The following is a 115,343-nucleotide window of genomic DNA, read 5'->3' on the forward strand; positions in this document are numbered from 1 at the left end:
ATCGCGCCTGGGGGAGCGTCCCATGGTCGCGCCTATCTTCCGGCCGGCGCCCGGGTGGATCGGTCGCCACCGTAATTTGATCACCTTACGTCTGGTGTTGGCCACGAGCCCAAACCGGCATATATCGAACGCTTGTACGATGGCGGGGTGATTCTCGCGCCTGGCATGTGCTCGCGGTGGCATCGCGTGCCGCGGCCGATGCTGCAATACGCGGTCGGCGACCACGTCACCCGGTTCAAGAAGGTGACTGCTCGGCCCGCGAGGCTGGGAGGTCCTCGTCTACTTCCACAGCGGCGGCGATCGTTTCGGTGTGTGGCTGATACATCAGGCGGCCGCGATACGGCCTGTCGACGAGCCGACTTTCGGGCCGCCCTCCTGGCTGTGAAGTGGGCCGTCGCGCGCTTCCGGCCTTGCGGGCTGCGCCGCTGCCATAGCCTGCAAGCAGGCGATGAGAGGTGGTATCGGTGGAGCGTCCGACTTGTTGAAACGGCTGGCCAGCCGAGGGTCCCGCGAACGATCGGCGGGATCTCGGACGCGCTGAGCGGCGCCCGCCGTGCTCAGTTCTTCGCCGAACTGATGAGCGCCGAGCAGGGCCCCGAACTGGACAACGTGCTGAACGCCTGGTGGGGCCGCGCGATACTCGACCCCGACCCTGACCGCGACAGCATCCACCAGGCGGCGGAGACGGGCAGCCTGCCGACGTCCAGCATGGACGAGATCCGGCGCCGCCGGCAGGAACGCGCCTTGTAGGCGGGTGTCAGGGGCGGTAGTCGAGGTGGATGAGTTCCGGCGGGAGGCTGGGTAGCGGTACGCCGCGCAGCCGCATGGTCTCGCGCCGGTCTGCGATCCGTTCGGCTGCGTGTTCGGCCTGCTGGGTGTGGAGGTGGGCGGTGAGCGGCCGAGCCGGATGCCTGACGCCTTCGCCACCTCGACGCCTTCCGGCATCCGATCGTCGCGCCATACGTGAAGCCGCCGGGGCCGCGGCCCGGTCGGCGGCGTCCGAGGAGGGGCAGGCGGCCAGGGACCGGCAGGTGGCGGCCCATAGCTTGCCGCGATCAAAGCGTCGAACGTTTCGCGCAGCCACTGATCGTCGGCGCAGATCAGCTCCGCGAACTCACCGTCCACGCACCGCGTGGCCAGGTCCTGCACGTCGATCCCTCCCCGGAAACCTCTGATAGCGCTGCCAGGTCATCGACCGATACACTTTTTCTATAGCCAACGCCGCAAGAATCTGTCAAGCTCCTTCTTCGCACACCCTGGCGAGTGGCCGCCGTACCAGGAAGTGATCATGTCGGTTGAACGGCTCGACGATCTGGACTACCCCGCCTACACCACCGGCCAGGCTGCCCAGGTGCTCGGCGTGCAGCAGGCGTTCCTGCGGGGGCTGGACTCCGCCGGGGCGGTACGGCCGGACCGCTCGGCTGGCGGGCACCGCCGCTACAGTCGCCGCCAGCTCGTGTTCGTGATGCGCATCCGAGAGCTGTTCGACCAGGGCCACTCCCTGGCCTCCACCTTGCGGATCCTGTCACTGGAGGACGAGCTGGCGGTGGCCCGCGCCCACATCGGCCGGCTCCAGGATCTGGCGCGCGGCCTGGAGGCGGCCGCGGCCGAAGCAGTCGCATCGGACCCCGTGGAGGGTCACCCGCAGGGGATTTGACAATTGGGCACTAAGATTATCTACAATCTCTCTTAGAGGTTTTCCTCTGTGGCAGAGCAGGCATCCCCGGGTGCCGTCGGCCCCGGGGGGATCTTCGGAGGTGAGCACGATGCTGCTGACGTCGATCGACCCGTTCGTGCAGGAGTTCGAGCGTCAGTTCGACCGGCTGACCCGCCAGGCCGCCGCCGAGGGCGCCGGCGCCATCATGCCGATGGACGGAATCCGCCGCGCCGACGACGTGGTGCTGCGGTTCGATCTGCCCGGCATCGACCCCGACTCCATCGAGGTCACCGTCGACCGCGGGGTGCTCTCGGTCAGCGCCCGCCGCGAGGAGGAGCTCGGCCAGGACGAGCGCGTCTTCGTCCGCGAACGGGTGATGGGAGCCTTCACCCGCCGCGTCTACCTGTCCGAGCACCTCGACAGCGACAGGATCGACGCCGACTACACCAACGGGGTGCTGACCGTGCGCATCCCCGTGATGGAGAAGGCCAAGCCGCGCAAGGTGGAGATCAGCCGCGGCGACAGCAAAGCCATCAACGCATGACCCGCTCCGGGGACGGGCCATGGCGCGGCACCGCCGCGCATGGTCCCGTGGCCCGCCCCCGGCCCGGAGGCCGATCGTCCACGCTGCCGCGCTCGCCAGGTCGCCGACCTTCTCCAGGTCCAGCACGCGGTACGGAACCCTGGCAGGAACCGTGGAACGCCGAGCCGGACTGACCCGAGACGGCCGGCCTTCCCGAGCTTTCACGCAGTGAACCAAGGGATCGGGCGATGGCGAAGGACTTCTACCAGGCGCTGGGGGTCACCAGGACTGCCGGCCAGGAGGAGATTCAGCGTGCCTATCGCAGACTGGCACGCCTCTACCACCCTGACGTCAATCGCGAGCCCGGCGCCGAGGAGCGCTTCAAAGAGATCTCCGAGGCCTACCGCGTCCTGGGGGACCCGGCGGCGCGCAGGCGCTACGACGCGGCCGGACAGAACTTCCAGCCGGCTTCAGCGGGCTGGGACCCCGACATGCGGCCGCACGTACGGGTCCGGCGAGGAGCGCCGACGCCGGGGCCCGCCCCGGTCTGGACGACGGCTCCCGGTTTCGACGACCTGTTCGGCGACATGTTCGGCCACCGCCCGTACCAGGGATGGGCCCCCGCCGCAGGCGCCCATCAGGAGGCCGAGCTTGAGATCACCGTCGAGGAGGCCTACCACGGCGCCCGCCGTGTCCTCACCCTCGACGATCGCCACCGGATGGAGATCGTGGTTCCTCCCGGGTTCATCGGAGGCCAGCGCCTCCGAATCGCGGGGCAGGGCGGGCGCGGCAGGGCGGGAGCGCCGGACGGCGATCTCTTCCTCGTGGTGCGCGTCGCCGACCACCCGAAGTACCGGGTGCAGGGGCGCGACATCCACGTTGAGCTTCGTCTGGCTCCGTGGGAGGCCGCGCTGGGAGCCGTCGTGCCGGTGGACACCCCGGCCGGCCCAGAAATGATCAAGGTGCCGCCGGGCACCTCGAGCGGGCACCGTCTCCGGCTCCGCGGCCGTGGCCTGCCCAACCCCCAGGCAGCCCCCGGCGACCTGTACGCCGAGGCCCGGATCGTGGTCCCCAACCCGCTCAGCGAGGACGAGCGCCGCCTGTTCCAGCAGCTGGCGGCCAGAACCGGATTCGACCCGAGAAGGCAGCCGTGACCGCCGCACCGCAGCTGCCCCCTCTAGCCAAGTAGGGACCGTTGGCGGTGTGCCTGCCAGGGGTTTGCCCAGCCGGGAGGGCACGGCGCCGTCGACTGTGGCCACCTGATGGCAAATGTAACGGTTCGCGACAATTCGGGGCATAGAGATCAGTGGGGGTTGCGATGGGGTGTCTGACGGTGACGTGCAAAGACGAGGGCCACCGTGTTGTCGTCCGCCCGCTCGGGGAGCTCGACATGGCGACCGCTGACCTTCTGCAGGCGGTGCTAATGCCCAGCACCGGACGGCTCCCGCGCTGGTGGTGGACCTGAGCCAGGTGTCGTTCATGGACTGCTCGGGGCTGCGCGTACTGATGGCGATCAAGCAGCAGATCCTGCCCTACCGACGAGAGCATCCTCAACTACGGTGAGCTACTGACAGAACTTGTCGCCGACCACCGTCAACTTCTCGCCGCTCAGCGGCCGGGCCGGGGCGCCACGCGCGCCCGCGCATAGAGGGGCCCGAATAGTCCGAAAACCCTGGTCGCCGTGCCCGGGGTCCCGGTAGTAATCGCGGAAAATCTAACGGATGTACCCCTGACCTGCCCTGATGTGAGGGCGTCTCGATTTTCCGCCGTTGCTACCGGAACCTCCTTCAGCCGGAACCCGGGTTCGACATGGTCGCGGCCCGGTCGAGGCGGTCGCAGACCTCGCGCAGCACCGGGACCAGCTCCGGCGGATCCAGCACCTCGAAGTCGAACCCCTTCACCGCCACGTGCACCGCCAGCTCACGCAGCGAGTTCGAGCCGGCGGTGAACAGGCAGGTGCGCGCGTCCACGGCCTCCAGCCGTCCAGCGCCGGGCGACGTGCGCGGCGCCACCTCCTCCAGCGGGGCGTGGAAGAGGACGCGGGCCTGGTACGTGTACGGCGCCGAGGTGATGGCGTGCGAGACGTAGGCGGCCGCGTCCTCCTCGGGCGGCATGCGCGGCGTGAAGCGCGCCCCCGGTGGCCCGAGCGGCTCCTCGATCCGGTCGACCCGGAAGGTACGCCAGTCGTCCTTGGCCACGTCCCACGCCACCAGGTACCACCGGCGCGGGGTGTGCACCAGCCGGTGCGGCTCGACCTCGCGCGCGGTGACGCGGTCGCGCCCCCGGTAGCGCAGCCGCACCCGGCGCCGGTCGCGGCACGCGGTGGCGATCGCGGCCAGCAGATCGGCGCTGACCTCCGGATCGGCCGCCCCGGGCAGCGCCACGGTCGCCGCGCGGAACGCCTCCACCCGGTGCCGCAGCCGGGAGGGCAGGAGCTGCTGGAGCTTGGCCAGCGCCCGCACCGCACCCTCCTCCAGGCCGGCGACGCTGCCCGTCGCGGCCGTACGCAGGCTGATCGCCACCGCCACGGCCTCCTCGTCGTCGAGCAGCAGCGGCGGCAACGCGGCCCCCACCCCGAGCCGGTATCCGCCGGCCACACCCGGAGTGGCGTCCACCGGATAGCCCAGCTCGCGCAGCCGTTCGACGTCGCGCCGCACGGTGCGCAGGCCGACCTCCAGCCGGTCGGCGAGTTCGGCACCGGTCCAGTCCGTACGCGCCTGCAGGAGCGACAGCAGGCGCAGCAGCCGCGCGGAGGTTTCCAACATGGGCACCATTGTGGCCACGATTGGTGCCCAAACCTGACACCAATCGCCAATACCGTGACGGACATGACGAACGAGATCCAGCCCTACCGCGTCGAGATCCCGCAGGCCGACCGCGACGACCTGCACGAGCGGCTGCGCCGTACCCGCTGGGCCCCCGAGCTGCCCGGCACCGGATGGGAGCGCGGCGTGCCGACCGGCTACCTGCGGGAGCTCGCCACCTACTGGGCCGACGGCTTCGACTGGCACGCCCAGGAGGCGGCGCTCAACGCGTACCCGCAGTTCACCACCACCGTGGACGGCGCGCAGGTGCACTTCCTGCACGTACGCTCCCCCGAGCCCGACGCCACCCCGCTCCTGCTGCTGCACGGCTGGCCCGGCTCGATCGTCGAGTTCCTCGACCTCATCGGCCCGCTCACCGACCCCGTGGCCCACGGCGGCGAGGCCGCCGACGCCTTCCACCTGGTGATTCCGTCGCTGCCGGGGTACGGCTTCTCCGGCCCGCTGCCCGGCACCGGCTGGACGGACGGCCGCACCGCCGCGGCGCTGGCGGAGCTGATGTCCAGGCTCGGCTACGACCGGTACGGCGTGCAGGGCGGCGACGTCAGCGCGTTCATCGCTCCGCTGGTAGGACGCGCCGCGCCGGACAGTGTCATCGGCGTGCACGTCAACGGCCTGCTCACGTTCCCCAACGGCGATCCGGCGATCATGGGCTCGCTGACCGAGGCCGAGCGTGGGCGGCTGGCCGGGATGAAGGAGTGGCAGGAGAAGCTGGGCGCGTACATGCAGGTCCAGGGCACGCGCCCGCAAACGGTTGCGGCCGCGCTGCACGACTCCCCCGCCGGTCAGCTCGCCTGGATCGTGGAGAAGTTCAAGGACTGGACGGACCCGGCCGCTGAGCTCCCCGAGGACGCGGTGGACCGGGACCGGATCCTCACCGACGTGAGCATCTACTGGTTCACCGGCACCGCAGGCTCGGCGGCTCACACCTACTACGAGCGGTTCAACGACTTCACCATGTGGGCGCCGAAGGAGCGCGGGACGGTGGCGACCGCGGTCGCGGTGTTCCCCACGGACTTCTCGGTCCGCCCGCTGGCCGACCAGGCGCACAACGTGGTGCGCTGGTCGGAGTTCGAGCGGGGCGGCCACTTCGCGGCCCTGGAGACCCCCGACCTGATGATCGCCGACCTCCGGGCGTTCTTCCGGAGCCTGGGCTAACCGGACAGCAGGGGTCCGCGAGTGCCCCGCGCGTGGCGGCCAGCTTCGAGGAGGTTGACCTTGACGTGCAGGTCAGGAGTTACGGCCTCGGCGCTCTTGCGACCACACGCCCGAGGAACGCCCCATGATCCCCGCGCCGCCCCCGCCCGTTCGAGGCGGGGCCCAGGTCGGCACGGTACGCCATCGGCCTGGGCCGCACGCCGCCGGATGCGGCCCGGCTCGCCGAGGTCACCGGTGGGTGGGTCCGCGGCCTGCCCGGGGTCACGGTCGAACGCGCCGAATGCGGTACCGTACCGACCCTGTCCTGACACGCGCGGCCCTGCCCTCCACGAGGTTCCCAGGGTGGCACTGACCTTCCGGATGGTCCTCCCTCACGCGCACCCGCGCGTGAGGGAGCGGGAGTGGCGGGAGGCTGTGGGGTCAGGGAAGCCGGCGGGGTTGCGCGGGAGGGACCGGCGCTCGGCGGGTCCGCGCGAGCAGTTCTTCGGCGCTGGGGTTTCGGGATCAGGGACGTCGTTGCTGTCTGGCGAAGAATTCGAGGAGTTCGGGGGCCAGGGCGTGGGCGGCCACGTCGTGGGACTGGTTCGGGAGGAGCCGGTGGCAGGCGGCGGGGATGGTGCGGGCCACGGCGGTTCCGGCGTTGCGCATCCATGCGGGGCTGTCACCGCCGTCGAGGACGAGTGTGGGCTGGGTGAGCGTGGCGGCGATGGTGGGGAGGCGGTTTCCTGGCCGCATGATCTCGGCCTCGTAGGCGAGGGTGCGGGCGATGGCTTCGAGGTGCGGCCAGGTGGGATGGGTCCGCATGGCGGCGACCGCGTCGGCGGGGACCTCTGCGGCCTGGACCATGAACAGCTCGACCGCGTCGCCCGGCCGTCCCGCCTCGATCAGGGCGGTGAGGCGCGAGGCGAAGTCGTCCGGCAGGTAGGGAGCGGTCGGGTCGACGTGGTACGGCGGCTCCCACAGGGCCAGGCAGGTGATCGCGGGCAGTCGGGCCGCGGCCTCCAGCGCCAGTGCGGCGCCGGAGGACCCGCCGAAGACCATGGCGCTGCCGCCCGTCGCCGTGATGACGGCGGCAAGGTCCTCGATCTCTCGCTGGACGGCGTAGGGGCGGGTGTCCCCGCTGCCGCCGCGGCCACGGCGGTCGTAGTTGACCACCGTGAACCAGGGCGAGAGGGCTCGGGCGACCTCGGCGAGCGTTGGGTGGGACCGGTCGGTGACCGCGCCATGGACGAGGACGACCACCGGTCCCGAGCCGAGGCGGTCGAACACGATGCTCGTGCCGTCGGCCGACGTCGCGGTCCCGGTGACCATGGTGGGGGTCGTCACGTCAGTTGCTCGGCGCGGCGATGCACAGCGCGGACCAGTGGTGGCCGTCGGGGTCGGCGAAGTGACGCTGGTAGCGCCCGCCCGCGGTGACGGGCTCGCCGAGCTCCTCGGCTCCTGCGGCCACGGCCTTGCCGATCAGCTCGTCCACCTGCCCTTGGTCGTCGAGGCCGAGGACCAGGATTGCCTGGGTGGTCTTGGCCGGGTCAGCGACCTCGTTTCTGGCGTAGCCCGCGAAGGTCGGCTCGGCCAACAGCATGACCTGGGTGCGCTCGCTGATGATCACGGACGCCATGTCGTCGGCCATGCCGAAGTGCTCGAAGCCGAGCGCGGTGTAGAAGGCCTTGGAGCGGTGGAGGTCCTTGACGGCCAGGTTCACGAACAGGGCGGGACCGGACATTGTCGGTCTCTCTTTCTTCCGGGGTCTCCTTGTGGCCTCCAGTGTGCTGATCGGCCGATCGCCCGGCTTGTAGCCGCGTGCCGGCCGCTTGACGATCCGTGCCGGGCCTCAGCCGCTCGGCGTCAGGCTCGCTCGGCGGTACTCGACCGGCGGCATCCCGTACGCCTGCCGGAACAATCGGCTGAAATGTGCCGGGTCGGGTAGTCCCCAGCGGGCCGCGATGCTGCTGACCGGCTGGCCGGCATTGGCCGGATCGGCCAGGTCGCGGCGGCAGCGTTCGAGCCTGCGGTGCCGGATCCACGCCGCGAGCGTGGTGTCCTGCGACGCGAACAGGCGGTGCAGGTACCGCAGCGAGACGTGGTGCGCCGCCGCGACCGTCGCGGGACCGAGGCCGGCGTCGCCCAGGTGCTGCTCGATGAAGGTGTGGACGCGCCGCAGCAGCACCTGTTCGCGGGTCTCCGGCTCGAGCGCCGCGAGCTGGGACACCTGCTCGGCGACGGTGGCGGCCAGCAGGTCCATCACCACCGTGGACAGCCGGGCCGCGCTGGCCGGCTGGTAGGTCTCCACGTCGCGGGCCACCCGAGCCAGCAGCGGCGCCGCCAACGCCGCCGTGCCGCCGCTTCCAGAGATCGCGACGGCGGTCAGCCGAGCGACCGGATCCGCGGGCACGGCCAGCATCTCGCGCGTGAAGCTGAAGACGGCCAGCTCCACCGTCGTGTCGTAGACCAGCTCATAAGGCCGGGAGAAATCGTAGATGGCAAGGTCCCCCGCCCCCAACCGCGCCGCGCGGCCGTCCTGTTCGACCAGGATGGTCCCGGATACGGGCATCACCACCCGGTAGAGCTCCGGGCTCTCCTTCCGGATCAAGCCTGGCGTCCGCAGAACGCGGTGCGGCGTCGTGGTCTGGACCCTTCCGATGCCGACCGGACCGAGTTGGGCCGCCTCGATCTGCCCCTGCAGGGCGACGTTTCGATCCATCCGCACGTCCAGCGGCCCGAGGATGTCGCACACGACGCTCAACCAGGCATCCACCCGCTGCGCGGCGGGCACATCGCTTGCCCGGATCAGAACGGCCAACCCACCTCCCGCCATTCCGGAAGATCATAGAGCGCGACCACGATCGATCGAAAGGCCATGATCCAGACAACCCGCCGTTCTGGCTGACCTGGAGGCCGCCGTCGCCGACGCCGCCGGCCTGCTCGCAGGCGCCGGGTGCGCGGCGGCCCGGGCAGCGGGTCAGCTGTTTGCGCGGATTGTCTGGTTGATCCAGTCGGTGTAGGCGCTCACGTTGGTGTACAGGCCGGGGCCTTCGGCGCAGGAGGGGCTCGGGGCGCCGGGGCCGGAGGTGACGCCGATGAGCTCCCAGCGACCGCCGTGGCCGCGCTGGATCTGCGGGCCGCCGGAGTCGCCGTTGCAGGCCATGGCCTTGGGCGTGCGGCTGATGGTGCACAGGCGGGTGTCGGAGGCGTAGCCGGGTCCGCATTCGGAGATCGCGCCGCGGCGGGTCTCCAGCTGGCGCAGCTTCTTGGCCATCTTCCACTCGTTCGGGTTCTTGCTGAACGTGGTGATGCCGAAGCCGATGATGCGGGTGGGGGTGCCGGGCTTGCCGGCCTGCCGGGCGATCGGGACGGGCTTGACGGAGACGGGCTTGTCCAGGCGGATCAGCGCGAGGTCGGCGGTGTTGTACGGCGCCTTGTCCGTGCCCTGGGCGTAGCGGGGGTGGGTGATCGCTTGGGCGATCCTGCGGACGGTGCCGCCGGACTTGCGCTGGTCGCTGCCGATGCGGACGGTGCCCTTCACGATCGAGCCGATCTCCATGTCGACGCAGTGCGCCGCGGTGACCACCCACTGGGGGTTGATCAGGGCCGCACCGCAGTTGCCGTCCTTGAGGCCCAGGGCGGGCGCCGTGATGGGGATGGAGGCCATGAAGCCGTAGGACTCGGTGGGCTTGGTGCCGTTGATGATCGCTCCGGCGCTGCCGGCCGTCGCCGCGAGGCAGGCCGCGCCGGCCAGGGCGACGACGGCGGAACGGGACATGGCGCGGTGGAACGACTTCTTGCCAATCACGGGGGAGAAACCCTTCAGTGGAAGATTGAGACGTTATAAAGCTAGATGTCCGTCTTTTCCTGGGGGATCACGTCAGCACGCCAACATGGGGTAGGGGTAACCCCACCTGACCAGGGCGGACATCACGGCTCGTGCAGACCGAGGCGGCGGGGGACGCGTTCGCCGCCGGTTTCCTGAGCGGGTATCTTCGATCGCGGGATCTTCGTGAAGCCGGGTGCGAGGGCCTGTGCCGGCCGCCAGGGTCCTGTCCTCTCCGGAAGCCTCTTTGACCGGCCGGCTCGCCTGTCGGCTCGTCCGGGCTGGGGCGGGCGGCGCGTATACCTGGTCCGCGGCATCCCGTCGGGCTCCCGTCGCGGCGCATCGTCCTCGCCACGCCCGAGGCCACGCGGTGGGCGTGGTTCGGCCGGCGAGCGGAACGCTGTCGGGTGGCGTGCGGGTTACAGGCGACGGGAAGTGGCATGGACAGGGTGTTGATCTCGGGTATCTCAGGATCGGGAAAGACGACGCTGGCCGTGGCGCTGGCGACCGCGCTGAAGCTGCCCCGGTTCGAGCTCGACGCTCTTCATCATGGGCCGGGCTGGGTGCGGTGGCCGGATTTCGGGTCCGACGTGGAGGCGTTCTCTGCCGGGCCGCGTTGGGTGACCGACGACCAGTATCACGCTGCTCTGGGGGATCTGCTGTGGCAGCGCGCGGACACGGCGATCTGGCTGGATCTTCCCCGTCCGGCCATCATGCGGCGGGTCGTGCGGCGCTCGATCATCCGAGCGGTCACGCGACGTGAGCTTATGATGATCACCCACGCCCCTGCTCCGAGTGCAGCGAGGGCGCCTGTAGCTCGGACACTTCGGCGGACGGCAGGCAGCTTCATGAGGAGCCGCCGGTGATCGCGATGACCTCCAGATCGATACGGTGCTGCTCCTGGAGGGTGATGGCCGTGTGCGCGAGCGTGATCTGGGAGAACGGGAAGAGCGTGTCGGCGGTGATTCTCTCCCCGTTCTTGAGCAGCACGGCCAGAACGACCTTCTTGGGCTGGAAGTCCAATGGAACGTTCCGTTTCGGAGAGTGCTTCGCGACCAGTGAGGCGAACTGCTCCCGTACCTCGTGGGAGGCTGTCAGGGACTGCGTCGAGACCAGTGCCTGGTAGAAGAGGTGGCTCAACGGGGAAGAGCCAGACGCCTTCTTGACGTGAATGAGCTCGTCATCGGGGCCGAGCAGGTCGCAGATCTCGATTGCATTGGTTCGGTTGAGGGGGTTGCGGACGCCCTTGCGGTCCAGGCAGACGTAGCCGTCGCGCAGCTTGGGCACGTTGCTGTTGTAGTCCTCCTCCTTCCACCCGGTCCGCCAGGCGGGAAGGTCGAGCGAAGGCGCGGCTGACACGACCCGCGTGACGTGCGTGCGGATCCCGTCGAGGTAGGCGGCGCCGATCTCGTACCAGTGCCCGTCCAGCAGATGGAAGCGCCGAGATCCGATCGCACAGTCGGCCTCCAGCCACTTGAGCGCCATCGCGCCGCCCAGGGGCTCCTTACCGTCGCCCGAGGCGCATGCTTGGATCCTTCCCTTGCGGAGTGCTGGGACCCGACTGCCAGCCGGATGGCGCCGCAAGGGCTCGAGGATCTCCTCCAAACCCAGGTGATCATGGACGCGGATCCGTGTGCCGGAGATCTTGACCGCGTACGAGTTCGTGTCACCCAGCTGGGTGAGGCAGCTCGAGGGAACGGCAGGTGCCAGGTGGCGATCGTCCTCTGCCGACAGCATGTCCTCCAGCGCGGCGCCGAGTTGCTCGCTGGTCTTGGTGTCGCTGACGGGCCGAAGGTTGTCGACGAACTCCAGCAGGTCGTGGGGAAGTCCGCGAGCACACACGTCGGCGATGGCGCGGATGTCGGCCACGAGGTCGTCGGGAGCGAGGGCGAGGCGGAGCCGCAGCCCGGAGGAGCCCTCCACGCGGACATTCCGTCCGCCGCCATCGCGGGAGAACGTCAGGTTGACCCGCTCCAGAACTCCGCCGAGGCGACGAACGATCTCGGCAGGCTCGACACCGAAGCTGAAGATGGGCAGCCCCGCCGGGACGAAGGTGAGGTCGGAGCGACCACGCGCGGCAGGGAAGCGACGGGCCAGCCCATGCACGCGGTAGGGGTCGACGGCACGCACCGCGAACTGCAGGCCGAAACGCGGGTCCTTGTGCTCATCGAGCAGGAGTTGCCGACCGTGCGCGCCGAAACAGATGGCGTAGCAGACCTCGTCGACTGCCAGGATGAGCAGGCCGCCGGATCTCCGTTCGATGTGCCCGATGCGCAGGCCGGTGAGGAGGGCGGCGTCTGCGCACCAGTCGGCGGGCTCGTCTGGATCGTGGCAGCCGTCGACCCAGAGCGCGGGGACGTCCATGGCGGGAGGGACGCGCAGGTCGGCGTCGATCTCGTCTGCGAAGTCCAGATCGACCGCGTCCAGCAGGTTGTCAGCGTGCACTCGCGGCAGACGGTGCAGCGTCACGAGCCGGGTACGGGTGCGGGGACGTACAGGGGGCATGAAGCATCACACCTTCGGGGGAAGTCGATCCCGCGACCTCGGCCTCGGGATCCTGGGAAGGCCGTCGTCTCAAGCGCAGGACGGGAACGGCCGTTCCGGCAATAGTGCGATGATCCGCCACCTGTTTCCGGCGAAATGTGAGAGATGACTCCATCCGGACAGCGCATAGCCCTGAAATGCCTCGGCTGGAGTCTTTACCACTGATCAGTGATATGCGTTTTGAACGATGAGCCTGCAGGGGCGCAATTTGTCTCGCGTGCCAACTGAGGCGCTGCCGCGCTAGTCGCTCTCTTAGATGACTCGCCTTCTGGGCGGACGGTTTACTCGCGGTGGAAAATTGCATGCCGCCCTCAGATCGCCGATCTCAACGCAAGGAGGCCCAAAGTCCGGGCCCGGCTCTGCTGGATCCCGGACGTCGGCAGGGCTGTGAGGGCGTGAGTTGCACGATCGAGATGTTCATCCGCCTGCGCTTCGGGAGACGTCATGCGCGGCCTCGGAGGACGGTGGCGCGATGTCCCGCGTCGCTCGAGGTGGCGGAAGAGGCGCATCGGGTCCTCATTCCAGCGTGCACTCTTCATGACCTGTCCGCACACCCCGTACAGGTCCTCGAGGCGGGCGCCTGGCTGAGGATCGTGAGCGTACTTTGCAGTGGGCAAGCCGAACAACGAGGAAGTCCCTCTCCAAGGCCAGTTCCACGATGTCGGCTGCCTCGCCCGAACCGTCGTCGTCGAGGACGACGTCCCCTTCGCGTTCGGCAAGAAGGTCGCGGATAGCTCTGAACCGAATAGAATTCGGTCGTCTTGCTGCCTTCTGATTGCAAGCGCGAGAAGTGGCCCCATCTATGTGCTTGGATTCTAGAGCTGAGCGCAACACCCCACTCTGTGGGGTGCTGCCTTGACAAGGCGCGTCGGACCTCTAAGAAGAGTGGACCCGCTCCGCTCGCGGACAAACGTGATCAATACCTTCGCCTCCTGATACAGGGAATGAGCAACTCGGCCGCGTGTCGAGACCTGGGCATTAACCGCAAAACAGGCGCCCCCCAGTCGTCTTCTGCGACGACCGGTTCGGCGTGTTCTTCCCGCAAGTTCGAGCACTACGGCTTGATCCACCATGGGGCGGAAACGAGGCGCCGCGCCCCATCGAGTCCCGAGGGACACAAGCGATTGGCCATGTCGACTATTGGTGCCGACGCAGGATTGTTTCGATGGCTGTCTGATAGATCGGCCATCCTTGGTCAGGCCCGCCCGCCCACGACCACTCATACCGGCTGACCCCGAACTCCTTGGGATCTGGCGTACGTCCCAGTGCTTCGGACATCTGCAGATACGTGACTCCAGCACTCGCCAGCCGGGACTTCTGCCGGTACACGTCGGCCAGAGGGAAATCCGTTACCCGCAGGAGCTCCTCGTAGGGCTGCCCGCCGAGCTCCGTGTATAGGGCGTCGACGAAGTCGTGTGCGGCGATCGGAAGGAGATCGACGCGGGGAGGGGTGGACGGTGCCTTCTCGCCGATGGCGGTGTAGAGGCCGGACAGGTCGCCGTTGAACCAGTGGTTCGCTGCTTTGGCGGCGAAACGGGCGAATCGCTTGAACGTCGGGGGTTTGCCGGAAGCGGCGATCGTCTTGTTGAGTTCGCGGGCCACGGTGGTGAGTTCGGTGTGCCAGCGGTGACGCAGGTAGTCGTCGAGATAGCGGTTGGTCCATCCGCGCCGGTGACGAGTGAGGATATCGCGCAACATGCTGAAGCCATCGCGGCGTGTGCCTCCACCGGTCATCCGAAGCGCGACGCCCTCGCCACGCTGGAACCAGTGCTCGTAAGTAGGAAGTTCCTCTATCGGGCCGAGGCGGCTTTCTGCTTGTTCCAGTTCGTCGAAGAGGCTGGGGTGGATCGGGGTGCCGATGTCGGCGAGTTCTGCGAGGTGGCGCTCATGGTAGGCGCGCAAGCCTGACAGGGTGGTGCGTGATGTCGGTCCTTCGCAGACGTACCACGTGGTGAGGGCTACTCCGTGCCAGAACGACACAGCAGGGCCGAAGGTGTCGGCCATCAGTCGGTGAGGATAGGGCTCACTGACGACAGCCTCGGGCCAGCGGGGGAGTGTCGTGCCGTCCCAAAGGAGGTCGATCTCCTCCACGAGGTCGGAGGGGAGGAGCGTTCGGTACAGCCTGTAGCCGGGCTGCTGGCCGTACCCGACCGAATATCCGACATCCTCTACCAGGCCCCAGAGGGGCTTCATTCCGGACTCCTGCCGGGCATGCACTGAGTCGAATTCCAGCCACCACCGGCGCAACACGTCGACGCGCTGTTCGACGGGTGAGACCGCTGTGGTCTGATTTAGGAAGGCGGCGAGCATCGCCTCGACCTCGCCGACCCCAACTCCGTGCTCGGCCGCTGTCGCGCCAGCGTTGGACGCCCCTCCGACGTAGAGCTTGGTGGCCGGCAAGGCGCTGACCAGCTCCTCGCCTGGGTTCGGCGGCATGCCGAGGTAATCGAGACAGGCCAGCCAGTCGCCGGCGAAGTACGCGCTCAGTGTTGGCTTCAAGGCCTGATTGAGGACGCGACGGGCAAGCGGCGTAGTCACGCGCGTCTTCGCGACGATTGCGCCAAAGAGCGCACGCAGACGCGTCGCGCGGAAGCGTGCGGCGACCGAGAGCAGGTCATGCCGGGCCAGGGCGTCCAGCAACAGGACACGGGCGTGAGCGTGGCCGGCCCGATCCAGGCGTGCCCACCCACCACCGTAGGTGAACACCTCCACTTCAGGCGTGCGTGCTATGCCCAGGCTGGAGTAGGACTCCAGAACCGTCGCCCATGCCGCGCGTTGATCGTCAGCAGATTGCTCCGATCCCACGGCGCGGAGCACGACGGGTGCCATCAGGGTGTCGAAGAGCGGGATAAGCAGAGACCAGACCAGGAGTGCGTCGGCCGTCGAGCTGAGGTGGGTACGAATCGAGCCGCTCTGGGCGAGGGCGAAGGATTGTCCGGGGTAGTGACGGGCGTAGGCGGGAAGGTTGAGGTTGCCGGTCTTCAGTCGTGCCTCCTCTGGCAGGAACCAGGCTCCCTTTCGCTGCTGCGTCTCCAAGGAGAACGTGTCGTCTACAAAGGTGCGGTCCTGCGGAGTGAGGAAGGTCATGGACACGGTGTCGCTACTGCTGCGTCCAGGGCCACCCGGCGTGATGGACACCAGTGGGCGACCCGACAGGGCCATGAGCATCAGGTTCGCTGTCAGGACATCGAGTTGTGTGAAGGTCGCGTCGTGCCCTGCCTCGCATTCGATGCGGAGAAACTCCTCGGTCTCTGCGGATGCCAGCCTGGAGGCGAGAGCGGTTTCACCCATGGGCGCTCCTGATCACTGCGACGAACTCCTCGAATGTCCTCGGGCTCGGGGTGGTGGCCACGTAGGCGGCGTAGCCCTGGGCCAGGGTGTTCAGTTCACGCTCCTGACGTCTGGCCTCCACCTGGTCGATGGTGTGGAGAAACTGCTGGCGATTGTCGCCTTGCTCCGCCACGACGGTCACGTGCATGCCGGCAGGCACCGGATAACCGATAGGGGGTGCGCCACGATCAGGCACGGGTGCGTCGCCGAAGTCATCCGGCTCCGCAGGCCGCGGATCCATGTCGTTTTCCTTGCGTAGGGTTTCAAGATGATCGTCCAGGCCCAGCTCTCCGTGGTAGACCAGATCCAGATGCTGCGGCTGAGCCCGTTCGGTCAACGTCGGATGGTGCACCGTGCGGATGCCACGTCCAACCAGCTGATAGAACTCGCCGAAGCTGCCGTAGGGGCGCATCGGCACCACCACGGTGATCGCTGGCAGGTCGTACCCTTGGCCAAGCATCTTCAGCTGCACGATGGCTTGCAGGTTTCCGGATTCGGACTCGAAGCGCTTGCGAGTGGCGGCGACCTCCGAACTGGTCATCGAATGATGCAGCGTGCCGCAGGCGATGCCGTGTGCGTTGGCGATGCGGGTGATCTGCTCGGCATGACTCTGGCCGAGCGCGGCGAACAAGGCTCGCGGTCGCACGGGAGACAGCGCCTGCGTCTGCTGGGCCAGGCAGTCGCGGACGATCCGCATGACGCGACGGATCGGTTCCTCGGAGGTGGCGGTAATCCTGGCCACCTTCCGCTCGTCATTCATGATCTCCAGCAGGGCCGCCTTACCGACGATCGGTTCGCGCTCGCCGCTGGGCCAGAGGATCTCGTACTCAGTCTCCTCGACGTCGGGGGTGAACCTGTGGGCACGTAGGTGCTTGGCGTGACCGTCGGCGATCGAGTCGATGAGCCGGTAGCGGTACACAACGTCCGCAGTGATGGTCCTGCCGTCGGCGCGGCTGAAGCAGGCTGACATCAGCAAGCGACGGGCGCGTGGGAAACGCGTGAACAGACGACGGTACGACTCCGCAGCGGCGATGTGAGCCTCGTCGATCACGATGAAGTCGATATCATCCGGCTCCAACTTGGCGAGCAGGCCGCTGCCAGGACTTCCGAGGGAATGGAAATTGGTGACGATCACGTCGGCGTCCAGCAGCCGCTCCCGGCTGACGGACTGGATCGTGCCGAGGTCGCTGTCGAGTACCTCGGTGGCCGGAGCACTCATGCCGGAAAGCAACGGCCCACCCCGCAGCGTGTAGAGCACGTTCCCCGCCACCGCCGGATCCAGGGCCCTGGCGAACGTTCCCCGGATCACGCGTCCCGGAGTGACGATCAAGGCCCTGCGTCGGGTGAAGGCCAGCGTGGCGGCCACACCCAATGCTGTCTTGCCGGCACCGACGGACATCACGCATGCCGCGTTGATATCACCGCGCCGGTAGTAGTTCGCCAGCGCGACGAGTGCCTCCTTCTGGCATCCGCGCAAGGGGCTGAGATTCAAGTGCTGGCGGGCCCGGTCGAAGTAGTCGTCCATAGCCGCCGTCCGCCGGGGCGGTGGGGGAGTGATGAACCCCAGCGGGTTGGGATCCATGTCGTCCGGTACCGGGACGATAGGCTCGGGAATCAGATACGTAGCCAATAGAGGATCGCGCCGTAGCACCTTCTGCAACTGCGCCACGCAGCGGGCGGTGTGCTCACGGATGGCGGCATAGGAGAATCGCAGAACCTCGTATTTCAGGCCCACGAGGTCGTTCTGTCGAATCCGGTCGTGCACAAAGGCAGACCTGGAACTGTGGAACTCGTAACCGTCGAGCTCGACAACTACCTGCGATTTTACGCCCGTGATGAAGTAGTCGAGATGGTAGGAACGGTCGTCAACCGAGACCGGATGCTGGGGGCGTACATGCGTGGCGATGCCCGGCATGGCGGCGGCGCTCAGGACCCACTTGAGAAACGAGGTTTCCAAAAAGGAATCACCGGTCAGAGTGTCGATCAGGCGGGTCCCGTGCACCGGGCCTCCTCATCGAGGGCAGCGACCTTGGCTTCAAGATCCTCCAGTCGGTAGCCGTCGTCGAAACGCTGTAGCCGCCTGTTGATCGCCAGCGCTTCTCGTAGCGCGCCTTCGGTCCGCAGGAGCGAGACCCACGTCGCCACGCCTGAAAAGCGGACGTAGCCCTTCGACGCGTCATTCTCATCCATCAGGAATGGCCGAGGAGCGGCCTCGATCAGGCGGAGATCCAGGTCGGCGAAGATTTCGAGGAACCGCAGGCCACTAGGATCGGAAGCACGAGCCGACCACAGCCGGCCGATCGCGCCTTGCAGCAGGAAATGGTAATCAGAGACCGTGCCCGGGATCTCCAGTCCTTCCCACACCCATCGAACCAGCGACGGGATGTCCATGCCGCGCATGTCGGCGGACGATCTGGAAGATGCCGGCGAAGCGGACGTGTGCCCGCTGGGAGTGGGCCAGTAGATGGCGCCATAGTCCGTCTTGATAGGCCTGATCTGGGTCTCAGGCAGGCGGTTTCTGTCCACGCCGGGACTTCCATCGAATCCGACGCCCTCGACCTCGGCCATTCGGGAATACCACGCACGCACCAGGAGATACTCCTCTCGCATTCAGAAGGTCGGGAATCTGGATCAGCCGAGCATGCGGGCGAAGGCATGAGGCGTGACGATGGGGATGCCGTACGCGCGTGCCTTGCGAGCCTTACCGGACAGGGAATCGGGGTCGGCCGCGATGACGAGCCTGACCTTCTTGGTCACGTTGGGGTGCGGGAGGTAGCCTGCCTGGCGGGCACGGCCCTCCCACACCTCCCGGTCGTCGTCCATCTCGCCGGTGAACACGACCTGGTCACCTGGATGCAGTACGAACCGCCTCACCGGGGCGACGGGGACGGTGTCCACTTTCAGCGCCTCTTCGACGGCAGCGTCGGGCAGTCCGAGCAGAGCGGTGACAATCTCGAGTTCGCGCCGTTCGGCGTTGGTGACGATCCCGTCGGCCAGGGCCGCTCGTGCGATCTCAGCCAGGTAGTCCTGGTGCAGGACTTCGAGTTCCGCTCGGCTTAGACCGAGTGACGTGGCCAGCTCCACTAGGGCGTCGGCTTCTGCGGCGGAGATGTGGTGGTCGAGGAGCACCTGGTCCAGGAGAGCAAGGTACGGCTCGGCCGCGACGGGCTGTGCCGTCTGAGGGACGCGGTCGAGGATGCGGGCAAGGAAGTGGCTGTGGCGTTTGGCCGAGACGCCTCTGCGCACGCAGGCTGTCCGGATCTCGTCGAGCACCGGCCACTGGACAGTCGTGCTCGTGCTGTGAAGCGCTGCCGGCCAGGGGTAAGCGGGGCCGGACAGGGTCAGGTAGTGATGAAGCAGACTTGAGGCGGCGCGCGCGTCGATCAAAGCGTCATGGTGGCCGTCGAGGGGAATGTCAGCTACTGCGCAGCAGCCTGCCAGGTTTCGCGGTGCGTGGGGCAGGAACCGCCGTGCCTCGCTCATGGTGCACACGCCCAAGTCCAGCAAGGCTGGAATCGGTGTGCCGATGCGGGCGAATTCGTACTGCAGGAATCCGGCGTCGAACTGGAGATTGTGGGCCACCGGTACTCGGTGCCGCAGCAACGCGACCACAGTGCCTGCGATGTCCTTGAAGGTTGGGGCGTGACGAATGTCGGAGGCGCTGATGCCATGGATGTGCTGCGGGCCGAGGTCACGTTCCGGGTTGACCAGTGTGTTCCATTCGGCCGTCACTCGCCCGGTGGGGTCGGTGTGGACGATGCCGATCTCGATGATCCGGTCATGCCATGACGGCCGTAGCCCCGTGGTCTCCACATCGATCGCCGCGTAGCCGATTGGGCTGGCGCTCATGCTCTCCTCCTCGCACGTCGTCACTTGGAAAAGTCGCGCGCCAAGAAGGAATCGCCTGCTCTACCTGTGGAACGTGATTGAACTGTGATGTTCGAGTAACGAGATGCCCTTTATGCGATTTGTGTCACCTCTGTTGAAGTCGATGGCGAGCTGCTCAAACAGCCGCAAGTCGGCATATTTCATGACATGTAGCTACTTCTACGCCTGCCGGGAAAATCCCCAAGCGCGTCACGCCAAGTCGTAGGGGGCCATCTCCTGCCGCACGGTGGTGTCGGCCTAATCGGAGGTCTGTGCTCTGATGGGCGCTCGGCATGGAAGGGCCGGGGGTCGAGCCGAGTTCGGTATGGCCCGGCAGGGTGGGCGCCTCCTGGCTGACGCCACCCGCTCAGACCATGGCCAGGTAGCCGGCGAGCTCGTTGGATGAGTCGGTGGCGATCCCGACGTATCCGTCCGGCCGGATGAGGGTGTGACGCACGTCGCCGTACGGCTCTGCGGTGGCGTACGCCCGCACCTGCGGGCCGTCCGGCACCCTGGGCGCGGGTTCCGGCGAGAGCAGCGTGCAGTGCGTGCCCCGCAGCAGGTCGAACATGCGCGCCCGGCTGCCGTCGGCCAGGCGCAGCGGCCCGTCGGGCACCCGGTCTCCGCCGTTGCGGGCCAGCGAAGCGCCCCGGTAGCCGACCTGCAACTGGTAGGTCTCCTCACCGCGCTTGTAGGTCTTCTTGTCGTGCAGGTCGGTGCTGAGGCCCAGCACGCGCGCTGCGATCGGACGGCGTTCCTCCTCATAGGTGTCCAGCAGCGACCGCGGCGCTCCGGCGAGTACGCGCGCGAGTTTCCAGCCCAGGTTGTAGGCGTCCTGCACACCGGTGTTGAGGCCCTGCCCGCCTGCGGGCGAGTGCACGTGGGCGGCGTCTCCGGCCAGGAAGACACGACCGTCCCGGTACCTGTCGGCCAGCGGGATGTTGACCCGGTAGAGGGAGGACCACAGCAACTCGGTGATGCGCACCCTCCGCAGCATCGACCGCTCAGCGAAGACCCGCTGAAAGCCGGACAGCGTCAGATCCGGCGTCATGCCCGGCTTGAGCGGCGCGAGCACCTGGAAGGTGTCGGTGCCGGCCATCGGATACAGCGCCACCATGCCCTTGCCCGGCCGGACCCAGATGTGGATATGGTCTCGGTCGAGTCCCTCGACATGTACGCCGCCAAGCGCCATGCGCTCCTCCTCGCGGGTCTCGCCGACGAAACCGACACCGAGTGCCTTGCGCACAAAGCTCCTGCCGCCATCGGCCGCGACCAGGTAGTCGGCCCGCAGCGTCACCCCCGTGCCCAGCCTGGCCGTCACACCTTGCGCGTCCTGCTCGAAGCCGGTCAACTCCGCGCCGTACTCCACCTTCCCGCCCAGCTCCGCCAGCCGTTCACGCAGGGCCTCCTCCGTGCGCCACTGTGGATGCATCACCACCATCGGGTACGGCACGGCGTCCGTCGCCGCGACGGGCTTGTGCATGCGCCCCTGATACACCGCCACCCTGCCGATCCTCACCTGCAACGGCGGATAAACCGTCGCGGACGCCAGCACGCGGTCGATCACTCCGAGGTCGTCGAAGATCTCCTGCGTGCGGGGCTGCAATCCCTTGCCCTTCGAACCCAGGGAGGGCTCCGGCGCCCGTTCCACGATGCGGTGGCCGAACCCGCGCCTGGCCAGTTCTGCCGCCAGCGTGAGCCCCGTGGGCCCGCTACCGACGATGAGCACGTTCGTCTTCTCAGTCATGGCCCGACCGTGCCAGGCCTCGCTGCCATATCCCTGTCACCGCCCTGCCGGGACCGCCGTACAGCCTGCTCGCGCGCTCTTCGAGGCCTGCGGGAGCTGCGGTCAGCCCGGCGGGACCGGAAGGATCTTGGCAGGAACGAAAGGGCCACGGCCGCCGACCTGTCGGTGGCCTTCGTCAGCCAGGCCGCCGCGGCTGCCGCATCGGACCGGATGCCCACGCGCCGCCGCCGGGTGGGGGTCCGGAACACCCGCGGCATCGGGCCGTCGGAGGTGGTCCGGAACGACCGTACGGGGCGTGTACACATGGACGCTTCCACCGGCAGGGTCGTGCCGCGGTGGCCGTCTCTGGCCAGGATCTGCTCACTGCTGGAGGGTCTGACTGCGGTCGATGAGATCCAGCACCGCGTCCCTCATCTCGCGGAGGACGGCGACGGTCTCCGCGGCGGCCGCGGCGATGGCCTGCTCACCGGGTGCGGTGTCGGGCTCGAGCAGCCGGGCGACGGTGTCGGCGAGAACCTTGTCGGGATCGTCGACGCCGGGCACCGCGGAGGCCGGGTCGGACATCGCGGTGCCGAACCCGGTGAGCAGGGCGTGTACGGCGTACGTCTGCTCCGGCAGGGGACGGTCGTGGCGGACCAGTCCGTGCCGGTGCACGATCGGCATTCCCATCTCGCACATGGCGCTGGGTGTGGTGCGGGCGAACAGCTCGCGGTCGCCGGTCTGCTGGGTGAGCAGCCGCAGCAGCTCGGTGTCGCCGCTGTGCAGGCGGCGCGCCAGCGGGAGTTTCAACCCGGTGCGGATCAGCAGCGGGGCGAAGCGGCGCGGCAGCACGACGGCGGGGTCGGCGGTGATGCGGGCGATGATCTCGTCCAGGAAGGTCAGCACGTCGCGTGCGAACAGCCCGAGGATGAGGTCTTCCTTGGCGGGCCAGTACAGGTAGACGGTGCCCTTGCCGACCCCTGCCACCCGGGCGATCTCGCTGACGGTGACCTTGCGCACGCCATGGTCGAGCACCAGCTCGCGTGCGCTGTCCAGGATGCGGGCGGCTTTACGCGAGTGGCGCTCGATCAGCTGGCTCACCGGGGCGGTCCTCTTCTCCCGTGCTCGGGTTCGGTCAGGCTGGAATCGGGTCAGGCGGCGGCGATGTCCAGCTGTTTGTTGTTCATGTCGGGGCCGTTCACCATCTTGCCTATGGCCGGGCCGATGACCGGCGCGTGCATGAGGCGGACCATCACGCTGCGCATGATCTGCTCCTTGCGGTCATGCGGGGTGAGCAGCCGGCGCATGACCAGCGCGCTCTTCTGCTCGGTGTGGATGAACGGCCGCATCCGGTCCTCCCACGCGCGCAGCGCGCCGGACAGGTCGCCGGGGTGGCGCTGCAGCATGGTGCCCAGGAGTTCGCCGCCGGCGATGCCGCTGGAGGCGCCCATGCCCGCGTACAGGGTAACGCACCATGCGGCGTCACCGATCAAGACGACCCGGCCCTTGTGCCAGCGCGGCATCCTGACCTGGTGCACCGAGTCGAACAGGAAGTCCGGGGCCTGCTCGAACCCCGTGAACAACCGCTCCAGCAGCGGGCCGGGGGGCTGCGGGCCGAACGCGGCCCTGATGGACTCGATCGGCGGGCGCGCGAACTCGGCGTCCGTGTCATCGGTGCGGTAGGAGAACAGCAGGCCCGGCATGTGGTCGCGGAAGGAGAAGATCCACGCAGAGCGTCCCGGCTCGGCCAGGACGAGGCCCTCGTCCTGGGTGAAGCCCTCTATGGACTCCTTCAGGACGGTCGCACCGATCATGTAGTTCAGCGGATGCAAATGGTTCTGGGAGCCGAAGACCAGCTCACGCACGGTGGAACGCATCCCGTCGGCACCCACCACCAGGTCGAAACGTTCGGTGACGACGGCGCCGGAGGCGGTGTCGTGCAGGGTGACCGTCGCGGCGGAATCGTCCTGCGTGATGCGGGTCGGCACGGTGGAGTAGCGGATCTCCACATCGTCCGGCAGCGCGGAGAACAGCGCCTGCTCGATGTCGCCGCGCACCACCAGCCGGGGTTTGCCAGGCAGGTCGGCCGGGCTCATGCCGGGGCTACGGCGCCCGGCCCGGTTCACCTCGTAGGTGGTGAGTTGCGGGCTCCTGCGGTCACCGATCGCCTCCAGCACGCCCAACCGGCGGGCGGAGGCGATACCGGTGCCGAACAGCATGATGAAGTACCCGCTCGAACGGCGCGCGGGCGCCCGCTCCACCAGTACCGGCTCCCAACCCACTTCCCGCAGCCGCAGCGCGGTGGCGATGCCCGCTATCCCGAGACCGACCACCAGAGCCCGGCCATGTCTGACTGTGCCCGTCATGACGACTTCCTTCCTGTCGTGTCGTCCATGACGCTACTGAACGAACTGACCAATTCAGTTCGTTTGGTCAGTTTGTGGTGGAGGCCACACGGGCGAACCTCCCGCACCGGGAAGACAGGAGTGTCAGAGGGTCGTCGCCATCGGCCTCCGGCGGGCTGTTCTGCGCGGGGCCAAGACTCCCCTCGGGTGTAAAGGCGTGCCGAAGCCGGCCGGATGGTCGGTCGCGGGCGCAGGCGGCCGGCGGGGGAGCGGCCGTCCTCCGCGGAAACAGCGGCAGTACCCGCACAAGCGGAAACAGCGGCAGTACCCGCACAAGCGGAAACAGCGGCAGCGCCAGCACAAGCGGAAACAGCGGCAGCGCCAGCGCAACCCGCGATCAGCGCCCCGGGTCCGAGCCGGGCGACGGATCCGGGGCGTGTGCAGGCGCTGCGGGCTGGGGCCGGGCCGGCCCGCAGCGGGCTGCCGGTTCTCCCTGGACGCCGAGGGGACCAGAGTGGCGGGGACAGGCGCGCAGCTCACCCCCCGGCTTCGCGCGAGCTGCGCGAGCCGGTCACGTGATGGGCGTTATGGGGGTGCTATCCCACCCCGATCCACGTCCACATGCCCCGCTGGCGGTGCTGGTCCACCGGGCACCACAGCAGGTACCGGCCATGCTTCAGGGTGACCGTGAGCGCTGTCCGTCCTCCAGGTGGGACGATCATGGAGGTGCGGCTGACGCCGGGTCCCCTGATCGACAGGCCGTGTGGGTGCGAGCCCACGTTCTTGATCCTGAAGGTGACGCTTCCGGGCCTGAAGCGCCACCTCGAGAGCGCGATGAAGTAGTTTCCTTCCCTCACCTTGACGACAGAAGTGTCAGCGGCGCTCGCCGTGACGTGGGGCGCTGCCACGGCGGCCGTGCCGCCGGCCGTCAGTGTCAGCGCGGTGGAGGCCAGTACTGCCGCCAGACAGTACGTGCCTCTGGAACGATGAACAGCGAACATGATCGCCATCCCTTCATCGCCGTACCACCGATGTCGGCCATGGCGCAGGCCTCCATCACCTCTCCACGCATACGGAGCGCCAACCCCACGAAAGTCTCTGAGGGTCGTACAGCATTCACCATTTCGGCGAGACCAATTCTTTCCTTTTCAACAAGATCCGGCCGTGGCCACGGCGCAGCGGACCGCGAACGTCCCGGCGGCGGTCCGCACCGGGACTTGGGCGCGCGCGGGCCAGACAGAGGAGGTTAGGCGCGGCAGACCGGGGCAAAACTTGCATTATGGCAGGTGGGGGATGGTTCTCCCGATGGCCGGTGCTGCGGCAGCTTCGGGGAGAGGACGGCAGGAGCGACGCCGCGCGCTCGGCGCGCACCGACGCGCTGAGGCCGCGCACCGAGGAGGCGGACACGGTCGCCCGCTCGGTCTGCCCCTACTGCGCGGTCGGCTGCGGCCAGCTCGTCTACGTCAAGGACGGCCGGGTCAGCCAGATCGAGGGCGACCCCGACTCCCCGATCTCGCGCGGCAGGCTGTGCCCCAAGGGCTCGGCCAGCAAGCAACTCGTCACCCATCCGGGCCGTCAGACGCACGTGCTGTACCGCAGGCCGTACGGCACGCGGTGGGAGCGGCTCGACCTCGACACCGCGATGGAGATGATCGCCGAGCGGGTGCTGACGACGCGGCGGGACACCTGGCAGCAGACCCATGAGGGCAAGGTCGTGCGCCGCACGCTGGGCATCGCCGGTCTGGGCGGGGCGACGCTCGACAACGAAGAGAACTACTTGATGAAGAAGCTCTACACCGCCCTCGGCGCGATCCAGGTGGAGAACCAGGCGCGTATTTGACACTCCTCCACCGTCCCCGGTCTGGGGACCAGCTTCGGGCGTGGCGGCGCGACGACCTTCCAGCAGGATCTGGCTCGTGCGGACTGCATCGTCATCCAGGGTTCCAACATGGCCGAATGCCATCCGGTGGGCTTCCAGTGGGTGGTGGAGGCCAGGGCGCGCGGAGCGAAGGTCTTCCACGTGGACCCGCGCTTCACCCGGACCAGCGCGCTGGCCGACCGGCACCTGCCGATCCGCGCGGGCAGCGACATCGTGCTGCTCGGCGCCCTGGTCAACCATGTCCTCGGCAACGAACTGGACTTCCGCGAGTACGTGCTGGCCTACACCAACGCCGCGAACCTCGTGTCCGAGGACTTCCAGGACACCGAGGATCTCGACGGGCTGTTCTCCGGCTTCGATCCTGAGACGTGCTCGTACGACCCGAAGAGCTGGTCGTACGAGGGCCCGGCCGAGCACGCGCCGGGGGAGACCCTGGAGGGCGGCCTGCACCACGCCGCGGCGGCAGGGGCGGACCGGTACGGCTCCAGCGGGGCCGCCGCGCACCCCAGCCCGCCGACGGACCCGACGCTGCGCCACCCGCGCTGCGTCTACCAGATCCTCAGACGGCACTTCGCCCGCTACACCCCGCAGCTGGTGGAGCAGCTCTGCGGCATCTCGCCGGAGGACTTCGCCGAGCTCGCCGACGCGGTCACCGCCAACTCCGGCCGGGAGCGCACCACCGCGTGGGTGTACTCCGTCGGCTGGACCCAGCACACGGTGGGCGCGCAGTACATCCGCACCGCCGCGATCCTCCAGCTGCTCCTGGGCAACATCGGCCGCCCCGGCGGCGGCATCCTGGCGCTGCGCGGGCACGCGAGCATCCAGGGCTCGACCGACATCCCGACGCTGTTCAACATCCTGCCGGGCTACCTGGCCATGCCCCACGCCCACCGGCACACGGGCCTGGACGACTACCTGGCTCGCGAGGGAGGAGACACCGGCTTCTGGGGCAACCGGCGTTCCTACCTGGTGAGCCTGCTCAAGGCCTGGTGGGGAGAGGCGGCCACCGAGGAGAACGACTTCTGCTTCGACCACCTGCCGCGCCTGACCGGCGACCACGGCCACTACACCACGGTGATGGGCCAGATCGACGGGACGGTGAAGGGCTACTTCGTGGTGGGGGAGAACCCCGCGGTCGGCTCGTCCGGCGGCCGGGCCCAGCGCCTCGGCCTGGCCAACCTCGGCTGGCTGGTGGTGCGCGACCTGACGCTGGTGGAGACGGCCACGTTCTGGCAGGACGGGCCGGAGCTCGAGACCGGGGAGATGCGCACCGAGGACATCGCCACCGAGGTGTTCTTCCTGCCCGCCGCGAGCCACGTGGAGAAGGAGGGCACCTTCACCAACACCCAGCGGCTCCTGCAGTGGCGGGAGAAGGCGCTCGACCCGCCCGGCGACTGCCGTAGCGACCTGTGGTTCTACTACCACCTCGGCAGGATTCTCAGGGAGCGGCTGACAGGGGACGAGATCGACCGGCCGCTGCGCGAGCTGACGTGGGACTACCCCGAGCACGGCGAGCACCGCGAGCCGTCGGCGGCGGCCGTGCTTCGCGAGATCAACGGTGTCGGCCCGGACGGCCGGGCGCTGTCGTCGCCCACCCAGCTCAGGCCCGACGGGTCCACCACGTGCGGCTGCTGGATCTACTGCGGCGTCTACGCCGGCGAGGTCAACCAGGCCGCCCGGCGCCGGCCCGGGAGGGAGCAGACGCCCGTGGCGCCCGAATGGGGCTGGGCCTGGCCGGCCAACCGGCGGATTCTGTACAACCGGGCTTCCGCCGACCCCGAGGGCCGTCCGTGGAGCGAGCGGAAGGCCTACGTCTGGTGGGACGCGGAGCGCGGTGAATGGACCGGGCACGACGTGCCCGACTTCGAAAGGAACAAGCCGCCGGACTACGTGCCGCCCGAGGGCGCCAGGGCCGAGGCCGCGCTGTCCGGGACCGACCCGTTCATCATGCAGTCCGACGGGAAGGGCTGGCTGTACGTGCCGGCGGGCCTGGCCGACGGGCCGCTGCCCGCCCACTACGAGCCGCACGAGTCGCCGGTCCGCAACCCGTTGTACGGCCAGCAGGCCAACCCCGCGCGACGGACCTACCCGCGCGCGGTAAGCCCCTACAACCCGCCGCGGTCGCCGCGCTTCCCGTACGTGCTGACCACCTACCGGCTCACCGAGCACCACACGGCCGGCGCCATGAGCCGGCCGCTGGCCTACCTCGCCGAGCTGCAGCCTGAGCTGTTCTGCGAGGTGTCCCCCCTGCTCGCCGCCGAGCTCGGGCTGGCCAACGGCGACTGGGCCACGATCGTGACGAGCCGTACCGTGATCGAGGCCAGGGTGCTGGTCACCGGCCGGGTCCGGCCGCTGCGGATCCAGGGCGAGACGGTGCATCAGATCGGCCTGCCCTACCACTGGGGGTGGGGCGGTGGCGGCCTGGTGACCGGCGACGTCACCAACGACCTGCTGCCGCTGGTGCTCGACCCGAACGTCTACATCCAGGAGAGCAAGGCCATGACCTGCGACGTGCGTCCCGGCAGGCGGCCGAGGGGCCGGGCGATGCTCGACCTGCTGGAGGAGTACCGGCATGACTGAGCGGATGGGCTTCTTCACCGACACCAGCGTCTGCATCGGCTGCAAGGCCTGCGAGGTGGCCTGCAAGGAGTGGAACCAGCTGCCCGACGACGGGTTCGTGTTCGAGGCGACCTCCTACGACAACACCGGGCAGCTCGGGGCGAGCACCTGGCGCCACGTCGCCTTCATCGAGCAGACGCGCCCCGTGCGGACGAACGGGGGCGGGGACGGGGACGGCGACGGCGGGGTGGACCGCTGGCTGATGTCGTCCGACGTGTGCAAGCACTGCACCCACGCCGCCTGCCTGGACGTCTGCCCGACCGGCGCGCTGTTCCGGACCGAGTTCGGCACGGTGGTGATCCAGGAGGACATCTGCAACGGCTGCGGCTACTGCGTGCCGGCCTGCCCGTTCGGCGTGATCGACCGCAGGGAGGACGACGGGCGGGCCTGGAAGTGCACGATGTGCTACGACCGGCAGCGCGGGGGCCTCGAACCGGCGTGCGCCAAGGCGTGCCCGACCGACTCGATCCAGTTCGGCCCGCTCGACGAGCTCCGGGAACGGGCCGCGGACCGGCTGGAGAGCCTGCACGCCGAAGGGCGCCCCGAGGCCAGGCTGTACGGCGAGAGCCCGGACGACGGCGTGGGCGGCGCGGGGGCGTTCTTCCTGCTGCTGGACGAACCGGAGGTGTACGGCCTGCCCCCTGACCCGGTGGTGACCACCCGCGACCTGCCGTCCATGTGGCGCTGGGCGGGGGCCGCGGCGCTGTCCGTGGCAGGTGTGGTGGCGGTCGCCTTCTCGGGCGGCTTCTCGGGAGGCTTCGCGGGATTCCGTGACGGAGGGCGGCGGTGACGCGGGAGCGGTCGATGGTGCCGGAGGCCGAGTTCCGCTCGTACTACGGGCGGCCGGTGATCAAGGCGCCGATATGGCACGAACCTCACATGCCAACCTATCTCTACCTGGGCGGCATGTCGGGGGGTTCGTCGATGATCGCCGTGGTGGCCGGGTTCGCCGGGCACCACCGGCTCGCGCGCGCGGCCCGGATCGCGGCGGCACTCGGGGCGGCCGCCGGCGCCGGCCTCCTCGCCGCCGAGCTGGGCAGGCCCGAACGCTTCCTCAACATGCTGCGGGTGTTCAAGCCGACCTCGCCGATGAGCGTGGGCTCCTGGATCCTTGCCGCCCAGGGAGGGCTGTCGGCGGTCGCCGCCGCCACCGAGCTGGCCGGGATCCTGCCCGTGGTGGGCGACGCGGCGGTCCTCGCCACGGGCGTGACCGGTCCGCTGACCGCCACCTACACCGCCGTCCTGGTCGCCGACACCGCCGTGCCGGCCTGGCACGACGCCTACAGGGAGCTGCCGTTCCTGTTCGCCGGGAGCGCGCTGGCCAGCGCCGGGGCGGTGGGCATGCTGGCGACGCCCCGCGCCGAGGCCGGTCCCGCCCGCGTGGTGGCGGTGCTCGGGGCCGCCATGGAGACCGTCTCCGGCGCGGTGATGGAACGCAGGCTGGGGCCGGTCGGCGAGCCGTACCGGCTGGGGAGGGCGGGCCGCCTGATGCGCGCCGCCCGCGCGCTGACGGCCGGTGGCGGGCTGTTCGCCGCGGTCGCGGGGCGCAGCCGTACGCTCACCGCCCTGTCCGGCCTGGCCCTCACGGCCGGCGCCCTGTGCACCCGCTTCGGCATCCTGGCGGCGGGCAGGGCCTCGGCCGCCGATCCGCGGTACACGGTCGTACCGCAGCGGCAGCGCCTCGACGGAGAGCGGCCCGCCTGATCGGCCTTACCCGCCTGCGCGTAGGTTCTCCCTTGGAGGCGTGTGGGCGCCTGGTGGCCCCCGCGGTCTTCAAAACCGACGAGGCCGAGGTCATCGGCCTGGCGGGTTCGATTCCCGTCCGCCTCCGCTCTATTTTCGAAGGGTGGACCCACGAAGGCAGGTGCCACGCACCGACGCCGTGCTCGCCGACCCGCGCCTGGTCGCGGCGGGCGGGCGGCTGGGCCGGTCGGTCGTCAAGGACGCGGTGGCGCGGGCCCAGCAGCGGGCGCGGCTCGGCGAGATCACCGCCGAGGAGGTCGCGGACGAGGCCGTGGCGGCGCTCCCCCCACAGGCCGCGAGCCTGCGCGCGGTGATCAACGCGACCGGCGTGCTGATCCACACCAACCTCGGCCGGGCACCGCTGTCGCCCGCCGCGGTCGAGGCGATGGCGGCCGCCGCCGGAGCCGCCGACGTGGAGTTCGACCTGGAGACCGGCGTCCGGGCCCGCCGCGGGCGCGGCGCGCTGGACGCGCTCGCGCGCGCCGTGCCGGCCGCCGAGGACGTGCACGTCGTCAACAACAACGCCGCGGCGCTCGTCCTGGTGGCCACCGCGCTCGCCGCGGGCCGGGAGATCGTGATCAGCCGCGGCGAGCTGGTGGAGATCGGCGACGGGTTCCGCATCCCCGACCTGCTGGTCTCCACGGGGGCGCGGCTGCGCGAGGTCGGCACGACCAACCGCACCTCCTTCGGCGACTACGCGGCGGCCGTGGGACCGCAGACCGGATGCGTGCTCAAGGTGCACCCGTCGAACTTCCGGATCGAGGGTTTCACCGGCTGCGCCGAGGTGCCGGAGCTCACCGGGCTGGGTGTGCCCGTCGTGGCCGACATCGGCTCCGGCCTCCTCACCCGCGAGCCGCTGCTGCCCGCCGAGCCTGACGCGACCACCATGCTCGAGTCCGGGGCGGATCTCGTGACCGCCAGCGGCGACAAGCTGCTCGGCGGGCCGCAGGCGGGACTCCTTCTCGGCCGCCACGACCTGGTCGAACGATGCAGGCGGCATCCCCTCGCCCGCGCGCTGCGAGTCGGCAAGCTGACGCTGGCGGCGCTGGAGGCCACGCTCCGGGGTCCCGCCGTCCCGGTCCGCCAGGCGCTGCACGCCGATCCGGCGGCGCTCGCCGACCGGGCCGAGGCGCTCGCCGGCACGCTGGCGGGCGCCGGGGTCGACGCGCGAGCCGTACCGAGCGAGGCCGCCGTGGGAGGTGGGGGAGCGCCCGGGGTCACGCTGCCGAGCGCCGCGGTGAGCCTGCCCGAACGGCTCGCCGCTCCGCTGCGCACCGGCGATCCGCCGGTCGTCGGCCGCGTCCAGGGCGGGCGGCTGCTGCTCGACCTGCGCACCGTTCCCCGCGACAGGGACGGCGACGTGGCCCGCGCGATCCTCGAGGTGAGCGGCTGATGCACGTCGTCGCCACCGCCGGTCACGTCGATCACGGCAAGTCCACGCTGGTGCGGGCGCTCACCGGGATGGAGCCCGACCGGCTGGAGGAGGAGCGGCGGCGGGGGCTGACGATCGAGCTGGGCTACGCCTGGACGGCCCTGCCCTCGGGGCGGCGCCTCGCCTTCGTGGACGTTCCCGGCCACGAGCGGTTTCTCGGCACGATGCTGGCCGGGGTCGGTCCCGTGCCGGCCGTCCTGTTCGTGGTGGCCGCCGACGAGGGCTGGATGCCGCAGTCCGAGGAGCACCTGGTGGCGCTGGAGGCCCTCGGCGTACGGCACTGCCTGCTCGCGGTGACCCGCGCCGACCTCGCCGACCCGGGCCAGGCCATCGAGCAGGCGCGGACCCGCCTGGCCGCCGCGGGGCTGGGGGGCGCGGGCCCGGACGCGGGCGGGTCGGGCGGCGTCGAGGCGGTGGGGGTGAGCGGGCGCACCGGTCAGGGACTCGGCGAGCTGCGGGAGGCGCTGGACCGGCTGGTCGCCCGGCTTCCCTCGCCCGATCCGCGGGCGCCGGTCCGGCTGTGGATCGACAGGGTGTTCACCGTGACCGGCAGCGGCACGGTCGTGACCGGGACCCTGCCCGAGGGCACGATCTCGGTGGGCGACGACCTGGCGCTCGGTGGCGAAGCGGTACGGGTGCGGGCGCTGGAGTCCCTCAAGGAGCCACTGGCCGCGGTGACGGGCGTCGCCAGGGTGGCGGTGAACCTGCGGGGCCGCGGACTTCCCGAGCGAGGCCTGGCCCTGGTCACCCCCGGCCGATGGACGTTCACGGACCTGGTGGACGTCCGGATCTCACCGGTCGGAGCGCTCCGGGATCCCGGCCGCGGTCCGGGCGGCGGCGACGAGGGGCGGCGCCTGCCCAGGCGGCTGATCGCGCACATCGGGTCGGCGGCGGTGGCGTGCGAGGTACGGCCGCTCGGTGGCCGTGTCGCGCGGCTGCGCCTGGCCGGCCCGCTCCCGCTCCACCTCGCAGATGTGCTGCTGCTGCGCGACCCCGGCCGCGACCGGACCGAGGTGCGGGTGCTGGCCGCGGCGAGCGTGCTCGACGTGCGCCCGCCGGCGCTCGGCCGCCGGGGCGCGGCGCGGGCGCACGCCGCACGGCTCGAGTCGGCCACGCCGGACGCGGCCTCCGCCCTGCGCACCCACCGGCTGCTGCGCGCCGCCGACCTGACCGCCATGGTCCGGACGCCCGGCGGGCAGCCGGTCTGCGGCGACTGGTACGCCGACCCCGATCATTGGGAGGAGCTGGCCGGGCGGCTGACCGGGGTGGCCCGGCGGTACGCGGCCGAGCACCCGCTCGATCCCGGCATGCCGCTCGAAGCGGCCCGGCACGAGCTCGCCCTGCCCGACCGGCGGCTGGTCGCCGCGCTGGTACGGCCGCCGCTCACACTCGGCGAGGGCCGGATCCTCACCCGGCCTCCCGGGCTGCCCACACAGGTTGCCAGGGCGGTCGAGCGGCTGACGGCCGAGCTGTCCGCGCATCCCTTCCAGGCGCTGGAGGCCCGGCGCCTGACCCAGCTGGGGCTCGGGCTCCGGGAGCTGGCGGCGGCCGTACGGGCGGGACGCCTGCTACGCGTGGCCGAAGGCGTCGTGCTGCTGCCCGGCGCGGACGCCAGGGCGGCGGAGCTGCTGAGACGGCTGCCGCAGCCCTTCACGGTCAGCCAGGCCCGGCGCGCCCTCGACACCACCCGAAGGGTCGCGGTGCCGCTGCTGGAACACCTCGATCGGAGCGGGGTCACCGAACGGGTGGACGATGTCCACCGCCGCTGCCGTTGACCCCATGAACGACACCGTGGGACGCGCGGGCCGAGACGCCGCGCGGGGAGCGGCGGCCTCGACCTGGACGACGTCATCCTGGTCGGGCACTCGGCGGGCGGCGCCGAGGTCGCCCGCTACGTGGCCCGGCACGGGGAGGACCGCATCGCCGGTGCCGCCTTCATCTCCGCCGTCCTGCCCTACCTCAAGCTGACCGACGACAACCCCGAAGGTGCGCCGGAGGCGGCTCTGCAGGCCACTCTCCAAGCCTTCCGGGCCGACCGGCCCCAGTGGTTCGCCCGGCAGGCGCAGGTCTGGTTCGCGACCCACCTCGACGAGGTGTCGCCCGCCATGATCGAGCGCACCGTCGCCCAGTGCCTGTCGGTCCGTGGGCGACGGCCAAGCTCTTCGAGGCGATGTTCCACGAGACTCGCCGCCGGCCTCAAGAAGCGGAGCCGGCCGCTGCCCCGCCCATGAGGCGCTCGGCGAAGGCGGACATCTGATCGCGCTGCTCGTCCGGTTCGGTGGCGCCGGAGCTGACGACGATACGGGTCACGCCCTGTTCGGCGAGGGCCGCGACCTGCTCTTCGGAGATGTCCATCGACGCGGACCGGGTGTACTCCAGCGCCGCCGGATCGCGTCCCGCCTCTACGGCGGTCTTCCTGGCGAGGTCCAGCTGAACGGCCCGCTCGTCGGGGTGGAGCGCGCCGCCGGGGAAGAACCCGTCGCCGCGCAGCCCGGCGCGGCGGGCGGCCGCCCGGCTCGACCCGCCGACGTGGATGGGCAGGTGCGTGACCCCGTAAGGCTTCGGGAAGCTGCTCAGGTTCTCGAAGGCGAAGAACTCCCCGGCGAAGCTGACGCCTTCCTCGCCGCCCTCCCAGAGCAGCCGCAGCACGTCGATCGCCTCGTCGGCCCGGCGGCCGCGGGTGGCGTAGTCGACGCCCACCGCCTGGGCCTCGCCGGGCAGCGCCCCCAGCCCCACGGTCAGCAGCCGCATCCGCCCCTTCGACAGCACGTCGATGGTGGCCAGGCGTTTGGCGAGGGTCACCGGGTGGTGGTACGGCAGCAGCAGCACGCCCGTGCCGAGCAGGATCCGGCTGGTGTGCGCGGCGGCGAAGCCCAGGCAGTCGAGCGGGTCACCGTACGGCAGCGACGGCGGCATGGCGAAGGATCCGATGGTCGCCCCGGGGTACAGCACGATGTGCTCCGGAACGTACAGGGACTCGAAGCCGCATTCCTCGGCGTGCCGGGCGTAGGCGGCGAGCTTGTCTGGGTCGACCCCGTGATACGGCGTGCTGTAACTGATCCCGAACTTCATGGCGGCCACGCTAGAACGTTGACACCAGCGTCAAGGCAAAACCCGTGAGGCCCCACACCCGCCGGCTGGCAAGCCGGACCCGGGCTCGCCGGCGCTCGACGACCAGCTCGCCGAACACCCGCTCTCCAGCCGCTCGACGGTGGCGCCTGGAAGCCGGGCCGACGGCGTTGTCGTCGTGGCGTGCGGGGTCGGCTGGTGAGGGCTTCCGGATTCGGGACCTCGTGGACCAGGACATTGATATAAGAGTCTGGTGATCACCAACCCGCGCCCGTTAAGGCCGTCCGATCCCCTTCACGTGGCGTCGTACCGGCTCGTGGGTCTGCTGGGTGAAGGCGGGCAGGGAGCGGTCTACCTGGGCGTCGCTCCCGACGGCGGTCAGGTGGCGGTCAAGGTACTGCACGCCCGCCTCGTCCAGGACGCCGAAAGCCGCCGCCGGTTCGTCCGGGAGGTGAACACGGCGCGCAGGGTGGGACCGTTCGGTACGGCACGCGTCGTGGACGTCGACATCGAGGGAGATCAGCCGTACATCGTCAGCGAGTACATCTCCGGTGAGTCCTTGCAGCAGCTGATCAGCCGGGAGGGGCCTCGCGACGCGGGCGGGATGCGCCGCCTGATGCTGGCCACCGCGGCTGCGCTGCAGGCCATCCACGAGTCCGGCATCGTGCATCGTGACTTCAAGCCGAGCAACGTGCTGCTGGCGCTGGACGGCCCCCGGGTCATCGACTTCGGTATCGCCCGGGCGCTCGAGGGCACGACCATGCTCTCGAGCGCGATCGTCGGCACCCCTCCGTACATGTCTCCCGAACAGCTCGCGGGAAAGGACGTCGAGCCGAGCTCCGACGTGTTCTCCTGGGCCGTCACGATGGTGTTCGCGGCCACCGGCCGACCGGCCTTCGGCCAGGACAGCATTCCCGCGGTGTTCAACCGCATCCTCAACCGGCAACCCGATCTGGACGGCGTTCCGGACGAGCTGAAGGGCCTGCTCTCGGCGTGCCTGGCCAAAGACCCGCGGGAGCGCCCGAGCGCCGGCCAACTGCTGCAGCGCATCCTGGGCCATCACGAGCCGACGCTCGCCCTTCCGGCGCCGCCCTCCGCTGATCGGCCGTTCGGCTTGGCCTTCGTCGCCCAGCTCGTCGTGATGCTGGCCACTCCCGTGATCGGCTTCGCCGTCCATTACGGCTACGGCGCGGACCCGGACGGCGGCCTGTCGCCGATCCCCTTCCCGTGGGTGGACGACGGGATTCCGTTCTGGCCCGGCATGATCGCATGGATCGTCATCGGGAGCCTGATCACGCTGGCGCTGCGGTTCGCGGCGAAACGGAGCTGACACGTGGACGTCGAAGGTCTCATCATCGCCCTGTTCGCGCTGGCCGGACTCGCCGGTTCGGCCTGGCTCTTCATCGTCAAGAGGAGACGCTTCCTCTCCGAGCATCGCCTCCTGATGGCTGTCACCGTCCTGCCGTTGCAACCGATCCTGATCACCGGGCTGGCGGTGTTGTTGATCACGCAATGGGGTCGGCTCGAGCTCAGCGGGGTGATGCTCGGTGTCCTCGCCTACGTCAACGGGCTCGTCGCCTTCGCCCTGGTCGTGGCGGTGCAGGACCTGCGGCAGGCGCGACGCCGACGCGGAGTCGACCACGTCTCTTCTCCGCACCCCACCGATGGCGGGACCGGGGGGTTCCGGGGCTGAGGCGGCCCCGGGCGACCGCCCGATCAGCACGATCGGGCGGTCGACACCGCTGGCAGGGCACCTTCACGTAGCGCCGGGGTGAGGTCAGCGCAGGCGGGCCTCGATGGCCTCGATGATCCGCGGCCGCAGTTCCGCGGCGCGGATGACGGCGTCGACGGAACCCACCTCGACCGCCCGCTGGATGTTGTGCACGCGGTCGAACTCCGCGGCCACCTCGCCGAGCTTCTCCGCGCGGACCGACGAGCGGAGCTCGTCCAGCTCCGCGGTCAACGCGGCCCGGTCGGCGCCGGCGGCGGCCGCGACGCGGGCCTCCAGGTCCCGCACGCGCGGGTCGGCCGCGGTGCGGGCGTCGACCTCGCCGGAGAACACCACTGCGGCGGCGGGGGCGCCGCCGAGCACCGAGGCGAACGAGCCTTCCAGCGCGAGCACGGTCATGTTCGGGTTCAGCGCCTTCGAGAAGACCACGAACGCGCCGCCGTGGTACCGCGAGATCACGCAGAACACGATGGGCCCGCGGAAGTTCACGATCGCGCGGCCGATCTCGGCGCCGTACTCCAGTTGCAGCTTCCGCATCGACTCCGGCGAGCCGTCGAAGCCCGACAGGTTCGCCAGCACCACCAGCGGCCGGTTGCCGCTGGCCGCGTTGATCGCCCGCGCGGCCTTCTTCGACGACCGCGGGAACAGGGTGCCCGCGGTGTAGGTGTCCGGGCCGTCGGTGGGAGGGAAGCCGCGCCGCGGTATCGCCCGCGACTCGATGCCGAGCAGGCACACCGGCATGCCGCCGAGATGGACGTCCTGCACCACCGCGGTCTCCGCGTCGGCCATGCCCGCCCAGCGTTCGAGCACCGGGTGGTCCTGGTCGGACAGCGCCCGCATCACGGTTCGGATGTCGAACGGCTTCTTGCGGTCCGGGTTGGCCTCGGCGGAGAAGATCTGACCGACCGAGGTGAAGTCACTGCCCGCCACAGCGTGCGGGAAGTCGGAGACGTCGCGGTCGACGGGGTCGGTCGTCGTCGCCCGCCGCGGCGCCTGCTCGCCAGGCGCGACGTAGGTGTGGTCGTAGTGCGACATCAGCACGTCGCGCGCGGCGGTCAGGTTCGGCGCCCAGTACTGCGCCTGCCCGTTCGGGCCCATCACCCGGTCGTAGCCGCCGATGCCGAAGTTGTCCTCGGCCGAGACGCCACCGGAGAAGTCGAGCGACTGCTTGCCGGTGAGCACCATCGCCGAGTCCGGCGTCATCACCAGGATGCCCTTGGTGTGCATGAGCATCGTCGCCTCGGCGTTCCAGTACGGCTGCGCGCCGACGTTGATGCCCGCGACCACGATGTTGATCTCGCCGCCGTCCTGGGTGAACTCGACGATCCGCTTGAGCGCCGCGGCCACCCAGTCCATGTTCTCGGTGCCCGACGCCATGGAGATGCGCGCGCCGGACGACAGCGCGTACCACTCCAGCGGCACCCGCATCCGCTCGGCCAGGTCCAGCGCGGCGATCACGCGGCGGCACTCCGGCTCCGACAGCGCGCCGAGCGACTTCGTCGGGTCGCCGAGCAGCACGACCCTGGTGAGGCCCTCGGGGTGCCGCGCGGTCGGCGTGGAGACCACGCCGGCCACGATCGCCGCGCTGTTGCGCCCCTTCGGCCGGTCGACCGGCACCAGCGCGTGGTCGTCGTCGAGGTCGTGTTCGACGAAGTCGCCGAGCAGGCCGGTCAGCTCGTACGGGTAGACCGTGTTGCGGCTGCTCGCGCGCAGGACCTTCTGCCGGTAGTCGTCGAGCGGCTCGATGGGCTCGTCCGACGGCTCGCTGATGGTCAGCTCGGTGCCGCCGGTTGCGTCGAGGGAGATGCGCACGGCGATCTTGGTCAGCTCGCCGGTCTCCTGGTCGCGCTGCCGTCCGATGAACAGGGTCTCCTCCAGCCCTGCGCCCACGGTCGTCGGCAGGACGCGCCGGGCGATCATCTCCAGCTCCGCGCGGGTGATGTTGCTGGGCGGCCAGACGTAGATCACGATCCGGTTGGTGTTGAGGCGCTTGTTCGACGGCCGCCGCGACTGGGCGCGGCGGATGGAGTCGACGCAGGCGGCGATGGTGTCCTCGGCCGTCGGCAGCGCGACCAGCCTGCCGTCGTGCTCGCGCAGCTCGGTCAGGTCACGCACCTGTGCGAACGCGACGAGGCGCTCGTCAGAACGGTTCTCCCGCGCCACGCACTGGAAGAGGTAGACCTCCTCGTCAGACGACGGCAGCCGGGTGAGGTCGAACTTGCCCAGCCGCTCCATCTGCATCCGCTGCGCGATGTACGGATGCAGACCGCGGATCAGCCGCTCCTCGGTCATGCCGGTGACCGACGGGCGGAAGGTGAAGTGGTGGTGCATCACCGCGCCGCGGCTGCCCGCGACGGTGGCGGTGAGCCTGCGGACCTGGCTCGGCATCGGGTGCGCGCTGATCACCTCGTGCAGCGCGGCCGCCATCGCGTCGGAGTCCTCGGGCTGCTCCTCCCACGCGAGATAGATGTCGGCGTCGATGGCGTCCTCGCCGCTCGCGAGCTCGGCGAGCCCGCGCAGCGCGCTGCCCAGCGCTTCGAAGCTCACCGCGGCGGATGCCACACATGAGCCCGCGCGCTCGGCGACCACGAACGTGCAGCCCGCGCCCGCGCTGGTGCGGACACCGGTGAGAGCCTTGTTGCCGTAGTAGCGCCGGGTCAGCACCTCCAGCATGATCGTGTTGTCCAGGTCGGCGCGGATGAGCCGCTGGCCGAGCAGCCGCACCAGCGGCTCGGTGCTGCGCACCATCTCGGCGATGCGCTCGGCGCGGTCCGGGGCGTCCGGGTGCGCGTCCAGGTGGCGCAGGTGCTTGCGGACACTGGCGTAGACGCGGGCGCGGTTGCGGCGCAGCAGCGGCTGGCCGAACCAGGCGAACACCACGCCGCGCGCGAGGTCGGCGACCACGGGGAAGCGGACCTGCGTCGCGGCCACCAGCCGTTCCAGCGCGAGGCCGGCGGGCTCGCGCAGCGTCTCGTCCGGCGGCGCCTCCCGCAGCCAGGCGCGCAGCAACGTCGCGACGGCCGTGGCGTCGGCGGACGCGCGTTGCAGGGCGAGGAAGATCCGGAACACCGCGGCTTCGAGCTCGGGGGACGGCTCCAGCCCGGTGACACCGTAGTGCCCGAGCGCCTTGGCGAGCTTGTCCTGGAACGCCTGCGGCAGCCCGGCCCGCTCGACGTCGAGGCTCTGCAGGTAGGTGTGGAAGTACTCGCGGGCGCTGCGCACGTGGCCGTCGCCGCCGCCGTCCTCGCTCGCCGGCCGGTTACGGCTCAGCTCGGCGAGGTCGGCGAACACCTCGATCAGCTCGAGCTCCTCGGTCAGCGGCCGGTGGCCGTCCTCGCCGGCGGCCCGCCGCGCGGCGAGGTAGTCGTCGAGCACCCGGCTTTCGTCGTGCGGGTCGACGTCGAAGCCCAGCAGCAGGCTGCGCAGGTCCTCCTGACCACGCGTGGTGCGCTCCCGCACCGGGACCTCCGCCGGCGCCGCGGGCAGGTCCAGCTCGACGGACGCGGCGGCCGAGGAGTGCTCGACCGCGGTGTCGGCGAGCGGCTCCAGCCGCAGCAGCGGTGCCCCCGTCTCCACCTTGCCGCCCACGGACACGACGCATTCCTTCAGCCGCGCCTTGAACGGCGCCCGCAGCACCGTCTCCATCTTCATGCTCTCGAGCACCATCACCGGCTCGCCCGCCTCGACCTCGGCGCCGACCTCCAGCGGCGTGGCCACGACCAGCGCGGGCGCGGGCGAGCGGACGACGCCGCCCTCGTCGCGGCTGACCCGGTGCGTCACGCCGTCCACCTCGATCACATGGATCGGCCCGTGCGTGCCGGTGAGCAGGCGGTACCGGGCGCCGTTGACGACGATCTGCCCGGTGTGCCGGTCGAAGCGGTCGAGCTCGACGTCGGCGGTACGGACGTCGTCACCCGCGTGGACGCCGACGCGGAAGCGATGCGCGCCGACCCGCGCGACCCGCACGCGGTATCCGACGCCACGCAGCTTGAGGTCCAGCGGCCGGCCGCTCTCGTGCTGCACCTGCGGGCGTCCGCCGAACGCCGTGGACAGCAGCCGCTGCCGCTCGACGCGTTCCTCCTCCTCGTACGCCTCGATGGCGGCGGCCGCCAGCGCGACGCCGGAGTGGCGGTGCGAGACGAGCCTGCCCTCGCCGCGGACACGGTCGATCCAGCCGGTGTCCGCGCTGGCGTCGATCACCTCGGGCTGGTCGAGCAGGTCGAGCACGAAGCTCTTGTTCGTCGCGCCACCCTCGATGATCACCGAGGTCTGCGCCATCGCCCGGCGCAGCCGGCCGAGCGCCTCGTCGCGATCGCGGCCGTAGGCGATGATCTTCGCGATCATCGAGTCGAAGTCGGCGGGGATGGTGTCGCCCTCGCTGACGCCGGTGTCCACGCGGATACCGGGCCCGGCGGGCAGGTCCATCCGTGCGATGCGGCCCGGAGAGGGCGCGAAGTCGCGGTCGGGGTCTTCGGCGTTCAGCCGGGCCTCGATGGCGTGGCCGCGTTCCACCGGCGGGTCGCCTTCGAGCCTGCCGCCTGAGGCCACCCGCAGCTGCGCCTTGACCAGGTCGAAGCCCGTGGTGCACTCGGTGATCGGGTGCTCGACCTGCAGGCGGGTGTTGACCTCGAGGAAGGCGAAGAGCTTGTCACCGGGGTGGTAGAGGAACTCGACGGTCGCCGCGCCGCTGTAGCCGACCGCGACGGCCAGTCGTTCGGCCGACCTCTTGAGCTCGGCCGCCTGCGCGGGGCTGAGCACCGGCGACGCCGACTCCTCGATGACCTTCTGGTTGCGCCGCTGCACCGAGCAGTCGCGCACGCCGAGCGCCCACGCGGTTCCCTGGCCGTCGGCGATCACCTGGACCTCGACGTGCCGGGCGCCGGTGACCAGCCGCTCAAGGAACACGATGCCGCTGCCGAACGCCCGCGCGGCCTCCTGGCTGGTGCGCTCGTAGGCGTCGGCGAGCTCGGCGTCGCTCGTGATCACGCGGATGCCGCGCCCGCCGCCCCCCGCGGTCGCCTTCAGCATCAGCGGATAGCCGATCTCGGCCGCCGCCGCCAAGGCGGCGTCCAGGGTCTCGACCGGCCCCCGGCTCCACGGCGCGACCGGCACGCCGACCTCCTCGGCGATCAGCTTCGCGCCGATCTTGTCGCCGAGCTTGCGCATCGCCTCCGCGCTCGGCCCGACGAACGTGACCCCGATCTCGTCGCACAGCTCCGCGAACGCCGGGTCCTCCGCGACGAAGCCCCAGCCGACCCACGCTGCGTCGGCCCCGGTCTCCACCAGCGCCCGCTCCAGCACCTTCAGGTCGAGATACGGGCGCGCGGACGCGGGTCCGAGGTCGTAGGCGATGTCGGCCTCGCGCACGAACGTGGCGGTGCGGTCGACGTCGGTGTGCAGGGCGACGGTCTCGATCCGAGTCCCGGTCTCCGCGGCGATGTCCCGTACGGCGTGGATGAGCCGCATGGCGGCCTCACCACGGTTGACGATGGCGACACGACTGAACACCCGACCGAGCCCTCCTGTAGACCAACGATGTGCGCGCCGCGACACACGGCGCCCCCCGGCATTGTTCACCCTTCCGTCTACCGGGCCGGCCGCGCTATGTCGCAGACAGCGCACGCTACCCGGCCCGAGTTGTGGGAAAGCCACCAAAACCGTCGGCCGCTCCGGCCCGACCAGGGCATGTGCGAGGGGAGTGGGCGACTCCCGTCCGTCAAGGCGCCGTCACGCCTCGCGGTCGCGACCGCCGGGCTGAGCCGGGGTGGACGAGTCACCTGACCGCGGCACGCCGGCCCACCGGCCCACCGGCCCACCGGCTCCACCGGCCCTACTGGCTACCCGGTCACCGGCTCCCGAGCTTCCGCAGTGCCTGCTCCGACGCCGAGCCCGGCTCGGCGGCGAACAGGTCCAGCCCGCAGCACGACGGCTCGTCGGGCAGCGCGATGAGCTCGCCGTGCAGGGTCAGTTCGCCCACGACCGGGTGGTGCAGCACGTACGTCCGGGACCGGACCTGCGCGACCGGGTGCTCGGCCCACATCCGCGCGAATTCCGGGCTCAGCCCCAGCATGTGGTCGATGTGCGCCGTGAGCCCGGAGTCCCCGCGATAGCGCCCGAGCAGCACGCGAAGATGCGCCACCTGGTCGCGCGCCGCCCGCTCCCAACCGGCGCGGTGCAGCTCGCGCCCGGAGGGTTCGGTGAACAGCAGGTGCGAGAGCGTGCGGCGGTCCTCAGGCAGCGCGGGGAAGTCCCCGAACACCGCCACGGCGAGCTCGTTCCAGCCGACGATCTGGGTGTGCCTGCCGACCACCAGCGCCGGCGTCATCACGAACGACTCCAGCAGGTAGCGCAACCCCGCGGGCAGAACCGGCGACTCGGTGGCCGTACACGCCAGGGGACGCCGCGCGATCCGGTGCAGGTAAGCCAGCTCGTCGGTGTCCAGGCGCAGCGCCGCACCGACGGCGTCCACGACCTCGTCCGAGACGCTGTCGCCCTTGCCCTGCTCCAGACGCGTGTAGTGGGCGATGCTCACACCCGCGAGCCGGGCCAGCTCCTCACGCCGCAGGCCCGCGACCCGGCGCGCTCCGCCGTAGTCGTGCAGCCCGACGTCCGCCGGACGCAGACGGGCACGGCGTGATTTGAGGAACTCGCTCAGCTCGGTCCGGTCGTCCACGCGACAACCCTACGTGTGAGCGTGCGGTGGGTGATCACGCCGTGAGTACGCAGGACACGGGCCTGGTCGGGTGGTCACGCCGGCTCCAGGCTGTCAGGCGAGCCCGCCACACGCGAGCGGACCGGCCTCGCCGCGCTCGCTCGCCGGCGGCTCCTCTATCGACATCCACCGAACGAACGGAGCGGAGCCGTGTCCCGAACACTCGGACTCATCGGCAGCGGAATGATCGGTTCTTCTGTTGCCCGCCTGGCCGTCGCGGCCGGCCTTGAGGTCGTCCTCAGCAATTCGCGAGGGCCCGAGACACTCGCTGATCTTGTCGCCGAGCTGGGCGAGCACGCCCGGGCGGCCACACCGGCAGAAGCCGCGCGCGCCGCCGACCTGGTGGTGGCGGCCATCCCGTTGCAGGCCTACGAACAGCTCCCCGCCGAAGCCCTGGCCGGCAAGACGGTGCTGGACACGGCGAACTACTACCCCGAGCGGGACGGCCACCTGGCCGAACTTGACGCGGGCGACCTGACCTCCAGCGCCCTGATGCAGCGCCACCTCGCGGGCTCCCAGGTGGTCAAGGCGTTCAACAACATCACCCCGCACCAGCTGGTCACCCTCGCCCGGCCCGCGGGCGCGCCGGACCGCAGCGCCCTGCCCATCGCCGGTGACGACGCGGAGGCCAAGGAAGAGGCCGCCCGGCTGCTGGACGTCCTCGGCTATGACGCGGTGGACATCGGAACGCTTGCCGCCAGCTGGCGCAGTGAACCGAACACGCCGGTGTACATCCAGCCCTATCTCGGCGAGGTGCCCGCCATGAACGTCGAGGACTTCCTCCGCTGGACTCTCCAGACTCCCGGCGTCGTCGTTCCGGCGTCACAGGTCGGCAACCTGGCCGAGACCGCGGTTCGCCAAGCGGCGGGCGAGGCCAGGCTGCCGAGCGTCGACTGACTCCGCACCCCATCGAGGCGGCGCGGAGCCGGGGTGGGGTGATCTCCCCGGCGCGCCCTTCACCCTCCGGCCGCGCCACCCCGCACGGGCGAACTCAGCAGACAGCCGTCCGCTTCGCGGACTCCGCCGCGAGCAGGGCCGCACCGAGCTGGACGGCGACCAGCGTGCGGATCGGGATCGGGGTGGCCACCGCCTCGGCCTCGGCCTCGGTGAACCATTCGTCGAAGCGCGCACCGAGACGGGCTCGCTCGGCCCGGATGGCGGGCGTGGCGTTGCCCGCGCCGAGCTCGGCGTCGAGCATGCGCAGACAGGTCCCGGCGTACCTCAGCCGCATGCTGTGCACGAGCTGCCGGTTGCCCACCACCTCGGCCACCGTGGCGGGCCGGTCGGTGCCGGGGAAGGTCTCCCATTCGCCGATGAAGTCGTCGTGGGCGGCGACGAAGTCCTCGAGGGCGTCGCGGAAGGGCGAGCGCACCCTCAGGTCGGCCCTGACGGCGGAATGGGACCGCGCCAGCTCGGCGATCAGGGCGCGCTGCCCGGCCAGGTTGGCCTGGATCGCCTCGCTGTAGGTCTGCTCGGTGGGGGTCTGGTCGGCGACGCGGGGGTCGGCCCAGTAGGGCAGTTCGGTCACCAGGTGCAGGGCGTCGAAGCGGTCGGCGTAGTCGACGCTTCCGCCGCCGATGCCGTAGGCCGCCGCGATGTGGGCGCCTCTCGGGGTCATGTAGGCGGCCGGGCCGATCGGGACGGCGCTCGGCACCTCGGGCGGGCCCATGTGCAGCGGCAGGCCCTGGGCGGTCGCGATCGCGGTCAGGCGGGCGGCGAGCGCGGGGTCGTCCTTGCTGAGGTAGTAGAACGCGCCCTGGAGTTCGCCGTTGTGCAGGGAGTAGACGAAGGCGGGCTTGACCTCGTCCATCAGCCGCATCAGCGCCTCGGTCTCAGGCAGGGTGCGGTCGAAGAAGTAGTCCTCGCCGGCCAGCGGGAAGGTCCATTCGACCTGGTCGGCTTCGGCGGGGCGGTAGAAGTGCTCGGCGTAGGCGCGGCGGTCGCTCGGCCGCGAGTACCAGCCCTCGTTGAGCCGGGCGCCGTCGGGGTCGGCGCACGGGACGAGGTGCCAGCGGTAGCCGAAGTCCTCGCGCAGCGAGGCGTCCTCGACGAGCTGGCGCAGCAGGCTGCTGACGGTGAGCGCGCCGATGGGCTCGTTGGGGTGGGGCCCGCCGATGATCACGGCGTCGTGAGGGCCGGAGCCGATGGTGGCCGCGCGCAGCGGCTCACCCAGCCGCGAGGTGCCGATGCGGCGCAGCCGTACCAGATCGGGGTGGGCGGCGGCCAGCTCGTCGAGCTCGGCATGCATCTGGTCCACGGTGGGGAACGCGGTGTAGTCGGGCACTCGGCTCATGTGGTGGGCGACGTCCATCTCCGACCTCCTGATAAACTGGATTATTCTAGTAAACCAGATTATCTTTACGGCATGCAGGAGATGTCATGCGGCTGACCAGAGCGGAAAGTAAAGCGGCCAACAAGCGCGCGCTGCTCGAGGCGGCGCGCGAGATCGTCGGCCGGGAGGGCTCCAAGGCGAAGCTCGAGGACATCGCCGAGCTGGCCGGCCTGACCACCGGCGCGGTCTACTCACTGTTCGGCGGCAAGAACGACCTGATGGTCGCCATGGTCGACGACTACACCGGGCCGCTCGACCTGCGTTCGGTCGAGGCCGCCGCGCCCGGCATGCCGCTGGAGGAGATCGTGGCCGAGGTCGCCCGCGGGTTCCTGCGCATGTCGGCCGACCCCGAGGCCACCGGCAAGCTCCTGTTCGAGACGCGGGTGCTCGACCTCGTACTCAACGATCCGGCACTGCTCGGCAAGCTCAACGCCTCGACCAGGTCGATCGAGGCCGGGCTCGCCGCGCTGTTCACCGGCAGTGCGTACGGCGGGGCGCCCGTCACGGCCGAGCAGGCGGTGCGCCTGGCCCGCGCGCTCAAGGCTCTGCTGTCCGGGCTCGGGCTGGCCGCCGTGCTCGGCACCCACGACGGCTCCGAGGAGTTCTTCGTCGCCACCGCGCAGGCGCTGATCACGCATGAGGTGCTCGGCCCGGCCTGAACCACGGCCGAGGGTTCGGGGGGAACACGCGGCCACACATCACCCCACCCGAAAGGCACGACCATGCGCAGATCCGGCTTCGGCGTCATCGGTGCGCCGGTGTTGTTCATCGGCGTTCTCCAGCTGTTGGAGATCATGCTCTCGCCCGCGCTCCCGCTCATCCAGCAAGACCTGTCGGCCCCGCCCGGCGCGCTCGCGTGGATCTTCACCGGCTCGCTGATCAGTTCGGCGATCAGCACCCCGATCGTCGGCCGCCTGGCCGACATGTACGACAAACGCCTGCTGCTGCTCGTGGTGATGGCGATCAGCAGTGCCGGAGTGCTCATCGCCGGCCTGGCGCCCAACGTCACCGTGCTGATCGTGGGCATGGCGGTGGAGGGCGTCTGGCTGGGCGTGCTGCCCCTGACCGTGGGGCTGTTCCGCGACACCCTCGAGCCCGAGCGGGGCGCCACCGGCAACGGCCTGGTCATCGGCGTGTCCGCCCTGGCCGGAACGCTCGGTCTCATCCTCGCGGGGCCGATCACCGCGGCGCTCGGCTACCGGTCGCTGTTCTTCCTGACTCTGGCCGGTGCGCTGGTGGCCGGGCTCTGGGCCTGGCGCGTGGTGCCCGCGACGTCCCGCGCGGCCTCCGGGCGGGTCGACTGGGCCGGCGGGCTGCTGCTCGCCGGCGGGCTCGCCGTGCTGATGCTGGGCCTGACCGCCGCCTCCAGCTGGGGCTGGACGGCTCCCGCCACCCTTGCCCTGTTCGCGGCCGCGGCGCTGACGCTGGGCCTGTGGGCGGTCGTCGAGCTGCGCACCCGAGACCCGCTCGTGGACCTGCGGCTGCTGGCCGGGCGCTCTCCCGCCGGAGTGACCGCGATGGGGTTCGTGTTCGGCTTCGCCTCCTTCGGGCTCGTGGTCGCCCTGCCGATGATGCTGTCGCTGCCCGTCGAGACCGGGTACGGCCTGGGCGCCGACACGCTGTGGATCGGGATCTACATGGTCCCGCTGGGCGTCGCGGGCACCCTGATCGCGCCGCTGGTCGGGCCGATGACCAGGCTGCTCGGGCGGCGCACCGTGCTGGTGCTCGGCAGCGCGCTCGTCTCGGCCGGCACCGCCGTGCTGGCCTTCTGGCACTCCTCCCCGTGGCAGATCGTGGCCGGGGTGACGATCACGGGACTGGGCCTGTCCATCGGCCTCACCGCCGGGCTCAACGCCGTGGCCGCCGACGTGCCCGCCGACCGCGCGGCCGGCGTCAGCGGCGTGGTCTTCTTCGTCAAGAGCATCGGCGGCACCTTCGGAGCGATGCTCGGCGGCATGGTGCTGGCGGCCGGCACGGTGGCGGGAGTGCCCACCGAGAGCAGCTTCGTCGAGACCTTCCTGCTGTCGGCGGTGCTCGCCCTGCTTGCCGTCGGCGCCGCCCTGGTGATCCCCGCCGTTGGACGGCAGGCCGAAGGCGGGGGCGAAGCTTCGGCCCCGACGACAAAGCCCGCCGTACACCCGAGTGAAAGCCTGTGACGATGGCAAAGGTTTACATCTCCATCGACATGGAGGGCGTGACGGGCATCGCCACCATGGACCAGGTGGTCCGCGGCGGTCACGGCTACCCCCGGTCGCAACGGCTCATGACCGCCGAGGCCAACGCCGCCATCGAGGGGGCGTTCGCGGCCGGGGCCGAGAGCGTCCTGGTCAACGACAGCCACGGCACCATGGACAACCTCCTGCACGACGAACTCGACCCGCGGGCCCGGCTGATCTTCGGCTCGCCCAAGCTGGACTGCATGGCCGAGGGCATCTCGGCCGAGCACGACGTGGCGATGTTCCTCGGCTACCACGCCGCCGCCGGTTCGCCCGGCGTGCTCGCGCACACCTTCTCCTCGCACTTCCTCGGGGTACGCCTCAACGGCAGGCCCGTCTCCGAGGCGGAGGTCAACGCGCTGCAGGCGGCCGCGGTCGGCGTCCCGGTGGGATTGCTCACCGGTGACGACGTCATCTGCGGCGTCGCGGAGAAGGCGTTCCCCGGCGTGCGTACGGTCGCCGTCAAGGTCGCGCACGGGCACACCGCCGCGGACAGCCTCTCACCCGCCGAGGCCAGGCGGCAGATCCGGGAGGCGGCGGCGGAGGCCGTACGGGGGGCCGGGGAACTGGCGCCGCTCCAGCTGCCGGAGGTGCTCGAGCTCGAGATCGACATGCCCAGCGCGCCCGCGGCCGAGCTGGGGGCGCTGGTCCCGGGCGTGCGCCGGGTCGCCGACAAGACGCTGGCCGCCACCTTCGGCACGCCCACGGAGGTGCTGGGCTGCGTGACGGTCTGCTACCACCTCGCCGCCGACGCCATGATCAGCCGGATGGCCCTGTACGGCCGCCGCTAGCCCGGCCGCCGGTCCGCCGCCGGCGGGATGAGCCGCGCGGAGTGACAGGGGGTGACCTGCTCGCCCCCTGTCACCGGCACGCCGGACACCGCCCGCCACCCCGACGTGCTGGCCGCCCGGCGTCGGGAACGCGCCCGTATCCGCGGTGACGAACAACGACGTCGGGGCCGACCGTCCGCCCGAGCGGCCTGATCACTCAAGCCGGTTGGTCACCGCACTGGCCGACACGATGAGTAATGCTATAGTCACATCCAGCTATGGAGGTGGTCATGGCCGTGCCGCGTCACGTGGCCTGTGTGATGGACGGGAACGGCCGTTGGGCCGCGCAGCGGTCGCTGCCGCGCACCGCGGGCCACGAGGCCGCCGAGGCCGCGGTGATGGACGTCATCGAGGCGGCGCGCTCCTCCGGGGTCACCTGGCTGAGCCTGTACGCCTTCTCCACGGAGAACTGGCGGCGGCCGTCCGGCGAGGTCGACATCCTCATGCGGCTCGTCCGACGGGCCATTCGCAAACACGCGCCGGTGCTGCACGCGCGGGGTGTCCGCTGCAGATTCCTCGGCATGAGCGATCCGCGCATCCCGGCACCGCTGGTCCAGGACATCACCGACCTGATGACGCTCACCCGCGACAACAAGCGCATGACGCTGACCGTCGCCTTCGACCACGGCGGGCGCCGCGACATCGTGGAGGCCGCGCGGTCGCTGATCCGTTCCGCGACGCCGGCCGACCAGGTCACCGAGGCCAGCTTCGCCGAGCACCTGCCGTACTCCGACACCCCCGACGTCGACCTGGTCATCCGCACCTCCGGCGAGCAGCGCATCTCCAACTTCATGCTCTGGCAGGTGGCCTACGCCGAGTGGGTCTTCCCCCAGGTGCTCTGGCCCGACTTCCGCGCGACCCACTTCTGGGAATGCCTTGGCGCCTACTTCCGGCGCCAGCGCCGGTTCGGCGACGTACGCCAGCCCACCATCGTGACAGGAGAGGACCCTCGATGAGCCAGACCACCCCGGAGGATAACGTCGACGTCTTCGGGCCCGACTCCATCCTGCGTCGCCTGGTCAATGAGGCGCGCTGGGGTCTCGCGGTGACCAGGGCCACCCTGCTGGAAGCCGCCTACCCGCCGATCGGCGCGGCCCTGATGGAGAACTCCACGTTCCTGACGCACCCGTGGCGACGCCTGCGCAACACCACGATGAGCTCGCGGCGCATCCTCGACCCCGACCCGCGCGTACGCGACCGCGAAGCGGCCCGGCTCAACCGCCTCCACGCCCGCATGTCCGGCACCGACGCGCAGGGCCGCCCCTACGACGCGACCGACCCCGAGGCGCGCGCCTGGGTGGTGGCGACCCTGTTCGAGTCGACGGTGACGATGTGCCGGCTGAGTGGCGAGGCGCTCGACGCCGAGACGATGCGACGGCTCTACGACGAACACCGCACGTTCCTGGCCCTGATCGACGGCACCAGCGACCATCTCCCCGCGACGCTGCCGGAGTTCTGGTCCTACTACGACGACGTCATCGCCCACCGCCTGGAGAACAACGAGGCGGTGGGCGTCATCCTCTACCGGCTCTTCGCCAACGTGCCCGCACCTCCGGTGCTGCGCGGCCATCCCGCGGTGTGGACCGCGGGCCGGGCCGTGGCAAGCCCGGTGGTCACCGCGATCACCATCGCCTCGCTCCCCGAAGCCTTCAGCCGGCGCGTCGCCCTGCCCGATCTGCCGGGAGCCAGGACGCTCATGCAGGCCGCGTATCTGAGCGCCGCACTCGCCACGCGCTACCTGCCGGAAAGCTGGACGCGGGTGGAGTTCTTCATGGGTCTGCTGGACCCCTCCCACGAGGGCGCCGGCCCATGGGAGGCCGTACGCCGCCAGGCCGGCAAGGCCGCGGCCCTGGCACGTCTCCTCACCCCCGCCTCCGACGAGGACGACCAGGTGGTCCGATCGGCCGACCGGTTCTTCGCCGAGGTCCTCGACCAGACCGGCGACGGCTACCTGCGCTGGCCCGATCTGGCCGCCATGGCCAGAGAGATCGCCACGCGGCTCGACCTGGGCGAGCAGGAGGAGGAGCGGCTGTTCCAGGCGTACGCCGCCTGGTGGCGCGAGCTGCAGACCGCTCTCGACAGCGACGGCGACGGACGCGTCACCCGCCGCGAATACGCCGCCGCGGCCGCCTGCCTGCCCGGCTCCGGGCTCATCAGGATCGCCGACGTGCTGTTCGACGCCACCGACGTCGACGACGACGAGAAGATCGACGCCGAGGAATACCGCAACCTGTTCCGTACGGCCTTCCACCGCGACCTGACCGACAGCGGCGGCAGCTACTCACGCAGCGCCTTCGTCAGGCACTTCGTCTCCTTCATGTCCGGGCAACAGCACTCGAACGCCTACGCCTCGCTCCTTTCCCAGGGGTGACCGTACGGGGTCGGCCGGAACGACAGGTGGTTGACATACCGCCCGACCTGCGCGAACAGCCCGGCGCCGGTGGACCTGCACGTGTCCTGACCTGCCAGGGCGTTACGGCACCACGAGGTTGATGGCCACACCGACGGGGACGGACCAGACGGCACCGGCAAGGATGTAGCCCCACTGCCGGCGGCGTTCGGCCTTGATGGACTTCCTGGTCTCACCGAGCAGAATCTGCCGGATCTTCTCGGCTTGCTCGGCATCGGCTTCGAGTAGCCGCTGCTGCTCCTCGGCCTGCCGCACCGGCAGGTCGCGGGCCTCCTGCTGCGCCTGTACGTCGCGGCGCAGTTCGTCCATCACGGTGGCGGCTGTCGCCGGTGCCGCGGTCAGGTGCCGCGCGCCGGCATGTCGGCGATTCCCCTTGTCTCCTCCCGCCTGACGTGCGATGTGTTCGCCCAGCAGAGCAAGGGCTCGCCGCCGTGTTCGCGCATGCCTGCCGGCAGCCGGTCCCGCGCTCGGGGTTGTGGTGAATGGCAGGGCCGAGCCCCTCGGCCACGGCGCGCTGCGAGGTGGCGGAACCCACCGGTCGGCCGGATTGCCTGATGCAGGACTAACTTGGACAATTCATTATCTTGTGTGATTCGTGTTTATGGCAGTAGGTTGGGCGCTATGTCCGCATCCCAGACTCCGACCACCGCCGAGGAGCTGCGCGGTGCCGGCCTGCGGGTGACGGCCGCTCGCGTCGCGCTGCTCGAGACCGTCAGGAACGGTGACCACCTCGACGTCGAGGCTGTCGCCTCCGGGGTGCGCGAGCGCGTCGGCCACATCTCACTCCAAGCCGTGTACGAGGCCCTCCACGCGCTGACCGCGGCGGGGCTCGTGCGCCGCATCGAACCGCCCGGCAGCCCGGCCCTGTTCGAGGGACGCGTCGGGGACAACCATCACCATCTCGTGTGCCGGTCGTGCGGTGCCGTCGCCGACGTCGACTGCGCGGTCGGTCACGCCCCCTGCCTGACCGCCTCCCAGGACCACGGTTTCGCGATCGACGAGGCCGAGGTCATCTACTGGGGCCTGTGCCCCGACTGTTCCACCGCCCGCAGTGCCTCAGCACAGTGATCTGAATAGTCCGGAAGGATTCCCATGTCTGAGAACCACGACGCCATCGTCACAGACGCGAAGACCGAGGGTGAAGGTGGCTGCCCGGTCGCGCACGGGCGCGCCCCGCACCCGACTCAGGGTGGCGGGAACCGCCAGTGGTGGCCGGAGCGGCTCAACCTGAAGATCCTCGCCAAGAACCCCGCTGTGGCGAACCCCCTTGGCGACGGGTTCGACTACGCCGAGGCGTTCAAGAGCCTCGACCTTCCTGCCGTCAAGCGGGACATCGCGGAGGTGCTGACGACCTCGCAGGACTGGTGGCCGGCCGACTTCGGCCACTACGGCCCGTTCATCATCCGGATGGCCTGGCACAGCGCGGGCACCTACCGGATCAGCGACGGCCGTGGCGGCGCGGGGGCCGGCCAGCAGCGCTTCGCCCCGCTCAACAGCTGGCCGGACAACGGCAACCTCGACAAGGCCCGCCGCCTGCTGTGGCCGGTCAAGAAGAAGTACGGCAAGAAGCTCTCGTGGGCCGACCTCATGATCCTCGCCGGTAACGTCGCCCTGGAGACCATGGGCTTCGAGACCTTCGGCTTCGCCGGCGGTCGTGCCGACGTGTGGGAGCCCGACGAGGACGTCTACTGGGGTCCCGAGACCACCTGGCTCGGCGACCAGCGCTACAGCGGCGACCGCGAGCTGGAGAACCCGCTCGGCGCGGTCCAGATGGGCCTCATCTACGTCAACCCGGAGGGGCCGAACGGCAACCCGGACCCGCTCGCCGCGGCCCGCGACATCCGTGAGACCTTCCGCCGGATGGCGATGAACGACGAGGAGACGGTCGCCCTCATCGCGGGCGGTCACACCTTCGGCAAGACCCACGGCGCGGGCCCGTCGGACCACGTCGGCCCCGACCCCGAGGCCGCCCCGATCGAGGAGCAGGGCTTCGGCTGGAGGAGCACCTTCGGCACCGGCAAGGGTGGCGACACGATCACCAGCGGTCTCGAGGGCATCTGGACCAACACCCCGGTGACGTGGGACAACAGCTTCTTCGAGATCCTGTTCGGCTACGAGTGGGAGCTGTTCAAGAGCCCCGCCGGCGCCCACCAGTGGCGGCCGAAGGACGGCGCAGGGGCGGGTACGGTCCCCGACGCCCACGACCCGTCGAAGAGCCACGCCCCGACGATGCTCACGACCGACCTCTCGCTGCGCGTGGACCCGATCTACGAGCAGATCTCGCGACGCTTCCTGGAGAACCCGGACGAGTTCGCGGACGCCTTCGCTCGTGCGTGGTTCAAGCTGACCCACCGCGACATGGGCCCGGTCGCGCGCTACCTCGGCCCGGAGGTCCCGTCCGAGACGCTGCTGTGGCAGGACCCCCTTCCCGCGGTGACGCACGAGCTCGTCGACGCCGAGGACATCGCCGCTCTCAAGGGCCGGATCCTCGCCTCGGGCCTGTCGGTGCCGCAGCTGGTGTCCACCGCGTGGGCGTCGGCAGCGTCCTTCCGCGGCAGCGACAAGCGCGGCGGCGCCAACGGCGCGCGCGTCCGCCTCGAGCCGCAGAGCGGGTGGGAGGTCAACGACCCCGACCAGCTGGCGACGGTGCTGCGCACCCTGGAGGGCATCCAGCAGGACTTCAACGCCGCCCAGACCGGCGGCAAGCGGGTCTCTCTCGCCGACGTGATCGTGCTCGCCGGTGGCGCGGCCGTCGAGCAGGCCGCCAAGCAGGCCGGCTTCGACGTCGCGGTCCCCTTCACGCCGGGCCGCGTCGACGCCGCGCAGGAGCAGACCGACGTGGAGTCGTTCGCCGCGCTCGAGCCGACCGCCGACGGCTTCCGCAACTACCTCGAGAAGGGCAACCGGCTCCCGGCCGAGTACCTGCTGATCGACCGGGCGAACCTGCTGACCCTCAGCGCCCCGGAGATGACGGTCCTCGTCGGCGGCCTGCGCGTCCTGGGCGCGACCCACCAGCAGTCGCCGGTGGGTGTCCTCACCTCGACCCCCGGGTCGCTGACCAACGACTTCTTCGTCAACCTGCTCGACCTGGGCACGACGTGGAAGGCGACCTCCGAGGACGCGAACACCTTCGAGGCTCGCGACTCGGCCACGGGCGAGGTCAAGTGGACCGGCAGCCGTGTCGACCTGGTCTTCGGGTCGAACTCCGAGCTGCGGGCGCTCGCGGAGGTCTACGCGAGCGATGACGCGAAGGAGAAGTTCGTGAACGACTTCGTCGCGGCGTGGGACAAGGTGATGAACCTCGACCGGTTCGACCTGGTCTGATCGTGACGTCCAGGCCGGCCGGCGCCGGCCGGCCTGGACGCCTCGCGACACCGGGCCGGCGACGGCTGCCGGCGGCCCGACTGGTCAGCGGCCGGGACGGTAACGCTTGGCCGCCCTGGCGTGCGCCTCGTTCAGCAGCGTGTACGCCTGCCCGCCGGTCGCCTCGCCGGGGTTGAGGACGCAGATCCATCCCTGGACGGCGTACAGCGGGTGCGGGATGATCCGGTCGGTCACCGTGTAGTCGACGCCGGCGTGGTGGTCGGCGTGGGCCGCGGGCGGGTAGCCGATCAGCTCCTCGAAGGCGGCCCGGCCGACGGCGATGTTCAGCCGGAACACGCCGGGCCGGTCGAGGCCGGAGGCGCTGTCCCAGCCGGGGTAGTCCTTGACGACGACCGTCGCGTACGGCAGGCGTCCGTCGGTGGGCATCGTCCCCTCGGGGGCGTAGAAGAAGAAGGTGTCCCCCCATGCCGCCTCGGGGGTGCCGTTGTCCTCGCCGGCGGTGATGGCGACGGTGGCGGGCAGGCCGCTGACGAAGTCGATGATGTCGTTCTCGGTCACGCTCGGACGGGTCCTTTCGGAGTCGGGTTCCCTCCCTTCAAGTGTTTCATTGAAGTCCTTTTTGGGACTTTTCGTGCTTTCTGCTGGGACTCCGGCCGGAAAACCCTCAACCGGCTGTCAGCCGAGCGCGCGGTCGAGGTTGAAGGCGGCGCTGATCAGCGCCAGATGGGTGAACGCCTGCGGGAAGTTGCCGAGCTGCTCGCCGGTGTGCCCGATCTGCTCGGCGAACAGGCCGACATGGTTGGCGTAGGTGAGCATCTTCTCGAAGGCCAGCCGGGCCTCGTCCAGACGTCCGGCGCGGGCGAGCGCCTCGACGTACCAGAACGAGCAGATCGAGAACGTGCCTTCCATGCCCTGCAGGCCGTCCGGGCTGGCCTGCGGGTCGTAGCGGTAGACCAGCGAGTCGGACACCAGATGGTTGCCGAGAGCGGTGAGGGTGGACATCCACTTCGGGTCGGTGGGCGCCGAGAACTTGGCCAGCGGCATCATCAGCACCGAGGCGTCGAGGACGTCGCCGTCGAGATACTGGGCGAAGGCCTCCAGGTCGCCCGACCAGCCGCGGCGCATGATCTGCCGGTAGATCGTGTCGCGGGTCCGCTGCCAGCGGGCCAGATCGGCGGGCAGCCCGCGGTGGTTGGCCAGGCGGATGGCGCGCTCGATGGCCACCCAGCACATCAGCCGCGAGTACAGGAAGTTCTTGCGGCCGCCGCGGGTCTCCCACACGCCCTCGTCGGGCTGGTCCCAGTTGTCGCACACCCAGTCGACCAGGGTGCCGACGTAGTCCCAGTCGTCGCTGGAGATTGGTTTGCCCCACTTGTCGTAGAGGTAGATGGCGTCGACGAGCGCGCCGTAGATGTCGAGCTGCAACTGGTCGACGGCGGCGTTCCCGACCCGGACCGGCCACGATCCCTGGTAGCCCTCGAAGTTGTCGAGCAGGCGTTCCGGCAGGTCGCCGCGCCCGTCGATGCCGTACATGATCTGCAAGGGACCGGGCGTGCCGGGCGTGCAGGTGCACACGCTGGTCGTCAGGAAGCGCATGAACGCCGCGGCCTCCCCGGTGAAGCCGAGCCTGAGCAGCGCGTAGACGCAGAACGCGGCGTCGCGCACCCACACGTAGCGGTAGTCCCAGTTGCGCTCGCCGCCGATCGACTCCGGCAGGCTGGTGGTCGGCGCGGCCACGATGCCGCCGGTCGGGGCGTACGTGAGCAGCTTCAGCACCAGCGCCGACCGGTGCACCATCTCGCGCCAGCGGCCGCGGTAGCGCGAGGTGGACAGCCAGCGCCGCCAGAAGGCGACGGTGGCGGTGAACTGCTCCTCGGCCTCGGTGGTCGCGCACGAGCGCGGCGCGACTCCGTCGCCGACCCGGTCGAGGGCGAAGACGGCGTGCTCACCCTCCTGGAGTTTGAACTCCGACCACACGTCCGTGCCGTCGGCTTCCATCGGCACGGTGGCGGTCAGCGCCAGCGACAGGGAAGGCGTCTCGAAGACGGCCTGGCCGTGCGCCAGGCGGAGGGTGTGCTGCTCGCTTCCGTAGCCGAACCGCGGCGCTATCCGCGCCCGGAAGGGGAGCGCGCCCCGCACGCAGGTCACCCGGCGGATGAGCCGGTGGCGGTCGTGCTCGAGCGCCTCGTCGGCGACGGGCATGAAGTCCTGGATCTCGCCGACGCCGTCGTTGGCGTAGAAGCGGGTGATCAGGACGTTGGTGTCGGGGAAGTAGAACTGCTTGGTCCTGGCCGGCACGTCGGCGGCCAGTTCGAACGAGCCGCCCCGCTCGCTGTCGAGGAGCGAGGCGAACACGCTGGGGGAGTCGAACCGGGGACAGCAGTACCAGTCGATCGTGCCGTTCGTGCCGACCAGCGCGGTCGTGCGCAGGTCGCCGATCAGGCCGTGGTCGGCTATCGGCAGGTATCGGGAGTTCTCGCCGGGGATCGCAGTGGCCACCGGGGCCTCCTCGCGGTTTCGAGTGGTCCGACGGTCAAAGCCTAGGAAAGCGGGTCGCCGGGCCGGGTCTGCGTCACGTCAAGGACTCGGCAGGGTTTGGCCTCGCCGCGACCACCACCGCGACTTAGAGCGGGCGACGGCCGGGAAAGCCCAGTTCGGTGCGGTGGTACCAGGACAGCTCGCGTTCGCCCTCGATCCAGCACAACCGCACCGATCGCCCGTCCAGCACCGACGGGAAGTCCACCAGGATCGGCGCGATGCCCTTCACCTCGACCCCCTGCTGCGTCCAGCCGGTGAGGATCTCCTCGATACGGGCCTCGATGCCCTTCAGCTCGGCGAGCCCGCCCAGCGGCGAGGCGCCGTGCCGCTCGCGGTCGTGGGCGATCTCGGCCAGGTCGGCGCGGGCGGCGACCAGCTCTCGGGCCTCCTCGATGATCACGGGCAGCAGCGCGCGGGCCTCGTCGAGGGTGAAGGTCCTGTCCATGACGGCACGCTACCGGCTCGGGCCGGAGGCGCGGATCCGCGGCCCGCCCGTGTTGCCGTGACGAGGGATCCACGGTAGCGTCGCGCTTCGAATGATCTCAACATCTGAATGTTCATGACATTTGAAAAGAGGGACTCCGTGACCCGGGGGATCGACTTCACCCGTCCTGAGCCGCTGCCCGACCCGGGCCTCCGGCAGGTGCCCGCGCTCCCGACGACCGTCTGACACGCGATGGCCCACGCAGGAAGCCGGGACGCGGCGCTGAGGTGCGCGTTCTGCGGCAAGCCCCAGAAGCAGGTCAAGAAGCTCATCGCGGGTCCGGGCCGCATCTGCATCTGCGACGAGTGCGTCGAGGTGTGCACCGAGCTCGTCGACGACGACCTCGACCCCGCCGGCGCGCCGCCCAGGCCGCCGAAGCCGCGGGAGATCCACGCCTTCCTCGACCAGTACGTCATCGGGCAGGACCGGGCCAAGCGCACGCTAGCCGTGGCCGTGTACAACCACTACAAGCGTGTCAACACGCGATCACGCCAGGGCGGGCGCGACGGGCGGGTCGAGCTCGGCAAGTCCAACATCCTGCTGATCGGCCCCACGGGCTGCGGCAAGACCCATCTCGTCCATACGCTGGCCCGCATGCTCGACGTACCCTTCGCGACGGCCGACGCCACCGCGCTCACCGAGGCCGGGTACGTCGGGGAGGACGTCGAGACCATCCTGGCCAAGCTGCTCCACGCGGCCGGCAACGACGTGCGCAAGGCCGAGCGCGGCATCGTCTACATCGACGAGATCGACAAGATCACGCGCAGGAGCGAGCACGCGTCGCTCACCCGGGACGTCTCCGGCGAGGGTGTCCAGCAGGCACTGCTGAAGATCCTCGAAGGGACCGTCGTCAGTGTGCCCCCGCTGACCGGCCGCAAGCACCCGCAGGAGGAGTACGTCCGGATGGACACCACCGACGTGCTGTTCGTCGCCGGCGGCGCCTTCTCCGGGCTCGAACCGATCATCGACCAGCGGGCGGGGCGCGGGGCCGCCGGGTTCGGCGCCACGGTCCGCGGGGAGACGGAGCCCGACCCGTTCGTCGAGGTCATGCCGCAGGACCTGCGGCGGTTCGGGCTGATCCCCGAGTTCGTCGGCCGCCTGCCGGTCGTGGCCACCTTCCAGCCACTGGACGGTGCGGCGGTGACGCGGATCCTCACCGAGCCGCGCAACGCGCTGATCAGGCAGTACCAGCGGCTGTTCGAGATGGACGGCGTGGCCCTGGACTTCGCCGACGGCGCCGTCGAGGCGATCGCCGAGCTGGCGCTGCTGCGCCGTACCGGGGCCAGGGCGGCGCGCGCGATCCTCGAGGAGGTGCTGCTCGGCGTCATGTACGAGATCCCGGGCCGGGATGACGTGGCGCGCGTGGTGATCGGGCGCGACACGGTGCTCCGCAACGCCGGCCCGACCCTGGTGCCGCGCTCCGACGACGGGCGCCGCCACCGACGGTCGGCCTAGCGGTGGCCATGCTCGCGCCGCGCACCATCGAGGTCGCCGACGGTCGGGCCTGAGGGCTCGCGCCGTGCCGCCGGGGTCGCCGACGGCCGGTCTAAGGGGTCGCGCCGCGGACCGCCCAGGCCCGGACGGGCAGCGTGATCGACCCGTCGGCCGCCACCGGGAGCCGCTCGCGCAGCCGGTCCCGCAGGGCCGTCCGGTGCGCCTCGGACAGGGACGCGGCGTACGCCGGCGCCGGGCCCTGAGCGCCGAGGAACGGCCGCCAGTAGTCGTCGAAGTCCGGGAACACCGCGGCCACCTCGATCGGCTCGACCAGCACGTCGCTCAGCCCGGCGCCGGCCCACAACGCGCGCAACGGCTCCGGCCGGCAGAGCGGGAACCGGGTACCTTCGTCCAGCGCCTCCGCGTCCGGATCGAGTTCGGTGGCGGCCGCCCAGAAGGTCCGGATGATCGCCATCCGGCCGGAGTAGTCCCAGACGTACGCCGCGACCGTCCCGCCCGGTGCGGTCACCCGGGCCAGCTCGGCCACGGCCGCCGGCGCGTCCGGCACGAAGTTCAGCACCAGCCCGCTGACCGCGACGTCGAACCGCCCGTCCTCGAACGGCAGCGCCCCCGCCTCGGCGGCCGCGAACCGGACCAGCGGATCGGCGACCAGCTCCCGCGCGTGCCTGACGAATCCGTGCGACGGATCGACCCCGACCACCTCGGCCGGCGCGGCGGCGCCCGGCACCGCGGCGGCCAGCGCGCCGGTGCCGCAGCCGACGTCCAGCCAGCGCCGGCCGGCCGGTACGGCGAGCCACGAGACGAACGCCGCGGCCACCGTCCGGCTCCACCGGCCCATGTAGCGCTCGTACGCCTCGCCGACCTGCCAGATCCTCCTCCCGCCCATGGTGTGACGCTACGCCGGCGGGCCGGGCGCCGGCTCGCCGGGCGCCATGCCGCGGCCCTCCGCCCGTTGGCCGGGCGTCCCGCGCGGGTCGACCGGCCTGCGCGCCCAGGGCGCCGCGCCTGCGCGAGGGGTGTCGCGTCTACGCGCAGGGTGTCGCGTCTACGCGCAGGGTGTCGCGTCTACGCGCAGGGTGTCGCGTCTACGCGCGCAGGGCGTCGCCCAGGTGCCTGCGGGAGGTGACGCCGAGCTTCCTGAACACCTTGCGCAGGTGGTACTCCACCGTGCTCGCACTGATGAACAGCTCGGCGGCGATCTCCTGGTTGGTGGTGCCCCCCGCGGCGAGCCGGGCCACCCGCAGCTCCTGAGGTGTCAGGTCGTACCTGGCGCTGGGAGTGCGGACACGGGCCTGCTCCCCGGTGGCGGCCAGCTCCATCCGGGCCCGCTCGGCGAAGGCGGCGGCGCCCATGGCCACGAACCTCTCGTGGGCGGTCCGCAACTGCTCGCGAGCGTCGAGACGGCGGTTGCGCCGCCGGAGCCACTCGCCGTAGAGCAGGTGGGTGCGGGCCACCTCCGTGGCCAGCGGGGTCCGCTCCAGCAGTGCGAGCGCCTCCCGGTAGAGCCGCTCGTCGTCGGCCAGGAGAGCGCGGCTGCGGGCGAGCACGCCCAGCGCCCACGGGGTGCCGCTCGCCTCGGCGCGCTCGCTCAGCCGCGCCAGCGCCCGCTCGGCCACCGCGGTGTCGTTGTTGCGCACCGCCGCCTCGACCAGATCGGGCAGGACCCCGCCGCCGTAGTGCGGCGGATCGGCGGCGTAGCCGGCCTCCCCGGCGGCCTGGGCTTCGGCGTAGCGGCAGTGGCCGAGCTCCAGCAGCACGAGGGCGGCGCGGGCGAGCTGCACCTGGAGGCCGCCGGGCCGTTCGGCGTCGGGCCCGGCCTGGATCGCCACGGCGGCCAGCGTGCGTTCCCTGTCACCGCGCCAGGCGTGCAGCATGACGTCGCTCGTGCCGGCGAAGCGCAGGTCCGCGCCGATCGCCGCCGCCACGTCCATGAACTCGGCGAAATGCGCCTCGGACGCGGCGAAGCGGCCGCAGAGCAGCGCGTGGGTGGCCGAGCCGTGCGCGCCCGCCTGGAGCATGCGCAGCGCGCCCTGGCGGCGGGCCGCCGCCGAGAAGCGCCGCGAGCAGTCGCCCAGCGCGTCGATGTCCCACAGGTCGAGGGCGAGGACGGCGCCGAGCAGGAACCAGCGCGCCGCGTCGCCGTTCTCCGCGCCTTCGGCCTGCATGGCGAGCAGACCCTGCCGCATCAGCGGAACCGCCTCGCGGTAACCGACGGCGACCATGGTGGCGTGCGCCGCCAGCAGCACGTCCGCGATCGTGGGCTCACCCGGTACGGCGGGCGCCCGCAACGCGGCCCTGGCCACCCGCTCGGCGCTCATGCCGGGGCCGACGCGGGCCACGACGATGGCCGCGTCGAACGCCTCCAGCAGGGTGTCCCTGGCGGCACGAGGGTCCGGCCCGGCCAGGACCTGAGCGGCCTGGAGCAGCAGCGCCACCGCGCCTTCCCTGCCGAGCATGACGTTCAGGAAACCGCGCAGCCGCATGGCATAGGCGTCCAGCGCCGCGACACCCAGATCGGGGGTGAGCAGTTCCAGCAGTTCCTCGCCGCGGTGCGGCGCGCCGGCCGTCAGTGCCGCCGCGCAGGCCGCCAGCAGCCGGCCGTTGCGCTGCGGCCCCGGCGGGGTCAGCTCGGCGGCCCGGCGCAGGAAGGCGGCCTGCGCCAGGTGGCCGCCGCGCTCGCGCGCCCGCTCGGCGCTGGCCTCCAGCTCGGCCGCGACGGCTTCGCTGGGGCCGTCGGCGGCCGCGGCCAGGTGCCAGGCGTGCCGGTCGGCGTCCCGCACGGGGTCGGTGACCGCGGCCAGGGCCGCATGCGCCTGCCGCCGCCGGGACGCGGCGGCTCCGCCGTACACCGCCGAGCGGATCAACGGGTGGCGGAAGTGGGTACCCGGGTTCGAGGCCAGGAACTCGCCGCGCTCGGCTCGTTCGACGGCCGCCTCGATGCCGGCGGGAGGCGCGGCCGACAGGTGCGCGACCGCCTGCCGTACCAGGGCCGGATCGCCGGTGGGGTCGGCGGCGGCGACCAGGAGGACCTGCTGGGTCAGCGAGTCGAGATCGCCGACCTGGCGCAGGAAGCGCGCTTCGAGCCTGCGGTCCAGGGACAGCGGCTCGCCGAAGCCCGGTTCGGCCAGCTCGCCCGCGGCCAGCCCGCGGCCGAGCTCGCGGATGGCCAGCGGGTTGCCGCCTGTCTCCTCGAGGCAGCGCCTGACGATCACCCGGTCGATCTCGGCGCCCAGGGAGGAGTCCAGCAGCGCCAGGGCCTCGTCGTCGGGGAGCCCCGCCACGTGGAGCTCGTCCAGCCCGGCCAGGCAGGCGAGGGCGGGGTCACCGTCGCGGACACCGAACAGCAGGACGATCCCGTCGGCGTACAGGCGGCGGGCGACGAAGGCGAGCACCTCCAGGGACTCGCGGTCCATCCACTGGGCGTCGTCGCAGACGGCCAGGACCGGGCGGTCGGCGGCGGACTCCGCGAGCAGGGTCAGCGCCGCGAGCCCCACCAGGAAACGGTCCGGCGGGGCCGCGCGCAGCAGGCCGAAGGCCGTCTCCAGCGCGTCGCGCTGCGGCCCCGGCAGCCGTCCGCGCTCGCCGAGGAAGGGCAGCAGCAGGCGGTGCAGTCCGGCGAAGCCCAGCTCCTGCTCGGCCTCCACCCCGGCGACCCTGGTGACCTGTAACCCGGCCGCGGCGCCGACCGCGTGGTCGAGCAACGCGGTCTTGCCGATGCCCGCCGGGCCGCTGAGGACCAGCACGCCGCTCAGACCCGCTGCGGCTCTGCCCAGCAGGCCGTCGAGCTCGGCGGTCTCCGCCTTCCTGCCACGCAGAACCATGGTCTCAGACTAAGGGTTTCCCTGATCGGCACCTGAAAGGCTAAGGGGTTTCAAGGACTCGATCGCCGGGTCCGAGGGGGGATGGTTCTTGGGACATCACTCACGTCCTGGAGAACGTTCATGAGCAAGCCCGTTCTGGAGCCGGCCGCGCAGGCCTTCGCCGACGCGACGGCGAACCCGCCCTACCTGTTCGAGCTGCCGCCCGAGGAGGGCCGCAAGGCCGTAGACCAGGTGCAGTCGCCCGAGATCGAGGTACCGGGCACCACCCGGGAGACCGTCGAGAACCTCACCATCTTCCGGCCCGCCGACGCGACCGGCCCGTTGCCGGTCATCCTGTACATCCACGGCGCCGGCTGGGTGTTCGGCAACGACCACACCCATGGCCGGCTGGCCCGCGAACTGGCCCGGGGCACCGGCGCGGCCGTGGTGTTCGTCAACTACAGCCTCTCGCCCGAGGCCCGCTACCCGGTGGCCAACCAGCAGAACCGGGCCGCCCTGCACTGGGTGCTCACCCATGGCGCCACCTTCGGCCTGGACGCGGCCAGGATCGCGGTGGCCGGCGACTCCGTCGGCGGCAACATGGCCGCCGCGCTCACCCTGACCGCCCGCGAGCACCTCAAGGCCCAGGTGCTGTTCTACCCGGTCACCGACGCCGGCTTCGACACCGGCTCCTATCGGCAGTTCGCCACCGGCTACTTCCTGCGCCGCGACGCCATGCAGTGGTTCTGGGACCAGTACACAACCAGCGACGAGCAGCGCGCCGAGATCACCGCCTCGCCGCTGCGCGCCACCACCGAGGACCTGGCCGGGCTGCCGCCGGCGCTGGTCATCACCGCCGAGGCCGACGTGCTGCGCGACGAGGGCGAGGCCTACGCCGACAAGCTGCGCCAGGCCGGGGTGCCGGTGGTGGCCGTGCGCTACCAGGGCGTCATCCACGACTTCGTCATGCTCAACGCGCTGCGCGACACCCACGCCGCCGAGGCAGCCATCAACCAGGCCGTCTCCTTCCTGAAGGGCATCCTGTGAGCCACGACCTCCAGCAGATCGAGCAGGCCAACGCCACCGGCAAGATCCCCGCGGTGTTCGTCCACGGCCTGTGGCTGCTGCCCAGCAGCTGGGACCGCTGGGCCCGCGTCTTCGCCGAGGCCGGCTTCGCACCCGTCACCCCCGGCTGGCCCGACGACCCCGACACCGTCGAGGAAGCCAACGCCCACCCGCAGGTGTTCGCGCACAAGACGGTCGGCCAGGTCGCCGACCACTTCGCCGACCTGATCGCCACACTGGACCGCAAGCCGGTCGTCATCGGCCACTCCTTCGGCGGGCTGCTCACCCAGATCCTCGCCGGCCGCGGTCTGGCCTGCGCCGGCGTGGCCATCGACCCCGCCCCCTTCCAAGGGGTGCTGCCGTTGCCGATCTCCTCGCTGCGCGCCGCCGCCCCGGTGCTGGCCAACCCCGCCAACATCCACCGCGCCGTGCCGCTGACCTACGAGCAGTTCCGCTACGCCTTCGCCAACGCCGTCACCGAGCAGGAAGCCCACGAGCTCTACGACACCTTCTGCGTCCCCGCCCCCGGCGCGCCGCTGTTCCAGGCCGCCGTCGCCAACGTCAACCCGTGGAGCGAGACCAAGGTCGACAGCCTCACCCCCGACCGCGGCCCGCTGCTGATCGTCTCCGGCGAGAAGGACCACACCGTCCCCTGGGCCATCGCCAACGCCTCCTACAAGAAGCAGGCCCGCAACGAACACCATCCCACCGAGATCATCGAGATGCCCGGCCGCGGCCACTCCCTGACCATCGACAGCGGTTGGCGCGAGGTCTGCGACACCGCTCTCGCCTTCGTGAAGAAGGTGCTCTGACGCGCCGACTCCTCCTCGCGCGGCGCGTCATCGCCTCGGGCTGACCGGCGGCCGGGCCCGCGGCGGCCGGGGGCGGACCCGGCCGCGCGACCTCCTGCGAGGGGCGGAAAGATCTCGGATCCGGGGTTTGCCGTCCGGGTTATCCTCGGCTCGCCCCCGAGCCTTGGAGCCGCGATGTCACGCAAGCTCAGGACCCTGTTATCACTCTTCGTGCTGGCCGTGACCCCGCTGGTCGCCGGCCCGTCGCCGGCCGTGGCCGCGGCGCCGTCCGGTGCCGCGGTCACGGCACCGGACGGCGAGAAGTGGATCACCCTGGTCACCGGAGACCGGGTGTTGCTGCGGCCGGACGCGCCACGCGGACAGGACGTGGTGGTCAGACCCGCCCGCGGGCGCGACCAGGTACGCTTCCGCAGCTACACCGACCACGGCGACACCTATGTGGTCCCGTCCGACGCCGAGGGACGCGACCGTGAGCTGTTCAACCTGACCAGGTCGGGAGGAGCGCGCCGGGCGGCGGCCACGACCACGGCGGCGGAGACCTTCGACGTCACCATCCGCGTGCTCGACCACCAGGGCCGCCCCACCTCGACCTGGTCGGCGGTGTTCAACAGCCTCGAGGTGGAGCAGTCGTTCTCCCCCCACGACCCCTCGGGCACGGTGGTGGCCAAGCTCCCGCGCGGCTCCTACTACCTGCAGGCGGAGGTGCGGACCGGGCCGCTCGTCACGCACATCGTCGAGCCGCTGTTCGTGGTCGACGGGGACCGTACGCTCGACCTGGTGGCCACCGAGGGCAAGCCGGTCGGCATCACGCTGGACCGGCCGGAGGCGGTCGGCGGCGAGGTCGCGTTGATCTTCGAGCGGTACACGCCGGACGGCCGGTTCGTCGGGCAGGGGTACCACGCGGTGAACTTCGCCGACACCCTGGTGCGTCCGTCGACCACGGCGGCGCCGCCCGGACAGTTCACCTTCTACGTCGCCGGGCGCTTCGCCAAGCCCGACGGCGCGGGCGGCTTCGCGGGCAGCCCGTACCTCTACCACCTCCAGTGGGTGCAGCCCGACAGGGTGCCCGCGGACCTGGTGCGGCACATCCCCGACGGCAACCTGGCGACCGTCGACTCGACGTTCGCCGCGTCGGCCCCCGGCAAGGTCGGCCAGAAGGACTACCTGGTCTCGGCGCCGCTGCCGTTCTCCCTCAAGGAGTACTACATCCCCGACACCCACTGGCTGTCGTCGTTCGGCCAGTTCGACGGCGCGGTCGGGGCCACCCCCGAGATCATCACCTACAGCGGACCCAAGGTGTTCACCGCGGGTACGGTCTCGCGCGAGAGCTGGGGTGTGGCCGCGTTCGGGCCGTCCTTCCCGCCGGCGTGGCCGTGGTCCTGGACGAAGGCGGTGCGGTCCGGCGACACCCTGGACGTCGAGATCCCGCTGTTCACCGACCAGAACCCGATCAGGGAGACGCGCTCCACGGTCGACCGGGCCGCCACCGTCCTGTACCGGGACGGCAGGGTGGTCGGGCACACCGCGCTCCCCGGCAAGGGCTCCTTCACCTTGCCCCCGGGCGACGGCTCCTACCGCCTGACGGCCACGGCCCGCCGCGGCGGCGTCTCGGGCCTGTCGGCCGAGGTCCGCGCGTCATGGACGTTCAGGTCCGGCACGGGCGAGCAGCGGCTGCCCCTGGCCGTGGTCCGGTTCGCGCCCGGCCTGGACGAGTACAACCGGGCGGCGTCAGGGCCCTTCTCCTTCCCGGTCTACGTGCAGCGGCAGGACGGCTCCACGCCCAGCGCCGTGCGGCGGCTGAACGTCGAGATCTCCTACGACGACGGGCGGTCGTGGCGGTCGGTGCGCCTGGAGGGCGCGGGCGACCAGTGGAAGGCGACGGTCTGGCACCCCAGGTCGGGGCACGTCTCGCTACGCGCCGCCCTCGTCGACGCTTCCGGCAACCGCGCCGAGCTCACGATCCTGCGGGCCTACCGGATCCGCTGAGCCGTAACAGCCGAGGACCCCGCCATGGAGATGGCGGGGTCCTCCGCGTGGTGCGCCTCCTCGTCGAGACCGTGCCCCCTTCCGCGTCCGCAGCGGCGGCGGGGGCGGGGGCGAAGGGGGGCGGGGGCGAGGGCCGGCATCCACGGCGGGAGGGGAGGACGAGGAGACCTCGTCCTCCCCTCGACGGTTCAGCCGGTCAGCAGGAAGGAGCGGATCAGGCCGACCATCTCGGCCGTCTTCTCGAAGATCGCGAAGTGGCCGCTGTCGACCTCGGCGTAGGCGCTACCGGGAATGGCGGCCCGCAGCTCCCGCGAGCGTTCCACCGGGACGATCTCGTCCCGGGTCAGCCCGATCACCAGCGTGCGAGCGGAGATCTTGGGCAGCAGGTCCCGGATGTCGGCCTGGAGGTCCAGCTCGATCTGGCGGGCCAGGCCGGGAGCGGGCTGGTTGGCGGCCAGCACGGCGTTCAGCCCCTCGTCGCTGAGCGCGCTGAGGTAGCCGGGGGTGAAGCCCTGCAGCATGCCGAACCTGCTGAACAGGTCGAAGTCGGTCCGCGCCAGATCGCGCCAGAGCCCGAAGTTCAGCCGGTGCCGTACGTCGTCCCCGTGCGCCCAGCCGGCGATGAGCACGAGGCTCCTGACCAGGTCGGGGTGGTGCGCGGCGGTGGCGGCGGCCACCACCGCGCCCAGCGAGGCGCCGACCAGATCCACCGGACCGGGCGCGGCCGCCCGGGCGACCGCCACGACCTGGTCGGCCAGGCTCTCGACGGTCAGCGGCGCGCCGCCGTCCGTGGTCCTGCCGCTGCCGCTCAGGTCGGGCGTGACGACGGTACGGCGGTCGGCGAAGCCGCCGACCACGTGGCCCCAGCTGGCCTCGGCGCCCGCCTGCGTGCCGTGCAGCATGATCAGGCCAGGGCCGGCGCCGGTGAGCGCGTAGTGCACGTCGGCGTCGGCCACGGTGACCTTGGGCATGGGCTACTTCCTCCTGGGCGGGTAGTCGGTGACGGGGGTGAAGGCGACGGGCAGGCTGGCCAGGCCGCGGAACATCGAGCTGCGCTGGTAGACGAACTGCTCCTCGGGGATCGTCACGCGCAGGTCGTCCAGCCAGATGAGGCGCTCCAGGGCGGCGGCGATCTCCAGCCGGCCCAGGATGGCGCCCAGGCAGTAGCGCATGCCCGCACCGAAAGACATCGGCTGCACGCCGGTGCGGGTGATGTCGAAGCGGTCGGGGTCGGGGAACTCCGCGGGGTCGCGGTTGGCCGCGCCCATGAGGGCCACGACGAAGTCGCCGGCGGGCAGCGTGACGCCGCCGAGCTCGACGTCCTCGGTGAGCCTGCGGCTGTTGGACTGCACGGCCGAGTCGTAGCGCAGGCACTCGCTGACCGCGTCGGCCATGCGGTCCGGGTCCTGCCTGAGCAGCCGGATCTGCTCGGGATGGTGGATGAAGGCCAGGATGCTGTTGGAGATCTGGTTGGTGACCGTGTCGTGCCCGGCGAAGACCACCGAGATGATCGTGCTGATGATGGCGCTCAGCGTGAGCGGCCGGTCGCCGCCGCCCCTGCCCTCCTCCAGGGCCTCCAGCATGACGCCGATGAGGTCCTCGCCGGCCCGGTCGGGCCGTTCGGCGATCAGCTGGGCCAGGTAGTCGCTGAACTGGCCCATGGCGATGTGGCCGATCCTGATCTCCTCCTCGGTCGGGACGAGATCCAGGGTCGGGGCGATGTCCAGCGACCAGACGCGCACCTTCTCGTGGCCTTCCTCAGGCACGCCGAGCAGCTCGCAGATGAAGATCAGCGCGAGCGGCGCGGCGAAGTCCTTCACCAGGTCCATCTCGCCGCGCCGGACCAGCGGCTCGAGCAGCTCGTCGACCACGCGGCGGATCTGCGGCTCCATCGCCCGCATGCGCTTGGGCTTGAAGGCCGGGCTGATGAGGGAGCGCAGGAACCCGTGCTGCGGGTCGTCCTCGAAGAAGATCGTGTCCCGCATGACCTCCTTGAGCGCGCCGGGGCCGACCATCTCCTCCCAGTGGTCGCGGACGTTGGCGCAGGCGAAGCGCTTGTCGCTCATGGCCGTGCGCACGTCCTCGTAGCGGGTGACGTACCAGGTGCCGTCCTTGCCGCGGTGGACCGGGTCGTGGCGGAGCAGCCAGTGGTAGAAGGGATAGGGGTCGCGCTGGTAGGTGGGGTCGAGGCAGTCCAGGCCGGTGGCGGGAACGGGGGAGTCGGTGTCGGTCAGCTGTGTCGTCATCGGTTGTCTCCGGGTCAGCCGCGGACGGCTTCGACGGCCCAGGCGGGCAGCCGCCCCCGTCCGCGATCGTCGGTGTCGAGGTTGAGCCCGGCGGACCGGAAGAATCCGGTGGCCGTCGCGGTGACCAGGAAGGTGTCCACGCGCAGCGCGGTGATGGTCCAGCCCGCGCCGCCCAGGGTGGTGCGGAAGTCCTGCTCGGAGATCGTGAAGACGCCCGGGACCTCGACGGTCACCGCGTCGGAGAAGCAGACGACCAACAGCTTGGCGCCGGGCCTGGCGGCGCGGTGGAGCTCGGCGGCGTAGCGGTCGCGCTGCTCGGCGTCGAGGCAGTCGAAGACGCCGCTGTCGATGATCGTGTCGAAGCGGCAGTCGTAACCGCGCAGGTCGGTGACGTCGGCGACGGCGTACTCCACCTCGGCGCCGCGGTCGCGCGAGCGCTGCCGTGCCCACTCGATCGCGGTGGGCGCGATGTCCACGCCCGTCACCCGGTATCCGCGGGCGGCGAGGAAGATCGCGTTGTCGCCCGCGCCGCATCCGACGTCGAGCACGTCGCCGCTGACCTGCCCCCTGCCCTCGAACTCGACGACCACCGGTTGTGGTTCCCCGATGTCCCACGGGACCGTGTCGAATTCCATCCCCGGCACCGGAGACGCACCCCGGTAGAGGGTTTCGAAATCGGCGGCTACTGTCTCCGACATGACGACTCTCCTCCAGAAATGCCCTTTTTGCTCCTTTCTATAGGAAAGGGAAGGAAGTGAGCTGGGGGTGTTTCTTGCTGCTGACAGATTCTTTTCGATCTCCGCCAGATTCCGTATGTGGCGGGATACGTTGTCACCATGGCTGAAAAAGCGGTACCTGAGCGTTTGTCATGGGCGGTGGAGACGCTGGAGCTCGCGCCTTCGGATCGTGTGCTGGAGATCGGATGCGGCCGCGGCGTCGCCGCCGCGCTCGTCCTCGACCGGCTCAAGGAGGGCACCTTCGCCGCCATCGACCGGTCGCGGGTGGCGATCGAGGCGGCCAGGCAGCGCAACGACGTGAGCGTCGCGGCGGGCAGGGCGAGCTTCGAGGTTATGGGACTCGAGGAGGCCGCGTTCGACGACGGCTCCTTCGACAAGATCTTCTCGGTCAACGTCAACCTGTTCTGGACGCGCTCCCCGGCCAGGGAGCTGACCGCGCTGCGCCGCTGGCTGGCTCCCGGCGGCAGCCTGCACCTGTGCTGGGAGCCGCCCGGCGCGGGACGCGCCAGGGAGATCGTCGACAAGGTGGTCCCCGCCGTCGAGGCGCACGGGTTCGCGGCCACCCCCGTGACCGACGTCACCTCCACCTCGGCCGCCCTGGTGTGCATCGTGGCCCGCCCGCGCGACTGAGTGGTCCGAAGGTTGTACGGCGGGCTGCCTCTTTCGGTCCTGCGGTCCGACCTTCGGTCCGGATGCGTTGAAGGAGCCCGTTCGCCGCGTAGCGTCGCGGACATGGCCGATCCCGGTCGAACCTCTGGAGGGGATGGCTGTGAAGGTGAACGGATCCACGAGCGGGCTCCCCGTCCTGGAGCAGGCGAGCTACCACCACTCCCTGCACGGGGAGAGCGCCGGCTTCCTGCGGGTGGCCGTCCATGTCGACAACGACCTGGTCAGGCACGGCCTCAACGTCATGCTCGGCGCGCTCGCCCCGGTACGGCACGTCCGGCTGTGCGCGCTCCGCGCCGAGGTGCTGGAGCTGGCCCGCCAGCGGGCGTTCGACCTGCTCATCCTCGGCCTCGGCGGGCTCAACGGAGCAGAGGTGTGCATGCTGGCCGCCGAGGTGTGCCGGCACGACGTCAAGGTGCTGGTGCTGATCGCCGGGGTGGACGAGGACGGCCTCGACCTGGCCACCGCGGTGCCGTGCAACGGCTTCCTCGTCCAGGACGAGCTGACCGCCCAGGCGTTGGACGCCGCCATCTCCGGCGTGGTGGCCGGCGACGTGCCGATGCCGTCGTTCCTGGCCAACCGGCTGCTGAGTCGGGCCAGGGCGGACTTCCGCCAGTCGCAGTCGCGTATCAACACCCTGACCCCGCGCGAGCGTGAGGTGCTCGACCTGTTGGTCGAGGGGCTCGGCAACAAACAGATCGCGCTGCGCCTGCATATCTCACAGCACGGCGTCAAACGCCTGGTGTCCAATGTTCTGGCGAAACTCAACTGCTCGAACCGGACCCTCGCGGTGGCCATCGCCTTGCGGAGCGCATACGGCGCCTAGTCGAAATTCGTGTTTTTCCATCACGTCCCCGCCTTGGATGTGCGGGGGCGTGATTTTCGCTGTTCGGCGGCTTTTGGGCTAGCCGGATGGCTACCCCTAGGGGGGTGCCCATCTAGGTCTTCAGATAAGGCGGCGTCCGTGCTGATATGAGGAAAATGGTGATGATTTATATAGAAAAATGAGAAAGGGGACAGGCGATGCGCCAAATCAGAGTGAAAAAGCCTAGAAGGGCACCCGCGGTACTCGAAACTCTTGATCTTCGCACTCCTTCCGGCCGGGTCCTGTCCTACTAGATCCAGTGAGGTAGACCATGACCGCGACACTGCTACGTCGCGCGCTCGCCCTCGATCCCGCGCGGCTCACCCTGGCCCGGCTGGGCTTCCCCCAGGCCGCCCCCGGCGTGCGTGACCGGCTCGACGAGGTGGTCCGCAGCTTCGTGCGCGGCTACAACGACGGCCTCACCCAGTCCTCCGGCCCGCTCGACCTGTCCGGCGTCACGCCCGAGTTCCGTGGGTTCGCCTACGAGGGCGCGGCCATGAGCAGGTGCCTGCTCGACGTCCTGAGCCTGTCGGGCGGACGGCGGCTGCGCGACCTGCGCGAGGATCGGGGCGCGGGTTACATCCATCTCATCACCGTCGGCGCGGGATGGGCCTACGCCCGGCTGCGGCTGCCGGTCTGGCGGCTGGCCCGCCCCTGGCATCCCCTGCTGGGCTGGCTGGCCTGGGACGGCTGGGGCTTCCACCAGGCGTTCTTCCGGCCCGAGGCGGTCTTCGGCCGGCAGTGGATCGAGCGCGCGGCCCGCGGCCCGGTCAGAGCGATCAGGGACCAGGGCGTGGGCCGCGCGCTGTGGTTCTACGGAGCCGCCGAGCCCGAGCGCGTCGCGGCGACGATCGAGCGGTTCGCCCCCGAGCGCCGGGGCGATCTGTGGGCCGGGATCGGGCTGGCCGCCACCTACACCGGCGCGCTGGCGGCCGACGGCGTGGACGACCTGGCCGCTCTGGCCGCGAGCCACCGCGCGGACCTCGCCCAGGGCGCCGCCTTCGCGGCCAAGGCGCACCACCTGTCCGGCATCGAGCCCGCGGGCACGGCGATCGCCGTGGAGAGATTGACCGGCGCGGATCTGGCCACCGCGGCTGCGTGGACCGACCGCGCCTTCGAGCAGGTGGTCAGCCTGCCCAGCTCCACCACCGCCTACGAGGCGTGGCGTGCGCGGATCCGCCACGCCTGGGCGGAGGCCCACCAGGCGAAGGAGACGACATGATCGAAAGACTGCGGACGGGTGCGGCCGCCTTCTGCTCGGTGGTGCTGATCACCGGCGGGGTCTTCGCCGCGCAGGCTCCGTCCATCTCCGCCGCGGAGGAGGACCGGCTCGCCGGCCGCTTCGCCTTCCGGCAGACGGCGCTGAACACGACCGACACCCGGCGAACGGTCCGGGCGGTGGCGCCCGCCTACAAGCGGATCAGCCACTGGATCTCCTCCGTCGGCGCCGGTCTGGCCATGGACGACGTGGACGGCAACGGGCGCCCGGACGACGTGTGCCTGGTGGACACGCGGGACGACTCGGTGACGATCCGCCCGGTGCCCGGCACGGGCGACCGCTATCCGGTCGTCACGCTCACGCCCGGCAGCCTGCCGTACACCTCCACGATGGCGCCGACGGGCTGCGTGACCGGCGACTTCGACCAGAACGGCAGCACCGACGCGATGGTCTACTACTGGGGCCGCTCGCCGGTGCTGTTCCTGCGCACCGGGAGCACGTTGGCCTTCACCGCGCAGGAGCTGGTCAAGCCGTACCAGGTGTGGAACAGCAACGCGGCCTCGCTCGCCGACGTCGACGGCGACGGCAGGACCGACATCGTGATCGGCAACTACTTCCCCGACGGCGCGCGGGTGCTCGATCCGGCCGCCCGGCAGGACGAGCTGCACATGCAGACCTCCATGTCGTCCTCGGTCAACGGCGGGGTCAACCGCATCCTGCTGAACGCGGGCAAGCCGGGCGAGGCGCGGTTCTCCGACGTGCCCGGCGTGCTGGACGCGGCCGTGGCCAGGAGCTGGACGCTGGCCATCGGCGCGCAGGACCTGAACGGCGACGGCCTGCCCGAGCTCTACTTCGCCAACGACTTCGGCGCCGACCACCTGCTGCGCAACCTGTCGACGCCGGGCCGGCCCCGCTTCGAGGTCCAGGGCGGCATCAGGCACCTGACGACGCCCAAGTCCAAGGTCCTGGGGCGCGACTCCTTCAAGGGCATGGGCGTCGCCTTCACCCACCTCAACGACGACGGCGCGCCCGACATGGTGGTGAGCAACATCACCGAGGAGTTCGCCCTCCAGGAGAGCAACTTCGCCTGGGTCAGCACCCGGCGCGAGGTGCTGGGCGCGGGCGGCACGGCCCACTACGACGACCTCAGCGAACCGCTCGGGCTGTCGAGGTCGGGCTGGGGCTGGGACATCAAGGCCGGCGACTTCGGCGGGGACGGCGACGTGCAGGTGCTCCAGGCCACCGGGTTCGTCGCCGGTGAGGACAACCGGTGGGCGAACCTGCAGGAGCTGGCGATGGCCAACGACGTTGTGGTGAGCAATCCCACCATCTGGCCACAGGTAATCCCGGGCGATGATATTTCGGGATCTGATCCCAATCCCTTCTTCGCGCGAGACCGGGACGGCCGCTTCCACGACATCGCCGCCCGGCTCGGCGTGGCGGACCCCGGCGTCTCCAGGGGAATCGCCCTGGCCGACGTGGACCACGACGGCAAGCTGGACTTCGCCGTGGCCAACCAGTGGCGCGCCTCCTACGTCTACCGCAACACCAGGCCCACCGACCTGCCGTACCTGGGCCTGACCCTGAAGCGGCCCGCGGGCTGCGGCTCGTCGACCGCCACGACCCCGGCCGTCGGCGCGAGCGTGACGCTGCGCTCGGGCGCGGCGGGCATCTCCGCCGGTCAGCTCTACCCGGCCAACGGCCACGGTGGAGTCTCCGCCTCCGAGCTGCTGTTCGCGCTGGCCGACCCGAAGGCCCCGGTCCCGGTCACCGTGACCTGGCGTGACGGGTGCGGCACCCGCCACACCACCGACGCCACCCTGAAGCCGGGCTGGCACGAACTGGTTCTCCGTCCGGAGGTATGACCATGAAACGCGACCCCAGGACGGCGGCCCTGCGCCGGTTCGCCCTGTCCATCACGGTCTTCAACATCGTCGGCCATCTCCTTCTCGGCTTCGAGCAGGCGTACGTCACCCCGATCGCCACCATCCTGCTGGCCTACGTGCTGGAGCTCGGACTCGAGACGATCGACGCGCGGGCCAGGCGGCGGCCGGCGAAGTACCTGGGCGGCTGGGTCAAGCTCATGGACTTCCTGCTGCCGGCGCACATCAGCGCCCTGGCCTGCGCGATGCTGATGTACGCCAACGAGCGGCTGGAACCGGTGCTGCTCGCGGTGGTGATCGCCATCACCTCCAAGTACCTCTTCCGCGTCATGGTGATCGACCGCACCGGCAGGCGGAGCGTCCGGCACGTGCTCAACCCGTCCAACTTCGGGATCGTCGTCGTGCTGCTGGCCTTCCCCTGGGTCAGCATCGCGCCGCCGTACCACTTCACCGAGTTCGTCTCGGGCCCGGTCGACTGGATCATCCCGCTGGCCATCCTGTCCGCGGGCACCATGCTCAACGCCAAGCTCACCGGGAAGATCCCCCTCATCCTCGGCTGGGTCGGCGGCTTCGCGGCGCAGGCGCTCATCAGGACCGCCGTGGACGGCACCTCGACGTGGAGCGCCCTGCTGGTGATGAGCGGGACGGCGTTCATCCTCTACACCAACTACATGATCACCGACCCGGGGACCACGCCGGTGGCCCGCTGGCGGCAGGTCGCGTTCGGGGCGGGGACGGCCGCGGTCTACGGCCTGCTGGTCTCCTTCCACATCGTGTTCGGCCTGTTCTTCGCGCTGACCATCGTGTGCGCCATCCGGGGCGTCGCGCTCGCGCTCGTCTCGATCTCGCGGCGCAGGAGCGCGCCCGCCGGCGAGCCGGTCCTGGTGCCGGAACCCGCCGTCGCCCGCTGAGGAGCTGATCATGAGTTCTGCGATCGCCATCGTGGGGACGGGCTGCCGATACCCTGACGCCCGCGACCCCGGGCAGCTGTGGGAGCTGGTCCTGTCGCGCCGCCGGGCCTTCCGGCCGATCCCCACGGTCCGGCTGGGCTCGGGCTACCGCAGCTCCGATCCCGGCGACCCCGACCGCACCTATGTCGGGTACGCCGCGGTGCTGGAGGGCTGGGAGTTCGACCGGTCCCGCTTCCGCATCCCAGGCCCGGTGTACCGGGCCACGGATCCGGCGCACTGGCTGGCCCTCGAGGTCGCCGCGGACACGCTGGCCGACGCCGGGTACGGCGGGGCCGAAGGGCTGGACCGGCGACGCGTGGGCGTGGTGGTGGGCAACACCATGGCCGGGGAGTTCAGCCGGGCGGCGGCCCTGCGGCTGCGCTGGCCGTACGTGGAAGGCGTGATGCGCGAGGTGCTCGCGGCCGAGGACCCCGCGCGCCTGCGTGGCCTGCTGGCGCGGGCCGAGCAGATCTTCAAGGCGCCCTTCGCCGAGCCGTCCGACGAGACCCTCGCGGGCGGGCTGGCCAACACCATCGCCGGCCGCATCTGTAACTACTTCGACCTGGGCGGCGGCGGCTACACCGTGGACGGGGCCTGCTCGTCGTCGCTGCTGGCGGTCATCACGGCCTGTACGGCGCTGCGCGAAGGGGAGGTCGACTTCGCCCTGGCGGGCGGTGTCGACCTCAGCCTCGACCCCTTCGAGCTGGTCGGGTTCGCCAGGACCGGCGCGCTGGCGAACGGAGCCATGCGCGTCTACGACGCCCGGCCCACGGGGTTCTGGCCCGGCGAGGGCTGCGGAATGGTCGCGCTGATGCGGTTGGACGACGCCCTGGCCGCGGGCCGCGCCCCGGTCGCGGTCATCAGCGGCTGGGGCGTCTCATCGGACGGTCAGGGCGGCATCACCCGGCCCGAACGGGGCGGGCAGCTGCTGGCGATCGAGCGGGCCTACCGGCGCGCCGGGTGGGGGCCCGAGACCGTCTCACTGTTCGAGGGACACGGAACCGGCACCGCTGTCGGCGACAGCGTGGAGCTGGCCGCCCTCATGGAAGCCCAGCGCGGCGGCCGCGAGCTACCGCCCGCCGCGTTGGGCTCCATCAAGGCCAACATCGGCCACACCAAGGCGGCCGCCGGGGTGGCGGGGCTGTTGAAGGCGGCCACCGCGCTGCAGCGCCAGGTCATCCCCCCGACCACCGGCTGCGAGGAGCCGCACGAGCTGCTGCGTGCGGCCGGGGCCCCGCTCCGCGTCGTCGCCGGGGCCGAGCCCTGGCCCGACGCGCCCCTGCGGGCGGCGGTGAGCGCCATGGGGTTCGGCGGCATCAACGCCCACGTGGTGCTCGAAGCCGCCATGCGGCCGGTGGGTCGTCCCCTTACCGCGCCCGAGCGCAGCACGGCCGGGCGTCCGCGCGGCCACGAGGCGTTCGTCTTCGCCGCCGACACCGTCGAGGAGCTGGCGGCGACGCTGGCGAGGACCGCCGAGGTGGCCGCCGCGATGTCCTTCGCCGACCACGTCGACCTCGCGGCGAGCCTGGCGGTCTCGACGGGCCGGCGCCGGTACCGGGCCGGCATCGTGGCGCGGGATCCGGCACAGCTGGGCAGGCGCGCGGGGCAGGCGGCCGCGATGCTGGCCGGGGCAGGCGAGGCCAGGTTGCTCACCGCTCCGGGGATCTTCGTCTCCGGCATCGCCGAGGGCCGGGTGGGCCTGCTGTTCACGGGACAGGGCGCGCCGGTGCCCACCGGTCCCGGCGCTCTTTCCTCCGTGCTGCCCGAGGTCCGCTTCGGCACCGGGGAACGCGGCGACGGGCCCGTGGACACCTCGGTCGCCCAGCCCCAGATCTTCTCGGCGTCCATGGCCGGCCTGCGCTGGCTGGACCGCCTGGGGGTGACCGCCGTCGCCGCGGCCGGGCACAGCCTCGGCGAGATCACCGCCCTGTGTTGGGCCGGCGCCTTCTCCGAGCCGGACGCCCTGGACCTGGTCACCTTCCGCGGCCGGGTGATGAGCGAGGAGGGCGAGGCGGGGACGGGCATGGCCGCCGTCCACGCCCCGGCCGAGACCGTGGCCCGCCTGATCGACGACACCGAGCTGGTGATCTCGGCGGACAACGGCGCCTCCCAGGTCGTCGGCGGCCCGGTCGGCGAGCTCGAACGGGTGCTGGCGAGGGCGCGCGAGGCCGGTCTGCAGTGCACCAGGCTCCAGGTGAGCCACGCCTTCCACACCAGGGCCATGCTCGCGGCGGAGTGGCCCCTGTCCAGCCACCTGGCCGAGATGGAGATGGCGCCCATCTCCCGGCCCGTCTACTCCACGATCCTGGGTGCGAAGGCGACGCCCGCGACGGACCTGCGACGGGCGCTGGCGGCGCAGGTCACCGGTCCGGTGCTGTTCCGCCAGGCCGTCGAGCTGCTCTCGCGCGACTGCGACCTGCTCGTGGAGGTGGGGCCGGGCAGGGGGCTGGCGACCCTGGCCGCGGGCATCACCGACGTGCCCGCCGTCTCCCTGGACGTGGGGGCGGCCTCGGCCGAGGGACTGTGCCAGGTGGCCGCCGCGCTGCATGCCGTCGGCGCCGTGGACGATCTGCGCGCCATGTTCGCCGCGGGCTTCCACCGGCCCTTCGACCTGTGGCGGGACCCGTCCTTCCTGGTCAACCCGTGCGAGCGGACGACAGGGGAGCTCCCGGTCCCCGCCGAGCCCGGCGGGGACGCCGCGGCCGGCGACGTCGACGCGCTGGTGCGCGATCTGGTCGCCGCGGCGCTCGAGCTGCCGAGCGAGGCGATCAGCGAGAGCGACCTGCTGATCGGCGACCTCCACCTCAACTCGCTGCGCGTGGCCCAGCTCGTGGTGGACGCGGCCAACGCCTGCGACCGGGCGGTGCCCGAGCTGCCGCCCTCTCTGGCCGACGCCACGGTGGCCGACCTGATGGCCACCGTGCGGGAGCTGCCCTCCGGGGCCAGGGAAGCCGAGCCTGCGGTGCCGCGCGGCCTGTCGCCCTGGCATCGCCTCTTCGTGCCCGAGGCGCATCCCGTGGAGCCGCCCGACGCGCCCGCCGAGCCCCATGCCTGGCAGGTGCACGGTCTCGCGCCGCTGCGTGACGCGGTCGAGCCACGCCTGGTCACGGCGCCGCACGGGCCTCCCGCGGTGCTGGTCTTCCTGCCCGCCGACCCCGGCGATCAGGACATCGCCGTCCTGGTCGACGCCTCCCGTCAGGCCGTGGCCGCCGGAACGCCGCTGGTCGTCATCGACCAGGGCGACACCGCCTCCGGCTTCGCGGGAACGCTCCGCCAGGAGCACCCCGGCCAGATCGTCCGCCTGGTGCGCGCCGACTGCCCCGGCCGCTGTCCGGTGGCCGCCGAGGCGCTGGCCAAGGTGATCGCCGCTCCCGCCGACATGGCCGACGACCTGCTCGTCGACGACGACGCGCGGATCTTCGCCGTCACCCACCGGCCGCTGGAGCCCGCCACCGGCGCGCACATCGGGCTCGGCCCCGACGACGTGGCGCTCGTCACCGGTGGCGGCCGGGGCATCGGCCTGGAGACCGCTCTCGCGCTGGCCTCGCGAGGGGTACGGCTGGCGCTGCTCGGCCGCGGCGACCCCGACCACGACGAGGAGCTGCGCGCCAACCTCGAAAGGCTGCGGGAGGCCGGGGTGGCATTCCACTACATCGCGGCCGACGTCTGCGACGCCGCCGCCGTCCGCCGCGGGGTCGCGCAGGCCACGCGGGCCCTGGGCACCATCACGGCTCTCGTGCACAGCAGCGGCGTCAACCGCCCGGCCAGGTTCACCGACCTGAGCGCCGCCGACTTCGCCGAGCATGCCGCGCCCAAGGTGGGCGGGCTGCGCACGGTCCTGGACGCGCTGGACACCGACCGGTTACGCGTCGTGATCACCTACGGATCGGTGATCGGCAGGTACGGCCTGCACGGCGAGGCCCACTACGCGCTGGCCAACGGCCGCATGCGCGAACTGGTGCGCACCCTGCGGTCCCGCCTGCCCGCCGCCTACGTGTGCAACCTCGACTGGACGGCCTGGTCGGGCGCGGGCATGGGGGAGCGGCTGCACGTCCTGCACGACCTGGAACGGGCCGGTGTCACGCCGCTGCCCGCGGCCCGCGGCGTGCAGTTCCTGCTCCAGGTGCTGGCGACGCGCCCGGAGCCGGCCTCGATCGTGATCTCCGGCAGGCATCCCGCGCTGGACCGCGCCGCGGACACCGCACCGGGAACGGCCCGCTACCTGGAGCACGTGCGGCTGCACGTGCCCGGTGTCGAGCTGGTGGCCGAAGCCGTCCTCACCGCGGAGCTGGACGCGTTCCTGGCCGACCACCGGATCGACGGGCTGCGCGTGCTGCCCGCGGTCTGCGCCATGGAGGCCATGGCGCAGGCGGCGCGGCTGCTGACCGGGCAGGCCGCGACCTGCCTGGAGTTCGGGCGCTTCACCCGCCCGATCGTGGTCCCCGAGGAGGGGGGCCGCACCATCCGCATCTGCGCCCAGGTGCGCGAGGACAAGGGGGTCGACGTCGCGATCCTCAGCGACGAGACCGGCTTCGCCGTCGATCACTTCAGCTGCCGGGTCGCGGGCCCCGCGCAGGAGGCGGCGATCCCCGAGGTTCTGGAGGTACCGGCGCGCCGGTCGCCGGTGCCGCCGCACGAGGCCGCCCGGCTGTACGGCCCGCTGTTCTTCCACGGGCCCGCCTTCCAGCTGCTGCGAGGCTACGAGCATCTGGAGGCCACCGCGTGCACCGCGGTGCTCGCGCCCGGTGGTGCGGCAGGCGACACCGAATTGGGGGACCACGCGCGCAACGACGCCACCATCCATGTGCTCCAGGCGTGCGTTCCGCACCGCCGCCTGCTGCCGGTCGGCTGCGACCGCCTGACGGTCCACCGGCGGGCGGTCGCGGGCGACCACCTGGTGCTCGCCGCGGCCGAGCGGTCCAGGCAGGGCGCCGACTACACCTACGACGTGGTGGTCTCCCAGGCCACGGGAGAGCCGGTCGTCACCTGGGAGGGGCTGCGGCTGCGGGACGTCGGGCCGCTGCCGGCCTTCACCCGCTGGCCGCGGCTGCTCCTGAGGCCCTACCTGACCCGCGCACTCGCCTCCCACCTGCCCGGTGCGGACGTCGAGCTGGACCTCGGCGAGGACCTCACACTCGAGGTCCTGCCGCCGGACTCCGCGATGCTGGCGGGCGCCGAGCTCGCGCGAGCCGTACCGGACGGCGCGGACCCCTGGCCCGGCCTGACCCGCGAGCTGGTACGGCTGGCCGCCGAGCCGGTGGGCCACGTGCTGGCCCGCACGCGCGGCCTCCGGGACTGCCTTGCCAGGGCCGGACGCGACGACGAGGCGCCGCCGGAGATCCAGGGCGTCTACGACCAGGGCTGGGCGGTCCTGCGGTCGGGCGACGACCTGCTGGTCTCCGCCCTGGTGCAGGTCGAGGGGGAGGACGACCCGGTCGCCATCACCGCATTCATGGAAGGAGAACAGTGCGCCCTTACTACGCCTATGAGCACCTCGTGACCTTCGCGGACACGAACCTGGTCGGCAACGTCTACTTCGCCCGGCACCTGGCCTGGCAGGGGGAGTGCAGGGAACGCTTCCTGGCCGAGCACGCTCCGGAGATCCTGGCTCAGCTGGGCGACGACCTCGCGCTGGTCACGCTGGCGTGCTCGTGCGACTACTTCGGCGAGCTGTACGCCTTCGACCGGGTCTCCATCCGCATGACCCTCAGCGGCCTGGAGCAGAACCGCGTCACCATGGGCTTCGCCTACTACCGGGTCAACATCGACCCCGCCCAGCTGGTGGCGCGGGGATCCCAGACGATCGCCTGCATGCTTCGCACGGAGCGGGGGCTGACGCCGGTGGCCGTTCCGGACCGGCTGCGGCGGGCTCTCGAGCGCTATTCGGATCAGCTGGTAGGTGGAGGAGTGCAGTGAACACACAGATCCTGCGATGGCGCGAGGGCACGGCACGGCGCCGGGTCGCGGCCATGCCGTCAGGTACCAAGACCGCGATCAGCATCGTCGGCTGCGGCCAGATGGGCTCGGCGCTGGCGCGGGCGTTGTCCGGCAAGGGCACCCGGCTGTTCCTGACCAGCCGGGTGCGCCGGTCGGCCGCCCAGCTGGCGCGGCAGGTCCAAGGCGCCGTCGCCGGCCCGCTGGAATGGGCGGTGGCCAACGGCGACGTGGTGATCCTGGCCACGCCGGTCGACGCCACGTGCGAGGAGATCGCTCCGCGCATCCAGGGCCTGGTGAACGACAAGGTGCTCATCGACGTGTCCAATCCCGGCCTGGTGGACAACCGGGGCCGGCCCGACATCTCCGCCGCCGAGCGCATCGCGCAGGCCATGCCCGGCGGGTACGTGGTGAAGGCGCTGAACTGCGTGGCCGCCAAGCGGCTCGGCGAGCTGAGCTCCGGCCACGAGCGGTTGACCATTCCCGTGGCGGGTGACGACATGTGGGCCAAGGCCTGCGTGGCCGACCTGGTCCACCGCATCGGCTTCGACACGGCCGACGCCGGAGCGCTGTCGAGCAGCCGCTGGATCGAGGGGCTCAGCTGGCTGCTGTTGCAGATCGAGAACTCGGCCGACGCGGACGAGACCGTGCGGCTGCCCTTGCTGCGGGTCGCGGCCGCCGAGGCGGGCGCCGCTCAGGGAGGAATGTCATGACCGTCACCCAGCAGCCCGTGCGGCCGGCCGCGGTACCCACCCGGCGCGCCCTGGTCGTCGTCCTGAGCGTCGTGGGCGGCGCCGTGCTGAGCATGATCTGGTCGGCGACGTTCGTCGACAAGGTCATCGGCGGCACCGTCGCCACCACCCTCCTGGGAGGCGACCCTCAGGACTTCGCCTTCACCGGCACCGCGGCGGGGATGATCTTCGCCTTCGTCACCGGCGTGGCAGGCACCTTCACCGCGTGCAACGTGGCCGTCTTCGGTGCCCTCGCGCCGATGTTCGGCGAAGGGGAGGGGGTGCGCGGCCGGATGGTCAGCGCGCTGCGCCCGCTCGGCTGGCTCGTCGTGGGCATGGTGGTGGTCTCCGCCACCTACGGCGTGATCGCCGCCCTGGTGGGCGACGGCATGCCGCAGGCCTCGACCGCGCCCTCCGGCCCCGGGCTCTCCCCGCGCTCCGTCCAGTCCATGGTGGCCTTCGGCCTGATCGGGCTGGTGATGATCTATCTCGGGCTGGCCGCGCTGGGCGTGGTCCGCGACCCGCTGCGGCGGATCTCGGCGCGCTTCCCGCACGCCCGTGTCCTGCTCATGGGCGCGCTCATCGGCGGGTTCCTCGTCGGCCGCCCGTACGGGCTGTTCCGGCAGCTCTTCCGGGACACCGCCGCCAGCCACGACCCCTTCTACGGCGCGCTGGCCTTCGTCCTGCAGTCGGCCGGCAACATCCTCCTGGTCGCGGTGCTCTTCCTGGCCCTGGCCGGGTTCGCGGGCGGCCGGCTGCACCGGTGGTTCACCGCCAAGCCGGGCCGGGCGGCCGTGGTCGCCGGGTCGGCGCTCCTCGTGGTCGGCGTGTTCACCCTGCTGTACTGGGACGTCAGGCTGCTGGCCCGCCGCGAGCTCATCTGGTATCCGATGGCGCCCTGGTCCTAGCCGACCGACAGCACCTCGCGCTGGACCCGTTCCACTTCGGGGGACGGGTCCACGCCCAGTTCGCTGTCGAGCACGGCACGCAGGTGCTCGTAGGCCAGCAGCGCCTCGCTGCGCCGTCCGGACCGGTGGAGAGCCGTGATGAGCTGCGCGTGGAACCACTCGTTCAGCGGGTGGGTCGTCACCAGCCCGCGCAACTCGCCCACGAGTTGGCGGTGCAGCCCCAGGTCCAGCTCGGTCTGGATGACCAGCTCGTACGCGTGCAGCCGCTTCTCCTCCAGGAAGACCGCGTGGGCCTGCAGCGCCCGCCCCTGGGCCACGGTGGCCAGGGCGGCGCCGGTCCACAGGTTCAGCGCCTGCCGGAACGTGCGGGCGGCGGTTTCCCTGTCGCCCTCCTCGAGCAGCCGGTGACCTTCGTCGAGACGCCGGTGGAACAGCGTGGCGTCCACGGTGTCCTCCTCGGCGCGCAGCAGGTAGCCGTGCGGCGTGGTGACCAGGCGGGCCCGGCCCAGCAGCGTGCGCAGGCGGTAGACGTAGGTCTGGGCGGTCGTCACCGCGGTCTTGGGAGTGCGCTCCCCCCAGAGCTCGTCCACCAGCGCGTCCAGCGGCACGGCCTGGTTGTTCGCCTGGAGGAGCAGCAGGGAGAGCACCTGGCGCAGGCGCGCCGCCCTGGGCGTGATGTCGAGTCGGTCGCGGCACACCGCGACCGGGCCCAGCACGCGGAACTCGATCATCTGAGCACCGTCCTTCCGCCCCGTGAACGGATCGACGGTACGGCCGGCCCCCGCCGTGGACAAGACCGCTCACCGAAGGTTCGCTTCGCGGTCCGAAGGATACAAAGGCTCGCGGACTCGCCATAAGGTGAGGGGGTTTGGGGGTTTCATGGCAACCGATGGTGACCGTGTGAACACCGGGCCCCGGGTCGTGACCGCGACCGTCGTGGGCACCGTCATCGAGTCCTACGACCTGGCGCTGTTCGGGCTGGGCGCGGCACTGGTCTTCGGCGAACAGTTCTTCCCCGAGGCCCGGCCGGGCACGGCGATGCTCGCCTCGCTGGCCACCTTCGCCGTCGGCCTGCTGGCCAGGCCGATCGGCGGCATCGTGATGAGCCATCTGGGCGACCGCCTGGGCCGGGTCCCCGTCCTGGTGCTCACCTTGGTGCTGATGGGCACGGCCACGGTCGGCATCGGCGTGCTGCCCGGCTACGAGACCATCGGGGTGGCCGCCCCCGTCCTGCTCGTCCTGCTCCGCCTGGCGCAGGGGTTCGGCGCCGGAGCCGAGTTCGTCGGCGCGATCCTCGTCGCGGCCGAGTCGGGCCCGCCGGAGCGCAGGGGCATGCGGGCCGCGCTGCCGAGCATCGGCTACTTCGCCGGCATCGTGCTGGCCACGGTGGCGTTCGCCGGCTTCGCCACCCTGCCGCCCGACCAGTTCGCCGCCTGGGGCTGGCGTGTTCCGTTCCTGCTGAGCGCCCTCACCCTGGCGGTGGGCCTCTACACGCGGCTGCGGATCTCCGAGACGGAGGCGTTCCAGGCCTCCTCCGGGCGGCGGGAGCGGCTGCCGCTGTGGAGCCTGGTCCGCCACCAGCCCCGCCGCCTGCTGGTGGCGTTCGCGGCCAACGGGCCCTTCGTCGCGGTCTACTACCTGGTGTCGGTGTTCCTGCTTCACTACGTCAGCCGGACACTGGGCCTGCCGCCGGCCGTCGGACTGACGGCCAACGTGGTGGCGGGCACCGCCGCGGTGCTGGCCGTACCGGTCTTCGGCCGGCTGGCCGACCTGGTCGGACGGCGCCCCGTCTGGTTCTTCGGCTGCCTGTTCCTGATCGCCTTCGCCGGTCCGATGATCGTCCTGCTGGACACCGGACGGCCCCTGCTCGTCGTGCTCGCGGTCACGATGGCCACGGCCGGCGGCCTGGTCGCCATGGGCGTGGCGCAGGCCTCGCTGTTCATCGAGATGTTCGAGACGCGGTATCGCTTCAGCGGCGTCGTGGTGGCGCGGGAGACCAGTGCCGCCCTGTTCGGCGGACCCATGCCGCTCGTCGCCGCCGCCCTCGTCCAGGCGGCCGGCGGCGCGTCGTGGCCGCTCGCCGTCCTGATCGTGGTGCTGGCGGCGGCCTCGCTGGTGGCGGTCCTGTTCGCGCCCGAGACCCGCGCGGCCGACCTGGTCGGTCAGACGGTGGCCTCCCGCCGTCCGGGCAGCGGGACCAGAAGCTCGACGTGAGAGCCGCGGCCCGGCCAGGAGGAGACGGTCAGCGTGCCGCCCATCAGCTCGGCCCGCTCCCGCATCGACGACAGCCCGACGCTGCGCGACCTGCCCGCCCGGCCGGTGTCGAACCCGACGCCGTCGTCCTCGACGGAGGCCCGCAGGTCGTGGGGTGAGATGTCGATCCTGGCCAGCACCACGGCGGGGGCGCCGTGGGCGACGGCGTTGCGGATGGCCTCCCTGATGACCAGGAAGGACTCGTCGCGCACGGCTGGTGGCGCCCACGTCTCGTCGCCGTTGACGCTCACCCTGATGGTCACCTCGTCGGTGCGCAACGTCTCGGTGAAGGTGAGCAGCGCCTTCTCCATGCTGGTCACGGTGTCCTCGAAACGCAGCTCCGAGGTGACGGCGCGCAGGTTCTGCATCGCCTCGCCGACGGCCTGCTTGGCCTTGCCCGCCCGCGAAGCGGCCCGTGACGGCCCGCTCGTGGCGAACATCTCGAAGAGCTCCAGCTGGCGGTGGGCGACGCTGAGCCCCGGCCCCACCCGGTCGTGCAGCTCCCGGGCGATACGGCGACGCTCGTTGAGATGCGCCCGGTGGATGATGTTGAGCAGGTAGCCGGTGTACGCGCTGGCCGCCTCCCTGATCCTGGTGTTGATGCTCTCGTTCACCGCCAGGGCGGTCAGCGTCAGCAGCTCCAGCGGGGCCTGCTCGGTGGAGACGTGGCGCTCCACCTCGCCGAGGATGAGCTCGAAGAGGGTGCCCGCCGCCCGCAGCGAGTCACGCGGGTCGAGCCGGCTCGCGGCCCTGCTCTCGCCGATGTCCCTGGTGAGCAGCCACCGCTCGCTGTCCATGGTGACCTTCCGGTCCCGCAGGCTGCGGATCAGGTCGGTCAGGGTGGCGTTCGCCTGAGCCATCGCCTGGGCCCTCGACTCGCGCTCGCGGACGATCGGATTGCCCGCTTCATGAAGTTCCCTCTCGTAGGCGAGCAGCATCGCGGCTCGCTCCTTCTCAAGGGAGCGCGCTAAGTCGTCCCACGGCGACCCATGGGGCTTGGCGTCTGCGGCCACGGGCCCTCCACTCGCGGCAACCAACCGAAGCCCGCCAGGTTGGGAGCAACGGTGTCAACTGGACACCACTGAGGGTACGCCGACTGACACGAGTTGACACAGGTGCGTCACGTACTGCGTGGCCATGAAGCCTCGGTAGAGGCGGCGTTTCCTGCAGCGCCCGCCCCGCGACGCGTGGGTCAGGGCCAGGACGGCGACCACGCCCGCTCCCAGAGTCAGCGCGCAGGCCGGCAGGCCCAGTCCCGGCGCGACGGTCGCCACGGCCAGCCAGAGGCACCCGGCCAGGGCGGCGGCCGCGACCGCCAGGAGGCGGCGCAGGAGCGGCTCGCCGTACAGCACCGCGACCGTGCGCCGTCCCGCCGCGGCGTCGCCCGGCGCGTCCGGGAGGTCCTTGGCCATCGTGCCCACGAGGCCGACCCACAGCGACATCACCACCGCGAACAGGAGTGTCCCCGCGTCCGGCGTCGTGCCGTGGGCGACGCTGGCGTATCCGGCCAGGTAGCTGAGGAGCGCGGCGGCCACCCCGATGCCGGGCGCGCCCAGCGTGTGGCGCTTGAGGCTGAGCGGGGGCATCGAGTACGCGTAGCCGAGCACCAGCACGGCGGCCACCGCCGGGGCGAGCGTGGGGACGAGCAGGACGGCGCCCACCATGGACAGCGCCGCGGCCGCCTTCGCGACCGCCGCGGCCGACTCCGGCCTCAGCTCGCCTGCCGCGATGGGGCGGCGGGAGTCGTTGGCCCGGTCCTCGTGGACGTCGGTCACCCCGTTGAGCAGGTAGGCCGACAGGATCGCCAGGACCCATACCGCCGCCCCGCCCAGCACCCCTGGCGCCGACGACCCCAGCCACGCGGCGGCTCCCGCGCCCCCCTGTATGGCCGGCGAGCCGAGCCACTCGGGCGCGGCGCCCGCCACCTCCGGCACCGATCCCCCGATCATGGAGGACACCCCGAGCGCCGCGCCGGTGACGAACCTGAGCAGATACATCGCCAGGACCGACGGGCGCGCCTCGACGAGGCACTTCAGGAGCGTGCGAGCGGGGACGCGGCGCGGAACGGCCTCCTGGGTCACCATGGCGTGATTATGAGCCCGCTCGCGGACTTCCGTTAATGCGGATCTCGAAGGGGGTAGCGGATCCTACATCTTTCGATACCGGTGATTGTCCGGCCTCCGCGGCACCCGCTCTTTCGGGTCCGGACTTGTTGGAGTCGCGTTCCGTTGTTAACGTCGGCCTACCGTCTCGACCATCTCATTATAGGAGAGGACGGCACCCCGGAAATGAGCAGCGGAACAGGCGAGGTAATTTTCGACTGGAACCGGTCACGGCTCCGCCCACCCGAGCCGGAGCCGACCGGGCAGGTGGAGCTGAACGACGAGTCGCTCCGTGACGGGCTGCAGAGCCCCTCCGTCCGCCAGCCCACCCTCGAGGAACGGGCCGCGCTCCTCCGGCTGATGGCCAGGCTGGGGATCGACGCCGCCAGCATCGGCATGCCGGCCACCGGGTCCGAGGCCGCGTTCTTCGCCGCCCGGCTCGCCCGGCACGCCGAGGACCTGCGGTTGCCGCTGGAGCTCCATTGCGCCGCCCGGACCGTTCCGGAAGACATCATTCCCATCGCGCAAATCAGCCAGGACACGGGTCGCGTCATCGGCGTAATGGCGTTTATCGGAACGAGTCCCATAAGGATATATACAGAAGGTTGGACGGAAAACCATCTGGTTAATTCGGTCACCGCGGCCATGCAATTCGGGCGGCGGGAGAATCTGCCGGTGTGCATCGTGGTGGAGGACGCCACGCGAACCTGCCCCGACATGCTCCGGCTCATCGCGCACGTGGCCCTGTACGAGGGCGCCGAGCGGATCTGCCTCTGCGACACGGTCGGCCACGCCACGCCGCGAGGCACCCGGGCGATCGTCGGCTACGTGGCCGAGGAGATCCTCGCCGCCCACGGCTTCGGGTCCGTGCCCATCGAATGGCACGGGCACAACGACCGGGGGCTGGGCCTGGCCAACGCGCTGGCCGCGATCGAGGCGGGCGTCGACAGGGTGCACGGCACCGCGCTCGGCATGGGGGAGCGCTGCGGCAACACCGCCATGGACCAGCTGCTGGTGAACCTGCACCTGTCCGGCGACACGCGTGAGCTGCGCGCGCTGCCCGACTACTGCGCGCTCGCGGCCGCCGCCTGCGAGCGGCCCATCCCCGTCGACTATCCGGTGGTCGGGGCCGACGCCTTCCGCACCGCGACCGGTGTGCACGCCGCCGCCGTGGCCAAGGCCGAGTTCGCGGGGAACCTCCCGCTCGCCGACCGCGTCTACTCCGCCGTCCCCGCCTCCGCGGTGGGCCGGTCGCAGCAGATCGACATCGGGCCCGCCAGCGGCCGGTGGAACGTGGTGCACTGGATGCGCCGGCGCGGCCTTCCCGCTGATGGCGAGGTGGTCGACGACATCCTTCGCCTGGCGCGTCGGTCCCACCGGGTGCTGACCGACTCCGAACTCCTGATGATGGCGGGCGCGAGAAGCTGACGCGATGCATCGCGCTGACCGTCGACCTGGGTTACTCTGAGTCCGGCTTGTCAGCTGGCGCCGGATACATCCCAGAGGGGCTATCACGTGGATGGACCGCGATGACACGCGAGGCCCAGGAACCCATCAGGGTCTTGCTCGTCGATGACCATGTCCTGGTGAGGGAGGGGCTGCGCGAACTCCTGGAGGCGCAGGCCGGGATGGTCGTGGTCGGGGAGGCCGGCGACAGCGAGTCGGCGGTCGCCCTCGTGGCCAGGGAACGGCCGCACGTCGTGCTGCTCGACGTCGAGATCCCCGGCGACGACGCTCCGACGACCGTGGCCCGCATCCATCGGCACTCGCCCGAGACGCAGGTGCTGATCCTGAGCATGTACGACGGGCCGGAACTGCTCCGCAGCCTGCTCGCCGCGGGGATCAGGGGCTACCTGCTGAAGAGCGCCAGCATCCAGGAGGTCGTGTCGGCCATCCACAGCGCCCGCTGCGGCGACGGGCGGGTGCTGCTCGCCGTCTCCCGCGAGAGCCTGGCCCAGGTCGACGGGCAGTCCTCTGACCTGCTGTCCGACCGGGAACGTGAGGTGCTCACCCTGGCCGCCCAGGCGCTCACCAACACCCAGATCGGCTCCCGGCTCGGCCTGACGGAGGCCACCGTCAAGCGGCACCTGCGCAACATCTTCATCAAGCTGGGCGCCGTGTCCAGGATCGACGCGGTCAACAAGGCCGTCAGCGCGTCCCTGATCAAGGTCGACAAGGTCCACAACGGGCGGTGACCGGCCCGCCTCGCGGGGCCTCAGCGAGTGAAGACCCGCTCGAGCCCGGCACGCTGCTCGGGCGCCAGCCGGACGTGCTTGGCGGCGAGGTTCATCTCCAGGTGCAACGGGTTGCGCGTGCTCGGGACGACCACGACGTCCTCCCCCTGGGCCAGCAGCCAGGCCAGCGCCAGGCGGGACAGGCTGACGTTGAGCTCGGCGGCCATCTCCTCGGCGAGCGGCAGCAGCCGTACGCTCTGCCGCAGCCGCTCGCCACGGAAACGGGGGTCGAGCCGGCGAGGATCGCCGGAGCGCAGGTGTTCGGGAGCGCGGATCCTGCCGGTGAGGAGTCCCCGCCCGAGGGGGCAGCCGGCGATCACCCCGATGCCGAGCGAGCGCGCGACGGGCAGCAGTTCGGCCTCGATGTCGCGGTGCACGAGTGAGTACTCCCTCACCAGCGCGGTCACGGGATGGATCCGGTGCGCCCGCCGGAGCTGGTCGGCGGAGACACCGGACAGCCCGATGTGGCGGACCTTCCCGGCGGTGACCAGGGCGCCGAGCCTGCCGACCGTCTCCTCCAGCCCCGCCGGGCAACGGCTGACGTAGAACAGGTCGAGGTGGCCGGTGCCCAGCTCGCGCAGCCACGCGTCGCAGGCCCGCTCCACGTCCCCCGTCGCGTCCCCCGCCACCACGACGGCGCGCTCGCGGCGTCCGGCGAGAGCTCGCCGGACCACACCGGTGGCCCGGTCCGGGCTGACGCCGGTCTCCAGGAGGGCCGGGCCGGCTCCGAGCGCCTGCCGGAGGACGCGCACGCCGTCGGCGCCCTTCACCGCGCCGTAGAAGCCACTGAGAGCCGCGCAGCCGAGGCCGACCGGCGGTAGCGCCAGCTCGCCGATCCTCCTCAGACGCGCGGTGGCCGGTGTGCTCTCAGGCATCAGTCCAGAGCAGCGCACGCCGTCCGATGTCCGTGGTGCGCGGCGCGGGCGCGCGCGACCAGTCGTACTCGATCCCCGCGAGCGGTCGCGGGGCGCTCTTCCGGGGCTTTCCGGCCGGGACCTGGTCCGCACCGTCCACCCGGGCGCGGATCGCGCCGGGCCGCCATCGAGTCATCATGGTGCACCTCTGGGTCTTCCGCCGGGGCGGGCGGGCCCTCCCCGCATGGATGCCTCCAGTGTGTTCCTCCGGGTTCGCGGCGGCCAAGCACGCGCCTAGCGCGGAGGCCGCCGTTGGTGCCTGCCCGCCGGGGCAGACCCTGCCTGGTCATCCGGGCCTGGTCATCCGGGTACGCCAACCGGCTATGGACTCCGTGGTTCTCCTCGCCACTTCAATAAAATAGAGTGGTGAGGGGAAGGCGGTCACCGTCGGCGCGTTGGAGGCGGCACATGGTCCATGCCAGGCGTAACTACGGCCAGTACTGCGGGCTCGCCGCCGCCCTCGACGTCATCGGTGAGCGGTGGACGCTGCTCATCATCAGGGAGCTGCTGCTGGGGCCGCGCCGCTACAGCGACCTCATCGCCGCGCTGCCGGGCGTCGGCACCAACCTGCTGGCCGAGCGGCTGAAGTTCCTCACCGCCGAGGGCGTGCTCCGCAAGGTGGCCGACGACCAGGGCAAGGACCGGGGCTACGAGCTGACCGAGGTCGGCCGGCAACTGCGCGAGCCGGTGCTCAGCCTGGCCCGGTGGGGGCTGCCGTTCCTGGACGCGCCGACGCCCGAGGAGATCGTCCGGCCGTACTGGGGGTTCCTGGCGGTGCAGGCCATGATCGACGACTCGCGGGTGCCCGACCTGGACGAGGTGTACGAGTTCCAGGTCGACGACGTGCTCTTCCACGTCGTCGTCAAGGACGGCGGCGCCGTCGCGGTCGAGGGCGGCTATCCCGGCTCGCCCACGGTGACCGCCGTCACCGATGCCCGCACGTTCATGGAGATCGGTTCCAAGCGGCTCTCGCCCTTCGGCGCCGTGGTGTCGGGGCGGCTGACGTTGCAGGGCCCGCCGGAGGCGATCCTGCGGGTGAGCGCCCTCCTCGGGCTGGTGCCCGAGGGGACGTCCGACCAGGCGCGCGGTGCCGCGAGCCGCTGAGCGGGGCGCCGCTACGGCGCGGGCCGCTCCACGCCGGTCACGTGCAGGGCTCCCTCCCTCACGCTGACGAGCACGTGCTGGCCGGAGCGCAGCTCGCCGTAGAGGATCTTCTCCGACAGCACGTCCTCCAGCTCGCGCTGGATGGTACGGCGCAGCGGCCGGGCGCCCATGACCGGGTCGTAGCCCCGGTCGGCCAGCAACCGCTTGGCCTCCCCGGACACCTCCAGTTCCATTCCGCGCTCCGCCATCCGCTCGGCCACCCGCGCCAGCATCAGGTCGAGGACGAGGATGATCTCCTGCGAGGCGAGCTGGTGGAAGACGACGATGTCGTCGACCCGGTTGAGGAACTCGGGCCGGAAGTGCTGCTTGAGCTCCTCCTGCACCTTGCCCTTCATCCGGTCGTAGGTGGACCCGCCCACGTCGGAGGCGGCGAACCCGATCCCGATGCCCTTGGAGATGTCGCGGGTGCCGAGGTTGGTGGTCATGATGATGACCGTGTTCTTGAAGTCGACCACCCGGCCCTGGGCGTCGGTCAGCCGGCCGTCCTCCAGGATCTGCAGCAGCGTGTTGAAGATGTCGGGGTGGGCCTTCTCGATCTCGTCGAACAGCACGACCGAGAACGGCTTGCGCCGTACCTTCTCGGTCAGCTGGCCGCCCTCCTCGTATCCGACGTAGCCGGGCGGGGAGCCGAACAGCCGCGACACGGTGTGCTTCTCCATGAACTCCGACATGTCCAGCATGATCAGGGCGTCTTCGTCGCCGAAGAGGAACTCGGCCAGCGTCTTGGACAGCTCGGTCTTGCCGACGCCCGAGGGGCCGGCGAAGATGAACGACCCGCCGGGACGGCGCGGGTCCTTCAACCCGGCGCGGGTGCGCCGGATCGACCGGGACAGGCCCTTGATGGCGTCGTCCTGGCCGATGATCCGCCTGTGCAGCTCGTCCTCCATGCGCAGCAGCCGCTGCGACTCCTCCTCGGTCAGCTTGACGGCCGGGATGCCGGTCGCCCTGGCCAGCACCTCGGCGATGAGCTCCTCGGTCACTTCACGAGGCACGGCATGGGCGGCGCCCCGGCGGATGCGGATGCGTGAGCCGGCCTCGTCGATGAGGTCGATCGCCTTGTCGGGCAGGAAACGGTCGCTGATGTAGCGGTCGGCCAGCTGCGCGGCGGCCACCAGCGCGCCGTCGGTGATCGAGACCCGGTGGTGGGCCTCGTAGCGGTCACGCAGCCCCCTGAGGATCTCGATCGTGTGCGAGAGGGAGGGCTCGGGCACCTGGATCGGCTGGAAACGCCGCTCCAGTGCGGCGTCCTTCTCCAGGTACTTGCGGTACTCGTCGAGCGTGGTCGCCCCGATGGTCTGCAGCTCGCCACGAGCCAGCATGGGCTTGAGGATGTTGGCCGCGTCGATCGCGCCCTCGGCCGCCCCCGCCCCCACCAGGGTGTGCAGCTCGTCGATGAACAGGATGACGTCGCCGCGGGCGCGGATCTCCTTGAGCACCTTCTTCAGCCGCTCCTCGAAGTCGCCCCGGTAGCGGGAGCCGGCGACCAGCGCTCCGAGGTCCAGCGTGTAGAGCTGCTTGTCCTTGAGCGTCTCGGGCACGTCCCCGTCGACGATCATCTGGGACAGCCCCTCGACGACGGCGGTCTTGCCGACGCCGGGCTCGCCGATCAGCACCGGGTTGTTCTTGGTCCGCCGGGAGAGCACCTCCATGACCCGCTCGATCTCCTCCTCGCGGCCGATCACCGGGTCCAGCCTGCCTTCGCGGGCCGCCTCGGTGATGTTCATGCCGAACTGGTCGAGGATGGAGGACTTGGGCTTGGGCGGCGCGACCGGGGGACGCTGGTCGTCCTCGTCCCCGATCTCGTCCCCCTGGAGGATCCTGGTGACCTCGTTGCGGATGCCGGTGGGCTCGGCGCCCTGCGAGGCCAGCACCTGCGCGGCCACCCCTTCGCCCTCCCTGATCAGCCCCAGCAGCAGGTGCTCGGTGCCGATGTGGTCGTGGCCGAAGAAGAGCGCCTCGCGCAGCGCCAGCTCGAGCACGCGCTTGGCGCGGGGGGTGAAGGGGATGTGCCCGTCATGCGGCCGCTCGCCGGGCAGGCTGATCGAGACGACCCCCGTCTGGACCGCGTCCAGCCCGATGCCGAGCTTGGTCAGGGCGAGCGCCGCCACCCCCTGCCCCTCCAGGAGCAGGCCGAGCAGCAGGTGCTCGGTGCCGAGATAGTCGTGGTTGAGTTTCCTGGCCTCCTCCTGAGCCAGGACGAGAACCCGCCGCGCGCGGTCGGTGAACCTCTCGAACATTCCTCGCTCCCGGAAGGCCGACGACTACTATTACTTTCTAAAGTTCGCTCGTTCACAGCTTCATGGCAAGAGGTTCGCCCACAGGTGATGCGGCTCGATCCGCGGGGTGAGCTATCGCGGTGAGGACGAACCCGTCGGTCACGCGCCACCTTCCCGCGAACTCCGTCAGCAGCTCACCCCCGTGAACGGTGGCGATCTTCGACAGGTGGGCGTGGAACGTCCCCGCCGACGGATCGATCGTGACGGTGGCCTCGGAGAAGTCCAGCCAGCGCCGGGCAAGGGGGAACCAGGCCTTGTAGACCGACTCCTTGGCGCTGAACAGCACCCGGTCCCAGTGCACGCCGGAGGGCAGCCCGGCCAGCGCCCAGCGCTCGGTCCGCAGCGAGATCATGTCGAAGACCCCGTCAGGCAGCGGCTCGTGCGGCTCGGCGTCGATCCCGATGGTCAGGACCTGCGTGTCCATCGCGACGGCGCACGCGCGGTAACCCGCGCAGTGCGTGATGCTGCCGACCACGCCGTCGGGCCAGGCGGGCGCGCCGCGCTCGCCCCGGGGCACGGGGACGGGAGGCAGCCCGAGCCGGGCCAGGGCGCGCCGCGCGCAGGCGCGGCCAGTGGTGAACTCGCGGCGCCTGGAGTCGACGGCCCGCTGCACCGCGACGGCCTCCTCCTCGAACAGCGTGGCGCCGGGCCGGTCGGCGAACAACTCGGCCACGGCGACGCCCTTGGGCAGGATGTCCTCGATCACACCGGCTCCAGTACGGGAAGGACCTGGCGGAAGATGTCGTGCGGCAGTCCACGCCGCTCCCACTCGCGCGGGTAGCCGACGGAGACCTCCTCGAAGCGCACGCCGTCATGCCAGGTGACCCGGGGGATGTGCAGATGGCCGTAGATCACCGCGGCCGTGCGGAACCTACGGTGCCAGTCGGCCGTCAGCTCGGTGCCGCACCACAGGGCGAACTCCGGATGGCGCAGGATCGCCGTCGGCTCGCGGACCAGCGGGAAGTGGTTGACCATGACGATCGGCACGTCCGGGTCGCAGGCCGCCAGCCTGCGCTCGCTCTCGGCCACGCGCGCCCGGCACCAGTCCTCCCTGGTCGGGTAGGGGTCGGGGTGGAGCAGGAACTCGTCGGTGCACACCACGCCGGCCTCGTGGGCCAGTGCCAGCGCCTCCTGCTTGGTGGCGCAGCCGGCCGTACGGAAGCTGTAGTCGTACAGGACGAACAGGGGCGCGATCGTGACCGGCCCGCCCTCCCCTGTCCAGACCGGGAAGGGATCCTCCGGGGTCAGCACACCCAGGCTGCGGCACAGCTGGACCAGAGCGCGGTACTTGCCGTCACCCTGCAACTGGAGGCGATCGCCCGGTACCGTCCACAGCTCGTGGTTGCCGGGGGCCCACACCACCTTGGCGAAGCGGGCGCGCAACGTGGCCAGCGCCCAGGCGATGTCCTCCCAGCGCTCGGCCACGTCCCCGGCGATCAGCAGCCAGTCGTCCGTCGGTTCGCGCGGCAGATCCTCCAGCAGTTCCCGGTTCCTCGCGTACCCGACGTGCAGGTCGCTCACCGCGACCAGTCTTCCCGCCACCACACCTCCCAGATCGCCCATACTCCGATGATCGCGTGCCGGCGCCCGATTGCCCAGTGAGCTGTCGCTCGCCCGACAGATGCCGAGCGGGCCGGTCGGTGCCTGCCTACCTTGCCGAGTATGGCTACCGAAGCAGCCCGTCCACGGCACTGGGACGGGGGAGTGAACGGTGACAGTGCCAGCTCTTGGTCGGCGGCGACGGTCCGGGACACCTGGGTGAGTGCCGGGCTGCTCGTCCTCCGTGTGGCGCTCGGCGCCACCTTCCTCCTGCACGGCGTGCAGAACCTGTTCGGCGCGTGGACCGGATGGGACACCGCCAAGATGGCCGGCTACCTCGGCTCCAAGGGAGTCGGGGCGTCCCAGGCCTTCTCGTGGATCACCGCGGTCTCCGAGGTGATCGCCGGCGTCCTGCTCCTGGCAGGGCTGCTCACCTCGGTGGGCGCGGCGATCGTGGTGGTCACGATGGCCGCCTCCAGCTACATCAAGCTCTCCGCGGGCGGCGGCTTCTTCATGCCGACGGGCTTCGAGTGGGAGCTGGCCGTGCTCGCGGGCGGGCTGGGCCTCCTGCTGGCCGGAGCGGGCAGGTTCGCCCTGGACAGCAAGCTGTCCGGCCGGGCCCTCGGCCGCGTCAGGGCGATCGCGGCCGTGCTCACGGTGCTCGCGTTCGTGGCCATCGTCCCGTTCATCAAGTGATCGTCGGCCGGCGGGCCGCCGTACCCGAGGAGACCCGGTGAACAGAGCTCTCGTCGCTCTGGTGACGTTCGTGTCCGTGGCGGTCGGCGGCTGGCTGGCCCTCGCGCTGGGCGGGGAGGAACGCGGCGGCGTGCCGCACCGCCCGGTGCTCGTCGACGGCCGGGTGCCGGCCACGCTGTACGTGCCGGGCACGGTCACGGCTCCGGGCGTCCTGGGCATGCCTGACCCGCCTCCGCAGGGGAGCAGGCCGCCCGTGGTCGTGATCGCACACGGCCACTCCGCCGACCAGGCCACCATGAGCGTGCTCGCGCGGCGCGTGGCCGCCGCGGGCTACGCGGTGGTCACCTTCGACTTCCGCGGCCACGGCCTGAGCACCGAACGGCACCAGTCGGCCGGGTTCGAGGGCATGCGCTCCGATCTGGACGCCGTCCTCACCTGGCTGGGCACGGTCCCCTACGTGGACCCGGCCAAGGTCGTCGTCGTCGGCCACTCGATGGGCGCCGCCGGCGTGCTCGGCTTCGCGGTGCGCGATCGGCGGCCCGTCGCGACCGTCGCCATGGGCGGCGCCATGGGCGGCGTCGAACCCGGCACCAGAGCCAGGAACGTCCTGTTCGTGGTGGCGGAGGGCGACGCGGGCGTCGTGCGGGAGGGCGCCGAGCGCACGGCCCGCCTGTGGTCGGGCACCCCGCTCGCCTACGGCCAGGTCAACGGCGACCACGCTCAGGGCACGGCCGTGGCCCTGCGGGAGGTGGCCGGGACCAACCACCTGACCATGCTCTTCTCGGACCTGACGGCCGGTTACGTGGTGGACTGGGTGGCCAAGGTGACCGGCCGTCCGGCCACGCCGTCCGGCGCCGCGGATCGGCGGCCGCTGCTGACGGTGCTCTACCTGCCCTGCGCCGCCGTACTCCTCACGCTCGTGGGCTTCGCCGGCGGCGCGCTGGCCCGCAGCGGCGAGCCGACCGCCGAGGCGGGGCGTCCCGTGCTCGGCCTTCTGCTGGTGGGCGGCGCGCTGCTGCTGCCGCTGCCGTGGCTGGCCTGGGGTGACGCGGGCCACCTGCTCGGGATGGAGGCGGGCGGCGCGCTGGCGGTGCTGCTGGGCGTCGCGGGAACGATCCTCCTGGCCGTGGGCCGGCTCACTCCGGCACGGCAGTGGCTCCCGGCTGCGCAGGCGTGGTCCGCACGACACACGCTCGCGCCCGCCGCGCTGGTCCTCGTGGGCGTGATCGTCGTGCTGACCCCGCTCGGGGCGATGGTGCACGGACTGGTGCCCACCCCGAAGCGCGTGCTGCTCTGGGCGCTCGCGACCGCGCTGATCCTGCCCTTCTTCCTGGCCGCCGACCGGTTGCTGCGCCGCGGCCGCCCGCCGGCCGCCGCGGCCAAGTCGCTCGCGGCTCGCCTGCTGATGCTGGCCGTTGTCATGATTGGCGTCATCACCCAGGTGCTGCCTGGCATGCTGGGGTTGTACGTCATGGTGCTGGCGCCCATCCTGCTCCTGCTCGAACTGGCCGCCTACGGCCTGTACGCGCTGGGCCGCGACCACAGGGTCACCGCGTTCGTGCAGGCGGGGGCGGTGGCGTGGGTGCTGAGCCAGTTGTCGCCGATCATGTGGTGAGGTGGAGCCGAGGTGTCACGTCCCGCTCTGTTCGAGTCGGCCACGCCCGAGTACGTCAAGGCGCGGGCCGAACTGCTGAGCGCCGAACGCCGGTTGCGCGAGCTGGGCGAGCAGGTGGCCGCGCGGCGGCGGGCCCTGCCCCCGGGGCCCGAGCTGGACGATGACCCGCCGCTCGCCGCGCTCGACGGCTCGCCGGCGCGCCTGAGCGGGCTGTTCGGCGACCATCACACGCTGCTCGTCTACAACATGATGTTCGACGAGGACTGGCCGGAGCCGTGCCCCCTGTGCTCCATGTGGGTCGACGGCATCGACGCCGTCACCCCGCACCTGCTCGAGCGCACCGCGGTGGCCGTCATGGCGCCCGCAGGACCCGCGCGCCTGGCCGAGGTGGCGCGGCGCCGGCAGTGGCGGTGGGTGCCTGTCTACTCCACGCGTCCCGGCGACCTCACCGACCGGCTCGGGCTGCGCGCCCATCCCGGTGACCTCGAACCCGTGGTGACCGTCTACGACAGGTCCGACGGGCGCGTCAGGATCTCCTGGCAGGGCTCGGCCATGCTGAGCGACCCCGGCGACGAGCCGTACCAGCCGGGTGACGGCGGCGACGCCCGCGGCCTCGACCTGCTCTGCGCGACCTGGTCGCTGCTCGACCTGCTGCCGCAGGGCCGGGGCGACTGGTATCCCAGCCGCCCGGCCCGCTGACCTTTCAGCGGCAGAGTTTGATCATCGTGTCGATCGCCCGGTCGATCTGCTCCACGTCGTTGTACAGGTGCGGGGAGACCCGGACCGCGGGCAGCTCGTCCCGCACGCCGGGGCGGGCGAAGCGGGTGATCTCGACGGTGATCCCGTGCTCATCGGCCAGCTGCCGCTTGAGCTGGACGAACCCGCCGATGTCCGCGCTCCCCCCGAAGGGGTCGAAGGCCACCAGGCCCGAGTGCAGCCGCGGGTCGTCCAAGGGACTGAGGAGCGCGGCCCGGCCCCAGTGATGGACGACGCGCTCCTTGAGGTGGGCGCTCAGCTCCAGGACGTGGCGCCGGATGCGGTCGCGGCCGATGCGGTCCCACAGCTCGCAGGCGATGCGCAGGCCCTGCGCCCGCGACAGGTCGGCCGAGTCGCTCTGCTGGAGCAGCCGCCCGAGGTCGTGGGGCCGGGCGGGCAGGCCGTCCCGCAGCGGGTAGAGCAGGGAGACGACCGGCCAGAAGACCGGCAGGGGCAGGGGCCGGTTGCGCGCGTAGATCAGGCCGGTGCCCATGGGGCCGCACTGGTAGCGCGATCCCGACGCGCTGAGGAAGTCGACCCCCAGCTCCCGCAGCCGCAGGGGGACGTGGCCGAGCACCTGGCTGCCGTCGAGCACCGTGATCAGGTCGTGCCGCCGCGCCAGCTCGACCAGCTCGGCCGTGGGGAAGGCGGCTCCGGTGGTCAGCGTGATCCCGGCCCACTGGAGCACCCTGGTGCGCGGCGTGATCGCCGACCGTACCAGCTCGACGATCTCCTCGGCCCGCTGCCCCGCCCCGACCGGCGGGGTGAGCTCCCTGAGGACGACGCCCCTACGGTCGCGCAGCTGGCACAGCGGCGCGCGCACGGTGTAGCACTCGTGGTCGGTGGTGATGATCTCGTCGCCTTCGCGCAGGTCGAGCCCGGCCAGGATCCGGGCGTTGGCGTCGGTGGCGCTCGGCACGACGGCCAGCTCGTCGGCCTCGCATCCCAGCCCGCCCGCCAGGGACTCCCGCACGTCGGTGAGGGCGGTGTCGGCGAACGGGTCGCGCGGCGACCTCGCGTACACCCGGTCGGCGCCGCCGATGACGTCCAGCACGGGGCGCGGCGCCGAGCCGAGGCCGGCGGTGTTGAGGTGGATGAGGTCAGGGTCGATCGTGAACAGCTCGCGGACCTGCGGCCAGTCCATCATGCGCGTCTTCCCATCCGTTCAGGGCCGTGATGTGGGCAGGGGTCGTGCCGCAACAGCCGCCGAGCAGGGTCAGGCCGTACCGCCGCCGCCAGCCGGACATCAGCGCGGCGAAGCGTTCGGGTGGCACCGGAGGGCCGTTGCGGGGTTCGAGGTTGGGCATGACGCCGATGTCGCCCGCGCCGAGGCCGGCCAGTTCGGCGACGCAGCCGCGCGCCACGTCCAGCGAGGTGCAGTTGACGAGCACGGCCGCGGCCCCCGCGCGGTAGACGGCGGCGGCGGCACGCGCGACCGGCTCACCCGACAGCAGGGTGGCGGAGGGGCCGCAGACGAAGCTGACCCAGGCGGTCAGGCCCGCCTCCCGCGCCTCCTCCACCGCGATCCGCGCCTCGCGGACGGTGTTGACCGTCTCGATCAGGGCGAGGCCGATCCCCGCCGCCGCCAGCCGGCCCGCCATCCACCGGTGCTCGGCACGGAGCTCGGCGTCGGCGGGGACGAGGTCGGGCCGGTAGCAGTCCTCGACCGGGGCCATCGAACCGGCCACCACCACGTCGTCGTGACCGTCCCGCGCCGACCGCGCCAGGTCCACGGCGAGCCGCACCATGCGGCCCGCCTGCCGCTCGTCCAGCTCGGCCCGCCGCAACGCCCGCAGGTTGCAGCGGAAGGTGTTGGCGGTCAGCACCCTGGCCCCCGCCTCCAGGTAGCGCCGGTGCACGGCACGCAGCAGCTCCCGGCCGTGCTCGGTGAGCAGGGCCCGGGTGGTCCACCAGGGGGCGGCCATGGGCAGCCCGCGCCGCTCCAGCTCCGTGGCCACCGCCCCGTCCAGGAGGATCACGGCGCTCCTCGCATGGCCTCCTGCAGGTCCTCCATGAGGTCGCGCCGGTCCTCCAGGCCGACCGACAGCCGGATGAGGCGATCGGACAGCCCCATGCGAAGCCGTACCTCGCGGGGGACGGGACGCTGGGTCATCATGGCGGGACACTCGATCAGGGAATGCACCCCGCCCAGGCTCACCGCGCAGCCGAAGAAGCGCAGCCGCGCCATCAGCGCGGCGGGGTCGCCGGCGTACTCGAAGCTCAGCACCGAACCGGGGCCGGACATCTGACGCTTGGCGACGTCGTACTGGGGGTGGTCGGGCAGGCCCGGGTAGCGGACCAGGGAGACCGACGGGTGACCGGCGAGCATCGCGGCGATCGCCTCGGCGGTGCGCACCTGGCGCTCGACCCGGACCGCCAGGGTCCTCAGCCCTCGGTGGATCAGGAAGCAGTCCAGCGCCCCCGGGACGCCGCCGGTGGCGGTGCGGTGGGCGAGCAGCTGGTCGTGCAGCTCGGGACGGTTGTAGACGAGCGCGCCGCCGATCACGTCGAGATGGCCCGAGATCGACTTGGTGGTGCTGTAGAGCGTGATGTCCGCGCCCCAGCTCAGCGGCTGCTGGAGCAGCGGACCGGCGAGCGTGTTGTCCACGACGACGGTGGCTCCCGTGGCGCGGGCCGCGCGGCAGACGAGGTCGAGGTCGGCGATCTTCATCAGCGGGTTGGTGGGGCTCTCCACCCACACCAGGTCGGCGCCCTGGACCGCGCGTTCGACCAGGGACGGCTCCGCCAGATCGGCGTACTCGACGGTGATGCCGTACTTGCCGGTCCACTCCAGCAGGGCGCGGGTGCCGCTGTAGACGTTGTCGGAGCAGACCAGCCGGTCGCCGGGAGACAGCAGGCCCACCACCGCGGCCGCGGCGGCCTGCCCGGAGGCGTAGGCGGTGGCGAACGCGGCGTTCTCGAGCGCCGCCAGGCACAGCTCGAGATCCTCGCGGGTGGGGTTCTCGCCGCGGCCGTAGAAGTACCGCGGCGGGTCCTGCGGTCGCCGGTCGTAGGTGGCCGACAGGTGCACGGGCGGGATCACGTCTCCGGTGCCGGATTCCCTGGGCCGCCCGGCGTGGATCAGCTTGGTGTCGGGCCTCACCGGACACCCCGCACGCACAGGCAGGTGGAGGTGAGGTCGAGCGACCCGTCCGGCCTGGCGTGGACCGCGGCGGCCTCGGCGACCGCCTCCCAGATCAGCGGGTCGGCCGCCTCCCGTACGAGCGAGCGCATCCTGGGCGGGAGCACGTCCCTGGAGAAGGCCACGAAGTGCGACACCGAGTCCATGACGAACGGCACCTTCCGCTCGGTGACGGTGACCTCGGTGAAGCCCGCCTCGGCGAGCTCGGCGGCCACCGCCTTCGGGTCGGCCATGGAGAAGGGGCCGGGCAGGCCCGGAGGCGGCGGGGCCAGCGCGAGCCGCTCGGCGATGACCCGGAAGGCGAGGCTGATCATGGGTACGGCAGGCGGCGGCGCCCACGTCGCCGCGGCCAGCACGCCTCCGGGCCTGAGCAGCCCGGCCAGCGCGCGCAGCGTGGCGGCACGGTCGGCGGCGAACATCAGCCCCCAGCGGCTGAGCACCGCGTCGAAGGCGCCCGGCGCCAGCGCCGCCGTCGTCACCTCGCCCACCACGAACTCCGCGAAGGGCAGGTGCGCAGCCCGCGCGCGAGCGGCGCTGATCATGGCGGGGGACACGTCGATCCCGAGCACCCTGCCCCGCGGCCCGACCACTCCGGCGGCGGTGAGTGCCGGCTCGCCCAGCCCCGTCCCGACGTCGAGCACCGACTGCCCGGGGCGCAGGCCGCCCATGCGCACGAGCGCCGTGCTCACGGAGGCCGCGCCCCGCTCGAAGACGTTCTGCCAGCGCCGCCAGCCCTCGCTGACCGCGTCCCAGATCTCGCGCTGCTCGTTCACGACCGACGTCATGGCGCACCTCAGAGGAATCGGGTGGTCGGCTGCTCGAGGGTCCAGAAGCCCGGCTCGACGGTCGCCAGGACGTCGCGGAGCCGTTCGATCTCCGCCGGCGTGTTGTACACGCCGAACGAGATGCGAACGGTGCCGACCAGCCCGAGGTCGTCGAGGAAGGTGCTGGCGCAGTGCACCCCGCAGCGCACGGCGATGCCGTGCCGGTCGAGGTGGCCGCCCACGTCGTAGGGGTGCAGGCCCTCGAAGGACAGGGAGACGATCCCGCAGGGGTCGCTGCCCGGATCGCCGACGACGCGCACGCCGTCCAGGCCGGCCACGGCGTCGAGCGTCGCGCGCACCAGCGTGTCGTCGTGCCGCCGCACGGCGTCCCAGCCCAGGTGCTCCAGGTACTCGAAGGCGGCCGCGAGCGCGACCGCCCCCGCGACGTGCGGGGTGCCGGCCTCCAGCCGGTTGGGCACGGGCACGTACTCGACCGGCTCGGCGAAGGTCACCCCCTTCACCGTGCCGCCGCCCACCTGGTAGGGCGGCAGCTCGGAGAGCAGCTCGCGCCTGCCGTACAGCACGCCGATGCCCATGGGCCCGTAGACCTTGTGCCCGGAGAAGCAGTAGAAGTCGGCTCCCAGCTCGGCGACGTCCACCGGCCGGTGGGGCACCGCCTGGGCGCCGTCGACCATCACGATGACGCCGTGCCGGTGCGCCTCGGCGACCAGCTCCTGGACCGGGTTGACCGTGCCGAGCACGTTGGAGACGTGCGCGACGGCCGCGAGCCTGGTGCGCGGCCCCAGCGCGGCGGCGAAGGCGGCGGTGTCCACGCGGCCCTGGGCGTTGACGGGCACGACGACGAGCTTGGCGCCCGTCTCCTCGCACAGCCGCCGCCAGGGCAGCAGGTTGGAGTTGTGCTCCATGCCGGTGACCACGACCTGGTCGCCCGCCCGCACCAGCTGCCTGCCGAGGGTGTCGACCACGAGGTTGGTGGCGTCGGTCGTGCTCCTGGTGAAGATCACCTCTTCGGGGTGCCGGGCCCCGAGAGCGCGCTGGACGACCGCTCTGGCCTGCTCGTAGCGTTCGGTCGACTCCATGCTCAGCCGGTAGTAGCCGCGCCCGACGTTGCTGTTGCTGCGGGTGTAGTAGTCGATCAGCGCGTCGAGGACGGCCTGCGGCTTCTGCGTGGTCGCCGCGTTGTCAAGGTAGACGAGCGGCTCGCCCTGCCGCAGGAAGGGGAAGTCCTCCCTGACCGTCTCGGACAGGACGAAGTGCTCCAGGCTGTGTGTCATCCCAACTCCCGTGTGGAGAACATGCTGTGAAACCGGTCGATGTACTTCCGCTCGAAGGGGAAGACCTTCTGCGCGGCGTACGGCCGGTCCGGAGGCGGGACGTAGCCGGGCTCGCCCGGCCTGGGCAGGAGTCCCGCCGGGTCACGCAGGTGCGGCCCGTAGAAGAACCAGCAGATCTGGCCGACGTGCTCGATGAAGATGACCGGGTGCACGTCGTCGGAGTACATGTGCATGTGGCAGTAGGCCGCCAGGAGCTCGCCCCGCGGTCCGAAGCTGTTGCCCGGCATGACGTGGCCGAAGACGTCGTGCACGACGCGGAAGATGTCGTTGTGGGTGAACTCGATGCCGCGGATCACGATCCCGGAGCCCTCCCTGAGCGGGTGGTAGCCGTGGATCCCGCCGGGACCGTGCCCGTCGCGGGTCAGGAAGACGTGGATCGTGCCCGTCCTGAACACCCCGGCCCGCAGGTCGCGCGAGCCGCGGTACGGCTGGCCGGGGCCGAGCCAGGGCTCGACCTCGATCCCGGCCGCGGTGATCGCGTGGAACTGCTCGGCGTTCTCCTCCTTCATGCGGTCGTAACTGCGCCTGACCGCGGGGGAGTAGGCCATGCGGGGGGAGCGGTCGTAGTGGTCGGCGACCTCCCTGCAGTAGTCGAGGTCCAGGTCGAGGGTGACGGAGGCGAGCCTGGACAGCGGCTGACGCCCTGACGCGAACACCGAGGCACCGTCGACGTACTTCTGTGCCACGGCCACCAGATCGGCGCCGTCGATCAGCGGCTGGTCGCTCACCTTTCCCCCCAGGATGTTCAGGGGCCGGCCAGGCGGGGGGTGATCCAGCCTGTGAGGTCGTATTCGGACAGGCACACGTCGACGAGGTCGAGCATGTCTCCCGCCACCCCCGCGGCCTTGCCCTTGCGCAGCACCTGCACCCGGTTCTCCTCGGCGTTGCCCGCGTAGCTGCGCTCGTACAGTTCCTGCCGCCCGGCGAACTCGCTGCCGACCGCGTCCCAGAGCAGCTTCATGACCTTGACCCGGTTCTCCGCGGTGTGCCCGTGCGAGCCGCGCAGGTACTGGTCCAGGTACGGCCGGACCTCCTCGTTGTGGAAGTCGGCCACGCCGGAGTTGAGGTAGATCAGCCCGCTGCCCGCGGTGTGCAGGACCAGCTCCCTGACCTTGCCGTAGGCGATGGGGGCCAGCACCCGGTAGGCCAGCGCGTACTCCTCGCTGGGCTGCACGTAACCCTCGTTCCACGGACGGCAGCCCTGGATCATCGCGTCCGACAGCGCCCACATCAGGTGCCGCCACACCATCGCCTCGCCGATGTTGGCCTGGACGCCCCTGAAGTCGTCGGTGCCGTTGATCTCCACCGCCCTGATCAGCAGCCCGCAGATGAAGTCGAGCTTGACTGCCAGCCGGGTGACGCCGTGAAGGGCGAACCTGGGCAGGAAGCCGGAGTTGTGGAAGAAGGTGTTGGCCCTCTCCACGTCGCCGTAGACGAGCACGTTCTCCCAGGGGATCAGCGCCCGGTCGAAGACGATCACCGTGTCGTTCTCGTCCATGCGGCTGGCCAGCGGGTAGTCGAACGGGCTGCCCAGGGTGGCCGCGGCCAGCTCGTAGGAGGGGCGGCACAGCAGCTTGACGCCGGGGGTGTCCATGGCGGCGATGAACACCACGCCGAACCGCTTCTCCTTCACCGGCAGTCCGTGGTGGGCGATGAAGTTGTAGTGCGTCAGGGCCGAGCCGGTGGCCACCACCTTCGCGCCGCTCACCACGATGCCCTCGTCGGTCTCCCGCTCGACGTGCACGTACACGTCGGCCACCTCGTCCGGGGGCCGGTGCCGGTCCACCGGCGGATGCACCAGGGCGTGGTTGAGGTGCAGCACCCGCTCCTGGGCGAGGCGGTACCAGTGGCGGGCGTTGCCCGCGTACTCGCCGTAGAAGTCCGCGTTGGCGCCGAGGGTGGCCAGGAAGGAGGCCTTGTAGTCGGGGGAGCGGCCCAGCCAGCCGTACACCCGCCGCTGCCAGGCCGCGATCGCGTCGCGGCTGCGCCGCAGCTCGACGGCGTCGGCGGGGGAGCGGAAGAAGCGGTGGGTGAAGCCGCCGTTGCCGGTGTCGGTCTCCGTCGTCAGCACGTCCCTGTCGGGGGAGTCCCACAGCGCGTCGTAGAGACCGGCGATGGTTCTGGCGTTGTTGCGGAAGGCGGGATGTTCCGTGACGTCCTTGACGCGCTCGCCGTGGATCCAGATCTCCCGTCCGTCGCGGAGACTTTCCAGATACTCGTCGCCGGTGAACGGCCGCCGGACCGCCGTTCCATCAGCAGCCATGGCAATCATCTCCTCATCTGGGCTGTGTCGCGCACCAGCAGGGCGAGCCGGCGCGCGCCCTCCTCGAGGTCGGCGGCGCTCACCGAGCTGCACGACAGCCGTATCGCGCGGGATCCGCCGCCGTCGGCGAAGAAGTAGCTCATGGGCGTCCACACCACGCCGTAGTCGCGCGCGGAGACGGTGAGCAGGTTCTCGTCCGCCGGGAAGGGCACCCTGACCACCACGAAGAAGCCGGCGCCCGGCGCGTTCCACGACACTCCGAGCCGGTTCCTGACGTCATCGGGCAGCCAGTGGTCCAGGGCGCGCAGCAGGGCGGCCAGGTTCTCGCGATAGAAGCGGATCCGCTCGGCGTTGTGCTCGCGCAGCCGGCATCGCGAACGCACCAGGATGCCGCCGATCACGGCCTGGGCCACCGACGAGGTGTTGACCGTGATCATGCTGCGGATCAGGGCGAGCTGGTCCGCCAGCGTCGAGCGCGAGCCGTCGGCGTGCCGTACCACCTGGTCGGCGACGACGTAGCCGACCCTGGCCCCGGGGAAGCACGTCTTGGCGAAGGAACCGATGTGGATCACCCGGCCCGAGGTGTCCAGCGACTTCAGGCTGGGCAGCGGCGGGTCGGCGAGAAAGCCGTAGGGGCTGTCCTCCAGGATCAGCAACCCCTCGTCCTCGGCCACGCGCAGCAGGGCGCCGCGACGCTCCGCGCTGAGCGTGTGGCCGCTGGGGTTGGAGAAGTCCGGCACCAGATACAGGGCACGGGGGCGCCGGCCGCTGGCGCGCAGGCGGCGCGCGACGGCCGCGACGGCCGCGGGATCCACGCCGTCCTCGTCCTCGGCCACCGCGGCGCAGCTGATGCCGAGCAGCCTGGCCGCACCGAGAATGCCGATGTAGGCGGGAGAGGTGGTGAGCAGCACGTCGCCGGGCGCGTTGCAGAGCGCCCTGAGCGTGATCAGCATGCCTTCCTGCGCCCCGTTGACCACGACGATCGACTCGGCCGGCACGTGGATGCCCTCGTCGTTGGCGATCAGCTCGGCGATCAGGCCGTGGATGTGCCCGGCGGTCCTGCCGTACTGGAAGAGGCGGCGGGTGACCTCGCCGGGGGACAGTCCCTCGCGCCCGATCAGGTGCTCCTGGTAGGCCAGCAGGTTGTCGCCGAGCTCGGCGGGGTCGAAGAAGCCGTCGTACGGCCGGCCCGCGGCCAGGGAGACGGCCCGCGGGTAGCGGCCGGCGACCTCGTTGAGGAAGGCGGCCGAGCTCAGCACGGGATGCCCCAGCGCGGGACACAGGTCCTCGGCCGGGATCTCGTTGAGCAGCGCGGTCATGGCGCGCTCCACGACAGCAGGCCGGGCCCGAGATCGGCCGTGGTCGCGGCACCGCACAGGAGCATGGCCTCCTCCAGCTCCTCGAGGATCAGCGCGAGCACCTCCCGCACGCCCCGCTCGCCCGCCGCGGCGAGGCCCCACATGGGCGCGCGGCCGAGCAGCACCGCGTCGGCGCCGGCGGCCAGCGCGACCAGCACGTCGACGCCCCTGCGCACGCCGCCGTCCACGAGCACCGGCACCCGGCCGCCGAGCGCGTCCGCCACCTCGCGCAGGGCGGTGAGCGAGGACTGCGCCCCGTCCAGCTGCCGCCCGCCGTGGTTGGAGACCACGACGCCCTGGGCGCCGTGCCGTACGGCCAGCGCCGCGTCGCGGTCGGTGAGCACGCCCTTGACGATCACGGGCAGCCTGGTGGTGGAGCGCAGCCACTCCAGGTCGTGCCAGGTGGCGGTGGGGTCGAAGGTCCTGGCCGCGTGCGCCCTCACCCCCGACTCGCCTTCGCCGCCGCGCACCTGCACCCCGGCGGAGCCGAGGTTGACCGGGCCGAGCTCCGGCTCGATCACGAAGCGGTTGCGCAGGTCGCGCAGCCGCCTGGCCATCACGGGCATGTCCGAGGTGATGACCAGGGCGCCGTATCCGGCGCTCTCGGCCCGCCGGACGAGCTCGATCATGAGGCCGCGGTCCCTGGTCCAGAAGAGCTGCAGCCACAGCGGGGCCCCGGCCGCCGCCCTGCTGATGTCCTCCAGCGTCCGGCTGGCCAGCATGGGCACGATCGTGACGGCGCCCAGCGCTCCCGCTCCCCTGACGGTGGCGACCTCTCCCTCCGGGTGCAGCAGCCGGTGGCAGGCGACGGGGGCGATCGCGAAGGGCGCCGGCCACCGGTGCCCGAACACGTCGACGTGGGTGTCCGGTTCGGCCGTGCCGGTCAGGATCCGCGGGCGCAGCCGTACCGCGTCGAAGGCCCGCAGGTTGCCGGCGAGGGTGCGCTCCGCGCCGCTTCCGCCGGACAGGAAGTCCCAGACGGCGGGATCGAGCCGGGCCTGTGCCAGGACGGCGAAGTCCTCCGTCCGCAGGGCGACGGACGGCTCCTGGCCGAGCGCGGAGGTCGTCATCACGGTCTCGCCGCGAGGGAGGCCCGGCGCTCCTGCTCCACGGCCTCGTACAGCGCGCGCACGTTGCCGCTGCCGAACGTCCTGGCCTCTCGCCGCTCGATGAGCTCGAAGAAGAAGGCGCCGGAGGGATGGACGGGCTTGGTGAAGATCTGCAGCAGCACACCCCAGTGGTCCCGGTCGACCAGCACGTTCCGCTCGCGCAGGACCTGGATGCGGTCGGTCATGGTGGTCACGCGCTCGGCGAGGGTGTCGTAGTAGCGCAGCGGGGCGGTGAGGAACTCCACGTCGCGGGCCTCGAGCTCGGCCACGGAGCTCACGATGTCGTCGGTCATGAGCGCCACGTGCTGCACTCCCGCGCCGCCGTGCCGGTCCAGGAACGCGTCGATCTGGCCGGGGGCGCGGGCGATGTCCGGCTCGATCAGCGTGAAGGTGATGCCGCCCGACGGGCTCTGCACCACTTTGGAGTCCATGCCCTGGTCGCCGATCTCGATCTTCTCCTCGAAGATCGTCTCGAAGCCGAAGACGTCGCGGTAGAACCTGATGGAGGGGGCGAGCATCCCGGCGGGCAGGCACATGGCGACGTGGTCGACCAGGAGCAGCGGGCCGGCGCCTGAGGGCTCGCGTCCGGGCCTTTCGACGAGCGAGTGCACGACGTCTCCCGGCCCGCCGACGACCCCGATGACCGTCTGCCCGAACGTGGTGGGCTCCCGCACGGGCCTGGCCCCGCGCGCGACGGCCGCGTCGAAGGCGGCCTCCGCGTCGGCGACGCGGAGGGCGATGTCGGCGACCCCCTCGCCGTGCCTGGCGACGAAGGCGGCGGCCCTGCCCTGCTGCCGCGGCGCGCTCACGACGAGCTCGATGTGTCCCTGGGTCAGCAGCACCGACGTGCGGTCCTCGACGGGGAAGGGCACGTCGGCGTGCTCGGTGAAGCCGAGGCCGTCCCGCAGGTAGGCGGTCAGCCGGGCGGGCTCGCCGGTGAACAGTTCGAGGTGGTCGATGCCGTGCGGGGTCACGTCTGCGTTCCTCCCGGGGCACGGCGGATGAGGGTCAGCCCGTCCCGCACGCTGAGCAGCACCGAGACCAGGTCCGTACGCGCGGCCACCAGGTCGTTGAAACGGCGGATGCCCTCGGTGCTGTCCAGCGTGTCGGACGGGTCGAGGACGGCCCCGCTCCACAGGGTGTTGTCGACGGCGAGCACGCCCCTGTCGGCGAGCTTGGGCACCAGCTCGTCCAGGTACTCGGGGAAGTGGGCCTGGTCGGCGTCGAGCAGGATGAGGTCGAAGGGGCCGGGCAGCGTGCGGATCGTCTCCATGGCCGGCCCGACGACGACCGTGATGCGGTCGTCGTGGCCCGCCGTCGCGATGTGCTTGCGCGCTATGTCGGCGTGCTCCTGGCTGAGTTCGCACGTGACAATGTGTCCGTCGGGCGGCAACTCGCCGGCCATGGACAACGCGGAATAGCCGGTGAATGTACCGATTTCCAGGACGGCCCTGGGACGCAACGTCCACACCAGGAATTGCAGGAATCGCGCTTCCACCGGTCCCACCATCATGTGCGGCCGCTCACACCTTGCCTGGGTCTCCGCCGCGAGCGCCAGCAGGCTCGGGGGGTCCGGAGTGGTGTGCGCAAGGGCGTATTCCTCGATGCCGGGCAAAGTGATTGGTTGCATATCAGTAGATATAGGGTGCGCTTCTCTGAAATAGGTGGAATCTTTCGGGATCCAGCAATCGATCGCCATTGCCTTTTCGTATATGCGGCACGCTGAGGACATCACCGACCGAGGGGCCCGCAATGGCATTTCGAACCTGGAGCCGTGCCCTCGCCATCGCCGCAGTCACCGTGCGCCGGAGCTGCGCCGCCCTGCCGGCGATCGCCCTGAGCGGCAGGGGAAGCCGTCGCGCGGTGCTCAGGAAGCAGCTGCGCACGCTGGTGACCGAGCTGGGGCCCAGCTTCGTCAAGGGCGCCCAGCTGCTCAGCACCCGGCAGGATCTGCTGCCGCGGGAGATCTGCGAGGCGCTCGGCCGGCTCCACGACCAGGTGGCCCCGATGAGCGAGCAGGATGCCCGCGAGGCGGTGCGGTCGGCCTACGCGGGCCGCCCGTGGCCCTTCGCCGACTTCGACTGGGAGCCGATCGCCAGCGGCAGCATCGCGTGCGTCTATCGGGCCGTGCTGACCGACGGGCGGCAGGTGGCCGTCAAGGTGCGCCGCGTGGGGATCGCTCCGCGCATGCGCGCCGACTTCGCCCTGGCCGAATCGGGCGCCCGTCTCATGCAGCGCCTGCCCGGCATGCGGGGGCTGCCCGCCGGCGAGATCGTCGGGCAGTGCCGCGACGCCGTGCTGGCCCAGCTCGACTTCGCGGCCGAGGCCGACGCGCTCGACGCGCTGCGCCGCAACCTCGGGGACCTGGCCTACCTGCGCGTCCCCGAACCCGTGCGCGAAGCGGGGGCCGAGGGGGTGCTGGTCATGGAGTACCTGCCCGGCCTGCGGCGGATCGAGCCGGCCGAACTGCCGGCCGAGGTGGCCGAGCTGGTGGTCAGGCGGGTGCTCCGGTGCGCGTACCGCATGCTCTTCATCAACGGCCTGGTCCACTGCGACCTGCATCCGGGCAACCTGTACATCGCGCCGGACGGCGGCATCGTCATCCTCGACGCGGGCTTCGTGGTCCGGCTGGAGCCGAAGGTGCGCCGCCTGTTCGCCGAGTTCTTCCTCAACATGGCGCGCGGCAACGGCCCCTACTGCGCCGGCATCGTCATCCGCAGCGCCAGGAGCATCGGCGAGCACGCCGATCTGGACGCCTTCCGCGAAGGCATCGGGGCGCTGGTCGCCGGGGCGGCCAGCCGTCCGGCGCGCGACTTCCGCCTGGCGCCCTTCGCCGCCAAGCTCTTCGACCTGCAGCGGCGCAGCGGCCTGTACGCCGCCCCCGAGTTCGTCTTCCCGCTGCTGTCGTTGCTGGTGCTGGAAGGGATGATCAACGACTTCCACGCGGACGTGGACTTCCAGAACGAGGCCAAGCCGGTGCTGTTCAAGGCGCTGCTGACCGGCGTGCCGATCGAGCGCAAGGTGAGCTGACCGGCGTGCGGGTCCGCGGGCCGTGCTGACCGGCGTGCGGGTCCGAAGGCCGTGCTGACCGGCGTGCCCGTCCAGGAACGTGCTGGCCGGCTCCCGCGGCGAGGGCGGGAGCCGGTCAGCTCGCCGGCTCGGCGACCGCCAGCACCAGCCCGCCCCGCACCCGCCCGATGCTCCGCACCTGGAAACCCGCCTGCGTCAGCAGGTGCCGCGTCTCCTCCGGAGTGCGGTGCGCCGGCAGCTCGCCGCCGACCAGGCGCAGGAGCGGTCGGGCCCAGCGCGGCGGCGGCCGGTGTTCGGCCAGCACGAGCCGGCCGGGACGGCGCAGCACACGGGCGATCTCCCGCAACCCGGCGGGCTGGTCCTGCCAGTGGCCGAACGCCGTGGTGCTGAGCACCAGGTCGAAGCTCCGGTCCGGAAACGGCAGCCGCTCGGCGCCGCACACGTGGAGGCGGGCCCGCGGCAGCTTCTCGCCCGCCACGCGAACCATCTCGCCGGCCGGGTCCACGCCGTACAGGCGGGCCCGCGGCCACCGGCCGGCGGCCAGGCTCAGCAGTCGCCCGGTGCCGCAGCCCACGTCCAGCACCGTGTCAGGGGACAGGTCGGCCGCCGCCGCGAGCACGTCGGGGTCGGCGCGGCGGCAGCCGTACTGGCCGGGGCTGCTGTCGTAGCGGCGGGCCATGCGGTTGAACTGGTCCACTGAGCCGGTGTCACGCATCGGGCGCTCCGACGGGCTGGGGCCTGCGGAGCAGGCGCGACAGGAGGGAGGGCAGGCAGGCCAGCAGCGCCACGCCCATCATGGCGAAGGCGGAGATGAGGATGGTGGGCTGCGGCCCGAGCCGCTGCACCATGGCGCCGCCGAGGGCCGAGCCGATCGGCTCGGCCACCAGGATCATGCTCGACCAGGCGGTTCCCGCGGCCACCATCGCGGCGGCGGGAATGGACTGCTGGAGCAGGGTGGTCGACAGGGCGGGGTAGGGCGCGAAGACGAAGCCGCTGATGGCGAAGCCGATGAGGGCGGGCAGGAACATGGCCGTCAGCCCGAGCGGCAGCACCGCGGCGCCGCAGCCGAAGGCGATGGCGATGGTGGCCGGCCAGAGCGGGATCCTGCGCAGGGCGCCGCCCAGGATCGCCCCCGCGAGGCCGCCCACGCCGTACAGCGTCCAGAACAGCCCGAGCGTGCTCGCCGAGCCGCCCAGGATGTCGGCCACGTAGACCGGCAGGGCGACGTCGACGGGGGTGGCGATGACGGCCACCACGAAGGTCATCACGATCAGCGTTGCCACCCGCACGTTGCCGAACAGGGCGCGCAGCCCGGGGAGCATGCTGCCCAGCCCCTCGGCCTCCTCCGCCGGGGGCCGGCCGAGGCGCGGGAAGCCCACGAGCGAGACGGCCAGCACCAGGAAGCACAGCCCGTTGGTGGCCAGCACCGCGTCGGGGCCGATCGCCGTGGCCAGCAGGCCGGCGACGGCCGGGCCCAGGATCAGGCTGAGCTGGCCGCCGGAGTACAGCAGGGAGTTGGCCGCGCGCCGGTCCTCCTCCTCGTCCACGAGCTCGGCCACGACCGCGGTCCTGGCCCCCATGCCCCAGGTGTGGAAGAGGGAGGAGAGCGCGAGGATGCCGATGTAGCCGAAGGCCGACAGGGCGTCGAACCGGTGCAGCACCATGACCGACGACAGCAGGGCGGCACGCAGCAGCGCGTCGGTGATCAGCAGCGTGCGGCTGTCGAGGCGGGCGCACCACCGGCCGAGCAGGAGCCCGGACAGCGCTCCCGGCAGCACGTAGGCGGCCAGGGCCAGCCCGACGACCTGGCCGCGCTGATCGGCGGGCGCCAGTTCGAGCGCCAGCCAGGTCAGGGCCACCCCGCCCATGCCGTCGCCGAATCTGGAGATCAGCAGGCCCGGCAGCAGCCGCATGAACCGGCGGTTGCGCAGGACCGGGCGGTAGCCGGGCGGGACGAGCCTCCAGCGGCGGTCTGTCGTACCGGTGTTCACACATTCTCCTCGCGCACGCTTTGAGGCGGGGCCGCTACGCGCCCCCGCCTCGAATCGGGTCGGACCTCACACCTCGGCGATGGAGCCGAGCCTGCCGGTCCGGGCGAACTCGGCGGCCTGCTCCTTGACCGCCAGGAAGTCCTCCTTGCGGGCGGCGTAGTCGCCGGTGACGTACTGGCCGACGATCTTCCTGGTGGCCAGCATGTACATCACGGGCTCGGAGTCGGGGTTGTCCTTGTCGTACATGCCGACGCGGTCGCCGGGGGCCATCTCACCGATGGCGCCGATCGGGGGCAGGGCGCCGAAGACGCCCTCGATCACCACGGGCTCCTTGTTGATCAGCGTCTTGCCCTGGTCCAGCAGCTCGAGCTGGAAGTAGACGTTGAAGTAGCCCTTGAACCGGCTGTCGAACTTGTTGACCGCGAAGGTGGTCTCCTCGCCCATGGTGGGGATCTGCGGGTTGAGGCTGAAGACGAAGTTGCCGAGGTGCTCGCTGCGGCCGGGCAGGTACATCTGGATGATCTGCGTGACGATCGCGTTCGGGTTCTGTCGCTCGGGGTTGCTGCGGGTCACGCAGAACCAGCCGTCAGCCTCGATGGTCTCCTCGCCGCCGGCCAGCTCGATGACGGCGTCGGTCCAGAGCCGGAGGTAGTCGGTGCCGGCGGGGGGGAAGTAGTTCACGGTCATGCTCTGCTCCTGTGGTTGGCCGTGCTGCTTTCGCTTTAGATTTATCTAGCGAGCGAGGAGGTGTCAAGAGGCAGCATTCCCTGGCATTCGCCACATCTATGTACTTATTTCGCTATATAAAAAGTTATCTGCCAATGCGACGCTGATAGAGCGCGGCCGTCACCGGCGCGAGGACCGCGACGATCGCGAGCGACCACGCCACCGCCGCCCACAGGTCGCCCCCCACCGGCCGGTCCAGCAGCAGCGCACGGGTCGCGTCGATGGCCGCGGTGACGGGCTGGTGGTCGGCGAAGGCACGCAGGGGCCCTGGCAGGGTCTCGATGGGCACGAAGGCACTGCTCAGCATCGTCAGAGGGAACAGCAGGCCCAGCCCGATGGTCTCGGTGGCCTCCACGCTCCTCAGGATCAGGGCGAGCGTCAGCGTCACCCAGGCCATGGCCACGCCGTACAACCACAGCAGGATCAGCGCGAGCAGCGCCTGCGACGGGCTCGCGGCGGGCCGGAAGCCCACCGCCACCCCCACCAGGGCCATCACCAGCACCACGACCGAGCTCCGGAGCAGCCCGGCCAGCGCGTGCGAGGCCACCACCGACACCCTGGAGATCGGCAGCGACCGGAACCTGTCCATCAGCCCCAGCCGCAGGTCCTGGGCCAGGCCCGCGCCGATGGTGATCGAGCCCAGCGTGACGGTCTGCACCAGGATGCCCGGCACCATGAAGTCGGGATAGGCCAGGTCCGTGCTGAGGCCGACGGCGCCGCCGAAGACGTAACGGAACAGCAGCACCAGCACCACGGGCTCGACGATCGAGAACACCAGCAGCTCGGGACGCCGCCGCAGGTGGATGAGGTTGCGGCGGACCAGCGAGGTCACCTCGACCGCGACCGCGGTCACCGCCGGTGCCCGTTCGCCGCGGGCTCGGCGCCGGTGAAGGCGAAGAACACGTCGTCGAGGGTGAGCCTGCGCAGCCGTACGTCCGTCACGTCCACTCCCGCCTCGTCCAGCCCGCGCACCGCCCGGGACAGCACGCCCGGCCGGTCGTCGGTGAGCACGCTCACGGTCAGCGCCGCCGCGTCCACCTCGGGACGGCCGCCGAGCAGCGTCTCGAGCTCGGCCGCCGCCAGCGGGAGGGCGGCCGGATGGGCCAGGGTGACCTCGATGCGCTCACCGCCGATCCTCGCCTTCAGCTCGTCCGGCGTGCCCTCGGCGACCGCGCGGCCCTGGTCCACCACGTAGATGCGGTCCGCGAGCTGGTCGCCTTCCTCCAGGTACTGCGTGGTCAGCAGGATCGTGGAACCCGCCCGCGCTCGCGCGCGGATCAGCTCCCACAGCGTCCTGCGGCTGCGCGGATCCAGCCCCGTCGTCGGCTCGTCGACGAAGAGCACGGGCGGGGCCGCGACCAGCGCGGCCGCCAGATCCACCCGCCGGCGCAGGCCGCCGGAGTAGGTCCGCACCGGCCGCTCGGCGACCGGTCCGAGGTCGAAGGCCTCGACGAGCTCGGCGACCCTGCTGCGCGCGAGGCGGCGGGCCAGCCCGTTCAGCCGGGCGAACAGCCAGAGGTTCTCCATCGCGGTGAGGTGCTCGTCGACCGCGGCGTCCTGGCCGGTCAGGCCGATCAGCGCGCGGACCCGGCCGGCGGCCTGGACCACGTCGTGGCCGCACACCCGCGCTGTGCCGCCGTCCGGCCTGGTCAAGGTCGACAGGACGCGGATCACGGTGGTCTTGCCGGCGCCGTTGGGGCCC

Annotated in this window: 95 protein-coding genes and 1 tRNA gene (1 of these 96 running past the window's edge); 46 read left to right on the top strand and 50 right to left on the bottom strand. The window is 71.2% G+C overall.

The features are described from left to right. Positions 1-576 precede the first annotated feature (576 nt). The 5 genes from ACWDLG_RS35475 to ACWDLG_RS35495 all read left to right on the top strand — a co-directional run bounded on the left by ACWDLG_RS35475 (position 577) and on the right by ACWDLG_RS35495 (position 3,743). The gene (locus tag ACWDLG_RS35475; protein WP_449928526.1) at positions 577-750 is read left to right on the top strand and encodes a hypothetical protein; all 174 of its coding nucleotides are present in this window, start codon (positions 577-579) and stop codon (positions 748-750) included. Between the two features lie 538 nt (positions 751-1,288). Beyond that, complete coding sequence (locus ACWDLG_RS35480; RefSeq protein WP_449928528.1) at positions 1,289-1,657, top strand: MerR family transcriptional regulator; 369 nt, start codon at positions 1,289-1,291, stop codon at positions 1,655-1,657. Positions 1,658-1,766: 109 nt separating this feature from the next. Next, positions 1,767-2,201, top strand: coding sequence for an Hsp20/alpha crystallin family protein (locus ACWDLG_RS35485; protein WP_449928530.1), 435 nt, complete (start codon positions 1,767-1,769; stop codon positions 2,199-2,201). Between the two features lie 227 nt (positions 2,202-2,428). Next, entirely contained in the window at positions 2,429-3,334 is a 906-nt protein-coding gene (locus ACWDLG_RS35490; protein WP_449928532.1) for a DnaJ C-terminal domain-containing protein, read from the top strand. Positions 3,335-3,635: 301 nt separating this feature from the next. Then, positions 3,636-3,743, top strand: a complete 108-nt coding sequence (locus ACWDLG_RS35495) for an STAS domain-containing protein (RefSeq protein ID WP_449928534.1) — start codon at positions 3,636-3,638, stop codon at positions 3,741-3,743. 224 nt (positions 3,744-3,967) lie between these two features. Here ACWDLG_RS35495 and ACWDLG_RS35500 read toward each other — a convergent pair whose 3' ends face one another. Further along, positions 3,968-4,945: a helix-turn-helix transcriptional regulator gene (locus ACWDLG_RS35500; RefSeq protein WP_449928536.1), complete on the bottom strand. Its 978-nt coding sequence runs from the start codon at positions 4,943-4,945 to the stop codon at positions 3,968-3,970. A gap of 63 nt (positions 4,946-5,008) precedes the next feature. Here ACWDLG_RS35500 and ACWDLG_RS35505 point away from each other — a divergent pair, with 63 nt between their 5' ends. Further along, a complete protein-coding gene (locus tag ACWDLG_RS35505; protein WP_449928538.1) occupies positions 5,009-6,160 on the top strand; it encodes an epoxide hydrolase family protein in 1,152 nt (383 codons plus the stop codon). 504 nt (positions 6,161-6,664) lie between these two features. On the opposite strand, the gene ACWDLG_RS35510 is transcribed toward ACWDLG_RS35505, so the two are convergent. From ACWDLG_RS35510 to ACWDLG_RS35525, 4 genes are all read right to left on the bottom strand, one after another. Then, positions 6,665-7,486 (bottom strand): alpha/beta fold hydrolase, encoded by an 822-nt coding sequence (locus ACWDLG_RS35510; protein ID WP_449928540.1) that lies wholly within the window; start codon positions 7,484-7,486, stop codon positions 6,665-6,667. A gap of 1 nt (position 7,487) precedes the next feature. Next, positions 7,488-7,883 carry a VOC family protein gene (locus tag ACWDLG_RS35515; RefSeq protein ID WP_449928542.1) on the bottom strand — a complete coding sequence of 132 codons (396 nt, stop codon included), beginning with the start codon at positions 7,881-7,883 and terminating at the stop codon, positions 7,488-7,490. 108 nt (positions 7,884-7,991) lie between these two features. Further along, on the bottom strand, positions 7,992-8,960 hold the full coding sequence (locus ACWDLG_RS35520) for an AraC-like ligand-binding domain-containing protein (RefSeq protein ID WP_449928544.1): 969 nt from the start codon (positions 8,958-8,960) through the stop codon (positions 7,992-7,994). A gap of 159 nt (positions 8,961-9,119) precedes the next feature. Next, the gene (locus tag ACWDLG_RS35525; protein ID WP_449928546.1) at positions 9,120-9,950 is read right to left on the bottom strand and encodes a S1 family peptidase; all 831 of its coding nucleotides are present in this window, start codon (positions 9,948-9,950) and stop codon (positions 9,120-9,122) included. Between the two features lie 131 nt (positions 9,951-10,081). Between ACWDLG_RS35525 and ACWDLG_RS35530 the strand changes: the two genes are divergently transcribed. Both ACWDLG_RS35530 and ACWDLG_RS35535 read left to right on the top strand, forming a co-directional pair. Further along, positions 10,082-10,219, top strand: coding sequence for a hypothetical protein (locus ACWDLG_RS35530; RefSeq protein ID WP_449928548.1), 138 nt, complete (start codon positions 10,082-10,084; stop codon positions 10,217-10,219). Positions 10,220-10,408: 189 nt separating this feature from the next. Then, the gene (locus ACWDLG_RS35535) at positions 10,409-10,834 is read left to right on the top strand and encodes a hypothetical protein (protein WP_449928550.1); all 426 of its coding nucleotides are present in this window, start codon (positions 10,409-10,411) and stop codon (positions 10,832-10,834) included. Here ACWDLG_RS35535 and ACWDLG_RS35540 read toward each other — a convergent pair. From ACWDLG_RS35540 to ACWDLG_RS35580, 9 genes are all read right to left on the bottom strand, one after another. Continuing rightward, positions 10,815-12,473 carry a DUF6119 family protein gene (locus tag ACWDLG_RS35540; RefSeq protein ID WP_449928552.1) on the bottom strand — a complete coding sequence of 553 codons (1,659 nt, stop codon included), beginning with the start codon at positions 12,471-12,473 and terminating at the stop codon, positions 10,815-10,817. The genes ACWDLG_RS35535 and ACWDLG_RS35540 overlap by 20 nt on opposite strands. Before the next feature lie 1,176 nt (positions 12,474-13,649). Beyond that, positions 13,650-15,803: a hypothetical protein gene (locus ACWDLG_RS35545; RefSeq protein WP_449928554.1), complete on the bottom strand. Its 2,154-nt coding sequence runs from the start codon at positions 15,801-15,803 to the stop codon at positions 13,650-13,652. After that, positions 15,796-17,844 carry a DEAD/DEAH box helicase family protein gene (locus ACWDLG_RS35550; protein ID WP_449928556.1) on the bottom strand — a complete coding sequence of 683 codons (2,049 nt, stop codon included), beginning with the start codon at positions 17,842-17,844 and terminating at the stop codon, positions 15,796-15,798. The genes ACWDLG_RS35545 and ACWDLG_RS35550 overlap by 8 nt, the downstream gene beginning before the upstream one ends. Further along, positions 17,826-18,410: a hypothetical protein gene (locus ACWDLG_RS35555; RefSeq protein ID WP_449928558.1), complete on the bottom strand. Its 585-nt coding sequence runs from the start codon at positions 18,408-18,410 to the stop codon at positions 17,826-17,828. Before ACWDLG_RS35555 ends, ACWDLG_RS35550 begins: the two co-directional genes overlap by 19 nt. 63 nt (positions 18,411-18,473) lie before the next feature. Further along, a complete protein-coding gene (locus ACWDLG_RS35560; protein WP_449928560.1) occupies positions 18,474-19,691 on the bottom strand; it encodes an exonuclease domain-containing protein in 1,218 nt (405 codons plus the stop codon). A 385-nt stretch (positions 19,692-20,076) separates the two neighbouring features. Then, the gene (locus ACWDLG_RS35565) at positions 20,077-21,456 is read right to left on the bottom strand and encodes an FAD-dependent monooxygenase (RefSeq protein WP_449928562.1); all 1,380 of its coding nucleotides are present in this window, start codon (positions 21,454-21,456) and stop codon (positions 20,077-20,079) included. A gap of 360 nt (positions 21,457-21,816) precedes the next feature. After that, on the bottom strand, positions 21,817-22,536 hold the full coding sequence (locus tag ACWDLG_RS35570; protein WP_449928564.1) for a TetR/AcrR family transcriptional regulator: 720 nt from the start codon (positions 22,534-22,536) through the stop codon (positions 21,817-21,819). Positions 22,537-22,586: 50 nt separating this feature from the next. Further along, positions 22,587-23,801 carry an FAD-dependent monooxygenase gene (locus ACWDLG_RS35575; RefSeq protein ID WP_449928566.1) on the bottom strand — a complete coding sequence of 405 codons (1,215 nt, stop codon included), beginning with the start codon at positions 23,799-23,801 and terminating at the stop codon, positions 22,587-22,589. Positions 23,802-24,376: 575 nt separating this feature from the next. After that, entirely contained in the window at positions 24,377-24,781 is a 405-nt protein-coding gene (locus ACWDLG_RS35580; RefSeq protein WP_449928568.1) for a hypothetical protein, read from the bottom strand. A gap of 278 nt (positions 24,782-25,059) precedes the next feature. On the opposite strand from ACWDLG_RS35580, the gene fdh reads away from it, so the two are divergent. The 7 genes from fdh (at position 25,060) to ACWDLG_RS35615 (ending at position 33,684) form a co-directional block, all read left to right on the top strand. Further along, positions 25,060-28,239, top strand: a complete 3,180-nt coding sequence (gene fdh / locus ACWDLG_RS35585; RefSeq protein WP_449928570.1) for a formate dehydrogenase — start codon at positions 25,060-25,062, stop codon at positions 28,237-28,239. Then, positions 28,232-29,068 carry a 4Fe-4S dicluster domain-containing protein gene (locus tag ACWDLG_RS35590; protein ID WP_449928572.1) on the top strand — a complete coding sequence of 279 codons (837 nt, stop codon included), beginning with the start codon at positions 28,232-28,234 and terminating at the stop codon, positions 29,066-29,068. Before fdh ends, ACWDLG_RS35590 begins: the two co-directional genes overlap by 8 nt. After that, positions 29,065-29,982: an NrfD/PsrC family molybdoenzyme membrane anchor subunit gene (gene nrfD, locus ACWDLG_RS35595; protein WP_449928574.1), complete on the top strand. Its 918-nt coding sequence runs from the start codon at positions 29,065-29,067 to the stop codon at positions 29,980-29,982. Before ACWDLG_RS35590 ends, nrfD begins: the two co-directional genes overlap by 4 nt. Before the next feature lie 34 nt (positions 29,983-30,016). Beyond that, a tRNA-Sec gene (locus ACWDLG_RS35600) sits at positions 30,017-30,109 on the top strand. A 15-nt stretch (positions 30,110-30,124) separates the two neighbouring features. Beyond that, on the top strand, positions 30,125-31,414 hold the full coding sequence (selA, locus tag ACWDLG_RS35605; protein WP_449928576.1) for an L-seryl-tRNA(Sec) selenium transferase: 1,290 nt from the start codon (positions 30,125-30,127) through the stop codon (positions 31,412-31,414). Next, the gene (locus tag ACWDLG_RS35610; RefSeq protein ID WP_449928578.1) at positions 31,414-33,228 is read left to right on the top strand and encodes a SelB domain-containing protein; all 1,815 of its coding nucleotides are present in this window, start codon (positions 31,414-31,416) and stop codon (positions 33,226-33,228) included. Before selA ends, ACWDLG_RS35610 begins: the two co-directional genes overlap by 1 nt. Before the next feature lie 63 nt (positions 33,229-33,291). Further along, positions 33,292-33,684 carry an alpha/beta fold hydrolase gene (locus tag ACWDLG_RS35615; protein WP_449928712.1) on the top strand — a complete coding sequence of 131 codons (393 nt, stop codon included), beginning with the start codon at positions 33,292-33,294 and terminating at the stop codon, positions 33,682-33,684. Here ACWDLG_RS35615 and ACWDLG_RS35620 read toward each other — a convergent pair. Next, on the bottom strand, positions 33,650-34,525 hold the full coding sequence (locus ACWDLG_RS35620) for a TIGR03619 family F420-dependent LLM class oxidoreductase (protein ID WP_449928580.1): 876 nt from the start codon (positions 34,523-34,525) through the stop codon (positions 33,650-33,652). The two genes, ACWDLG_RS35615 and ACWDLG_RS35620, sit on opposite strands and share 35 nt — an antisense overlap. A 295-nt stretch (positions 34,526-34,820) precedes the next feature. Here ACWDLG_RS35620 and ACWDLG_RS35625 point away from each other — a divergent pair, with 295 nt between their 5' ends. Next, positions 34,821-35,852, top strand: coding sequence for a serine/threonine-protein kinase (locus ACWDLG_RS35625; protein ID WP_449928582.1), 1,032 nt, complete (start codon positions 34,821-34,823; stop codon positions 35,850-35,852). 3 nt (positions 35,853-35,855) lie between these two features. Continuing rightward, complete coding sequence (locus ACWDLG_RS35630) at positions 35,856-36,215, top strand: hypothetical protein (protein WP_449928584.1); 360 nt, start codon at positions 35,856-35,858, stop codon at positions 36,213-36,215. 84 nt (positions 36,216-36,299) lie between these two features. Here the strand turns inward: ACWDLG_RS35630 and ACWDLG_RS35635 are convergent, their stop codons facing one another. Next, positions 36,300-41,759, bottom strand: a complete 5,460-nt coding sequence (locus ACWDLG_RS35635; RefSeq protein ID WP_449928586.1) for an ATP-binding protein — start codon at positions 41,757-41,759, stop codon at positions 36,300-36,302. A gap of 337 nt (positions 41,760-42,096) precedes the next feature. Further along, complete coding sequence (locus tag ACWDLG_RS35640; RefSeq protein ID WP_449928588.1) at positions 42,097-42,924, bottom strand: helix-turn-helix domain-containing protein; 828 nt, start codon at positions 42,922-42,924, stop codon at positions 42,097-42,099. 189 nt (positions 42,925-43,113) lie between these two features. On the opposite strand from ACWDLG_RS35640, the gene ACWDLG_RS35645 reads away from it, so the two are divergent. Next, on the top strand, positions 43,114-43,860 hold the full coding sequence (locus ACWDLG_RS35645) for an NADPH-dependent F420 reductase (protein WP_449928590.1): 747 nt from the start codon (positions 43,114-43,116) through the stop codon (positions 43,858-43,860). Between the two features lie 94 nt (positions 43,861-43,954). On the opposite strand, the gene ACWDLG_RS35650 is transcribed toward ACWDLG_RS35645, so the two are convergent. Continuing rightward, positions 43,955-45,274 (bottom strand): M14 family zinc carboxypeptidase, encoded by a 1,320-nt coding sequence (locus ACWDLG_RS35650; RefSeq protein ID WP_449928592.1) that lies wholly within the window; start codon positions 45,272-45,274, stop codon positions 43,955-43,957. Between the two features lie 68 nt (positions 45,275-45,342). Between ACWDLG_RS35650 and ACWDLG_RS35655 the strand changes: the two genes are divergently transcribed. From ACWDLG_RS35655 to ACWDLG_RS35675, 5 genes are all read left to right on the top strand, one after another. Continuing rightward, on the top strand, positions 45,343-45,954 hold the full coding sequence (locus ACWDLG_RS35655) for a TetR/AcrR family transcriptional regulator (RefSeq protein WP_449928594.1): 612 nt from the start codon (positions 45,343-45,345) through the stop codon (positions 45,952-45,954). 63 nt (positions 45,955-46,017) lie between these two features. Beyond that, on the top strand, positions 46,018-47,451 hold the full coding sequence (locus tag ACWDLG_RS35660) for an MFS transporter (RefSeq protein WP_449928596.1): 1,434 nt from the start codon (positions 46,018-46,020) through the stop codon (positions 47,449-47,451). A 2-nt stretch (positions 47,452-47,453) separates the two neighbouring features. Beyond that, positions 47,454-48,302 (top strand): M55 family metallopeptidase, encoded by an 849-nt coding sequence (locus tag ACWDLG_RS35665; RefSeq protein ID WP_449928598.1) that lies wholly within the window; start codon positions 47,454-47,456, stop codon positions 48,300-48,302. A gap of 269 nt (positions 48,303-48,571) precedes the next feature. Then, on the top strand, positions 48,572-49,297 hold the full coding sequence (gene uppS / locus ACWDLG_RS35670) for a polyprenyl diphosphate synthase (RefSeq protein ID WP_449928600.1): 726 nt from the start codon (positions 48,572-48,574) through the stop codon (positions 49,295-49,297). After that, a complete protein-coding gene (locus ACWDLG_RS35675) occupies positions 49,294-50,712 on the top strand; it encodes an oxygenase MpaB family protein (RefSeq protein WP_449928602.1) in 1,419 nt (472 codons plus the stop codon). Before uppS ends, ACWDLG_RS35675 begins: the two co-directional genes overlap by 4 nt. A gap of 102 nt (positions 50,713-50,814) precedes the next feature. On the opposite strand, the gene ACWDLG_RS35680 is transcribed toward ACWDLG_RS35675, so the two are convergent. After that, positions 50,815-51,063 (bottom strand): hypothetical protein, encoded by a 249-nt coding sequence (locus tag ACWDLG_RS35680; RefSeq protein WP_449928604.1) that lies wholly within the window; start codon positions 51,061-51,063, stop codon positions 50,815-50,817. Positions 51,064-51,372: 309 nt separating this feature from the next. Between ACWDLG_RS35680 and ACWDLG_RS35685 the strand changes: the two genes are divergently transcribed. Together ACWDLG_RS35685 and katG are read left to right on the top strand one after the other, a co-directional pair. Beyond that, on the top strand, positions 51,373-51,819 hold the full coding sequence (locus ACWDLG_RS35685) for a Fur family transcriptional regulator (RefSeq protein WP_354918169.1): 447 nt from the start codon (positions 51,373-51,375) through the stop codon (positions 51,817-51,819). 24 nt (positions 51,820-51,843) lie between these two features. Next, entirely contained in the window at positions 51,844-54,075 is a 2,232-nt protein-coding gene (gene katG, locus ACWDLG_RS35690) for a catalase/peroxidase HPI (protein ID WP_449928606.1), read from the top strand. Positions 54,076-54,159: 84 nt separating this feature from the next. Here the strand turns inward: katG and ACWDLG_RS35695 are convergent, their stop codons facing one another. The 3 genes from ACWDLG_RS35695 to ACWDLG_RS35705 all read right to left on the bottom strand — a co-directional run bounded on the left by ACWDLG_RS35695 (position 54,160) and on the right by ACWDLG_RS35705 (position 57,058). Next, entirely contained in the window at positions 54,160-54,633 is a 474-nt protein-coding gene (locus ACWDLG_RS35695; RefSeq protein WP_449928608.1) for a DUF6194 family protein, read from the bottom strand. Positions 54,634-54,750: 117 nt separating this feature from the next. Next, complete coding sequence (locus tag ACWDLG_RS35700) at positions 54,751-56,574, bottom strand: glycoside hydrolase family 15 protein (RefSeq protein ID WP_449928610.1); 1,824 nt, start codon at positions 56,572-56,574, stop codon at positions 54,751-54,753. 124 nt (positions 56,575-56,698) lie between these two features. After that, entirely contained in the window at positions 56,699-57,058 is a 360-nt protein-coding gene (locus tag ACWDLG_RS35705) for a DUF2203 family protein (protein WP_449928612.1), read from the bottom strand. A gap of 231 nt (positions 57,059-57,289) precedes the next feature. Here ACWDLG_RS35705 and clpX point away from each other — a divergent pair, with 231 nt between their 5' ends. Further along, complete coding sequence (gene clpX / locus ACWDLG_RS35710) at positions 57,290-58,552, top strand: ATP-dependent Clp protease ATP-binding subunit ClpX (protein WP_449928614.1); 1,263 nt, start codon at positions 57,290-57,292, stop codon at positions 58,550-58,552. Positions 58,553-58,643: 91 nt separating this feature from the next. Here clpX and ACWDLG_RS35715 read toward each other — a convergent pair whose 3' ends face one another. Together ACWDLG_RS35715 and ACWDLG_RS35720 are read right to left on the bottom strand one after the other, a co-directional pair. Then, positions 58,644-59,438 carry a class I SAM-dependent methyltransferase gene (locus tag ACWDLG_RS35715; protein ID WP_449928616.1) on the bottom strand — a complete coding sequence of 265 codons (795 nt, stop codon included), beginning with the start codon at positions 59,436-59,438 and terminating at the stop codon, positions 58,644-58,646. Between the two features lie 199 nt (positions 59,439-59,637). Next, positions 59,638-62,373 carry an ATP-binding protein gene (locus ACWDLG_RS35720; protein ID WP_449928618.1) on the bottom strand — a complete coding sequence of 912 codons (2,736 nt, stop codon included), beginning with the start codon at positions 62,371-62,373 and terminating at the stop codon, positions 59,638-59,640. 120 nt (positions 62,374-62,493) lie between these two features. Here ACWDLG_RS35720 and ACWDLG_RS35725 point away from each other — a divergent pair, with 120 nt between their 5' ends. From ACWDLG_RS35725 to ACWDLG_RS35735, 3 genes are all read left to right on the top strand, one after another. Continuing rightward, positions 62,494-63,399, top strand: a complete 906-nt coding sequence (locus ACWDLG_RS35725; RefSeq protein WP_449928620.1) for an alpha/beta hydrolase — start codon at positions 62,494-62,496, stop codon at positions 63,397-63,399. Continuing rightward, positions 63,396-64,229, top strand: a complete 834-nt coding sequence (locus tag ACWDLG_RS35730; RefSeq protein ID WP_449928622.1) for an alpha/beta hydrolase — start codon at positions 63,396-63,398, stop codon at positions 64,227-64,229. The genes ACWDLG_RS35725 and ACWDLG_RS35730 overlap by 4 nt, the downstream gene beginning before the upstream one ends. A 174-nt stretch (positions 64,230-64,403) precedes the next feature. Further along, positions 64,404-66,215 (top strand): hypothetical protein, encoded by a 1,812-nt coding sequence (locus tag ACWDLG_RS35735; RefSeq protein WP_449928624.1) that lies wholly within the window; start codon positions 64,404-64,406, stop codon positions 66,213-66,215. A 188-nt stretch (positions 66,216-66,403) separates the two neighbouring features. Here ACWDLG_RS35735 and ACWDLG_RS35740 read toward each other — a convergent pair whose 3' ends face one another. Genes ACWDLG_RS35740 through ACWDLG_RS35750 form a run of 3 tightly spaced genes read right to left on the bottom strand, consistent with a single transcriptional unit; the run spans position 66,404 to position 69,096 of the window. Continuing rightward, the gene (locus ACWDLG_RS35740; protein WP_449928626.1) at positions 66,404-67,186 is read right to left on the bottom strand and encodes an alpha/beta fold hydrolase; all 783 of its coding nucleotides are present in this window, start codon (positions 67,184-67,186) and stop codon (positions 66,404-66,406) included. A gap of 3 nt (positions 67,187-67,189) precedes the next feature. Further along, positions 67,190-68,461: a cytochrome P450 gene (locus ACWDLG_RS35745; RefSeq protein ID WP_354915547.1), complete on the bottom strand. Its 1,272-nt coding sequence runs from the start codon at positions 68,459-68,461 to the stop codon at positions 67,190-67,192. 14 nt (positions 68,462-68,475) lie between these two features. Beyond that, positions 68,476-69,096: a class I SAM-dependent methyltransferase gene (locus tag ACWDLG_RS35750; RefSeq protein WP_449928629.1), complete on the bottom strand. Its 621-nt coding sequence runs from the start codon at positions 69,094-69,096 to the stop codon at positions 68,476-68,478. A 201-nt stretch (positions 69,097-69,297) separates the two neighbouring features. Here ACWDLG_RS35750 and ACWDLG_RS35755 point away from each other — a divergent pair, with 201 nt between their 5' ends. From ACWDLG_RS35755 to ACWDLG_RS35795, 9 genes are all read left to right on the top strand, one after another. Then, positions 69,298-69,828, top strand: coding sequence for a class I SAM-dependent methyltransferase (locus tag ACWDLG_RS35755; RefSeq protein WP_449928631.1), 531 nt, complete (start codon positions 69,298-69,300; stop codon positions 69,826-69,828). A 139-nt stretch (positions 69,829-69,967) separates the two neighbouring features. Continuing rightward, positions 69,968-70,690, top strand: a complete 723-nt coding sequence (locus ACWDLG_RS35760) for a helix-turn-helix transcriptional regulator (protein ID WP_449928633.1) — start codon at positions 69,968-69,970, stop codon at positions 70,688-70,690. Between the two features lie 310 nt (positions 70,691-71,000). Then, the gene (locus tag ACWDLG_RS35765) at positions 71,001-71,951 is read left to right on the top strand and encodes a DUF1702 family protein (protein ID WP_354915537.1); all 951 of its coding nucleotides are present in this window, start codon (positions 71,001-71,003) and stop codon (positions 71,949-71,951) included. Continuing rightward, positions 71,948-73,813 (top strand): FG-GAP repeat domain-containing protein, encoded by a 1,866-nt coding sequence (locus ACWDLG_RS35770; RefSeq protein ID WP_449928635.1) that lies wholly within the window; start codon positions 71,948-71,950, stop codon positions 73,811-73,813. The genes ACWDLG_RS35765 and ACWDLG_RS35770 overlap by 4 nt, the downstream gene beginning before the upstream one ends. 2 nt (positions 73,814-73,815) lie before the next feature. Then, the gene (locus tag ACWDLG_RS35775) at positions 73,816-74,742 is read left to right on the top strand and encodes an enediyne biosynthesis protein UnbU (RefSeq protein WP_449928637.1); all 927 of its coding nucleotides are present in this window, start codon (positions 73,816-73,818) and stop codon (positions 74,740-74,742) included. Between the two features lie 10 nt (positions 74,743-74,752). Beyond that, a complete protein-coding gene (locus tag ACWDLG_RS35780; RefSeq protein WP_449928639.1) occupies positions 74,753-80,281 on the top strand; it encodes a type I polyketide synthase in 5,529 nt (1,842 codons plus the stop codon). Next, positions 80,248-80,697: an acyl-CoA thioesterase gene (locus tag ACWDLG_RS35785; protein ID WP_449928641.1), complete on the top strand. Its 450-nt coding sequence runs from the start codon at positions 80,248-80,250 to the stop codon at positions 80,695-80,697. The genes ACWDLG_RS35780 and ACWDLG_RS35785 overlap by 34 nt, the downstream gene beginning before the upstream one ends. Continuing rightward, a complete protein-coding gene (locus ACWDLG_RS35790; protein WP_449928643.1) occupies positions 80,694-81,428 on the top strand; it encodes an NADPH-dependent F420 reductase in 735 nt (244 codons plus the stop codon). The genes ACWDLG_RS35785 and ACWDLG_RS35790 overlap by 4 nt, the downstream gene beginning before the upstream one ends. Then, on the top strand, positions 81,425-82,354 hold the full coding sequence (locus ACWDLG_RS35795) for a hypothetical protein (protein WP_449928645.1): 930 nt from the start codon (positions 81,425-81,427) through the stop codon (positions 82,352-82,354). The genes ACWDLG_RS35790 and ACWDLG_RS35795 overlap by 4 nt, the downstream gene beginning before the upstream one ends. Here ACWDLG_RS35795 and ACWDLG_RS35800 read toward each other — a convergent pair. Further along, a complete protein-coding gene (locus ACWDLG_RS35800; RefSeq protein ID WP_449928647.1) occupies positions 82,351-83,085 on the bottom strand; it encodes an AfsR/SARP family transcriptional regulator in 735 nt (244 codons plus the stop codon). The genes ACWDLG_RS35795 and ACWDLG_RS35800 overlap by 4 nt on opposite strands. Positions 83,086-83,254: 169 nt before the next feature. On the opposite strand from ACWDLG_RS35800, the gene ACWDLG_RS35805 reads away from it, so the two are divergent. Next, positions 83,255-84,568, top strand: coding sequence for an MFS transporter (locus ACWDLG_RS35805; RefSeq protein WP_449928649.1), 1,314 nt, complete (start codon positions 83,255-83,257; stop codon positions 84,566-84,568). Here ACWDLG_RS35805 and ACWDLG_RS35810 read toward each other — a convergent pair. Both ACWDLG_RS35810 and ACWDLG_RS35815 read right to left on the bottom strand, forming a co-directional pair. After that, positions 84,517-85,545 (bottom strand): sensor histidine kinase, encoded by a 1,029-nt coding sequence (locus ACWDLG_RS35810; RefSeq protein ID WP_449928651.1) that lies wholly within the window; start codon positions 85,543-85,545, stop codon positions 84,517-84,519. The two genes, ACWDLG_RS35805 and ACWDLG_RS35810, sit on opposite strands and share 52 nt — an antisense overlap. A 129-nt stretch (positions 85,546-85,674) precedes the next feature. Further along, the gene (locus ACWDLG_RS35815; RefSeq protein WP_449928653.1) at positions 85,675-86,691 is read right to left on the bottom strand and encodes a UbiA family prenyltransferase; all 1,017 of its coding nucleotides are present in this window, start codon (positions 86,689-86,691) and stop codon (positions 85,675-85,677) included. 204 nt (positions 86,692-86,895) lie between these two features. On the opposite strand from ACWDLG_RS35815, the gene ACWDLG_RS35820 reads away from it, so the two are divergent. Both ACWDLG_RS35820 and ACWDLG_RS35825 read left to right on the top strand, forming a co-directional pair. Beyond that, positions 86,896-88,137: a LeuA family protein gene (locus ACWDLG_RS35820; RefSeq protein WP_449928655.1), complete on the top strand. Its 1,242-nt coding sequence runs from the start codon at positions 86,896-86,898 to the stop codon at positions 88,135-88,137. Between the two features lie 101 nt (positions 88,138-88,238). Beyond that, positions 88,239-88,904 carry a response regulator transcription factor gene (locus ACWDLG_RS35825; protein ID WP_354915503.1) on the top strand — a complete coding sequence of 222 codons (666 nt, stop codon included), beginning with the start codon at positions 88,239-88,241 and terminating at the stop codon, positions 88,902-88,904. Positions 88,905-88,924: 20 nt separating this feature from the next. Here the strand turns inward: ACWDLG_RS35825 and ACWDLG_RS35830 are convergent, their stop codons facing one another. Further along, on the bottom strand, positions 88,925-89,818 hold the full coding sequence (locus ACWDLG_RS35830; protein WP_449928657.1) for an aldo/keto reductase: 894 nt from the start codon (positions 89,816-89,818) through the stop codon (positions 88,925-88,927). Positions 89,819-90,265: 447 nt separating this feature from the next. Here ACWDLG_RS35830 and ACWDLG_RS35835 point away from each other — a divergent pair, with 447 nt between their 5' ends. Continuing rightward, a complete protein-coding gene (locus ACWDLG_RS35835; protein WP_449928659.1) occupies positions 90,266-90,961 on the top strand; it encodes a winged helix-turn-helix transcriptional regulator in 696 nt (231 codons plus the stop codon). 11 nt (positions 90,962-90,972) lie between these two features. Here ACWDLG_RS35835 and ACWDLG_RS35840 read toward each other — a convergent pair whose 3' ends face one another. From ACWDLG_RS35840 to ACWDLG_RS35850, 3 genes are read right to left on the bottom strand one after another with little or no spacing between them, the layout of a single operon-like run. Then, entirely contained in the window at positions 90,973-93,258 is a 2,286-nt protein-coding gene (locus ACWDLG_RS35840) for an ATP-dependent Clp protease ATP-binding subunit (protein ID WP_449928661.1), read from the bottom strand. Positions 93,259-93,310: 52 nt separating this feature from the next. Next, positions 93,311-94,003 carry a 4'-phosphopantetheinyl transferase family protein gene (locus ACWDLG_RS35845; protein ID WP_354915491.1) on the bottom strand — a complete coding sequence of 231 codons (693 nt, stop codon included), beginning with the start codon at positions 94,001-94,003 and terminating at the stop codon, positions 93,311-93,313. Further along, a complete protein-coding gene (locus tag ACWDLG_RS35850; RefSeq protein WP_449928664.1) occupies positions 94,000-94,860 on the bottom strand; it encodes a metallophosphoesterase family protein in 861 nt (286 codons plus the stop codon). Before ACWDLG_RS35850 ends, ACWDLG_RS35845 begins: the two co-directional genes overlap by 4 nt. Before the next feature lie 195 nt (positions 94,861-95,055). Between ACWDLG_RS35850 and ACWDLG_RS35855 the strand changes: the two genes are divergently transcribed. Genes ACWDLG_RS35855 through ACWDLG_RS35865 form a run of 3 tightly spaced genes read left to right on the top strand, consistent with a single transcriptional unit; the run spans position 95,056 to position 97,846 of the window. Then, a complete protein-coding gene (locus ACWDLG_RS35855) occupies positions 95,056-95,532 on the top strand; it encodes a DoxX family protein (protein ID WP_449928666.1) in 477 nt (158 codons plus the stop codon). Positions 95,533-95,569: 37 nt separating this feature from the next. Then, positions 95,570-97,147: an alpha/beta hydrolase gene (locus tag ACWDLG_RS35860; RefSeq protein ID WP_449928668.1), complete on the top strand. Its 1,578-nt coding sequence runs from the start codon at positions 95,570-95,572 to the stop codon at positions 97,145-97,147. A gap of 12 nt (positions 97,148-97,159) precedes the next feature. Continuing rightward, the gene (locus tag ACWDLG_RS35865; protein ID WP_449928670.1) at positions 97,160-97,846 is read left to right on the top strand and encodes a DUF899 family protein; all 687 of its coding nucleotides are present in this window, start codon (positions 97,160-97,162) and stop codon (positions 97,844-97,846) included. A gap of 4 nt (positions 97,847-97,850) precedes the next feature. Here the strand turns inward: ACWDLG_RS35865 and ACWDLG_RS35870 are convergent, their stop codons facing one another. Genes ACWDLG_RS35870 through ACWDLG_RS35920 form a run of 11 tightly spaced genes read right to left on the bottom strand, consistent with a single transcriptional unit; the run spans position 97,851 to position 109,653 of the window. Beyond that, positions 97,851-99,050: an aminotransferase class V-fold PLP-dependent enzyme gene (locus ACWDLG_RS35870; RefSeq protein WP_449928672.1), complete on the bottom strand. Its 1,200-nt coding sequence runs from the start codon at positions 99,048-99,050 to the stop codon at positions 97,851-97,853. Further along, positions 99,004-99,882, bottom strand: coding sequence for a homocysteine S-methyltransferase family protein (locus tag ACWDLG_RS35875; protein ID WP_449928674.1), 879 nt, complete (start codon positions 99,880-99,882; stop codon positions 99,004-99,006). The genes ACWDLG_RS35870 and ACWDLG_RS35875 overlap by 47 nt, the downstream gene beginning before the upstream one ends. Then, positions 99,879-101,006, bottom strand: a complete 1,128-nt coding sequence (locus ACWDLG_RS35880; protein ID WP_449928676.1) for a trans-sulfuration enzyme family protein — start codon at positions 101,004-101,006, stop codon at positions 99,879-99,881. Before ACWDLG_RS35880 ends, ACWDLG_RS35875 begins: the two co-directional genes overlap by 4 nt. Continuing rightward, positions 101,003-101,830: a class I SAM-dependent methyltransferase gene (locus ACWDLG_RS35885; protein ID WP_449928678.1), complete on the bottom strand. Its 828-nt coding sequence runs from the start codon at positions 101,828-101,830 to the stop codon at positions 101,003-101,005. Before ACWDLG_RS35885 ends, ACWDLG_RS35880 begins: the two co-directional genes overlap by 4 nt. Before the next feature lie 8 nt (positions 101,831-101,838). Beyond that, positions 101,839-103,104, bottom strand: a complete 1,266-nt coding sequence (locus tag ACWDLG_RS35890) for an aminotransferase class V-fold PLP-dependent enzyme (RefSeq protein ID WP_449928680.1) — start codon at positions 103,102-103,104, stop codon at positions 101,839-101,841. Further along, positions 103,101-103,892 carry a hypothetical protein gene (locus tag ACWDLG_RS35895; protein WP_449928682.1) on the bottom strand — a complete coding sequence of 264 codons (792 nt, stop codon included), beginning with the start codon at positions 103,890-103,892 and terminating at the stop codon, positions 103,101-103,103. Before ACWDLG_RS35895 ends, ACWDLG_RS35890 begins: the two co-directional genes overlap by 4 nt. Before the next feature lie 17 nt (positions 103,893-103,909). After that, positions 103,910-105,427: a 4-hydroxyphenylacetate 3-hydroxylase N-terminal domain-containing protein gene (locus ACWDLG_RS35900; protein WP_449928684.1), complete on the bottom strand. Its 1,518-nt coding sequence runs from the start codon at positions 105,425-105,427 to the stop codon at positions 103,910-103,912. Between the two features lie 5 nt (positions 105,428-105,432). After that, entirely contained in the window at positions 105,433-106,746 is a 1,314-nt protein-coding gene (locus tag ACWDLG_RS35905; RefSeq protein ID WP_449928686.1) for an aminotransferase-like domain-containing protein, read from the bottom strand. Then, positions 106,743-107,855 carry an alpha-hydroxy acid oxidase gene (locus ACWDLG_RS35910; protein ID WP_449928688.1) on the bottom strand — a complete coding sequence of 371 codons (1,113 nt, stop codon included), beginning with the start codon at positions 107,853-107,855 and terminating at the stop codon, positions 106,743-106,745. The genes ACWDLG_RS35905 and ACWDLG_RS35910 overlap by 4 nt, the downstream gene beginning before the upstream one ends. Beyond that, positions 107,855-108,868 (bottom strand): 4-hydroxyphenylpyruvate dioxygenase, encoded by a 1,014-nt coding sequence (hppD, locus tag ACWDLG_RS35915; protein WP_449928690.1) that lies wholly within the window; start codon positions 108,866-108,868, stop codon positions 107,855-107,857. Before hppD ends, ACWDLG_RS35910 begins: the two co-directional genes overlap by 1 nt. After that, positions 108,865-109,653 (bottom strand): O-methyltransferase, encoded by a 789-nt coding sequence (locus ACWDLG_RS35920; protein ID WP_449928692.1) that lies wholly within the window; start codon positions 109,651-109,653, stop codon positions 108,865-108,867. Before ACWDLG_RS35920 ends, hppD begins: the two co-directional genes overlap by 4 nt. Here ACWDLG_RS35920 and ACWDLG_RS35925 point away from each other — a divergent pair. Then, a complete protein-coding gene (locus ACWDLG_RS35925) occupies positions 109,647-110,924 on the top strand; it encodes an ABC1 kinase family protein (RefSeq protein WP_449928694.1) in 1,278 nt (425 codons plus the stop codon). The two genes, ACWDLG_RS35920 and ACWDLG_RS35925, sit on opposite strands and share 7 nt — an antisense overlap. 115 nt (positions 110,925-111,039) lie before the next feature. Here ACWDLG_RS35925 and ACWDLG_RS35930 read toward each other — a convergent pair whose 3' ends face one another. The 5 genes from ACWDLG_RS35930 to ACWDLG_RS35950 form a co-directional block, all read right to left on the bottom strand. Beyond that, positions 111,040-111,639 (bottom strand): class I SAM-dependent methyltransferase, encoded by a 600-nt coding sequence (locus ACWDLG_RS35930; RefSeq protein ID WP_449928696.1) that lies wholly within the window; start codon positions 111,637-111,639, stop codon positions 111,040-111,042. After that, a complete protein-coding gene (locus ACWDLG_RS35935) occupies positions 111,632-112,915 on the bottom strand; it encodes an MFS transporter (protein ID WP_449928698.1) in 1,284 nt (427 codons plus the stop codon). Before ACWDLG_RS35935 ends, ACWDLG_RS35930 begins: the two co-directional genes overlap by 8 nt. 66 nt (positions 112,916-112,981) lie before the next feature. Then, complete coding sequence (locus ACWDLG_RS35940; protein ID WP_354915439.1) at positions 112,982-113,602, bottom strand: DUF6073 family protein; 621 nt, start codon at positions 113,600-113,602, stop codon at positions 112,982-112,984. A 124-nt stretch (positions 113,603-113,726) separates the two neighbouring features. Continuing rightward, positions 113,727-114,494 (bottom strand): ABC transporter permease, encoded by a 768-nt coding sequence (locus tag ACWDLG_RS35945; RefSeq protein ID WP_354915436.1) that lies wholly within the window; start codon positions 114,492-114,494, stop codon positions 113,727-113,729. Continuing rightward, positions 114,491-115,343, bottom strand: partial view of an ATP-binding cassette domain-containing protein gene (locus tag ACWDLG_RS35950; RefSeq protein ID WP_449928700.1) — the 3' portion only. Its footprint extends 116 nt past the window's final position; 853 of the gene's 969 nt are visible here — the last part of the coding sequence; the start codon falls outside the window, past its right edge; the stop codon is at positions 114,491-114,493. Before ACWDLG_RS35950 ends, ACWDLG_RS35945 begins: the two co-directional genes overlap by 4 nt.

Source organism: Nonomuraea sp. NPDC003727, assembly GCF_053586935.1.

Coding starts and splice junctions, on each gene's coding strand:
- ACWDLG_RS35475 (WP_449928526.1), top strand. CDS start 577: ATGAGCGCCGAGCAGGGCCCCGAACTGGACAACGTGCTGAACGCCTGG.
- ACWDLG_RS35480 (WP_449928528.1), top strand. CDS start 1,289: ATGTCGGTTGAACGGCTCGACGATCTGGACTACCCCGCCTACACCACC.
- ACWDLG_RS35485 (WP_449928530.1), top strand. CDS start 1,767: ATGCTGCTGACGTCGATCGACCCGTTCGTGCAGGAGTTCGAGCGTCAG.
- ACWDLG_RS35490 (WP_449928532.1), top strand. CDS start 2,429: ATGGCGAAGGACTTCTACCAGGCGCTGGGGGTCACCAGGACTGCCGGC.
- ACWDLG_RS35500 (WP_449928536.1), bottom strand. CDS start 4,945: ATGTTGGAAACCTCCGCGCGGCTGCTGCGCCTGCTGTCGCTCCTGCAG.
- ACWDLG_RS35505 (WP_449928538.1), top strand. CDS start 5,009: ATGACGAACGAGATCCAGCCCTACCGCGTCGAGATCCCGCAGGCCGAC.
- ACWDLG_RS35515 (WP_449928542.1), bottom strand. CDS start 7,883: ATGTCCGGTCCCGCCCTGTTCGTGAACCTGGCCGTCAAGGACCTCCAC.
- ACWDLG_RS35535 (WP_449928550.1), top strand. CDS start 10,409: ATGGACAGGGTGTTGATCTCGGGTATCTCAGGATCGGGAAAGACGACG.
- ACWDLG_RS35540 (WP_449928552.1), bottom strand. CDS start 12,473: ATGCCCCCTGTACGTCCCCGCACCCGTACCCGGCTCGTGACGCTGCAC.
- ACWDLG_RS35545 (WP_449928554.1), bottom strand. CDS start 15,803: ATGGGTGAAACCGCTCTCGCCTCCAGGCTGGCATCCGCAGAGACCGAG.
- ACWDLG_RS35555 (WP_449928558.1), bottom strand. CDS start 18,410: ATGGCCGAGGTCGAGGGCGTCGGATTCGATGGAAGTCCCGGCGTGGAC.
- ACWDLG_RS35560 (WP_449928560.1), bottom strand. CDS start 19,691: ATGAGCGCCAGCCCAATCGGCTACGCGGCGATCGATGTGGAGACCACG.
- ACWDLG_RS35565 (WP_449928562.1), bottom strand. CDS start 21,456: ATGACTGAGAAGACGAACGTGCTCATCGTCGGTAGCGGGCCCACGGGG.
- ACWDLG_RS35575 (WP_449928566.1), bottom strand. CDS start 23,801: ATGACGGGCACAGTCAGACATGGCCGGGCTCTGGTGGTCGGTCTCGGG.
- ACWDLG_RS35580 (WP_449928568.1), bottom strand. CDS start 24,781: ATGTTCGCTGTTCATCGTTCCAGAGGCACGTACTGTCTGGCGGCAGTA.
- ACWDLG_RS35590 (WP_449928572.1), top strand. CDS start 28,232: ATGACTGAGCGGATGGGCTTCTTCACCGACACCAGCGTCTGCATCGGC.
- ACWDLG_RS35610 (WP_449928578.1), top strand. CDS start 31,414: ATGCACGTCGTCGCCACCGCCGGTCACGTCGATCACGGCAAGTCCACG.
- ACWDLG_RS35620 (WP_449928580.1), bottom strand. CDS start 34,525: ATGAAGTTCGGGATCAGTTACAGCACGCCGTATCACGGGGTCGACCCA.
- ACWDLG_RS35650 (WP_449928592.1), bottom strand. CDS start 45,274: ATGGACGTCGCCCACCACATGAGCCGAGTGCCCGACTACACCGCGTTC.
- ACWDLG_RS35655 (WP_449928594.1), top strand. CDS start 45,343: ATGCGGCTGACCAGAGCGGAAAGTAAAGCGGCCAACAAGCGCGCGCTG.
- ACWDLG_RS35660 (WP_449928596.1), top strand. CDS start 46,018: ATGCGCAGATCCGGCTTCGGCGTCATCGGTGCGCCGGTGTTGTTCATC.
- ACWDLG_RS35665 (WP_449928598.1), top strand. CDS start 47,454: ATGGCAAAGGTTTACATCTCCATCGACATGGAGGGCGTGACGGGCATC.
- uppS (WP_449928600.1), top strand. CDS start 48,572: ATGGCCGTGCCGCGTCACGTGGCCTGTGTGATGGACGGGAACGGCCGT.
- ACWDLG_RS35675 (WP_449928602.1), top strand. CDS start 49,294: ATGAGCCAGACCACCCCGGAGGATAACGTCGACGTCTTCGGGCCCGAC.
- ACWDLG_RS35685 (WP_354918169.1), top strand. CDS start 51,373: ATGTCCGCATCCCAGACTCCGACCACCGCCGAGGAGCTGCGCGGTGCC.
- katG (WP_449928606.1), top strand. CDS start 51,844: ATGTCTGAGAACCACGACGCCATCGTCACAGACGCGAAGACCGAGGGT.
- ACWDLG_RS35705 (WP_449928612.1), bottom strand. CDS start 57,058: ATGGACAGGACCTTCACCCTCGACGAGGCCCGCGCGCTGCTGCCCGTG.
- clpX (WP_449928614.1), top strand. CDS start 57,290: ATGGCCCACGCAGGAAGCCGGGACGCGGCGCTGAGGTGCGCGTTCTGC.
- ACWDLG_RS35715 (WP_449928616.1), bottom strand. CDS start 59,438: ATGGGCGGGAGGAGGATCTGGCAGGTCGGCGAGGCGTACGAGCGCTAC.
- ACWDLG_RS35720 (WP_449928618.1), bottom strand. CDS start 62,373: ATGGTTCTGCGTGGCAGGAAGGCGGAGACCGCCGAGCTCGACGGCCTG.
- ACWDLG_RS35725 (WP_449928620.1), top strand. CDS start 62,494: ATGAGCAAGCCCGTTCTGGAGCCGGCCGCGCAGGCCTTCGCCGACGCG.
- ACWDLG_RS35735 (WP_449928624.1), top strand. CDS start 64,404: ATGTCACGCAAGCTCAGGACCCTGTTATCACTCTTCGTGCTGGCCGTG.
- ACWDLG_RS35740 (WP_449928626.1), bottom strand. CDS start 67,186: ATGCCCAAGGTCACCGTGGCCGACGCCGACGTGCACTACGCGCTCACC.
- ACWDLG_RS35745 (WP_354915547.1), bottom strand. CDS start 68,461: ATGACGACACAGCTGACCGACACCGACTCCCCCGTTCCCGCCACCGGC.
- ACWDLG_RS35750 (WP_449928629.1), bottom strand. CDS start 69,096: ATGGAATTCGACACGGTCCCGTGGGACATCGGGGAACCACAACCGGTG.
- ACWDLG_RS35755 (WP_449928631.1), top strand. CDS start 69,298: ATGGCTGAAAAAGCGGTACCTGAGCGTTTGTCATGGGCGGTGGAGACG.
- ACWDLG_RS35765 (WP_354915537.1), top strand. CDS start 71,001: ATGACCGCGACACTGCTACGTCGCGCGCTCGCCCTCGATCCCGCGCGG.
- ACWDLG_RS35770 (WP_449928635.1), top strand. CDS start 71,948: ATGATCGAAAGACTGCGGACGGGTGCGGCCGCCTTCTGCTCGGTGGTG.
- ACWDLG_RS35775 (WP_449928637.1), top strand. CDS start 73,816: ATGAAACGCGACCCCAGGACGGCGGCCCTGCGCCGGTTCGCCCTGTCC.
- ACWDLG_RS35780 (WP_449928639.1), top strand. CDS start 74,753: ATGAGTTCTGCGATCGCCATCGTGGGGACGGGCTGCCGATACCCTGAC.
- ACWDLG_RS35795 (WP_449928645.1), top strand. CDS start 81,425: ATGACCGTCACCCAGCAGCCCGTGCGGCCGGCCGCGGTACCCACCCGG.
- ACWDLG_RS35800 (WP_449928647.1), bottom strand. CDS start 83,085: ATGATCGAGTTCCGCGTGCTGGGCCCGGTCGCGGTGTGCCGCGACCGA.
- ACWDLG_RS35810 (WP_449928651.1), bottom strand. CDS start 85,545: ATGCTGCTCGCCTACGAGAGGGAACTTCATGAAGCGGGCAATCCGATC.
- ACWDLG_RS35815 (WP_449928653.1), bottom strand. CDS start 86,691: ATGGTGACCCAGGAGGCCGTTCCGCGCCGCGTCCCCGCTCGCACGCTC.
- ACWDLG_RS35820 (WP_449928655.1), top strand. CDS start 86,896: ATGAGCAGCGGAACAGGCGAGGTAATTTTCGACTGGAACCGGTCACGG.
- ACWDLG_RS35825 (WP_354915503.1), top strand. CDS start 88,239: ATGACACGCGAGGCCCAGGAACCCATCAGGGTCTTGCTCGTCGATGAC.
- ACWDLG_RS35830 (WP_449928657.1), bottom strand. CDS start 89,818: ATGCCTGAGAGCACACCGGCCACCGCGCGTCTGAGGAGGATCGGCGAG.
- ACWDLG_RS35835 (WP_449928659.1), top strand. CDS start 90,266: ATGGTCCATGCCAGGCGTAACTACGGCCAGTACTGCGGGCTCGCCGCC.
- ACWDLG_RS35840 (WP_449928661.1), bottom strand. CDS start 93,258: ATGTTCGAGAGGTTCACCGACCGCGCGCGGCGGGTTCTCGTCCTGGCT.
- ACWDLG_RS35850 (WP_449928664.1), bottom strand. CDS start 94,860: ATGGGCGATCTGGGAGGTGTGGTGGCGGGAAGACTGGTCGCGGTGAGC.
- ACWDLG_RS35870 (WP_449928672.1), bottom strand. CDS start 99,050: ATGATGGACTGGCCGCAGGTCCGCGAGCTGTTCACGATCGACCCTGAC.
- ACWDLG_RS35885 (WP_449928678.1), bottom strand. CDS start 101,830: ATGACGTCGGTCGTGAACGAGCAGCGCGAGATCTGGGACGCGGTCAGC.
- ACWDLG_RS35890 (WP_449928680.1), bottom strand. CDS start 103,104: ATGACACACAGCCTGGAGCACTTCGTCCTGTCCGAGACGGTCAGGGAG.
- ACWDLG_RS35900 (WP_449928684.1), bottom strand. CDS start 105,427: ATGGCTGCTGATGGAACGGCGGTCCGGCGGCCGTTCACCGGCGACGAG.
- ACWDLG_RS35905 (WP_449928686.1), bottom strand. CDS start 106,746: ATGACCGCGCTGCTCAACGAGATCCCGGCCGAGGACCTGTGTCCCGCG.
- ACWDLG_RS35910 (WP_449928688.1), bottom strand. CDS start 107,855: ATGACGACCTCCGCGCTCGGCCAGGAGCCGTCCGTCGCCCTGCGGACG.
- ACWDLG_RS35925 (WP_449928694.1), top strand. CDS start 109,647: ATGGCATTTCGAACCTGGAGCCGTGCCCTCGCCATCGCCGCAGTCACC.
- ACWDLG_RS35920 (WP_449928692.1), bottom strand. CDS start 109,653: ATGCCATTGCGGGCCCCTCGGTCGGTGATGTCCTCAGCGTGCCGCATA.
- ACWDLG_RS35930 (WP_449928696.1), bottom strand. CDS start 111,639: ATGCGTGACACCGGCTCAGTGGACCAGTTCAACCGCATGGCCCGCCGC.
- ACWDLG_RS35940 (WP_354915439.1), bottom strand. CDS start 113,602: ATGACCGTGAACTACTTCCCCCCCGCCGGCACCGACTACCTCCGGCTC.